This is a genomic window from Mesorhizobium sp. B2-5-13, from assembly GCF_006440535.1.
Lineage (GTDB): Bacteria > Pseudomonadota > Alphaproteobacteria > Rhizobiales > Rhizobiaceae > Mesorhizobium > Mesorhizobium salmacidum.
This window is the reverse complement of sequence record NZ_VFUI01000002.1, coordinates 165,131-278,663: the sequence shown is the minus strand read 5'-3', so window position 1 is coordinate 278,663 and position 113,533 is coordinate 165,131. Positions and strand designations below refer to the sequence as shown.

Genomic DNA, 113,533 nt, shown 5'->3' with positions numbered 1-113,533 from the left:
GCGCTTTTACGGCCATCGATGCATCACGTCGAACTGGCCATCAAAGCCCGGCTGGAGATCGCATATCAGCCGATCGAGCATGTATATTTCCCCGAGACCGGTATCGCATCGGTGGTCGCCGCCATGACCGGAGGGCGGCAAAGCGAAGTCGGCCTGATCGGCTATGACGGCATGACGGGCATTGCGGTCGTCCTCGGCCAGGACAGGTCTCCCAATGAAACCTATATCCAGGTCGCCAGCAAAGGCTGGTCCCTGCCGGTTGAACCGCTTCGCATGGCGATCGCCGGCAGCCAGACCCTTCGCCCGTCACTGCTTCGCTACGCCCACGAATTCCTGATCCAGTCTTCGCGAACGGCGCTGGTCAATGGCCACTCGAAAATCGAGGAACGGCTGGCCCGCTGGTTGCTTATGGTCAACGACCGCGCCGAAGGAGATATCATCTATCTGACGCATGAATTTCTGGCGACCATGCTTGGTTCCCGACGCCCCGGCGTTACCACGGCTCTCCAGATGCTTGAATATCGAGGGCTTGTTCACGCCAAGCGCGGCGAGATCACGATTGTCGACCGCACCGGAATGATAAAACTCACGCACGGCGCATATGGCGAGGAGGAGCAGCGTCACTTCGGCATCGCCTCCGGCTGACTGTCCGGAATCGGACATAGCCTTGAAGACCGACACATGTTGGTCGAAAGTCGTATTGGCTTGGATTTCAGGGAGGCATTCTTGATGACCAATACGTTTCACACCATCACGGTGGAAGGAGCGGCCGAAGCCTATGTCCTTTCCAGGGGCAAGGCCCGCTTTCTCTCCATTGCACAAGCAATCCGCGCCATCCGAACACTTATGCCGAAATGCAAGGCCACCGATCACGAATTGGAGGAGATGCTGGCGGCGGCCTGCATCGCTCACATGGTGCCCGTCGCCTTCGACGCGGCAGAGCCAGACGGCTCAGCACCGCGTCTCCATTCGTAGGCCGGAGATGTCCGCGCTGGCGCAGAGGACTGTTTCCACGGAGGTTCGCCAGGCGATTGTCCGCTACCTGATCGACAATGTTGACAGCCCTTGCGTTTCGCTATCCGAAATTATCCGCGCCGTAAGAAACATGTTTCCGCTTTGCGAGCTCACGGATTGGGAACTTGGCGACCACATAGCGCGAAGCGCGATAGATGCGGGATTTGCCATCGAATTCGACGCCGACGTTCCGTGACCGTTCGAGCTCGGCCGCCCCTGATTTGTTGAATGAGGGGGGCATCCGGATGCGCAGCCCAAGTCAGACGTCACCGCGAAGCTGGAGACGTCACGCCAGATCAGTACACTTCAAAGGGTTGTCCTAAATAGACCGTTTGGTGGAGCCAATCGGGATCGAACCGACGACCTCTTGAATGCCATTCAAGCGCTCTCCCAACTGAGCTATGGCCCCACTCCCGGCAGTCAGCCGGCGCCGTTTCCGGCGAGAGATCGGCGCGGGTTGGAAGACCGCGCCATTAGTGCAGGCGGCTTCTAACCCCGCCTTTCCCAGATATCAAGCCTTCATCGGCGGCTTTTTCTTCACAGGCGGTGAAAGCCGGCAAAGGCTCGCGTTCGAGACCTTGTCAGACCTCGTCATCGTCGTCGCCGACGCCGATCATGTCGGCAACGTCGTCTTCTTCTTCCTCTTCGTCGGCGAGGAAGGTGTCATCCTCGTCGTCGCCGAGGTCGACGTCATCCTCGTCGTCGCCGAGATCGGGAAGATCGTCGCTCTTGGCATCGTCTTCCGCCTCTTCGAGCGAGACGACCTCGACGCCCTCTTCGTCCTCGGCGTCCACTTCCTTCTCGGCCACTTCCTCCTCCTCCTCGACGGCGGCGATCTTGCCTTCATCGAAATAGGAACGTGGATAGCTCTTGCCGGTATAGGGCGAGACGATCGGGTCCTTGTTCAGGTCGTAGAATTTCCGGCCCGTTTCAGGGTCGATACGTTTTGTGCCAAGTTCGGTTTTTACCACGGCCAAGCCTCGTCAATAAAAGAGTGGTCCCCTTAACCACAGTTTGCAGCGCTGTCAAAGCGAAAAGCCGGCGTCACAAAACCAAGCATTGAAAGGCCTCGCGCCAAGTGAGGACCATGGGGATGACCATTTCGCCTCGCCGTGATACGAGACCGCCGCAACAAATGAAAAGCGCCGGTCAGCCGGCATCCGTCCAGGGAAATTCCATGTCTCACGCCGCCGCTGCCAAGCCGGCCACCGCCCGCAAGTCACCAGCCCTTTCCGGCACGGCCCGCGTGCCGGGCGACAAGTCGATCTCGCACCGCTCCTTCATGTTCGGAGGGCTCGCCTCCGGCGAAACCCGCATCACCGGCCTGCTCGAAGGCGAGGACGTGATGCGCACGGGGGCGGCCATGAAGGCGATGGGCGCGCATATAGAGAAGCACGGCGCCGAATGGGTGATCCGCGGTACCGGCAACGGGGCGCTGCTGCAGCCGGAAGGACCGCTCGACTTCGGCAATGCCGGCACCGGCTCGCGGCTGACCATGGGCTTAGTCGGCACCTACGACATGGAGACGACCTTCATCGGCGATGCTTCGCTATCCGGCCGGCCGATGGGGCGCGTGCTTGAACCCTTGCGCCAGATGGGCGTGCAGGTGCTCAAAGCCACGCCCGGCGACCGCATGCCGATCACGCTGCATGGCCCAAAACACGCCGCACCGATCACCTACCGCGTGCCGATGGCCTCGGCGCAGGTGAAGTCGGCCGTACTGCTGGCCGGGCTGAACACGCCAGGCATCACCACGGTGATCGAACCTGTGATGACGCGCGACCATACCGAAAAGATGCTGAAAGGCTTTGGCGCCAACCTGTCGGTCGAGACCGACGAGCGCGGCGTGCGCCACATCTTCATCGAAGGCCAGGGCAAGCTGACCGGCCAGACCATCGCGGTGCCGGGCGACCCTTCATCGGCGGGTTTCCCGCTGGTGGCTGCGCTGATCGTGCCGGGCTCGGACATCACGATTGAAAATGTGCTGATGAACCCCACCCGCACCGGCCTGCTTCTCACGCTGCAGGAGATGGGCGGCCAGATCGACATCTTGAACCCGCGCAATGCCGGCGGCGAGGACGTCGCCGACCTGCGCGTGCGCTACTCCGAACTGAAAGGCGTCACCGTGCCTCCCGAGCGGGCGCCGTCGATGATCGACGAGTATCCGGTGCTGGCCGTTGCCGCCAGCTTCGCCGAGGGCGAGACGCTGATGCAGGGGCTGGAAGAACTGCGGGTGAAGGAATCCGACCGGCTCTCGGCCGTGGCCACCGGGTTGAAGCTCAACGGCGTCGACTGCACCGAGAGCGAAGCTTCGCTTGCTGTGCGCGGCAAGCCGGGCGGCAAGGGTCTGGGCGGTCATCCCAACGGGCGGGACACGACCGTTGAGACCCATCTCGACCACCGCATCGCCATGAGCTTTCTGGTGATGGGACTGGCGACGGAGAAGCCGGTGACGATCGACGACCAGGCGATGATCGCGACGAGCTTTCCGGAGTTCATGGGGTTGATGAAGGGACTTGGCGCGGAGATTGGGTGACAAGTGGCAATCGCAAACCTTGGAGATTGGCTGGGAACATCCCGTGCTTCGTCATCCTGGGGCGAAGCAAGGAGCGCAGCGACGCGGCGCAGACCCCAGGATCCATGCCATGACCTCAACGCGCCGCGACGGTGCAAAATTCTGATCCGCAGCGTTCTTTGGCTGAAGTCACGGCATGGATCCCAGGGTCTTCGCTCCGCTTCGCGTTCGCTACGCCCTAGGATGACGAAGTCGCAGGGGCCTTTTTCCATGCGTAAGGCGTCTGCATGCCAATGACCCACACCTTCACCATCGCCATCGACGGCCCTGCCGGCGCCGGCAAAGGCACGCTCGCCCGCCGGCTCGCCGATCACTATCGGCTGAACCTGCTCGACACCGGGCTTACCTACCGCGCTGTGGCGCATGCGCTGCTGCGGCTTGGTTTGCCGCTCGACAACGTCTCGGCGGCCGAGACCGCGGCGCGCCAGGTCGACCTGGCAAAACTCGACCGGGCGGTGTTGTCGGCGCATGCGGTTGGCGAAGCGGCTTCGAAGATCGCGGTTTTCCCGACCGTGCGCCGCATCCTGGTCGAAAAGCAGCGCGACTTCGCCAGGACGCCGCCGGGTGCGGTGCTTGACGGCCGCGACATCGGCACCGTCGTATGCCCCGACGCCGACATAAAGCTCTACGTGACGGCCAGCGCCGAAGTGCGGGCACAACGGCGGCTGGCCGAGATCGAAAGCATCGGCGGCACGGCCAATTTCGCCGAAATCCTTGCCGATATCCAACGCCGCGACGAGCGCGACATGGGCCGGGCCGACTCGCCCTTGAAGCCGGCCCCCGACGCGCACTTGCTTGATACCAGCGAAATGGCTATAGAAGCCGCGTTTCTCGCGGCCATGTCTGTCATCGACGACGTGCTGGCCAAGAGAAACAAGGCCTGATCCGGGTTTTCATGCTGCTTCCGATTGCCGGAGGCGAAGAAAATACCCATATCGGGCACGAACCAGCCTGCCAGCATTCTTCATGCGCCGGAATTGCCGCCCAAAAAGCGGCCCAGGGCTTTTAGCCCGGAACGCCGGCAGGCCAACGCAACGCTAACCCACGGCGCCCGTCCCGCTTGAGATGCGGGGCACTCCAGGAGAAACAATGTCAACTGCAAATCCCACTCGCGATGATTTCGCGAGCCTGCTCGAAGAATCATTCACCGCCGGCCACTCCGGCGAAGGTCAGGTCGTCAAGGGCACGATCACCGCGATCGAAAAGGACATGGCCATCATCGACGTCGGCCTCAAGGTCGAAGGCCGCGTGCCGCTGAAGGAATTCGGCGTCAAGGGCAAGGACACCACTCTCAAGGTCGGTGACACCGTCGAAGTTTATGTCGAGCGCATCGAGAACGCGCTTGGCGAAGCGATGCTTTCGCGTGAGAAGGCCCGCCGCGAAGAGAGCTGGGTCCGTCTCGAAGAGAAGTTCACCAAGGGTGAGCGCGTCGAAGGTGTCATCTTCAATCAGGTCAAGGGCGGCTTCACCGTCGACCTCGACGGCGCCGTGGCCTTCCTGCCGCGCAGCCAGGTCGATATCCGCCCGATCCGCGACGTTTCCCCGCTGATGCACAACCCGCAGCCCTTCGAGATCCTCAAGATGGATCGCCGCCGCGGCAACATCGTGGTGTCGCGCCGTACCGTGCTCGAGGAGAGCCGCGCCGAACAGCGTTCGGAGATCGTGCAGAACCTCGAAGAAGGCCAGGTTGTCGAGGGTGTCGTCAAGAACATCACCGACTACGGTGCGTTCGTCGACCTCGGCGGCATCGATGGACTGCTGCACGTCACCGACATGGCCTGGCGCCGCGTCAACCATCCGACCGAAATCCTCAACATCGGTCAGACGGTCAAGGTGCAGATCATCCGCATCAACCAGGAAACCCACCGTATCTCGCTCGGCATGAAGCAGCTCGAGAGCGACCCGTGGTCCGAGATCGGCACCAAGTTCCCGATCGGCAAGAAGATCAAGGGCACCGTCACCAACATCACCGACTACGGCGCGTTCGTCGAGCTGGAGCCGGGCATCGAGGGTCTCATCCACGTTTCGGAAATGTCGTGGACGAAGAAGAACGTGCACCCCGGCAAGATCCTGTCGACGACGCAGGAAGTCGATGTGGTAGTGCTCGAGGTCGATCCGGCCAAGCGCCGCATCTCGCTCGGCCTCAAGCAGACGCTGGAGAATCCGTGGCAGGCTTTCGCCTCGAGCCATCCGGTCGGCAGCCAGGTCGAGGGCGAGGTCAAGAACAAGACCGAGTTCGGCCTGTTCATCGGCCTCGAAGGCGACGTGGACGGCATGGTGCACCTCTCCGATCTCGACTGGACCCGTCCGGGCGAGCAGGTCATCGAGGAGTACAATCGCGGCGACATGGTCAAGGCGCAGGTGCTCGACGTCGACATCGACAAGGAGCGCATCTCGCTCGGCATCAAGCAGCTGGCCAAGGACACGGTCGGCGAAGCAGCGACGAGCGGAGAACTGCGCAAGAACGCGGTCGTCACCTGCGAAGTCATCGGCGTCAAGGATGGCGGTCTGGAAGTGCGGCTGGTCGACAGTGGCATCGAGACCTTCATCAAGCGCTCCGACCTCAGCCGCGATCGCGACGAGCAGCGCCCCGAGCGCTTCACCGTCGGCCAGAAGGTCGACGCCCGCGTCATCGCCTTCGACAAGAAGACCCGCAAGCTGCAGGTCTCGATCAAGGCGCTGGAAATCGCCGAAGAGAAGGAAGCGGTCGCCCAGTACGGCTCGACCGACTCCGGCGCTTCGCTGGGCGATATCCTGGGTGCCGCGCTGAAGAAGCAGGGCAGCTAAGCTCTTCTCGCAGCCTTGAAAACAAAACCCCGCCGGATCGCTCCGGCGGGGTTTTTCTTTGACGAATGCTGTCGGAGGCCGGCTACAGCATGTCGCGGCGACTAGGATTCGCCCGACCTGCTGCGACGTGCATTAAGCGCGTCCGTAAAGCGGCACCAGCGTTCCGCTCATCGCCTGGTTGGTGGGCGAGGCGAGATAGGCGATTGCTTCAGCCGCCGCTTCGAGGCTGACCCATTTGGTGAAATCGGCATCCGGCATGTCGGCGCGGTTTGCCGGCGTGTCGAGCGTTGAGGGGGCGACGGCATTGACCAGGATGCCATTGGCCTTGAGCTCTTCCGCCATTGCCACCGTCATGGCGGCCACCGCGGCCTTGCTGGCCGTGTAGGCGACCATCCCGGCGCCGCGCCTGGGGTCGAGCCCGGCGCGCGCGGTGACATTGACGATGCGGCCGGCAGAGCCCGACGCCAGCATCGAGCGGATAGCCGCGCGGCTGCACAGGAAGGTGGTGCGGGCGTTGGTGTCCATCATCTCGGCAAAGGATGCCGATTCGATCTTTTCCACCGGTGCCTTGGCAAAGCCGCCCGCCAGATGGATCGATCCCCACAAGGCAGGGACCTGGGAATAGAAGGCTTCGACCTTGGCGGAGTCCGACAGGTCGACATTGTGCGCCAGCTTCACATTGTCATGCGCGGTGAAGGGGAAATGTGAAGGCGCGGCGGCGTGCGCGTTCGGCACATGGCAGATCGCGCCCTGCTCCAGCAGTCTGCCGACCACCGCCCCACCGAGCGCGCCGGTTCCACCGGTCACAACGATATGCCTGCCTTCAAGTGTTTCCATCATCCTGGACCGCTCCTGTCATTTTTATGACTTTTGTCGTTGGTTTGCCGCGCCGACGCGAAGCGTCGCGCCTTTCAGCCGATCACTCAACCGATATCTCGACATGGCAGCCGTCACGTCTTTGCATGCGTCAGGACATCGTCGAATAGCGAAGCCACCCGGAAGCGGTCCACGCCTTTCAGGACTAAGCCGGCGAATGATCCGCCTCCGGACGGGGACCAAGGCCAGTCTGGATGGTTCAAACGACCGTGATTTCGATCACGCGCGGCAGTCCCGTTGCCCGGGCGTGCTTCAGCGCCTGAGGCAAGGCGCCGATGTCGGCCAGCCTTTCGGCGCCAATACCATAGGCTTCGGCCAGCTTGCAGAAATTGGGCGGCGCCGGCGACACGCCGACAGGTTCAACGCCGACATCGAGCATCGAGGTCTCGATCTCGCGATAGCCCCTGTTGTTCCAGACGACGAAGATGACAGGCGCTTCGGAATCCAGCGCTACGGCTATCTCCGGCAAGGTGAACTGGAAGCCGCCGTCGCCGGTCAGGCAGACCACCGGTGCATCGGGCATGGCGAGTGCCGCGCCGATCGCCGCCGGAGGGCCATAGCCCAGCGCGCCGAAGCCGGTCGCGGCATTGAACCAGCCGCCAGGCCGGTCGTGGTCGTAGTAGAGATTGGCGGCGTAAATCGGCTGCGTCGAGTCGCCGACGATGATGGCCCCGGGCAAGGCATCGCGGATCATTTCCACGGCGTGCACCTGCGCCGCATAGGCCGGGCTCAACTCGGCAAAGGCGGCCTTTCGCCCCGTCGCGGCGCGGCCATGACCATCTTCACCGGCTCTGTGGGCCGGATCGATCGCCGCAAGCAGTGCCTCGATCGCCTCGGCGCAGTCAGCCTGGATGGCGACCGTCACCGGGCGCCGCGCAAGCTGGTCGGCACCGATGTCGATACGGATCAGGTTTGAAGGCAGCACAAAGCCGCCGTCGCCATAGCCGTCATAGTCGGTCGCGCCGAATTCGGTGCCGGCGGCGATCACCAGATCGGCATCGGCCATCAGCGCGCGAACCGCCTTCAGGCTCGGACTTGCCGGTACGCAGAGCGGATGGCGGTGCAGCAACCCGCGCGCATTGGTCGTCTCGACGACGGGAGCGCCCAGCCTTTCGGCGAGGCGCCGCAGCGGGGCTTCCGCCTTCTTGGCACCGCCGCCGGCAAGGATCAGCGGACGGCGCGCGGCGGCGATGAGCTTGGCCGCGTTCACAATTGCCGCACCATTGGGTGCCGGAGGCGCCGCATTGCTGAGCAGGGCGGCGATGCCGTCCGCCGCCTTGACCATGACGTCGGTCGGGATCTCGATATGCACAGGACCGGGCCGCGAGGAGGAAAACAGGGCGAAGGCCCGCGCCAGCGCACCGGGCAACTCGCTGGCCCCGGTGACGCGTACCGACATCAGCGCCACCTTCTCCATCATGCCGCGCTGGTCAGGCAATTCATGCAGAAAGCCGAGCCCCTTGCCGAGCGTATCGGTGGCGTTGACGCCAGAAATCACCAGCATCGGCACCGAATCGGCGCGCGCCTGGCCCATGGCGGTGATGGTGTTGGTCAGACCCGGCCCGGTGATGACGAAGGCGACGCCCGGCCTGCCGCTGGCGCGGGCATAGCCGTCGGCCATGAAGCCGGCGCCCTGTTCGTGGCGCGGCGTGACATGGCGGATCTTCGACCTCGCCAGGCCCCGATAGAGCTCGACCGTGTGGACGCCGGGGATGCCGAAGACGGTGTCGACGCCATGGGCCTCGAGTAGCGAAATCAATGCTTCGCCGATGGTGGTCATTGGTTTTCTCCCGGTTAGAGCGGATTATTGGTTCCGCTCTGTCTCTTTGTTTCTTACGCAATTGCGAAGGGAAAGCGTACGCGGTTTTCCCGGGAAAACCGCTTCTCACTTTTCCTGGAATTGCTCTAGCGGCGCGAGGCCGAGCTCGGCCTCGACAGCCTTGACGCCAATCGCCGCCAATTCGCCGGGCGAGAACATCTCGCCGGCCAGGCAGCCTTCTATCCAGAGCCCGTCGATTATCGCATTGATCGCGATGGCATGGTGGCGCAACTCGCTTGCGTCCGGCTTGTGCTGTTCGGCGGCGAGCACTTCAGCCACAACCGCTTCCACCTCGTTGCGAAAGCCAAGGTAGCCTTCGCGGTGGGCACGGGCCAGGGCAGGATCCGCACTGGCGCGGCCGATGAAGGTTGCCCAGAGCGAAAACACCCGCGCGTCGATGATCGGCGCATTGAGATTGGCGGTGACGAAGGCCGCAAGGCGCTGGCGCGGCGAGGCGCCGTCCATGACCAACGCCGCCTTCGCCTGCTCGGTCATGCGGCTGACCAGCGCCGTATAGGCTTCCTGCAGCAATTCTTCCTTGCCCGGGAAATAGTGCCCGATCAGCCCGGCGGTGACGCCGGCACGCAATGCGATGGTGCGCAGGCTGGCGCCTTGCAGGCCATGTTCCGCCACGCTGTCCAGAGTCGCTTCGATCAGATCCTGCCGCCGCCGCCCCTCGCCCTCGCGACGGAACTTACGGCGCGCATTCATTGGCGCAGGATCGGTCGCGTCAGGCATGTCGGCCCGCCTTCGCAGGCGATGCAGAGCGCATCCGCCTCGAAGATTTCAACCGTGCAGCCGGCGGCTTCCATCGCGGCCTTGGTCCTGGGAAAGCCCGCGACGGCAATGACGTTGAGCGGGCTGGTCGGCAGTACGTTCAGGCTGAGGCCATTGGAAGCGGCGAACTCTTCGGCATCGCCTTCGACCAGCCGGATGCCGCGCGCCTTCAGCGCCTGATAGAACGGGGCCGGTAAAAGCGGCGAATAGACCAGCGCCAGGTCGTCGGCCAGCGGGCTGATCACCGACATCAGATGCAGGCACGCCTCTTCGCCCTGCCACAGCGGCAGATCGAAGCCGTAGACGGAAATGCCCAGCGGCGTCAGCAGATTGGAAACCTGCTGGATGCCTTCCTGGTTGGAGCGGACACCGCGCCCGATCGCCAGCGTGCGGGCATCGACCCATACACAGTCACCACCTTCGACCTGGCCAGGAGCCTCGACGCGGCCGAGGATCGGAATGCCCAGTCTTCTGTAGGTTTCCTCATGCAGCGAAGGCTCGCCGGCCCGCAACGGCTTACCCATGGACAGGATCAGCGCGCCGCGGTCGGTCATCAGCGAGGGGTCGTGCGTGAACACCGAATCCGAAAGTCCGTCGGCCTTGTCCTCGATCCATTCGATCTCGGCGCCTGAAGCGGCCACCAGTTCAGCAAGGACCGCGTGCTGCGAGGCTGCTTTCGCCGGGTTGAATCCCGGGCCATAGTGCCAGGCGGCCCTGTCGGCATCGCGCATGGCGTTGGCCGCCGACCGCATCAGCACGCGCCGCAGCGGCGCCGCCATGGACTGTGATCCGAAAGCGCTCATCGATGCCCTTTTTAAGCTGAAAAAAATCGAGAAAATTTCATGAGAGGTTATTTATACACTTGCACAACAAGGCCGCAAGTGCCGTAATGAGCGGGATTGACGGGCTCGCTCTGTTGAGTCCATGCTTGAAATCTGGAGCAGGGCAGTACAGCGTATGTTGATTAGCCGGGTAGACGTTCGACGAACCGCCGGCGGCCATATGGAGGTCATTTGGTGAGCGCTCTGGCAGCTGCCAAGATCTCATCCGGCGAGGCGCAGGACTGCGCCGCAGAAGCCATCCATGTCGAGAACCTGCACAAGAAATTCGGTCAACTGCATGTGCTGAAGGGCGTATCGCTGTCGGCGCGCGACGGCGAGGTCATCGCCATCATCGGCGGCTCGGGCTCGGGTAAATCGACGCTGCTGCGCTGCATCAACTGCCTGGAAAATCCGACCAGCGGCATCATCCGTGTCAATGGCGAGGAGATCAAGCTCAAGGCGGACAGCCATGGCCACACCATTCCGGCCGACCGCAGGCAGATCGAACGCATCCGCTCCAAGCTCGGCATGGTGTTCCAGAATTTCAACCTGTGGAGCCACATGACGCTGATCGAAAACGTCATAGAGGTGCCCGTGCATGTACTGGGCGTCAAGCGCGACGAGGCTGTCGCCCAGGCCGAAAAGCTGCTGGCGCGTGTCGGGCTCGCCGAGAAGCGCGATGTCTACCCGGCCTATCTCTCCGGCGGCCAGCAGCAGCGCGCCGCGATCGCTCGCGCCTTGGCCATCAATCCGCGTGTCATGCTGTTCGACGAACCGACCTCGGCCCTCGATCCTGAACTGGTCGGCGAAGTGTTGAAGGTGATCGGCGATCTGGCGCGCGAAGGCCGCACCATGGTGCTGGTCACCCACGAAATGAAATTCGCCCGCGAGGTCGCGACCCACGTCGTCTACCTCTACAACGGGCTGGTCGAGGAGGAGGGACCACCGGAGCAGATCTTCGGCGCGCCCAAATCCGAAAGGCTCAAGCAGTTCATCCGCAACATCGGCTAGGGAACGGCCGGGACGGAAGAAAACCGGGAACCAACAACAAACTGGGAGTTCTGAAAATGAAGACTGTTCTGAAGACATTCGCCACGGCGCTGCTGCTCGGCGTCGCCGCCATGGGCGTGGCCAAAGCCGATCCGGTCAAGATCGGCGTCGCCGCCGAACCCTACGCGCCCTTCACCTCGCCCGACGCTTCGGGCAAATGGGTCGGCTGGGAGATCGACTTCATCGACGCCGTTTGCGCCGAGGAAAAGCTCGATTGCGTCATCACCCCTGTCGCCTGGGACGGCATCATCCCGGCGCTGACCACCAAGAAGATCGACCTCATCGTCTCGTCGATGTCGATCACCGACGAACGCAAGAAGACCATCGACTTCTCGGACAAGTACTACAATACGCCGACCGCGATCATTGGCCCGAAGGACCAGAAGTTCGGCGCCACGCCTGACGACCTCAAGGGCAAGGTCCTCGGCGTCCAGGTGTCGACGGTGCATGCCGTCTACGCCAAGAAGCATTTCGGCCCCACGGCATCCGAGATCAAGGAATACCAGACGCAGGACGAAGCCAACAACGACCTTGCCGCCGGCCGCCTCGACGCGGTGCAGGCCGATTCCATCGCGCTCAAGGAGTTCCTCAAGACAGACCAGGGCAAGGCCTGCTGCGATCTCAAGGGCATGGTGGCCCCTGACGACGAAGTGCTCGGACCTGGCGTCGGCGCCGGCGTGCGCAAGGAAGACACCGATCTGAAAGAGAAGATCAACGCCGGCATCAAGGCGATCCGCGCCAACGGCAAATATGACGAGATCTCGAAGAAATACTTCGATTTCGACATTTACGGCGGCGCCACGCAGTCGAACTGACGACCCTCGAATGGGCTGGAGGACAGGGCGCTGACGTCCCCATCCTCCAGCTTGCCAGTCCACGCATGCTTGCCGCCGGCCGCTGGTGCCGGCGGATCGAGCCAGCAATCCGGGGGCGACGCTGATCGAATCCTTTCTTCCGGCCTCCGCGGCCGGCATCGTCGAACTCCTCTCGCCGGCGCCCGTCGGCTGGGGTGGGACCCTTTTGCTCGGGCTCTTGCATTCGCTCGAGATCGCAGTCGGCGCCACGATCGTCGGCCTGCTGATTGGAACCTGGGGTGCCTATGGCAAGCTCTACGGCGGGCCCGTGGTGCGCGACCTGTTCGCGGTCTACACCACGGTGGTGCGCGCCGTGCCGGAACTGGTGCTGATACTGCTGCTCTATTATGCCGGTACCGACCTGATAAACCAGGTGCTGGCCGCGATGGGTTACCAGCGTGTCGATATAAGCGGGCTGGTGGCCGGCATTGCCGTGCTCGGCTTCGTCCAGGGCGCCTATTCGACGGAAGTCATCCGCGGCGCGATCCTCGCCATTCCGCAGGGCCAGATCGAAGCCGCTCGCGCCTTCGGCATGTCTCCCGGCCTTCTGTTGCGGCGCATCACACTGCCGGCGATGCTGCCTTTCGCCATTCCGGGCCTCGCAAATCTGTGGCTGATCGCCACAAAGGACACCGCGCTGCTGGCCGTCGTCGGCTTCTTCGAACTGACGCTGGCGACACGACAGGCGGCGGGCGTCACCAAGGCCTATCTGGTTTTCTTCCTCGCCGCCGGCGTGCTCTATCTCTGCGTGACGCTGGTTTCGAACTTCCTGCTTGGCCGCGCCGAGAAATGGGCGCGGCGCGGCATGCCTTCCATCAAGGAGGCACGCTGATGACCAGCGAAACAGCCGTCATCGACACGGCGGCGCGCGCTTCGCTCTGGCTGCAGCCACATCGCATCGTGCTGATCCTCATCGCGTTGGGGCTCGTGGCCTCGGCCGCCTATTTCATGCGTTGGGACTGGCTGCCGCAATATTGGGAAATGGGCCTGATGGGCATCTGGCGTGCCCTGTGGATCCTGGCCGTCACCTGCACGCTCGGCTTCATGATCGCCTTGCCCATCGGGCTGGCGCAGGCGGCCGGTTCGATCTGGGTCGCGGCACCGGCGAAAGTGTTCTGCACCATCATTCGCGGCACGCCGCTGCTTCTGCAGCTATGGCTGCTCTATTACGGGCTGGGCTCGCTGTTTCCGCAATATCCATGGATCCGCGAATCCTGGATGTGGCCTTATCTCAGGCAGGCCTGGCCGTACGGCGTGCTGGCGCTGACCTTGTCCTTTGCCGGCTATGAAGGCGAAGTGATGCGCGGCGCCTTTGCCGGCGTGCCCAAGGGGCAGCTGGAAGCCGCGCGCGCCTTCGGCATGAGCCGCTGGAAGATCTTCCGCCGCATCTGGCTGCCTCAAGCCTTCTATCGGGCGCTGCCGACGCTGACCGGCGAGACCGTGCTGCAGCTGAAATCGACGCCGCTGGTGGCGACCATCAGCGTGATCGACATCTTCGCCGTCTCGTCCAAGGTGCGGCAGGACACCTATCTCACCTACGAGCCCTTGCTGCTCCTGGCGTTGATCTATATGGCGATCACCGGCATTCTGGTCTTCGCGTTCAGCCGGATCGAGGCGCGAATTCCGGTCAAGATCGGGTAAGCGAGTAGTGAATAGGAAATAGTGGGCTGCTTGCCGGTTTTATTCTACTGACTACTCCCTATTTCCTACTCACTCAGGAGCAGCCCTGATGCAACTCAGTCTCGACCAGGCAAAAGGACTGTGCCGGATGGCGGCACTTGGCGCCGGCGCCAATGAGGAAGCGGCGCAATCGCTCACCGCCTCGATCATCGCGGCCGAGGCGGAAGGACTTGCCACCGTCGGGCTGTCGCATTTCATCGATTACCTCGAGGCGTTCGAGGCCGGGCGCATCGACGGCAATGCCGATCCGGTGATCACGCGGCCGGCGCTGGCCATCTATCTCTCGGACGCACGCCGCGGGCTGGCGCATACCGGATTCGACCGCACCATCGACGACCTCGCCAAGGCGGCAAGACTGTTCGGCGTCGCCATCTTCTCGCAGAAAAACGCCTATACGTGCGGGGCGCTCGGCTACTTCACCGGCCGGCTGGCGGCGCAGGGGCTGGTGTCGTTCGCCGCCACCAACGGCCCGGCCGTCCTGGCCGGCTCGGGGTCGGTCAAGCCGGTCTATTGCACCAATCCGATGTCGTTCGCCGCGCCCGCCGCCGACGGCGCGCCGCTGGTCATCGACCAGTCGTCGAGCGCCACCGCCTTCGTCAACATCCGCAAGGCGGCGGAAGACGGCAAGAAGATTCCCGAAGGCTGGGCGCTTGACGCAAGCGGCAATTCGACGACCGACCCGGCCGCCGCCATGAAGGGCGCCATGCTTGCCTTTGGCGGCCAGCGTGGCGCCAACATCGCGCTGATGGTCGAAGTGCTGGCGGCGGGCCTGTCGGGCGCCAACTGGTCGCTCGACGCACCGTGGTTCAGCGGCGGTCCCGACAGTCCGGGAACCGGCCTGTTCGTGCTCGCGGTCGAGCCGAAGCTGCTCGATCCGGATTTCGAGCAGCGCATGAAAGACCAGCTCGACCGGCTGCGCCGACGCTATGGCGTGCATGTGCCCGGCCGCGCCCGGGCCGAAGCGGTCGAGAAGGCGCAGGCGCGCGGCATCACCGCGCCCAAGGCGGTGATCCAGCGCATCTCCGAATTCGCCGAGCGCTATTCGGTCTGAAGAAACTGACGAAATTTCCCGCGCGTCGGTGAACCTTCCCGCGCGTCCCGACGACCAATGGCTGTCCGGGTCGGGTTTGCCCGGTCGGTGTCTTCTGTCGGATGCGTTCAGGGCTGGGGCGGGCGTACTTGCTTCACGCCACGCTGATACCGTCTCAGGTCAGGCCGCCTCGTTGGACCCTGCTTTCGGCGCGAACGTCACCCGGAAAACCCCGCTTCGGCGGGGTTTTCTGCGTCTGTCGTTCGCGGCGCCAAAACATGATGAAAGTGCCATGCGCTTTCGCGGAAAACCGCTTCACACTTTTTCTGGAATTGCCCAAGAGACAAGGGTGACGCGACGACGCGTCACCCTTTGCCTTTAGCGCAAAACGGACTATGAAACGGCTCAGCCAAGCCATCTGGAACGCGCGCCGGAGCCCGCCATGACCGAAATCCTGCAGACCCCAAAGCTCGTCGTCGTCTTTGGCGGGTCAGGCTTTGTCGGCCGTCATGTCGTGCGGGCGCTGGCCAAGCGCGGCTATCGCATCCGGGTCGCCTGCCGGCGGCCCGATCTTGCCGGCCATTTGCAGCCACTCGGCAATGTCGGTCAGATCCAGCCGGTGCAGGCCAATGTGCGCGTACGCTGGTCTGTCGACCGCGCCGTGCAAGGCGCCGACCACGTCGTCAATCTCGTCGCCGTCCTGCATGAGAGCGGCCGTCAGAAATTCTCCGCCGTGCACGAATTCGGTGCTCGCGCTATCGCCGAGGCCGCGCGCGCCGTCGGCGCCGGCCTCACCCATATTTCGGCGCTCGGCGCCGATCTGGACTCCAAATCGGATTATGCGCGCACCAAGGCGTTGGGCGAGAAGGCCGTGCTGGAGACGATCGCCGATGCCGTGATCCTCCGGCCGTCGATCAATTTCGGGCCCGAAGACAGCTTCTTCAACCGCTTCGCCAACATGGCGCGTTATTCGCCGGTGCTGCCGCTGATCGGCGGCGGCCAGACCAAATTCCAGCCGGTCTATGTCGGCGATGTTGCTGAAGCTGTTGGGCGCTCGGTCGACGGCAAGATCGATGGCGGCCGGGTCTATGAGCTTGGCGGCCCCAACGTGCTCACTTTCAAGGAGTGCATGCAGGAAATGCTCACCGTGATCGAGCGCAAGCGCCTGCTGGTGCCGGTGCCGTGGTGGGTGGCCAACATCCAGGCCTCGATCCTCGGCCTGCTGCCCAACCCGATGCTGACCAAGGACCAGGTGATGCAGCTGCGCGAGCACAACATCGTTTCGGACGAAGCCGCCAAGGCCAACCGGACACTGGCGGGGCTCGGCATCCAGCCGCAATCGATCGCGACGATCCTGCCCAGCTATCTCTGGCGCTTCCGCGCCGCCGGCCAGTTCCAGCAGCGCAAGCCCGCGGTATAGTCTCCAGAAGCGTCAGCCCTCAACGATGACGAGGCGTGATCCGCATCGGCAGCCCGCCTTGCGGCTGCGTGGTTAATTTCTGCACCGGCCAAGGTTTTGTTTCAGCGGTCGCGTCGAAGCGGAAGCGTGACAAAAGGATGGCGAGCGCGATGATCGCCTCCTGCATGGCGAAACTGGCGCCTATGCAGACGCGCGGTCCCGCGCCGAAGGGCAGATACTGGAAGCGGTCGATCTTTTCACGGTTTCCCGGGTGGAAGCGTTCGGGCAGGAAAGCGTCGGGCCGGTCCCACAACTTCCTGTGGCGGTGGACGACCCACGGCATCACCAGCACGGCGGCGTGCTTGGGAATATAAAGGTCCCTCCACATTTCCGGCACGATCGGCTCGCGGTTGATCGATGGCGCCGGCGGGTAGAGCCGAAGCGCCTCGTCGAAGGCGGCGCGTGTCAGCGGCATGGCGTCGAGCCACTTCGTCGGATCGGGCTCGCGCGCCAGCACCTGGTCGATCTCCTGTTCGACGCGGTCGCGCTCCCAGGGCGATTCGGCCAGGCAATAAAGCGTCCATCCGAGCGCGCGCGCCGTGGTCTCGTGGCCGGCACCGATGAAGGTGATGATGTTGTCCTCGACTTCCGGGCGTGTCAGTCCGTCGGGGCCTTCGGCCTTGAGCAGCAGCGTCAGGAAATCCTGGGGCACGGCATCGGGGTCGCGCCTGAACTTCTCTTCGCGCATCTTGACCGTGTCGGTCACGATCTTGCGGAAATAGGCCATCGTCTTGCGGCCGCGGATGCGGGTCAGCCGTGGCAGCCAGTCGGGCGCACGCAACAGGTCGAGCGGGTCGACGCGGCCCATCGTCTCGAACAGGCGGTCGATCTCGTTTTCGAAACTGCCCGGCTCGCCTGCGATCTCGCCGGAAAACAGCGTCTCGGCCAGGATGTCGTAGGTGAGCAGCGTCATGTCATGGTCGATATCGGACGTGCCGCCCGCCTCGTAACGGGTGACGAACTCCAGCGTGCGTTTCAGCATCGGCTGGGCAAAGCCGAAAATGTGGCGCGGTGTGAACACCGGCGCCATCGCCTTGCGCGACCGCTTCCACACCTCGCCCTCGGCGGTCAGCAGGCCATCGCGCAGGATCGGCCTCAGGATCTTCTGGCGCACCGTCGCCATCTTGTAGTTTTTGGCGTTGTCGACCAGCACATGGCGGATCAGGGCGGGATCATTAGCGATGACCAGCGGCCCGCCGGCGCCCTTGGCCGAAATCCAGGGTTCGTTGTAGGTCGGCTCGCCCCAGAGTTCGAGCGGGTTGCGATAGACGATGCGGATCATCTCCAGCGTCGAAGGCGGCGACGTGCGCGGCTTCGGGGCGGGAGGAACGAAGGGGGCGGGCTGAGTATCCATGGAGTGCTCCGCTGTTCCCATCAATGTAGTGGCTGGCACACCGGGCGTCCATGTGGCCAAACGGCAGAGCGGACCATGACTTCAGGAACGCAGGGCAGACGGTCTGTTCATCCGATCGTGACCGTTCCGTCAGGGCTCCGACCTTGTCCGCTGGAACGCTCTGCCGTAGTGACGGTCACCAACGGATACCGCCTGACAAAGGAGCCTGCCTTGAAGCACCAGTTGAACATCATCATCGGCAGCACGCGGCCCGGCCGCGCCGGCTCGGTTTTCGCCGAGTGGCTGGAGACGTTCGCGCGCGAGCACGGAAAATTCGAGCCGGTGCTGACCGACATCGCCGCGTTCGGTCTGCCGGTGCTGGACGAACCCTATCATCCAAGGCTCGGCAATTATCAAAACGACCACACCAAGGTCTGGTCGAAGGCGATCGACGCTGCAGACGCCTTAGTCTTCGTGGCGCCGGAATACAATTATTTCGTGGCGCCCGCGATCGTCAACGCGGTCGACTATCTCGCCCGCGAATGGAGATACAAGCCAGCCGCCATCTTCAGCTATGGCGGTGTTTCCGGCGGCCTGCGCGCGGCGCAGGCGCTGAAACCGCTGCTGACCGCGGTCGGGATCATGCCGATCCCGGAAGGTGTCGCGCTGCCGCTGTACCAGAAACTGCTCGACGAGAATGGCGCCTTCGATGCCAGCGAGCAGGTGCGGGGCGGAACCAAGACCATGCTGGACGAACTGTTGCGCTGGAGCGAGGCGTTGAAACCAATGCGCGCTGCCTGAGAGAGCCGCTCTCAGCGCGGCTTGCTCGCGCCATAAAGAGGTGGAATGGTCGGCAAATGACCGAGCCGGGGCGGTTCGACTTGCGTTTGCTGTTTGCCTTGCTGCTGATGCTTGCGACCACCGCCGCGGCGGTGGCGGAGCGGCGCGTGGCATTGGTCATGGCCGATGACGACTACCGGCTGGTCCGGCCGCTTGCCAACCCCATCCATGACGGCGAGGCGATGGAGGCGGCGCTGAAGAAGCTTGGTTTCGAGGTGGTGCTCGAAACCAATCGTGACCTCAGGCGCATGCGCCGCGCGCTCGACGATTTCCGCGAAGACGCCAAGGGCGCCGACGTGGCGCTGGTGTATTTCTCAGGCCATGGCGTCGAAATATCGGGCGACAACCGGCTGCTGCCGGTCGATGCCGACGCGTCTTCGCTCGATGCGCTGGACAAGACCAGCCTGCCGCTGGAAGAGGTGCGCGACGCGGTCGCCGCCACCGCGAAAGTCGGGCTGATCGTGCTCGATGCCTGCCGCAGCGATCCGTTCTCGGGGAATGGCGGCACCGGTCGTGGCGCGACCTCGCTGGCCAAGGATGTCGCCGACAGCGTAAAACCGGGTCTTGGCCGCATCGGGCGGGCGGAAAACATCCTGTTCGCGTTCTCGGCCGCACCCGGCGAGACGGCCGCCGATGGCACCGGCCAGAACTCACCCTTCACCACGGCGTTGACCAAATATCTCGGCACCGACGGGCTTGAGATTCGCTCGGTGCTGACGCTGGTGCAGCAGGAGGTCTACGACGTGTCGCGCGGCAAGCAACTACCCTATGTCGAGAGCGGCCTGCCGAAGCTGTTTTTCGCCGCTGCCGCCAAGGAGCAATTGCCGGAGCGCGAAAGGCTGCTGCTGGCCATGGCCGACGTGACGCCGGAGATGCGGGGCGAGGTCGAGCGGATCGCCAGCGACGCCGACATGCCGCTGGCGCCGCTCTATGGGGCGTTGATCAGCGCCGACACCAGCCATCTGTCGGCGGAGAGCCTGAATGCCCGGCTGCGCGAGGCGGCGGACGCCTTCGTCAAGGTGCGTGCCGAGATGAAGACGCTGGCTGCCGACGATCCGCGTGTGACGGATCTGCGCCGTCAGGCCGAGGAGCAGCTGGCCCTGGGCGCCTTCGGCACCGCACGGGCGAAGTTGGCCGAGGCGGTTGGCATCGACGAAGTGTCGCGCAAGGCGCTGAAGGTGAATTTCGTCGATCGAACGCTGTCTCAGGCCACGACGCTGTTCCTGTCGGCGGGCACGGCGCGCGCCGACCTCGATTATGCGGCGGCCCATCGAGGGCTATGAAACGGTGCTGTCGCTGTATGGCGAGGCCGGGCAGACCTCGCTCAGCCTGGAACAAGCCGACCGCCGGAGCAGCACGCTGGACGAGTTCGGTCTGCTCTATACGACGGTCGGCAATGTCGAGGCGGCCGGCCGGGCCTTCACCGCCCTGTTGGCCAACCTCGAGCAGCGGTCGCTTCTGGAAACCGATCCCAGCGTCAAACGCGATCTCGCCATCAGCCACATCAAGCTCGCCAACATAGAGATGGCGCAAGGCGATCTGCCAAACTCGCTCGAAAACTATGAGGCGGCCAGGGGCATGCTGCAGGAGCTGACCGCAAGCGTGCCGGACAAGAAGGACTGGCTCGGTGATCTTGCCATGGCCAATGACAAGATCGGCAACGTGCTGGCGACGCAAGGCGATGTGGGTGCGGCGGCCCAGGCCTATCAACAAAGCCTGTCGATCAAGCAGAAATTGGCCGACGCCGAGCCGAACAGCGCTTATCTGCTGCGCGACCTGACCATAACCTATGACGACATCGGCGACCTTGCCCGTACCGCCGGCCAGTTGAACAGCGCCCAGACCGCCTTTGAAGAGAGCCTGAGACTCCGGCTGGCGCTGGCCGAGAACAAACCCGACGATCTTGAGCGCCAGCGGGCTGTCTCTGTCAGCCACGAGAGGATCGGCGACGTTCTGCGCGAGCGAGGCGACGCCGCCGGCGCGCTTGTGGCCTACAACAAGAGCCAGACGATCTCCGGGAGCCTGGTGCGCCGCGACCCTAACGATACCGACTTGAAGCGCGACCTGTCGATCAGTTACGCCAAGATCGGCAACGCGCTCAACGACCAGGAGAACTGGCCGGCAGCACTGGTCTCCTATCAGAAAGCGCTGGCCGTAGCGCGTGACCTTGCACGGAGTGACCCCGGCAACACCGGCTGGCAGCGCGACCTGTCGGTCTGTCTGGAAAAGGTTGCCGGTGTGCTTGATGCGCAGGGCAATGTCAGCGAGGCGCTGCAAAATTACCAGGACAGTCTTGCCATTGCCGACCGGCTGGCCCAGCTCGACCCAGGCAATTCCGACTGGCAACGCGACCTGTCGATCACTCTGTCGGAAATCGGCATGCTGGAGACCAAGCAGCGCCACTTCGAGGGCTCCAAGAGGGCCTTCGAAGCCAGCCTCGGCATCCGCCAGCAACTGGCTCAGTCCGATCCGAACAATGCGGTTTGGCAATTTGATCTGGTGCAGGCTTACATCAACTATGCGTATGTGGCCAAGGATCCGAAGGCGGTGCTGACCAAGGCGCTGAACCTGACGCTGGAGCTCGACCGCACGGGCCGGCTGGCGCCCAGGGACAAATCCACGATCAAATATTTGCGCGGCCTTCTCGCCAAAATCAACGCCCGAAAAAAATAGCCGGCCGCCGGCTTGGGATTTGCGCCGGAAATGCCTGCAAACCTTGGAAAAACCGCCTTTAGCGCCTATATCTATCGATCTCAGAAGCGCGATTCGGGGCCAATTTTTCGCGCTGCAAAAACGGCATCTAGACAATAGGTTTTCATGAGCGACCAGACCGAGAACACCAACGGCGCTGAAGCCGAATACGGCGCCGATTCCATCAAGGTTTTGAAGGGGTTGGATGCTGTCCGCAAGCGGCCGGGCATGTATATCGGCGACACCGATGACGGCTCGGGCCTGCATCACATGGTCTACGAGGTGGTCGACAACGCCATCGACGAGGCGCTGGCGGGCCATGCCGACCTGGTTTCGGTGACGCTCAACCCCGATGGCTCGGTGACGGTTATCGACAATGGCCGTGGCATTCCGACCGACATTCACCCCAGCGAGGGCATTTCGGCGGCCGAAGTGATCATGACGCAGCTGCATGCCGGCGGAAAATTCGACCAGAACTCCTATAAGGTGTCTGGCGGCCTGCATGGCGTCGGCGTCTCGGTGGTCAACGCGCTATCGGCCTGGCTGAAGCTCAAGATCCGCCGCAACGGCCAGATCTTCGAAATGAGCTTTACCCATGGCGATGCCGACGCGCCGCTGAAGGCGACCGGCAGCTACGAACAGAACAAGCGCCCGGGCACCAATGAGGGCCGCAGCGGTAGTGAGATCACCTTCTTTCCGTCCGCCGAGACCTTCACCATGGTCGAGTTCGATTTCGGCACGCTGGAGCACCGGCTGCGCGAGCTCGCCTTCCTGAACTCCGGCGTGCGCATCGTGCTGACAGACGCCCGTCATGCCGACGTCGTGAGGCATGAACTGCACTATGACGGGGGCCTCGAAGAGTTCGTCAAATATCTCGACCGGGTCAAGAAACCGCTGATCGAGAAGCCGATTTCCATCAGGGCCGAGCGTGACGGCATCACCGTCGAAGTGGCGATGTGGTGGAACGACAGCTACCACGAGAATGTGCTGGCCTTCACCAACAACATTCCGCAGCGCGATGGCGGCACACATCTGGCCGGTTTTCGCGGCGCGCTGACCCGTCAGATCACCGGTTATGGCGAATCCTCGGGCCTCACCAAGAAGGAAAAGGTCTCGCTGATCGGCGACGATTGCCGCGAAGGCCTGACGGCGGTGCTGTCGGTCAAGGTTCCCGATCCGAAATTCTCGTCGCAGACCAAGGACAAGCTGGTCTCGTCGGAAGTCCGTCCCGTGGTCGAGGGGCTGGTCAACGAAGCGCTCGGCACGTGGCTCGAGGAGCATCCGGCCGAGGGCAAGGTTGTCGTCGACAAGGTGATCCAAGCCGCGGCGGCGCGCGAAGCCGCGCGCAAGGCGCGCGACATCACCCGCAAGACCTCGCTCGGCGTCACCTCGCTGCCGGGCAAGCTGGCCGACTGCCAGGAACGCGACCCGGCGAAGTCCGAAATCTTCATCGTCGAGGGCGACTCGGCCGGCGGCTCCGCCAAGGGCGGCCGCTCGCGCCAGAACCAGGCGATCCTTCCCCTACGCGGCAAGATCCTCAATGTCGAGCGGGCCCGCTTCGACCGCATGCTCTCGTCCGACATGATCGGCACACTGATCACCGCGCTCGGCACCTCGATCGGCAAGGACGAATTCAACGCCGACAAGCTGCGTTATCACAAGATCATCCTGATGACCGACGCCGACGTCGACGGCGCCCATATCAGGACCCTGCTGCTCACCTTCTTCTTCCGGCAGATGCCGGAGCTGATCGAGCGCGGCCATCTCTACATCGCCCAACCGCCGCTCTACAAGGTGACGCGCGGCAAGAGCTCGCAATACATCAAGAATGAAAGCGCCTTCGAAGAATTCCTTATCGATTCGGGGTTGGAGGAAGCGTCCCTTACGCTCGGCTCAGGGGAAGTGCGGACCGGACAGGATCTGCACGGCGCCGTCGCCGATGCGCTTGCCGTGCGCCAGCTCATCAACGGCTTGCACACGCGCTATAACCGCGACGTCGTCGAGCAGGCGGCGATCGCCGGCGGGCTCAATCCCGATGTCTTCGCCGATCTCGGTCGCGCCAACGCGATGGCCGAGCGGATCGCGCAACGCCTCGACATCATTGCCGAGGACACCGAGCGCGGCTGGACCGGCCGCATGTCGACCTCGAATGAGGGCATCGGCGGCTATGTCTTCGAACGCACCGTGCGCAGCGTCAAGGAATACGCCCATCTCGACATGGCACTAATCAATTCCGCCGACGCACGCCAGCTCGACCGCTACGCGCAGCGCCTCAGCGAAGTCTACGGGGCGCCGCCGGTGCTGCGCCGCAAGGAGGTGTCCGAGACAGTCTCGGGACCGCTGGCGCTGCTCAACGCGGTCTTTGCCACCGGCCGCAAGGGGCTGACCATGCAGCGCTACAAGGGTCTCGGCGAGATGAATGCCGAGCAGCTCTGGGAGACCACGCTCGACCCGAATGTGCGTTCGCTGCTGCAGGTCAAGGTCAACGATGCGACCGATGCCGACAGCCTGTTCTCGCGGCTGATGGGTGACGAGGTGGAGCCACGACGCGAATTCATCCAGGACAACGCACTGTCGGTTGCAAATCTGGATATTTGAGGTTTCGCCCAGCCTTTTCGGTACATTGGCGTAGCTCGGGCGCGCGCCAATAATGAGGACCTGCCGGAACAGAAGGCCTTCAGAGACATTGTGACGTTGTCGATCACAATTTCTTGCAGGAGGCTTTCATGGGACGCGGCATTCTACTCTGGTTGCTCGGAGTTCCGATTCCAATCATCATTCTTCTCATGCTTTTCATGCGATAGGGGGCCGCTATGCAGTCCGCCACCCTATCGGCTGTCGACGTATCAGCTTCAACGGAATCGTCCTCCACCGCCGTCAGCTGGGGACCGATCATTGCCGGCGCCTTCGCGGCCTCGACGCTGACGTTCATCCTCATGCTGCTCGGCTCGGGCCTTGGATTGAGCATGGTCTCGCCATGGTCGGGTTCTGGTGCATCGGCCACCACTTTCGCGGTATCGACCGCCATCTGGCTTATCATCGTGCAATGGCTGTCGTCGGGCGTCGGCGGCTACCTCGCGGGCCGGTTGCGCACCAAATGGGTCGGCATCCACACCGACGAGGTCTATTTCCGCGACACCGCGCACGGCTTCCTCGCCTGGGCATTGGCCACCTTGCTGGTCGTCGGCGTGCTCGGCTCGGCGCTTTCCGCCGCGATTGGTTCAGGCGTCCAGGCCGCGTCCACCGTGGCCTCGGGAGCCGCCATGGGTGCATCGGCCGGTGCCTCCGCCAATGCCAGCGCCACCTCGGCCGATAATGCGACGTCCTATCTGGTGGATTCGCTGTTCCGCCCGGCCGATCCGGCCAAGCTCGCGACCGCCAATCCAGGCGACGAAGCGGCCGCGGCCGCGCAGGCCTCGCGCATCCTGATCGCCGGTGCCGTCGCGGGCGAGGTCCCCGCGGAAGACAAGACCTATCTTGCCCAATTGGTCGCCGCGCGCACCGGTCTTTCCGAGGCAGACGCCAAGACGCGTGTCGACACGGTGCTGGCGAAGGCGCAGGACGCGAAGGTCAAGGCAAAACAGACGGCCGACACGGCAAGGAAGGCAAGCGCCACCTTTGCGCTCCTCGGCGCCTTGTCGCTGGTCATCGGCGCTTTCATCGCCAGTGCGGCCGCCGCGCTCGGCGGCCGGCAGCGCGATGAAGAGGAAGCGGTCTTCCTGACCAACGGTTGAACGCAGCACCACGCCAGAATCGCAGAGCCCGGCATCGACCGGGCTCTTTCTATTCGACGGTCAAGGCCGCCCGGTCAGTGATCCATGGCCTTGACGATTTCCTCGGTCATCTTCTTGGCGTCGCCGAGTAGCATCATGGTGCCGTCCTTGTAGAACAGCGTGTTGTCGATGCCGGCATAGCCGGAACCGAGCGAGCGCTTGACGAACAGGCAGGTGCGCGCCTTGTCGACGTCGAGGATCGGCATGCCGTAGATCGGACTGCTCTTGTCATCACGCGCGGACGGGTTGGTGACATCGTTGGCGCCGATGACATAGGCGACGTCGGCCTGGGCAAACTCCGAGTTGATGTCCTCGAGCTCGAACACTTCGTCGTAAGGCACGTTGGCTTCGGCGAGCAGCACGTTCATATGGCCAGGCATACGGCCGGCGACCGGGTGGATGGCGTATTTGACGTCGACGCCATTGGCCTTGAGCTTGTCGGCCATTTCACGCAGCGCGTGCTGCGCCTGGGCGACCGCCATGCCGTAACCCGGCACGATGATGACCTTCTGCGCGTTCATCATCAGATAGGCGGCGTCGTCGGCCGAACCCTGCTTGACCGTGCGCTCGATGCCGTCATCGGCGGCAGCCGCCGTTTCGCCGCCGAAGCCACCGAGGATGACCGAGATGAAGCTTCGGTTCATGCCCTTGCACATGATGTAGGACAGGATCGCGCCCGACGAGCCGACCAGCGCGCCGGTGATGATCAGCGCCAGATTGCCGAGCGTGAAGCCGAGTGCGGCCGCTGCCCAGCCCGAATAGGAATTCAGCATTGAGACGACGACCGGCATGTCGGCGCCGCCGATCGGGATGATCAGGAGGATGCCGAGCACCAGCGAGGCGGCGACGATAAGCCAAAAGACCAGCTTCGATTCCGTGGTGACCAGCAGCACGATCAGCATAATCAGGGCCACGCCAAGCGCGGCATTGATGAAATGGCGGCCGCCGATCATGATCGGCTTGCCCGACATGCGGCCATCGAGCTTCAGGAAGGCGATGACCGAGCCGGTGAAGGTGACGGCGCCGATGGCGACGCCCAGGCTCATCTCGATCAGGGCCTGGGCATGGATGTCGCCCATAGTACCGATGCCGAAGCTTTCGGGCGCGTAGATGGCCGCGGCCGCGACCATGACGGCGGCGAGACCGACGAGGCTGTGGAAAGCGGCGACCAGCTGCGGCATCGAGGTCATGGCGATGCGGCGCGCGGTCACGGCGCCGACGCCGCCGCCGATGGCGAGACCGAGCACGATCAGACCGTAGCGGCCGGCCGACGGGACCAACGGGACTGCCAGCGCCAATGTGGTGGCAATGGCGATGCCCATGCCGATCATGCCGTAGAGATTGCCCTGGCGGCTGGTGGTCGGGTGTGACAGGCCGCGCAACGCCATGATGAACAGGACGCCGGAAACCAGATAGAGGAAGGACGCGAAGCTGGCGTTCATGGCGCTCTACTTGTCCTTCTTCTTGTACATGGCCAGCATGCGCTGGGTGACGAGGAAGCCGCCGAAGATGTTGACCGAGACCAGCATCAGCGCGACGAAGCCAAAGCCGGCGGCGACGCCGGAGGCCGCTATGCCGACGGCGAGCAGCGCGCCGACGACGATGACCGAGGAAATAGCATTGGTGACCGCCATCAATGGCGTGTGCAGTGCGGGGGTCACTGACCAGACGACGTAGTAGCCGACGAAGATCGCCAGGATGAAGATGGCAAAACGGAAGACGAAGGGGTCGATGGCGCCGCCCGACAGCGCGTGCGCGGCGTCACCGGCGGCCTCAGTGCCACCCGGGGCATTGGCCAGGTTCTGCACCGCGAGCCTGACGGCGGCACTCGCCTGGTCGAGCTGGTCCAGGGCTTTCTGCAAGGTCTGATCCATCACGCGGTCCCTTTCGGCTTCGGCGAGGGTGACTTGGATGCGGCGGTCTTCCGGGTCGATGACTTCTTCGGCGCAGCCGAAGCATCGGCGACCATGGTCGTGGCCGGGATCGCGGGCGGCTCGATATAAGGCTGCTGGTCGGCCTTGGCGAAGGCCGGATGGACGACCTTGCCGCCATCGGTCAGCATCGTCGCCTTGACCAGATCATCGTCGCGGTTGATGGCCAGCGTCTTGGTGGTCTTGTCGACCAGCGTCTCGAGGAATGCGAACAGGTTCCTGGCATAGAGCAGCGAGGCGGACGCCGCGATGCGACCCGGCACGTTGAGATGGCCGACGATCTTCACATTGTTGGCGGTGGTGACGATCTTGCCCGGCTCGGCACCCTCGACATTGCCGCCACGCTCGACGGCGAGGTCGACGATCACCGAGCCAGGCTTCATCGAGGCAACCATGGCCGCCGAGACAAGCTTAGGCGCCGGCCGGCCTGGGATCAGCGCGGTGGTGATGACGATGTCCTGCTTGGCGATATGTTCGGCGGTGAGCGCCGCCTGCTTGGCCTGATACTCCTTCGACATTTCCTTCGCGTAGCCGCCCGCGGTCTCGGCGGCCTTGAACTCCTCGTCCTCGACGGCCAGGAATTTTGCGCCGAGCGAGGCGACCTGTTCCTTGGCGGCGGGCCGAACGTCGGTGGCGGTGACGACCGCGCCGAGACGGCGCGCCGTGGCAATCGCCTGCAGGCCAGCGACGCCGACGCCCATGATGAAGACCTTCGCGGCCGGCACCGTGCCCGCGGCCGTCATCATCATCGGCAGCGCCCGGTCATATTCGGCGGCTCCGTCGATCACCGCCTGGTAGCCGGCAAGATTGGCCTGGCTGGACAGCACGTCCATCGATTGCGCGCGGGTGATGCGCGGCATGAACTCCATCGAGAAGGCAGTGACGCCGGCTTTGGCAAGGGCCGCGACTTCAGCATCGTTGCCGTACGGATCCATAATGGCGATCACCGCTGCGCCGGCTTTGTAGCCCTTCAGCTCGGCATGCGTTGGCCGGCGAACCTTCAGCACGACATCGGCCTTGGCGACATCCGCCGCCTTGCCGATGGCAGCGCCTGCCTTGGCAAACTCCTCGTCGGGGATGCGCGAGCGGGTGCCGGCACCGGCTTCGACGATGATGTCGAATCCCAGCCCCGCCAGCCGCTTCACCGTATCGGGCGAGGCGGCAACGCGCGGCTCGTTCGCATCGAGCTCACGAGGGATGAAAACCGTCTGTCCCACCGCATGATCCTTTCGGCTGGAACCCGTCTGCGCGAAGTTTCGGCCGGGATATCCGGCTACTTCAACCGCAAGAGGGTTTTTGGAAGGTCTATCGCAGAATGAAGGCGCCGACGGCCAGAATAAGCACGAACAGGATCAGCGCAGAAAAGAACCCGCCCGCGAAGAAGCCGAAAGCCATCGCCAGAAGAAGCGCACCGCAGAAGAGCGAACCATATTTGGCCAGCGCCAGGAAGCCCGCATAGGTGCGGTCATGCTCGGCATAGTCCATCTTCGCGCCCAGTTCTGCAGGACCGCTCGGCGTATGCTCAGCCATAGGAATACCCCTTCGAAGACATCTTTCAGGCACATACCGAAAAGCCGCGCGGAGAGCAATGGCGCTATTGCCGCATCGCAGCCGACAACTGCCTCAAGCGAAAATTGAAACTGGCGGGCCGATGCCCGCAGGGATGGGTTTTGCGCGAGGCCTGCCCAGCGTCTCAGCCAGCAAGGTGAGGAAAAAGCCCGAGCAGCCCAACGATGATCAGATAGAGCGCGACGATATAATTCAGCAGCCGCGGCATGATCAGGATCAGCACGCCGGCGATCAGCGAGATCAGCGGCGCGAGCGCGAGCTGGGATAGATGCATGTCGTTGTCCTTTCAAGAAGCGATAAGCATCAACTCGCGTCGACGCCGCCAGTCATAACGCGGTCAGGCCTGGAAAGCTCCATCGACCCGCAGGAGGCATAAGGCCCGGAAATGGCGTGGGGTCAGGCCGCCTCGAAATACTTGGCCGTGGGCAAAATGGTCAGAGGCGCCAACTCGCCCCGCCTGGGGCGTTGGAAAAGCATGCGCTGCTCGAACGCCGTGGAATTGAAGAAAGGGAAACGATCCAGCGTCGCCTGCATGTTCTCGGAGCATTTCGACTGGAACAGATGCACGGGAACGGTAAGTCCGGGATAATTCCGCGGCGGCACCGCCTGCTCGGAACGGAAGATGCGGTGATAGAAAGCGGAATGCTCTTCCTTGATCGCCGTCAGGCAATAGGTTGGCTTGAAATGGCTGCAGGCGACCACCGCCAGCCTCAACGTGATGTAGGGCAGCACCCGCAGGCTGCTCGACCACTCGAGATCGGCGGCGAACCGGCTCGGGTCGACGAACGTCTCGCCAGAAGCCAGACGCCGTGACAGCACGTCGCCGAAAACATCGGTGCTGGGTGAAACAGGATACCTCGCGCTGGCGTAGTGAATTCTGATGGTGCTGACGAGCGTGCCGTCGAAGAAGACGCCAAAGCGGTAAGAATTGGGCAGATCGTCGAAGCTGTCCTTCACCATGTGGGAAGCATCTGATTTGACCATGCCGGCGTGAAGGTAGGAATTGTAGCGAAGCTTATAGATCGCTTCCAAATCCTCGGCGCCATCGCAAAGGCGATACTCCACGTGCTCCAGAACATCCATGATGTGATCTGTAAACACCGAGGGACGATTCTTGTCCCTGCCCGCAGCCGCCGCCAGCGGCCTACTCACCAACTTATTGTCCATTTGACCCTCGTACCGCCGCACAAGCGACCATAGCGAAGCGCTGGAGGAACAAGAAGCAAAATTGCGAGCTTTCGCGTTTACCCTAAATTAACGTTAACAGATCGTAAATAACGAGCACGGGAGCATCATGCCCTCGACGAATGACTTCATGACGATGTCAGGTGGTGGCGCGCTTCTTGAGCGGCCGCAATTCGGCAGCGAAGGGCCAGGTCACGTTGGACATGGTTTCGATGCCCGACGCGCTGAGCGCGGCGCCGAAAAGGAAGCCCTGGACAAGATCCGGCTTCACCGATTGCATGAGGATCTTGAGCTGCTCGAATGTCTCCACGCCTTCGATGGTGACGGAGAGTCCGAGGATGCGGATCAGGTCGACGACGCCCTTCAACAGCTCGAGCGAGCGCGGATTGTGGGTGATGTCCATCACGAACGACCGGTCGATCTTAATCTTGTCGAGTGGAAGCTTGTGCAGATAGCTCAGACTTGAATAGCCGGTGCCGAAATCGTCGAGGGCGATGCGGACGCCGAGCTGCTTCAGTTCCTCGATATATTGGCGGGTCAAGGACTTGTCGTCGAGCAGCGCGGTTTCCGTGACTTCGATTTCCAGGCGGCTAGCGGGGAGCCCTGAGTTCGCCAAGGCATCGCGCACCTTCTGGATGACGTCCCGGCTGCGGAAATCCCTGGCCGAGAGATTGACCGAGACACTGGTCTGGTCAGGCCATTTGGCGCATTCGTTGCAAGCCGCATGCAGCACGAAGGTGCTGATCTCGGAAATGATGCCCATCTCCTCGGCAAGCGGAATGAAGATGCCGGGCGAAATCGGCCCGAGATCGGGATGATCCCAGCGGCAAAGCGCCTCGCAGCTGGCGATGCGCATGGTGTTCATCGCCACGATCGGCTGATAGACGACCCGCAGGTCCCTGCTTTCCACGGCGGTGCGCAGGTCCGCCTTCATCAGCTGGCGGTTGCGGAACGCAGCGTCCATCGCCGCCTCGAACAGCCGCCAACCGTTCTTGCCCAGTTCCTTGGCCTTGTAGAGCGCCAGGTCCGCCTTGACGATCATGGCGTCGACATCGATTTCGTCGACCTTGGACAGCACCGCGCCGGCGCTGGCCTGAATCCGCAACCCATGGCCCGCGACGTCGACCTCTCCCTGCAGCTCGGCGAAAATCAGGTCGAGCAGGCTCGCCAGATGGCTCTCATCATCAATGCGATCGAAGAACAGCATGAACTCGTCGCCGCCGAAGCGGCTGACGGTAAGGCCTTGTCCGGCAATGGCCGCCAGCCGCTCGGCGACGGCGTAGATCAGGCCATCGCCGACAGGATGGCCGAGCGTGTCGTTGACGCTCTTGAAATCGTCGAGGTCGACCACGGCCAGGCCGCACATGCGATCGCGGTCGCCCGAGGCCATCAATTCGCCGACCAGTTCGTGGAAATAGGCGCGGTTCGGAAGGCCGGTGAGGTTGTCGTAGCGCGCCATGAACCGGATCTTTTCCTCCGCTTCGACACGCGCCGTGACGTCCTCGAAGGTGATGACGCCCAATTCCTGGTTGCCCTCGCGCGCCGAAAATTCGAAGTTCTGCCCGTTGGAAAAGGAAACCAGCACCTTGCGGTCGCGCCCTTCGCGCAACGCGCGCGTCAGCTGCGCCTCGACATAGCGGCAGTCCTTTGGTGCGAGCATGCCGCCGGCGACGCCGCGCAAGAGCAGCGAATGGATCGACCGTCCGAGCAACTGGTCCGGCGATTTGAGCGACATCAGACGGGCGGCTTCCGCATTGCCGACGACCACCTTGCCATCGGGGCCGAGCATGACGAGGCCATGCGACATGGTGTTGAGGGCGCGATTGAAGCGCTGCGCGATCTGCCTCGCCTGCTTGTGTCCGACAACGGCCGAAAACAGCACGTTGCGGACATGGTCGGCGCTGCCCTTGATGATGAACATGAACGGAATGATCAGCAGGCCAAGCACGACGTAGGGAATGTCGAACCTGAGAATGAGGGCGGCGGCGATCGGCCCGACGAAGGTGACCGCGAAGATCATGACCATGCGCGGCGAGCCGTAATTTCGGCCCACGACAGTCACCAGCGAGGACAGCGTTACCGACAGCGCGCCGATCTCGGCATAGGAATCCGAGTAGACATAGATGGAAATGAAGCAAAAGAACCCCAGCAATAACCCCTGAAGGCTTCCCTTCAGGATGTATTCGCGCTCCCACCTGGTCGCATCGGCGGCGTCGCGCATCCCGCCACCCGAGCGGTGGAACCGCCGCAGGCTGAAGTAGCGCCAGACGCCGATGGCAAGCAGCGCGCCTGCGAGAACCAAGAAGATGGGTTGGCCGTTGCGCCAGTACACCATGAGGCTGATAACGGCATGGCAAAGCGCGCCGATAACCAGCATATGCGCGTTGTCGAACAACGAGCGCACAAACTGGATATAAACATCCACCGGGATGTTATCGGTTTTTGTTCTGCCCATTACTGGCGCCCAATGAGCCCCAGCCTTGGCATAGTCCCATTAAAAAACCTTTAGCTTGGGCTCAAACGCCTGATTTTCGGGCGCTTTTTGCTCACTCGGCGGCCTGGAGTTCAGGCCTTGCCGGTGCCGCCGCAAGACGGTCGAGCAACCTGCGGCGCTCGCCCGCCGCCTTTTCGGCGCTTGCCCGCCGGACATGGCCATAGCCGCGGATCAGCGTCGGGACCGAGGACAGGGCTACCGCGGCCTCGATTTTGCCCGGCGCCAGCGAGCTGGCCACGAGCTGCAGATCGGCTTCGTACTGCGCCAGCAATTGCCGTTCCGTGCGCCGCTCGGCGGTGTAGCCGAACAGGTCGAAAGCCGTGCCGCGCAGGCCCTTCATCGCCGCCAGCAGGCGAAAGCCCTTCATCATCCAAGGCCCGAAGCTCGATTTCCTCGGCTTGCCGTCGTTGCCGCGACGCCCCATGATCGGCGGCGCGAGATGGAATTCGAGCTTCTCATAGCTCTGGAACTGCTTGCCAAGCTCGGCGGCGAAGGAGCCGTCGGTGTAGAGCCGCGCCACCTCGTATTCGTCCTTGATCGCCATCAGCTTGAACAGGCTTTTGGCGGCGGCCTCGGTCACGGTCGTCGAACCCGGCATGGCCTTGGTTTCCGCCGCTCGCAGCGTCGAGATCCTGTCGGCATAGCGCTTGCCGTAAGCAGCGTTCTGATAGGCCGTGAGGAAAGTGACGCGGCGGGCGATGATCTCGTCGAGCGTCTCGGCGACCGGCGCGGCGTCCCCGGTCTTGTCGGCGAAGGTTGAGCCCGGCTGGGCGACGAGGCCGCGCACAAAATCCGGCTGATGGGCGGCGCGGCGGCCCCACTGGAAAGCGGCGATGTTCATCGCCACCGCTTCGCCGTTCAATTCAATGGCCTTTTCAACGGCTTCGGCCGAGAGCGGCAGACCACCGTGCTGGAAGGCAAAGCCAAGCATGAACATATTGGCGCCGAGCGAATTGCCGAACAGTGCGGTGGCGGTACGGGTGGCGTCGAAGAAATGGGCCTTGTCGTCGCCGGCGGCGGACCGGATCGCCTTCTTCAGGCGCTCGACCGGCAGCGAGAAATCGGCCGATCGGGCAAATTCGCCCGGCATGATCTCGGCGGTGTTGGCAAGGAAGATCGTATGGCCCTCGCGCACCGCCGTCAGCACCTTCTTGGCCCCCGATACGACGAGATCGCAGCCGAGCACGAGGTCGGCCTTGCCCGCCGAAACGCGGATGGCATTGATGTCTTCCGGTGTGCGGGCGATGCGGACATGGGTGAACACAGAGCCGCCCTTCTGGGCGAGGCCGGCCATGTCGATCATGCCGCAACCCTTGTCCTCCAGATGCGCCGCCATGCCGAGCACGGCGCCGACGGTGACGACGCCGGTGCCCCCGACGCCGTCGATAATCGCCGCCCAACCCTCGACGCCGAGCGGGAATTCCACTGGTGTCGGTACGTCTTCGAGCGGGTCGGTCTTGCCGGCCAGGCCTTCTGCCTTGCGGATCTTGGCACCGTGCACGGTGACGAAGGACGGGCAGAAGCCGTTGACGCAGGAGAAGTCCTTGTTGCAGCTCGACTGGTCGATCTTGCGCTTGCGGCCAAATTCGGTCTCGACCGGCTGGATCGAGACGCAGTTCGACTGCACGCCGCAATCGCCGCAGCCTTCGCAGACCAGTTCGTTGATGAAGACGCGCTTGTCAGGATCGGGAAAAGTGCCGCGCTTGCGGCGGCGGCGCTTTTCGGCAGCGCAGGTCTGGTCGTAGAGCAGGATCGATACGCCCTTGACCTCGCGCAGCTCGCGCTGGACGAGATCGAGGTCGTCGCGGTGATGGATAGTCGCGCCCGCCGGAAACTCGGCCTTCCCGGCATATTTGTCGGGCTCGTCGGTGACGATGGCGATGCGGTCGACGCCCTCCGCCCGCACCTGCCTGGCGATCATGTCCACGGTCAGCCCGCCTTCATGCGGCTGGCCGCCGGTCATGGCGACGGCGTCGTTGTAGAGGATCTTGTAGGTGATGTTGGCTTCGCTCGACAGGGCAAAGCGGATCGCCAGCGTGCCCGAATGGTTGTAGGTGCCGTCGCCGAGATTCTGGAAGATGTGGCCGCGCTTCGAGAACGGCGCCTGGCCGACCCATTGCGCGCCCTCGCCGCCCATGGCGGTGAAGCCGAGCGTGTTGCGGTCCATCCAGAGCGCCATGAAGTGGCAGCCGATGCCGGCGGCGGCGATCGAGCCGTCCGGCACCTTGGTCGAGGAATTGTGCGGACAGCCCGAACAGAAGAAGGGCGTGCGCGATCCGATGTCGGTAGCGTCCTTCAGCATCGCCTGGAACTGGCGCAACTTCGCGACCCTTGCCGAAATCTCTTCGGACGGGCCGATGGTCTTCACGATCCTCTCGCCCAGTGCAATGGCGATCTCGTTGGGATCCAGCGCCCCCTTGGCCGGGAACAGCCAGTCGCCGCGCTCGTCCCTCTTGCCGACGATGACCGGCTGCGTCGCGGTGCCATAAAGGCTTTCGCGCAGTTGCACCTCGATCAGCGAGCGTTTCTCCTCGACGACGACGATGGTGTCGAGACCGCGCGCGAACTCGGCGATGTGCTGCAGGTCGAGCGGCCAGGGGCAGCCGACCTTGAACAGCCGCACGCCGATGCGGTTGGCTTCCGCCTGGTCGATGCCGATATCCTCCAGCGCCTGGCGGACGTCGAGATAGCTCTTGCCCAGCGTGATGATGCCGAGCTTCGGATTGCGGCCGCCCGAATAGACGATCCTGTTTAGCCCATTGGCATGGATGAAGGCGGAGGCCGCGGCACGCTTGTGCTCATGCAACCGCTCTTCCTGGCCGAGCATGTCGATCTCGTGGCGGATGTTGAGACCACCCGGCGGCATGTCGAAATCCGGGACGACGATGTTCAACCGTTCAAGCGAGGCATCGACCGAAGCTGTCGATTCGATATTGTCCTTGACGCATTTGATCGCCGCCCAGGTGCCGGCGAAGCGCGACATGGCAAAGCCATACAGGCCGTAGTCGATGATCTCCTGGACTCCGGCCGGGTTCAGGATCGGCACCATGGTGTCGACGAAGAGGAATTCGGTGGCGTGCGCATTGGTCGAGGATTCGGCCATGTGGTCGTCACCCATGAGCGCGAGGACGCCGCCATATCTAGACGAGCCGGCGAGATTGGCGTGGCGGAACACATCGCCTGAACGATCGACGCCCGGACCCTTGCCGTACCAGACCGAAAACACGCCGTCATGGGTACCCTCGCCCAACAGTTCCGTCTGCTGCGAACCCCAGCAGGCGGTGGCGGCAAGCTCCTCGTTAAGGCCAGGCTGGAAAACGATATCGGCCTCGCCGAGCTGCTTTTTCGCCTTCCAAAGCTGCATATCCAGGCCGCCGAGGGGCGAGCCGCGATAGCCCGAGACAAAGCCTGCCGTGTTCAGGCCGGCGCGGCGGTCGCGCTCGCGCTGCATCAGGAGCATGCGGATGACCGCCTGCGCGCCGGACAGGAAGATGCGCTCCTTACCAAGATCGAATTTGTCGTCGAGCGCGACATCATGCAGCGTCATCAGGCATTTCCTCTGCGAAGGCCGCGCGGGGCAGCGGCCAACGTCGGGATCGGATGACGCATCCTTTCTTCCCTTGCAAGACAGGTCAAACAAAATCGAAAGGACCAGCCAACGCGCAACAAACAGTCCGGCGGGTGCTGGGCCGCGCATGAAAGGGTGCGCCGACAGTGCGAAGGCGCACAAAAATTCCGGGCGAAATCAATGCCGTCGGAAGGCGTCAGCCGGCTTTCGAGCAGTTCGGCTTTGGCTCGCCCGGCAGCTTGCCGTCGGGATGGCCGGCGAGATCGGGATTGGCCGTGTAGAGCTGGTCGATGACCAGCGGCCGGTCGGGCAGGATGGACTGGTCTTCCGTCGACATCAGCGTGGTGTCGATGGTCTGCAAGACGGCACCGTCGGCGCCCTTGATGCTGATGGCGATGGCATAGGGCTTGTTCTTGACGACGCAGGTGAGCGCCGGGCTTTCCAGGCTCACCTTGTCGAGCTTCGGCCAGATCTTCTGTTCGACCACGAAGGGCGCGCCGCCGGCCGGATTCTGGAAACTGGCGACCGCCACCTGACCCTCGCCCATCGGCCGCAAGGGCCGCAGCGTCACGACATAAGTCGCCCTGGCGAGACGGTAATTGAAGATGAATATCTTGCCGGAAACCTCGAACAGCTTGCCCTCGCCGCCGGTATCGCGACAGGCGCCGAGTGCCGTCGCCGCTACCAGCGCCACGCCAACAACGATCAAGCGGGAAAGAATTCTAGGCATTCCTGACCTCATTGGCCGCGATACGGCGACGGTAGTGACGGCTTGCCTTCTGCCGGTTGCCGCACACCGCCATGTCGCACCAAAGGCGGCTGGAATTGCGGCTTCTGTCGACGAACAGCCAGGTGCAGTTGGGGCAAATCCTGAGCCTCGCGACCGTGTCGCCGCGCAGCAGTGAAAGGGCTGAAACCGCCAGCGCCGCCTCGAAGGCGATCGGCGTCGCCGGATCGCCGAATGGCCGTCCCGGCGCCCCGATCTCGGTCCGGCCGGCGACCAGGCCGTCGGCGCAGGCCCGCAGGAATTCAGGCAGGTCGGCGGTGGCGACCGCGCCCTTCGAGACCGCGCCTCGAAACAGCCGGTCGGTCGTCTCGCGGATCGACAGCACGACGGGCGCGATTGCAGCCGGCGAGGACACCACCAGCCGCCTGTCGCCAAGCTCGACGGCGCGAAAGCCGCTGGCCGCGTCGGCGAAGCGGGCGATTTCGACCGGATCGTCGAAGCGGTCGAACGTGCGCTCCGGATCGCCGCGCAGCACGACGGTGTTTGCCGTGTCGAGCGCAAGCAGGCCGCCGGCGAAGCGGTGTGGGGTCCAGGCGACTGTCATCCCGAAAATCTAACCGATAAATCGCATTTGACAAGTTAGATTCGGCGATGCAAACCTCAGAGGCGCACGGTATGATCGCCTTTATCCGATCCGCTCCTGTCCGATCCGCTCTTGGGCGGGATGATTGTGGTGTTGTCGAGCATGCTCTATTTCTTCCAGCAGGTGCTGAACGGGCTGCATTCGGGCGCGCTTTATGCCCTGCTTGCCTTCGGCTACGTGCTGACTAATGGCATCCTGCACCGCACCAACCTCGCCTATGGGGCGCTGTTTGCCTTCTGCGGCCAGGCAATGATCCTGAGCGTCGCCTTCGGCTATCAGGTGCTGTGGCTGACGCTGCTGGCTTCGGTGCTGTTCGGCGTTGTCGCGGCGTTCCTCTATGCCGCGCTCATCAGCCATGTCTTGTCACGCAGCGTCTTTGAACCATTGGCCGACCGCTCGCCCAATGCCATCGTGGTGACGACTCTCGGCATCCTGATCATCCTGTCGGAAGCAAGCCGCATCGCGGCCGACACGCATGATCTGTGGCTGCCGCCGATGCTGGCCGAGCCCATCGTTTTCGCCGAAGGCTCCGGTTTCAAGGCGACGCTGACGCTGATCCAGGTGCTCGACTGCGTCGTGGTCCTGGCGGCGGTCGCACTCGCTACATGGGCGTTTGCCCACTCAAACTTCGGCCGGTGCTGGCGTGCCGTCTCCGACGACCCCAGGGCCGCCGCCCTGTGCGGCGTCGACGTGCGTGGCGTGTTTAGGCGCGCCGTGCTGTTCGGAGGCTTCTGCGCCGCGCTGGCCGGGGTCATGGCCAGTCTCTATTACGGCAATGTCAGCTTCGGTTCCGGCCTGGTCTACGGCCTGAAGATCCTGTTCGTGACGGCTGTCGGCGGCTATCTCTCGCCGCCAAGGGCCGCGCTGGGCGCGGCCGCTTTCGGCATGGCCGAATCACTGTGGGCGGGCTATTTCCCGGTCGAATGGCGCGATGCGTGGATGTATCTGTTCCTGGTGACCATGCTGATCCTGATCGGCGCCGGCCGCGACGCCGACAAGGTCGTCTGAACCCATCAGACTTTGGTTGCATGACGTGTCGTCAGGCTGCGGTTTTCCACCGTGCCGCAAGAGCCGATGGCCTGCATCCTTCCTTCTCGTGTTGACCAACCGGGCCACGCACTGCATACGGTTGGGCCAGGCGGCGCGACGAAAAAAGGGGGATCGCGCGTCACCGCATCAGGGAGGAATGCATGGCAGGGCTTCTCGCTCTATCCAGAACGATCGATCGTATGAACGAGTTCATCGGCAAATCGGTATCCTGGTTGATCCTGCTGGCGATCCTGGTGAGTGCGGCCAACGCGGTCATCCGCAAGGTGTTCGACACGTCGTCGAACGCGTGGCTCGAGCTGCAATGGTACCTCTTCGGCGCCGCCTTCATGCTGGCCGCCGCCTATACGCTGAAACAGAACGAGCATATCCGCATCGATATCGTCTACGGCCTGTTTTCACGCCGCCTGCAGCACTGGATCGACCTCTTCGGCCACCTCTTCTTCCTGATGCCGTTCGTGACGCTGATGGTGTTCTATTTCGTGCCCTACGTATCGCTGTCGTTCCACAGCGGTGAAATGTCGACCAACGCCGGCGGCCTGATCGTGTGGCCGGCCAAGGCCATCCTGCTGGTCGGCTTTTTCCTGCTCGCGCTGCAGGGCATTTCCGAGATCATCAAGAAGATCGCCATCATGCGCGGCATCATTGACGATCCCAACCCGTTCATTTCCGTGCACGAACAGGCTGAACTCGAAGCCAAGGCGCTCGCTGAAGAAGCCAAGGCGCTCGCTGAAGAGGTGCGTTCGTGATGGAGTTCATCGCCCAGAACATGGCGCCGATCATGTTCGCCTCGCTGATCCTGTTCATGCTGATCGGCTATCCCGTTGCCTTTTCGCTCGCCGCCAACGGCCTGATGTTCTTCTTCATCGGCGTGCTTTTGACGCCCTATTCGGGCGGCGCGATCAATCTCGCCTGGCCGCTGCTCTATGCGCTGCCGGACAATTTCTACGGCAGCCGGGTGATGTCGAACGACACGCTGCTGGCCATTCCGTTCTTCACTTTCATGGGCATCGTGCTTGAGCGATCGGGCATGGCCGAGGACCTGCTCGACACCATCGGCCAGTTGTTCGGACCGATCCGCGGCGGCCTCGCCTATGCGGTGATCTTCGTCGGCGCGCTGCTGGCGGCGACCACCGGCGTGGTGGCGGCATCCGTCATTGCCATGGGGCTGATTTCGCTGCCGATCATGCTGCGCTATGGTTATGACCGCCGGGTCGCATCGGGCGTCATCGCAGCGTCGGGCACGCTCGCCCAGATCATTCCGCCATCGCTGGTGCTGATCGTTCTCGCCGACCAGCTCGGCCGCTCTGTGGGCGACATGTATGCCGGCGCCCTGATCCCCGGCCTGGTGCTGACCGGCCTATACACGCTCTACATCGTGATCATGTCGATCGTCCGGCCAAAGTCGATGCCGGCGCTGCCGCTCGAGGCGCGGACACTTGGCCATGGCGTGGTGTCCTTGCTGATCGCGTTGATAGCGGCCGTGGCCATCGCTTACGCGGCCTACCGTTACCTAGTGCCAGCTCATGGCGACAATGCCGACATTCTCGGCGCGGCCGTCGGCGTCATCTTCATCTACGTCGTCGCGATTCTCGACCGCGGCCTGAACATCAACATGATGTCGCGGCTGGCGCAGCAGGTCGTGATCGTGCTGATCCCGCCGCTGGCGCTGATCTTCCTGGTGCTCGGCACCATCTTCCTCGGCATCGCCACCCCAACCGAGGGCGGCGCCATGGGCGCTGTCGGCGCACTGGCGATGGCGGCGATGAAGGGCCGGCTGTCGATGGACGTGGTCAAGCAGGCACTGGCCTCGACGACGCGGCTGTCGTCCTTCGTGCTGTTCATCCTGATCGGCGCGCGGGTGTTCTCGCTGACCTTCTACGGCGTCAACGGCCAGATCTGGGTCGAGCACCTCTTGACCTCGCTGCCGGGCGGCGAAGTCGGCTTCCTGATCGGCGTCAACATCCTCGTCTTCTTCCTCGCGTTTTTCCTCGATTTCTTCGAACTCGCCTTCATCATCGTGCCGCTGCTGGCGCCGGCCGCCGACAAGCTCGGCATCGACCTGATCTGGTTCGGCGTGCTTCTGGGCATCAACATGCAGACCAGTTTCATGCATCCGCCGTTCGGTTTCGCGCTGTTCTACCTGCGCTCGGTCGCCTCGCGCGTGCCCTATCTCGATCGCTTGACCGGCAAGAAGATCGCGCCGGTGACGACGGGCCAGATCTATTGGGGCGCGGTGCCGTTCGTCTGCATCCAGGTCATCATGATCGGCCTGACCATCGCCTTTCCGCAAATGGTGATGCGCTACAAGGGCGCGGCCGTCGATTCCGGCACGATCGACTACAAGGTGCCGGAAATGCCCAGCCTGTCGCCGCTTGGCAGGCCGGAAGGTGGCGGCGCGCCTGCCAATGGCGGTGGCGCACCGGCGGCGCCCGGCACGCCCGACCTGTCGCAACCGCCAAATTTCGGCGATACGCCGCCGGCCAAGCCGGCGACGCCGACGCCGGACCTGTCGCAGCCGCCGAATTTCAATTGAGATCGGAGGGGAAGACGCCATGAAAGCCGTGCGGCTGGAGAGAGTGGGCAGCATCGCGCTGCGCGAGGTCGCCAAGCCGGCCCCCGGTCCGGACGAGCTTCTGGTGCGGATCGAGGCCTGCGGTGTCTGCGGCACCGACCGGCATCTTTTTCACGGCGAGTTTCCCTGCAGGCCGCCGGTGACGCCGGGGCACGAATTCTCCGGCATCATCGAGGCGATCGGCACCGCCGTCTCAGGCTTTGCTGTCGGTGATCGGGTCACTGGCGATCCCAACATCGCCTGTGGACGCTGCGGCCACTGCCATGCCGGCCGCGTCAATCTGTGCAGCAATCTCACCGCCATCGGCATCCACCGCGACGGCGGCTTTGCCGATTATGTGGTGATGCCGCAGAAACAGGCCTTTGTCCTTCCCGCGGATATGAAGCCGACACATGGCGCTTTCTGCGAGCCGCTCGGCTGCTGCCTGCACGGCGTCGACCTTGCCGAGATCAAGCCAGGCAGTTCGGTTGTCGTGCTCGGCGGCGGTGTCATCGGCCTGCTCACCGTTCAACTGGCGCGGCTTGCCGGGGCCACCACCATCATCCTGTCGACAAGGCAAGCCTCGCGGCGCGCGCTTGCCAGGGAACTCGGTGCGACGGCGACGGTCGACCCCACAGCCGCCGATGTGATCGATGCCATCGCCGGTCCGACCGGCCTGATGCCAGACGGCGTCGACGTCGTGTTCGAATGCGCCGGTGTGCGCGAGACCGTCGAGCAGTCGATGCGGCTGGCAAGGGCCGGCGGCACCGTCGTCATCGTCGGCGTGACGCCGCAAGGCATGAAAGCGGAATTCGAGCCCTTCGACCTGTTGTTCCGGGAGCTGAAGGTGCTGGGCTCGTTCCTCAACCCCTACACACACCGCCGCGCCGCCGCGCTCATCGCGTCGGGCGCCATCGAGATCGACCAGCTGATTTCCAGGCAAGTCACGCTCGAAGAGGCGCCGGCGGTGATCGCCAACGCGCCGGCTCCAGGCGAAGTGAAGGTGCTGGCGGTGCCGGGTTTGGGCTGAGGCGCGGGCTTCGGGCGTCTGGCAATTGCCGTCGCCGTTGAGGAAAAGCCCCGGGACAGAAGAGCCCCGGGGCTTCGAACAAACAAAGTGCGATCGCCTACAGCTTGCTGTTGCGCTGCTGGACCATCATGAAGGTGTCGTAGTTGTATTCGGCCACCTGCGCCCAGAGATAGTGCTCCTTGCGGAAGCCTTTGATCGATTCCCAGATCTTCTTGAACGGCGCGTTCGAGGTTTCCATTTCGGCATAGACCTCGTTGGCCTTCTCGAAGCACGCGGCCATGATCTCCTGGCTGAACGGACGCAGTTTCGCCCCGCCGGCCACCAGCCGCTTCACCGCCGGAGGGTTCACGTAGTCGTATTTCTGCAGCATGTTGGCATCGGCGGCCTGGGCGCACGTGCGCAGCAGCGATTTGTAGGTCGGCGAAAGCTCGTCGTATTTCGCCTTGTTGAACATCAGGTGGACGGTCGGGCCGCCCTCCCACCAGCCTGGATAGTAGTAATAGGGCGCGACCTTGTAGAAGCCGAGCTTCTCGTCGTCATAGGGACCGACCCATTCAGCGGCGTCGATAGTGCCCTTTTCCAGCGCCGGGTAGATGTCGCCGCCGGCGATCTGCTGCGGCACGACGCCGAGCTTCTGCACCACTTTGCCGGCAAAGCCGCCGATGCGCATCTTGAGGCCGGAGAGGTCGGCGACGGTGTTGATCTCCTTGCGGAACCAGCCACCCATCTGCACGCCGGTGTTGCCGCCCGGCAGGCCGAACAGACCTTGCGTGGCGAGGAACTCATTGAACAGGTCGATGCCGCCGCCATGGTAGTGCCACGCATTCATGCCGCGCGCGTTGAGCGAGAAGGGCACCGCCGCACCCAGCGCCCATGTCGGATCCTTGCCCCAGTAATAATATGCCACCGTGTGGCAGGCCTCGACCGTGCCGGCCGTGGTGGCGTCGGCGGCCTGCAGGCCGGGAACGAGTTCGCCCGCGGCAAAGACCTGGATCTGGAAATTGCCGTCGGTGGCTTCAGACAGCATCTTGGAGAACACTTCGGCCCCGCCATAGATGGTGTCGAGCGACTTCGGGAAGGAGGACGCCAGCCGCCATGTCACCTTGGTATTGGACTGGGCTATTGCCGGTGCGGCGAGCGTGGCCGCTGCCGCGGCTGCGCCGACGCCGGTGACGCCGGCCTTGCGGATGAATGAACGACGATCCATGCAGTTCCTCCCTTTTGGATCAACAGACCGACGTTCGGGAAATCCTCGGCCCCCGCATCGGTTCGCACGAAACAATACACGGGCAAGGAGTCGAGTCCAGCACCGCGGCCGGATTTGGTGGCGAAGCCGCGCGATCCTGCAACTATAGTCTAACAGGCAGTTTCCTGGCCCATGCGGCACGCCGAAACTTGGCTGGAAAAATGCCCGGGGATCGCTTATTTTAAAGGCAGGACATCCCTTGCCAGATGGAAAACAGACCCAAAATGCAGCAGCCGCTCGTCGCCATATCGACCGACGTCCGTCAATTCGACAACTACACCTGGCATGCCGCGCCCCAACAATATCTGGAAGCAGCAATCGTAGGTGCCGGCGTTTTCCCCTTGCTCGTGCCTTCGTTCGGCGACCGGCTGGACTTCGACGAACTCCTGTCGTCGGTCGACGGCGTCATGCTGACCGGCTCGAAATCCAATGTCGATCCCTCACTCTATGGCGGCGATGCCAGCGAAGCCAATGGCCCCTATGACACCGCGCGCGACTCCACGACGCTGCCGCTGATCCGCAAGGCGATCGAGCGCGGCGTGCCGCTGCTTGCCATCTGCCGTGGCATCCAAGAGCTGAACGTGGCGCTTGGCGGCACGCTGGGCACCGAGATCCAGGAGCGCGAGGGGTCGCTGGACCACCGCGCGGCGGTGAGCGACAATCAGGATGAGCGCTTCGCCATTCACCAGACCATTTCGATCAAGCCAGGCAGTTGCCTCGCCGGCGTGTTCGGCGCGGGCGACATCAAGGTCAATTCCTTGCATCGCCAGGCGATCGACCGGTTGGGCTCGAAGCTCGAGATCGAGGCTGTCGCCGCCGACGGCACGGTCGAAGCGGTTTCGGTCAAGGGCGCGCGCGCCTTCGCCGTCGGCGTCCAGTGGCATCCCGAATACTGGGTCAAATCGGACAGCAATTCCGCCAAGATTTTTCGCGCTTTCGGTGATGCGGTGCGTTTGCACGCGGCGGCGAAAGCCGGCGCACGGGCCGCGGCTGAGTAGTCAGTTTCCGCGCTTCAAGCCACCGTCTGATGCCAGCGACAGCAACGGCAGCGCCGGGGCGTAGGATTCGTAGCCGTTGCCGTCAGCCACGGCGAAGGTGACGATCGGATCTATGCCGTTGGCGCTGAAGGCGACCGTTCCGTCGTTTTGCTCGCGCCAGAATTTCGCCTGCTCGAGGCCCGGCAGGAGCCGTCGGCAATTCGGAGCCACGGTCAACAGCGACAGGCCATCCGAGACCGAGGCGCCGCGCGTGACCGCGCAGGCCCCCTCGTCGCCATTGGCAACCAGCCTGTAAGCATTGGACTGCGTGGCCTCATTGGCAGTGCTTTCCCCGCTGCCGTCATGAAACAGTTGAATGCCGCCCAACAGCGCGGCGGCGGCGATCAATGCGGAAAGCGTTTTCATCATTCTTCATCCAGCATACAGGATGAAAAATGATTTCAAAGGGTTAAGCCGACGTTAATAGGGATGGCAGCGCCACCGCTCAAGGGCGAGCCTTCACATGCGCCGTCTCGGGCACCGGTGTCAGCGGCCGGCGTTCGCTGAACCACGACACCAGATTGTCGACGCACAGATCGGCCATGGCGCGGCGCGTGTGCTCCGAGGCCGAGCCGACATGCGGCAACAGAGAGGTGTTTGGCAAGTCGAGCAACGCCTTGGGGATATTCGGCTCGTCGGCGAAGACATCGAGCCCGGCTGCGGCGATGGTGCCGTCGGCGAGAGCGGTCGCGAGGGCCGCCTCGTCGACGGTGCTGCCGCGGCCGATGTTGACGAAGACGCCGTTCGCGCCGAGCGCCGACAGGATTTCGGCATTGACCGCTTTCTGTGTCGATGCACCGCCGGGCGCCACCGAAATCAGCGTGTCGACTGCCTCGGCCAAGCCCTTCAGCGTCGCGTGATATTGGTAGGCAAGACCTTCGACACGACGCCGATTGTGATAGGCGACCGGCAGTCCGAACGCCTCCAGCCGCCGTGCAATGGCCTGGCCGATGCGGCCCATGCCGAAAATGCCGACACGGCGCGCGCGCAAGGTCAGCCGGCTCAGCGGATAGTTGCCCTTGCGCACCCAGCTGCCGTCACGCAGCCAGGTCTCGGCGCGCGGCAGGTCGCGGATTGTGTTGATCAGCAGGCCGATCGCGGTGTCGGCGACCTCCTCGGTCAGGACGTCGGGCGTGTTGGTGACCATGATGTTCTTCGCCGCCGCATGGTGAACGTCGACCGAATCATAGCCGACGCCGAAGGAGGCGATGAGTTCGAGATTGGGCAACGCATCCATCATCGCCGCACTGATGCCGGCAAAGGATGCGATGCCACGCACGGCGCCGCGCATCTCCTCGGTGACCAGCGCCGGATCGGCGCGCTCGATGCCGACGCGCCTGAAGGTCCGTTGGATACGCCCGACGGCGTGATCGCTGAAATCCGCCGGCACCAAAATGGCAACGGCTTGCAGATCCTTGGCCCTGGTCATGCACGCTCCACCGGCTTGCCGGTCGACTGGCGCACATGCAGTTCCGGCTTGATCAATTCCTGCGAGGGCCGCACCGTCTGCCCGTTGAGCTTGTCGAGCAGCGCGCTGGCGGCGCGGCGACCGACCTCGCGCTGGCCGTTCCAGACGGTGGTCAGCGCCGGTGTTGCGATCGCCGCCTCCTCGAGATCGTCATAGCCGGTGACGGAGATGTCGATGCCCGGCACCAGGCCGGCGCGCGCTATGCCGTTCATCAGGCCGATGGCGACGAGGTCGTTCCAGCAGCAGGCGGCGGTCGGTCTGTCCTTCAGCGCCAGGAACTGCCCGGCCGCCTCGAAGCCGGCTTGCTTGGTACGCGGGCCGGCAATGCGCCAGGACGGTCTGACTTCAAGCCCCGCCGCCTCCATGGCATTGACATAGCCCTGGTAGCGATCACGCCCGGTCGAGGTCTGGTCGGTGCCGCCAATCATGGCGATGCGCTTGTGGCCGAGCGAGATCAGGTGGTTGGTGGCGAGGCCCGTGCCATAGGCATCGTCACCGCGAAACACCGGCACGTCGGCGCCCTCCACGGTGCGTGCGATCAGCACCGCCGGCAAGCCGTTGTCCTCGGCCATGACGATATCTGATGCGGGCGTGCCGATGGCCGGCGACATGATGACGCCGTCGGCGCCGAGCTGCAGCAGCGTATCGATGAAGGTGCGCTGCTTTTCGAGCTGATCATAATGATTGGACAGGATGAAGGTTTGCCGGCTGCGGTCGAGCTCGCTCTCGATCGAGCGCAGGATCTCGGCGAAGAACGGGTTCATGATGTCGTGCACGACGACACCGACAATGCCCGAGCGCGAGGTGCGCAGACTGGCGGCGCGGCGGTTGTAGATATAGCCGATGGCGCGGGCGTGTTCCTTGATGCGGTCGCGCGTCGAGCCGGCGACCAGCGGACTGTCGCGCAGCGCCAGCGACACCGTGGCCGTGGACACGCCGAGCGCATCCGCGATCGTCGACAGCTTGATCTTCTGTGCCAGGCTTTCGCTCCCGTCGTTTTTTAAACTGTTTAAGGGCGGCCTTATGCCATCGATCGGGGCCAAATCAAAGTTTTTTTGCCAGCGCTTCGGCCTCGACATCCGAGGCCGCGCGGCTGCGGAGCCGAAGCCGGTGTTCGCGATGGACGATGTAGAGGCCGCTGGCGACGATGATGGCGGCGCCGACCAGCGTCCAGCGGTCGGGGAACTGCTTGAAGACAAGCCAGCCGGAAATGATCATCCACACCATCTGCGAATAGGGATAGGGCGCCAGCGCCGTGGTCGTCGCCAGCCGATAGGCCTGCACCAGCAGCCAATGGCCGACGCCGCCGAACACACCAAGCATGAGCAGGACGAACCAGTGCCACCCATCGTGCGGCAAGGAGAAGGAGAACGGCAGCATGGGTAAAAGCAGCACCGCCGGCGCCAGCGCCGAGAACAGGATCAGGCTTTCCGACGTCTCGGTCGCCGACATGCGGCGCGTCATGATGACATAGAAGCAGTTCGACAGCATCGAGCCGAGCGCGAAGAGATGTCCGACGCCGAAAACACCGACACCCGGCCTCGTGATGATCAAGACCCCGGCGAAAGCGGCCAGGATCGCCAGCCAACGCCGCCAGCCGGCCCATTCGCCCAGCAGCGGGCCGGCAAGCGCGGTGATCACCATCGGCCCGAAGAAATAGATCGATGTCGTCTCGGCCAGTTGCAGGGAGCGCAGCGCCAGGACGTTGAACATGGTCGAGCCGAACAGGAAGGCGCCGCGTATCACATGCGCGGGCAAGTTGACCGGGCGAAACCGCACCGGCTCGCGCCAGCCGCGCAGCAGCGCCCCGACCAGCACGACATGCACGGCAAAGCGCACCCAGGCGACGATCAGGACGGAGACGCCTGCAAGGACGAGATATTTGCTGCTGGTGTCGAGGAAGGTGAAAAAGACATAGGTCGTCAGCATGCACAGGATCGCCGCCGGCGGCGTCGCGCTTTCTGCATTTCTTTGGGAAGGATTCACGTGCAGGCCGGGGGAAAAGCTGGGCTGGAGCCCACCTTTTGCGGGAATTGTCGCTTGCCGGCAAGCCAATTGTCGCCCGCAGGCGCGCCTAAGCTCGCTGGTACAACAACAGTCGCCGCCAGGCTTAGTCTCCGGGCGCTACACATGCATGCGGGCACCCTTGGTGATCTTGTCGACGACCTTCTTGTCGGCGCGCAGCGCGATGCCGACCACCTTGGCGTCTTCGGGCGCGAATTCGGCAAAGACGGCGCGATTGGCGGCGTCGAAGCCGGTCGAAAACATCTCCTCGACATAGAGCGAGGTGGTGACGCCGCGTTCCAGCGCACGCCGGTGGATCGCACCAAGCGCCGCATGGTCGGCCGAGAGCACGATGACCGGCTGGATCGACAGGGGATTGTAAAGATTGTCGGCGCGGTCGCGATAGGGCTCGCCGATGATGTCGGGGAATTGCGCGACGACGCCGCTGGTCAGGAAGGCGGTGACGTTGAGTTTCTGCCAAACGGGCAAGTCTTCCCGCAGTACGATTGCAAATTTCGTATCGAACATAAGAAAATGCGCCATTCGAGATTAGGGCCCCGTATTGCGAGGCTGAAGGAGACGATGTCGTTCGAACTAGACCGTCAGGCCTTCGAGGGTCTTGGACGTTTGTGCGCCGATGCCGCTGAAAGCTGCATCATCTCCGCTACCGACCCTGCGGGGATGGAGCGCATCGAGGCGCGGTTTCACGGCAGCGCCTTCGATCCGCATCGCCACGACACCTATGCGATCGGGGTGACGCTGCGCGGCGTGCAGACCTTTCGCTATCGAGGTGCCGCGCGGCACAGCCTGCCAGGCCAGATCATCGTGCTGCATCCGGACGAATTGCACGATGGCGGCGCGGGCACCGAGGAAGGCCTGCGCTACAGAATGCTCTATCTCGAGCCGTCACTGATGCTCGACTGTCTCGGCGGCACAGCGCTGCCGTTCGTCAGCGACGGCGTGGTGAGCGACGATGCCTTCCGCGCGACGCTGCTTTCGGCGCTTGGGCCATTGGAGCAGGAACTCGACGAGCTATTCGTCGACGACTTCCTGGCTCAACTGATGCAAAGCCTCACCTGGCATGCCGGTCAGCCGGCAAAGGCACTAGCCGGGACGGCGTGGCGAGCGGTGACACTGGCGCGTGAATATCTCTCGGAAAACCTCGACCGGCCCGTGCGTTCGGACGAGTTGGAAGCCATCACGGGTCTCAACCGCTATGCCCTGTCGAGACATTTCCGCGCGGCCTTCTCGACCAGTCCGCATCGTTTCCTGGTGATGCGCCGGCTTCAGAGCGCGCGCAGGATGATCGCCGCCGGCGAGCCCTTGGCACAGATCGCGGTCGAGGCCGGCTTCAGCGACCAGAGCCATTTCAACAGGCAATTCAAGAAAGCGTTCGGCATGACACCGGGACGCTGGTCGTCCTTGATCCACGGAGCTACCGCGGCGGCTTGATAGCCGAAGAGATCATTCGTCCGCCTCGGCGTCGTCGTCGATCAGCACCAATTCCTCGTTGGAGAGGTTGGCCTCGATACGGGCGAGCAGCTTGAACAGCGCCTTCTGGTCTTTCTTGTCGAGGCCCTTCAGCGCCTGCTTTTCGGTCTTCTTCACCGACTTCTCGATAGCACGGATGGTTTCACGGCCGATATCGGTGAGGAAGATATGGGCCTGGCGGGCATCGGAGTTCGACGCGCGTTTTTCCAGAAAACCCTGTGCCTGCAGCCGGTTGATGGTCTTGGTGATGGTCGGCGGACGCACGCCGAGACGCCCGGCAAGGTTGCCCGGTGTCTGGCCGTCCTCGCGGTCCAGCGACAGCATGATCTGGTCCTGGCCGGCGTAGAACCCGTGCGCCAGAAGCCGTGCCGCCAGCGCGGTCCTTGCCAGCCTTGCCGCCGAATGCAGCCGGCTCATCGTTGCAGTCTTGTCCGCCTTGGCCATGGTCATCCCTCTTCGGCCGTACCGGTGCGCACAGCATAGACGCAGCCGGCCGGTTGGCAATCGACGATCGAAAAAATTCCGGCATCCGAAACAGCTTTGCCGGCAAGCATTTGCGGTGTCCGCCGTGGTGATGCCAGATGTTTATTTCAGTTAGATGACAAACGAGTTTCGCGTGCAGGACATTCGGACCAACCGCTGCGTGAATGCGGTCCGATACCCGGCAGCCCGGGCAAGGCGCCCCCCTGATCATTCCATCGCGCGGCGGCGACCGCTTTTCGCGGCCACGATGTCAGAACGAATCCCAGCCGTTAAATTTGGCCCATGGTTTGCCCCGTGCAAAAGCCCGGCGCACATCCTATATGGAGCCGACAATCCCTTTCGCGGCCTGGATTTCAGGGCCCAGTCATTTCGAGGCAAGCCATGAGCGACGCACAGACGCAGATTCCCGTAACCGTTCTTACCGGCTATCTCGGCGCCGGCAAGACGACGCTGCTCAACCGCATCCTGTCGGAGACCCACGGCAAGCGTTACGCCGTGATCGTCAACGAATTTGGCGAGATCGGCATCGACAACGAGCTGATCGTGGAATCCGACGAGGAAATCTACGAGATGAACAATGGCTGCGTCTGCTGCACGGTGCGCGGCGACCTGATCCGCGTCGTCGAGGGCCTGATGCGCCGGCCCGGCCGCTTCGACGCCATCGTCGTCGAGACCACCGGGCTCGCCGATCCGGTACCGGTGGCGCAGACCTTCTTCATGGATGACGACGTGCGCTCCAAGACCAAGCTCGATGCCGTGGTGGCGCTGGTCGACGCCAAGCATTTGCCGCTGCGGCTCAAGGATTCCAAGGAAGCCGAGGACCAGATCGCCTTCGCCGACGTCGTGGTGCTCAACAAGACCGACCTTGTGACCCCGGAAGAACTCGCCAAGGTCGAGGCGACGATCCGCGCCATCAATCCGGCGGCCAGGATCCATCGTACGACCCGCGCCGGTGTCGAGCTGTCGGAAGTGCTCGACCGCGGCGCCTTCGACCTGTCCCGGGCATTGGAAAACGATCCGCATTTCCTCGAGTCGCATGACGATCATGATCACCATGACCATGATCATGATCATCACGACCATGATGGCCACGATCACCACCATCATGATCATGATGGGCATGACCATCACGCGCATCCTTCCGACATCCATGACGTGACGGTGCAGTCGGTGTCGCTGCGCGGCGGCGAGATGGACCCGAAGAAATTCTTCCCTTGGATCGAGAAGATCACCCAGATGGAAGGTCCCAACATCCTGCGACTGAAAGGCATTATCGCGCTCAAGGGCGATGATGAGCGCTATGTCATCCAGGGCGTGCACATGATCATCGAAGGCGACCACCAGCGCGCCTGGAAGGACGGCGAGAAGCACGAAAGCCGGCTGGTGTTCATCGGCCGCGAACTCGACGCCGAGCGGCTGAGGAAGAGTTTCGAGGCCTGCCAAGCCTCGTAGGGCTGTATTGAAGGGCTCTCGAGATTGACTATGGATCCATGTACACATATCATGTGTACATGGACCCGAGGAGATTTCCGATGCCCAGGTCGGCCGACAACAAAACGGAGCGCTATCAAATCCGCATCGCGCCTGCGCAGAAGGCGATGATCGCGCGCGCTGCCGCGCTATCTCATCAGGACGTTACCGACTTCATTCTCAACAAGGTGGTTCCGGAAGCACAGGCCGTAATCGAAGCAGCCGAGGTTGCGAAAGTGTCCGACCGCGATTTCACACGTATACTCGATCTGCTGGAGAACCCGCCGAAACCCAATGCCAAGCTCCGAGCAGCGATCGCAGCCTTGCCGGATACTCTGTGACGCTTCCCGCCTGGCACGAGGAGCCGATTGCGAAACGCCATGATCGGGCCTCGTTCGATTGCGGCGATGCGCAGATGAACGATTTTCTGCGGCGGTTCGCGCGGCAAAGCCACGAACAAAATGCCGCCAAGACTTTCTGTGCGATCGACGACACGGCTTTGGAGCGGATCTTTGGCTTCTATACGATCGCGCCGTCAGCCATTGCTCATGAAACCGTGCCGGAGACGATGACGAGAGGCTTGGCGCGGCACGAGGTTTCCGGCTTCAAGCTTGCCCGGCTGGCGACCGACCGCAGCGTCGCCAGGCAAGGACTCGGAGGTCAACTGCTTGCCGCCGCCGCGTTGCGCTGCTTGCGACTTGCTGGCGAAGGCGGCGGCATCCTGCTCATCGTCGATGCCAAGAGCGAGCGGGCCGCAAGGTGGTATGCCAGCTACGGGGCCGAGCGTCTCGATGGATCGGATCTGACCTTGGTGATGCCATTGGCGACGTTCGCGACCGATCTGCGGGCGAAGGGGCTGCTTTGATGACAGCCTCTCGCCATCTGATCTGCCGGTTGCCGGAACCGCAAACGTCGAGTAAGCCGCCTCTGTAATCTCATTCAGTTGAACAAAGACAATCATGCCCACAGTCGCCCCGCTTGATCTCGAAGGCCATTGCGTTACCGCCGTCTTCCTTGGCGATGTGCCGCATTTCGCGCTGGCCGATGGCGCTATCCATCGGCTCGACAATGGCCACAAGACTGTGCAGGTCAATGATGGGCTGCTCGCGGCTTTCCATGACGCGGCCAACGACCGGCTGATCACCGGCGGCGAGGACGGCAAGGTGTTTGCCGTCAAAGCCGGCGGTGAGACCCAGGAGGTGGCGAGCGCCGGCAAGAAATGGATCACCAGCGTTGCCGCCGGGCCGCAAGGGGCCATCGCCTATGCCACGGGCAAGACCGCCTTCGTGCGCTTCGCCGATGGCAAGACCCGGGAATTTGCCCATCCGCGCTCAGTCGAGGGGCTGGCGTTCTCGCCCAAGGGCATGCGCTTCGGCGTTGCCCGCTACAACGGCGCGACGCTGCATTTCCCGGCCGCCGAAGGCAAGCCGGTGGAACTCGAATGGGCGGGCGCCCACACCGGCATCACCTTCTCGCCGGACGGCGCCTTTCTGGTCACCACCATGCAGGAAAACGCCCTGCATGGCTGGAAACTCGCCGATGGCAAGCACATGCGCATGAGCGGCTATCCCGGCAAGGTTAAAAGCCTGTCGTGGAGCGTGAAAGGCAAGTGGCTGGCCAGTTCCGGCGCGCCGGCGGCGATCGTCTGGCCGTTTTCGGCTAAGGACGGGCCGATGGGCAAGGCGCCGCTGGAACTCGGCACGCGCGGCAACGCCATGGTGACGGCGGTCGCTTGCCACCCGAGCCAGGATGTCGTCGCCGTCGGCTATGACGACGGCATGGTCATGGCCGTGCGCTTTTCCGACGCCAAGGAAGTGCTTTTGCGGCGCCCGGGCAAAGGCGCCATCACCGCGATGATGTGGGACAAGGAAGAACGCCGCGTCGCCTTCGGCAGTGCCGCCGGCGACTGCGGCGTCATCGACATCACTGCGTAATTTCGAAACAGCGGATTACTCGGCGCCGCAGGAAACCTTGCCGGTCAGATCGACCGGCTTGCCATCGCTGTCCTTGTCGGCCGTGCTGTCATAGAGGGCGAGTTTGTAGTCTCCATCATAGACGCCCTCGTCGCTGGCCCTGGTCAGGATCGTGAGTTCGACCGAACTGTAGGTCTTGGCCACCTCCTGCTCGTGGTAGATGTTCAGCCGCAGCTCCTTGTTGTCGAGCCAGTATTGGGTGAGGTTGGAGTTCCCGAAAGTGGCCTTGCGCAGATGATCGCCGGCCGGCCCTGCCTTGATCTCCAGGTCGCCGCGAAAATTGAAGGTCGGGCCGCCCATGCCAGTGGTGACGCCAGCATCGACCTGGAATTTCACCTGTGAATCATCGACGGAGCACCAGATGCCGCCGGTCGCAAAAGCCGTACCGGCCGACAGGAACAGTGCCGTCACGCAGATGATCGTCCGCATTTCCCTTGCCCCAATTGCCGTTCCCATTGGCGCCGACTTCGCGCAGAGCGTCAAGCGCCGCCAGCTAGAGCTGAGCCAATGCAGAACGGCCGCGCGGCCAATTGCCGTTGCGGAGGTGGATTGGCTAAGAGGAACGTGCCAGAGGGGTTTTCATGCGCAGCGACAGTTCAAAAACCATCGGCGGTATCAGCCGCGACCGCATCGGGCAATTGCGCGAGACGGAAGGTGCCGTATTCCGCAAGGCGCGGCCAAAATCGCAGGCCAAGGTCGGCAACGGTGTTCCCGGCTTCTTCGGCGGCGTGCCGATGCACTGGATGAACGACTGGCCGACGCCGTTTCCGATCCTGGTCGACAGTGCCCGCGGCGCCACGATCACCGATATGGACGGCAACAAGCTCGACGATTTCTGCCTCGGCGACACCGGTTCGATGTTCGGCCATTCGCCTCCGCCGGTGGCACGCGCCATTCGCCGCCAGGCTGGGCGCGGCTTGACTTACATGCTGCCTTCGGAAGACGCGCTCGCCATCGGGCCGCTGCTGCAGCAGCGCTTCGGCCTGCCTTTCTGGCAGATCGCGACCACGGCGACCGACGCCAACCGGTTCGCGCTACGCGTCGCCCGCGCCATCACTGGGAGAGAAAAAATCCTGGTCTTCAACGGCTGCTATCACGGCTCGGTGGACGAGACGATGGTGCGGCTGATCGACGGCAAACCAATCAACCGGCCCGGACTGGCGGGCGAATTCCGCGACCTGACCCGAACGGCCAAGGTCATCGAATTCAACGATGTCGCCGCTCTCGAAGCGGCGCTGAAGGACAGGGATGTCGCTTGCGTCATCGCCGAGCCGGTGCTGACCAATTCCTGCATGGTGCTTGCCGATCCCGGCTACCATGATGCGCTGCGAAAGTTGACGCGCGAAGCGGGCACGCTGCTTTTGATCGACGAGACGCACACGATCTCGACCGGCCCGGGCGGCTACACCAGGAAATATGGGCTGGAGCCGGACTTGTTCGTGCTGGGCAAGCCGATTGCCGGCGGCGTGCCGGCGAGCGTCTGGGGGATGAGCGAGGAGGTCGCGTCGCGCTATGCCGACTACAACAGGACGAAAGAGCCTGGCTATTCCGGCATGGGCACGACGCTGTCGGCCAACCCGCTGCAGTTCGCGGCGATGCGCGCCACGCTCGAGGAGGTGATGACGCAGGAGAATTACGACCGCATGGATCATCTGGCGCGGCGGCTCGATGCCGGGCTGACCGGCGTGATCGATCGCTATCGCCTTACCTGGCATGTCTCCCGTGTCGGGGCCCGCGTCGAGTTCATCTGCGCGCCCGGCCCGCTGTGCAATGGCGCCGAGGCCGAGGGTGCACATGCACCGGAACTGGAGGCCGCCATCCATGTCGCGCTGGTCAATCGCGGCGTGCTGATCGCACCCTTCCACAACATGATGCTGATCTCACCGGCAACGTCAGGCGCCCAGGTCAACCGGCTGATCACCGCTTTTGGCTCGGTTGCGGCAAAGCTTGCGGCATGAGACAAGCCACCAAGCCAAACCCGAGTTCCATCATGACTTCACCTTCGGGCTCGACGCCCACCGAGGCGCAAGCCTTCCTCGACGCCCATCCCGAGGTCGAGGCCTTCGATATCGTGCTGACCGACGCCAACGGCGTCGGGCGCGGCAAGATCGTGCGCCGGCATGAGCTGAAAAGCATTTTCGAAGGCGGCCGGCATATGCCGATCTCGATCCTCGGCCTCGACATCACCGGCGAGGATGTGCACGAAACCGGGCTGATCTGGGACAGCGGCGATGGCGATCTGAGGGCCTGGCCGATTCCCGGCACGCTGGTGCCGCTTTACGGCACGAACCCGCCCCGCGGCCAGGTGCTGATGGCGATGCACCATCTCGACGGCCAGCCAATGTCGTCGGACCCGCGGCTGGCGCTTGCCCGGCAGGTCGACATACTGGCGGCCAAGGGCCTCCATCCGGCTGGCGCCTTCGAGCTGGAGTTTTTTCTGCTGGCCAATGAGCGCGATGTCGAGGGCAAGGTGCAGCCGGCGCGCGCGGTGCTTGATGGCCGCGTCTCGGGCAAGACGGAAGTCTATTCCGTCGACCATCTGCACGGCATGGAGCCGCTGTTCTCCGACATCTACGCCGCCGCCAAGGCGCAAGGCATTCCGGCCGAGACGGTGATCTCGGAATATGCGCCTGGCCAGTACGAATTGACGCTGAACTACCGCAAGGACGTGATCCGGGCGGCGGACGATCTGGTCATGCTGAAGCGGCTGGTGCGGGCGCAGGCGCGCCGCCACGGCGTCACCGCCTGCTTCATGGCCAAGCCGATCGAGAAATATGCCGGCTCCGGCATGCATTTCCATGTCTCGCTGCAGGACAAGGACGGCCGAAACGTCTTTTCGGAAGCAGCCGGCGAGAACTGGTCGTTGCCGCTGCTGCGTGGCCTCGGCGGGCTGATCCAGACCATGGCGGAATCGATGCTGGTGTTTGCGCCGCACGCCAATTCCTGGCGCCGCTTCGTCTCGCAATCCTATGCACCGGTCGCGCCGACCTGGGGCGTCAACAACCGCTCGGTGGCGCTGCGCGTGCCGGCGGGCGATGCGAAAAACCGGCGCATCGAACATCGTCCGTCCGGCGTCGACGCGAACCCCTATCTGATTGCGGCCACGGTACTCGCCGGCATCGTCAAAGGCCTCGATGAAGGGCTCGATCCAGGCCCCGAAACGACCGGCAATGGCTATGAGGCGTCCGTCACCCGTACGACGATGCCGGCCGATTGGCGCGCCGCCATCGAAGCAGCCAAGGCGTCCAGCTTTCTGAAAGGCGCGCTCGGCGAGGACCTGCACCGCACCTTCGTGGCGATCAAGCAGTCCGAATACCTGCGCGTGGCGCGCACGGTCAGCGAACTGGACTATCATCTTTACCTGCACGAAGTCTGATGGCTGCGTGACCCGGCGACGATCACTTTTTCGCCGTTGTCATCAAAATGAGGTGGCGTATCGGCCTACCCATAGAAATATTGGCGGAACCTTCCCGAGGGCTCGCTCATTCCTGACTTGATCGCGAGAGCGGACAAGGCCGCCAGAGATATGATTGCGAAGATGCCGACAACGCCGGCGCCGCACCACGCCAAGGTGCAGGCGAGGCACTGGCCGAAGCAGCAGCCAGCCGAAACCCCTGATGACGATGCCGCGGACACGGTTTCCGAATTGCGAGAGGTGGCCAAGGGATGCCGCCGCTGTCCGCTTTGGCGCGATGCGACGCAGACGGTATTCGGTGAAGGGCCTGACAATGCCAAGGTGATTTTTGTCGGCGAACAGCCGGGCGACCAGGAAGACATCGCCGGCCAGCCATTCGTCGGCCCGGCGGGCAAGGTGTTCGATGCCATATTGGACGATGCCGGGGTCGATCGCCTGAAGGTCTACGTCACCAACGCGGTCAAGCACTTCAAATTCGAGCCGCGCGGCAAGCGGCGCATCCATTCCAAGCCGAATGTCGGCGAGGTTCAAGCCTGCCGCTGGTGGCTCGACCAGGAGTTTGACCTGATCAAGCCGAACGTCGCCGTGGCGCTCGGCGCTACGGCGGCGCTGTCCCTGCTTGGCAAGGCGATACCGGTGACCAAGATGCGCGGCCAGGTGATCGAACGCGAGGATGGCTTGCGGGTCTTCATCACCATCCATCCCTCCTTCATCCTGCGCATTCGTGATCACGCCGACAAAGAGGCCGAACGCGAGCGGTTCTTGCAGGATATGAAGCAGGTGAAGCGGCTTATGGCCGCGTGATTACGGTCTAAAGCGCGTCGCGTCGAAACGGACTTATGCGACGCGCTTTAGGTCTTTGTTTTGATGAATGTCCTTCCCCCAAAACCGAGGTCACTTGGGCGACATGCATTAGCGGACGAGAATTGCCCTGAGATCATTCACGTTCGTGCCGGTCGGGCCGGGCACGAAGAGATCGCCGACGGCATTGAAGGCCGTCCAGGCGTTGTTGCCGGCGAGCATCGCCTTGGCATCCACGCCCGCCGCGCGCATGCGCGAAACGGTCGAGCCGTCGGCGAAGGCGCCGGCATTGTTTTCCGAACCGTCGATGCCGTCGGTGTCGGCCCCCAAGGCATGAATACCCTCCATGCCATTGATGCCGATGGCGAAGGCGAGCAGGAATTCCGAGTTGCGGCCACCCTTGCCTTTGGCCCGCAAGGTCACGGTGGTCTCACCGCCAGAAAGGATCAGAACCGGCTTTTGGAAGGGCCGGTTGCGCGTCGCCACTTCGCGGGCAATCGCGGCGTGGACGCCGCCGACCTCGCGCGCTTCGCCTTCAACGGCATCGGAGAGGATGACGGCTTCTATGCCTTGCCGCCTCGCTTCCACTGCTGCCGCTTCCAGCGACACACCGGCGGAGGCGATCAGATGCACTTCGTTACGCGCAAAGCGCTTGTCGTCGGGATCTGGCGCGTCGGCCGCAGGCGACCGGATGTGCGCCATGACCGCGTCCGGCAGTTTCATGCCATAGGCTGATATCGAAGCCAGGGCATCTTCACGGCTGCCGGTATCGGGAACGGTTGGGCCGGACGCGACAAGGGCCGGATTGTCGCCGGGGATGTCGGAGACCACCAGCGACACCACCTTGGCCGGCCATGCGGCGGCAGCCAGCCGGCCGCCCTTGATGGTGGAGAGATGCTTGCGGATGGTGTTCATCGCCGCGATCGGCGCGCCGGAGGCGAGCAGCGCCTCGTTGACGGCGATCTCGTCGGCCAGCGTCAGGCCGGCGGCTGGAGACGGCAGCAGCGCCGAACCGCCGCCGGAGATCAGCGCCACGACCAGATCGTCCGCTGTCAGCCCTTGCACCTTGTCCAGCAGCCGCCGCGAGGCCTCGAGCCCGGCGACGTCCGGCACCGGATGCGCCGCCTCGATGATCTCGATGCGCTCGCATTTGGCACCATAGCCGTAGCGGGTGACGACCAGCCCTTCGATCGGGCCATCCCAGACCTTTTCGAAGGCCGCAGCCATCTGCGCCGAGCCCTTGCCGGCGCCGATGACGATGGTGCGGCCCCTTGGCTTGGCCGGCAAATGGTCGCGGATGGTACGCTCCGGATCGGCGGCGGCGACGGCGGCATTGAAGATCGAGGTAAGAAAAACCTTGGGATCGGGCACGGTCATTCGGGGTCCGGGGACAGCGCCAGCTCGCGCCTGTCCATGCCCAGGTGATCGCACAGCGCATCGACCACCACGCCATGATCCTGGCGCTCCGGCAGGCCAGACACCGCGATCACACCGATGACACCGGCGCCCTTGACCGTGACCGGGAAGCCGCCGCCGGCCAGCACGTAGTCAGCAATATCCAGCCCCTCGCCGATCTTGAAGGTGCGGTCAGGACGTTGCTGTTCAAGCACCAGACGGTAAGTGCTTCTGAGATAGCGCTTCACGACATTGGTCTTGCGCCGCGCCCAGTCGGGGTTGGAAGCGTTCGAACCCGGCATGGCGGCATAGAAAAGCGGCCGGTCCCATAGCCTGATGTCGACGATGATCGGCAGGTTCTCGGCCATTGCACGACCACGGATGGCTGCGCCTATCTCGAAGGCGACGGCCTCGTCGAAGGCTGCGAAGACAAGTGTCTCTTCCTGTCTCTTGATTAGAGCGATGTCGTCAGCAACGGCCATGTCTCTTTTCTCCGAAAATCGTGACGTGTCGTTTGTACGACAACATCGGCCGGGTCAAGCTTGCATCGCGGCGCGGCCTCATCCGGCCGCTGCGCGGCCGCGTTCTCCCGGTTGGGAGAAGAGCCTGGCGCCAGCGCCGGCGGCCTCCTCTCTCCTTGGGGAGAGGCCGGATTGCCCCGAATTGCCCTTCGCAATTCGGTTGGCAAGACGGGGTTCACCCCGCGATCATGTCGCTCTTGGCCGCGCGCCCCGCCACATAGACCTCGCGCACGGCGCGGTCGTCGCCAAGCGTCTGCAGCAGAAACAGTTCCTGCGCCAGCGTCTCGACCGTTTCCATCCTGAGCCGCATGGCGGGCGTCGCCCTGGCATCGAGCACGACGATGTCTGCATCGGTGCCTTCCTCCAGCGTGCCGATCTTGTCCGCCACCGACAGCGCCTCTGCATTGCCGCGCGTGATCTGCCAGAAGGACTGGAACGGGTTCAGCTTCTCGCCATTGAGCGCGATGACCTTGTAGCCCTCGTCCATGGTGCGCAGCATCGAATAGCTTGTGCCGCCGCCGACATCGGTGGCGGCCCCTATGCGCAACGGCTTGTCGCGGCGACGAAAGCGCTGATAGTCGAACAGGCCGGAACCGAGGAACAGGTTCGAGGTCGGGCAGAACACAGCCACCGAACCGCTGTCCGACAGCGCGTCCGCCTCGCGCTCCGACAAATGAATGCAGTGGCCGAACAGGCTCTTTTTGCCCAGCAGCCCATAATGCTCGTAAACATCGGTGTAGTCGCGCGACCAAGGGTAGAGTTCCCCGGTGAAGGCGATCTCGGCGTGGTTTTCCGACAGATGCGTCTGCATGTGCAGGTCGGGATGTTCGCGGCACAACGCGCCGGCCATCTCCATCTGCTCCGGTGACGAGGTGATGGCGAAACGTGGCGTGATGGCATAAAGCTGGCGGCCCTTGCCGTGCCATTCGGCGATCAGCGCCTTGGTGTCGTCATAGCCTGATTGCGGCGTATCGAGCACGCCTTCGGGCGCGTTGCGGTCCATCATCACCTTGCCGGCGATGTTGAGCATATCGCGCGCATGCGACTCGGCGAAGAAGGCTTCCGCCGACGCCTTGTGCACCGAGCAGTAGGCGGCAACCGTGGTGGTGCCATGGCGCACCGTCTCGTCAAGGAACAGGCGCGCGATGCGGCGGCCATGCTGGGCGTTGGCGAATTTTGTCTCCTCGGGAAAGGTGTAGGTGTTCAGCCAATCGAGCAGTTCGGCGCCATAGGACGCGATGACCTGCATCTGCGGGAAATGCACATGGGCATCGATGAAGCCCGGCAGCAGCAGATGCGGCCGGTGGTCGATTTTTTTCGCCGTCTCACCGGCCTGTTTCTCGACATCGGCATAGGCGCCTGCTGCAACGATCCTGCCGTCGCTTATCAGCAGCCCGCCATCCTCCTCGTAGCGCCAGGCGGAGTGGTCGTCGATGGTTTGCGGCCAGCGCACGAAGGACAGCGTGCGGCCACGCAGAAGTGTCAAGGTCATGCTTATTTCCCCGCGCCTTCGAACCACGCCACCAGCAACCCCCGTTCCTTGTCGGTGATCTGGCTGACATTGGCTGGCGGCATGGCGTGGCTGCGGCCGGCCTGCAGATAGATCTCGCGGGCATGCTCGGCGATGCCGGCGTCCGTATCCAGCATCACCCCCTTGGGTGCGTGATAGATGCCTTCATAGACCGGCTCCTGCGCATGACACATCGAGCAGCGGCCGAGCACGGTGTCACGCACCGCCGGGAAATGCGCCGATGCCATATAGACCTCAGCCGCGGCGGAGGCCTTGGGCTCGCCAGTCAGCACCTTCGGCACGGTCGACAGCCAGATGATGATGAGGAACAGGACAAGGGCACCCAGCCACGTCCAGTGCGGATTGCCGGCACGCTTGTGCACGGTGTTGAAATAATGCCGGATCAGGACGCCGATGATGAACACCAGCGAGGCGATGACCCAGTTGAACTCGGTGCCGAACGCCAGCGGATAATGGTTCGACAGCATCAGGAACAGCACCGGCAACGTCAGATAGTTGTTGTGGAGCGAACGCTGCTTGGCGATCTTGCCGTATTTCGGGTCCGGCTTGCGGCCGGCGATGAGGTCGGCGACGACGATCTTCTGGTTGGGAATGATGACCATGAAGACATTGGCCGACATGATCGTCGCGGTGATGGCACCCAGATGCAGGAAGGCGGCGCGGCCGGTGAACAGATGCGTCAGCCCCCAGGCGATGAACACCAGCACGCCATAGAGCACCAGCATCAGGCCGGTATCGCTTTTTCCGAGCGGCGAGCGGCACAAGAGATCATAGACCACCCAGCCGACGCCGATCGTCGCCATCGACAGCAGGATGCCGACCGGTACCGACATCGGCAGCACGTTGGGATCAATCAGGAACAGGTCAGCGCCGGCGTAGTAAACCACGCACAGCATCGCGAAACCGGACAGCCAGGTGGCGTAGGATTCCCATTTGAACCAAGTCAGGTGTTCCGGCATCTCGGACGGCGCCACCAGATATTTCTGGATGTGGTAGAAGCCGCCGCCATGCACCTGCCATTCCTCGCCGAAGGCGCCGACCGGCATGTCCGGGCGCTGGCGCAGGCCAAGATCGAGTGCGACGAAGTAGAAGGACGAGCCGATCCAGGCGATGCCGGTAACGACGTGCAGCCAGCGCACGGCGAAGCTCAGCCAGTCCCAGAAAATCGCGAAATCCGTCATTGAAGTCGTCCCTGCCGATCCGGTGACTTTACGGTGTGGTGCGCAAACGAAAAGAGGCGAGGTGTACGATGACTTTCAAAAAAAATTGGAAAATACTAGGTTGATGGCCACAAACCGGCGAAGGTGCTCCGCATGGCCTATCTCGACAACATCGCCGTCTTCGTCCGCGTCGTCGAGCTCGGCAATCTGTCGGCGGCCGGCCGCGACATGCGTATTTCGCCGGCTGTCGCCTCCAATCGCATCAAGGAACTGGAGAAGCATCTCGGCGTGCGGCTGTTCAACCGCACCACCCGACAGTTGATGCCAACAGAACACGGCACCGTTTTCTATTCCGGCGCCAAGCAGGTGCTGGAAGCGATCACCGAGGCGGAGGCTGCCGTCTCGGCGCTGTCCGGCCAGCCGCGCGGCACCATCCGCGTCACCGCGCCGCTCGGTCTCGGGCGACGGCTGGTGGCGTCGGGCATTCCCGATTTCCATGACAAATATCCTGACATCGAGGTGCGGCTCAGGCTCTCGGACCACAATGTCGACATCATGAAGGAAGGCATCGACGTCGCCTTCCGGCTCGGCATCATCGAGGATTCCAGTCTTCGGATGCGTGGCATCATGGAATGCGAACGCGTGCTGGTCGCCGCACCAAAATATCTGGAGGCGCGCGGCGAGCCGATGGAGCCGCAGGAGCTGATCGGCAGGAAACATGACTGCCTGATGCTGCGCTATTCCGGCGCGCGCGAATATGTCTGGACCTTGCAGACCCCAACCGGGCCACAAAAGTTCGAGGTACACGGCCCCTACGACACCGATGATGGCGACGTGCTGACCGGTTGGGCGCTGTCAGGGCGCGGCATCATCAACAAGCCGCGCTTCGAGGTCGAGCCTTTCATCCGCGACCGCCGGCTGAAGGTGATCCTGAGCAATACGCCACCAACGCCGGTGCAGTTCGCGGCCGTTTATCCGCACAAGAAGCTGCAGGATCCCAAGGTGCGGCTGCTGCTCGATTTCATGGCGGAGCGCTGCCAGCGGCTGATCAAGGACATTCTGGCCGGCAAGTAGGCGGAAGAGCGAACTGGCCTGCAAGTGATCGCCTCGTGGCTTATCCGATCCGGTTGCCTTGCGTGAAAGCCAGCCTAGCCTGGTCTAGCCGGGCCATCACCCTGCCCTGCAGAGCCCGATGATCCGCGGTCACGTAGCTGACCAGCGCGGTCATGATCTCGGCGGCGGCCAGCGCGGCGATGACGGGCGGGCGCTTGTCCTTGACCGCATCGCCGCCGATCGGCGAGACGAGGCGGGCGAATTCAGCCCCCGTACCGTCCGCCGACTTCAGGAACCAGCTCCTGAACGTGGCTTTCTTGGTCTTCGAGCCGATCATGCCGACATAGGCCGCGTCGTCGCGTTTCAGCGCTTCGGCGACGATCAGGAAATCGAGCGCATGGTCATGAGTGAGGATGGCGAAGGCGGTGCCGGCCGGGGCGTTGCGCACCTCGGCCTCCGGCATGGGGGTCAGCCGTGTCTCCACGGTTTCCGGCATTCCTTCCAGCGCCTCGGCGCGTGTTTCGATGACGACGCCGCGCACGGGAAGGAGCGCAATGGTCGACGCCAGCGCCTGGCCGACATGACCGCCGCCGAAAATATAGACATGCGGCATATGAGCTTCCTCGGCTTCCGCCGCCGCGACCAGTTCGGCGGCCAATGCGGTATCCACCAACCGGATCAGCACCTCGACCCGCCCGCCACAGCACTGGCCGATTTCGGGGCCGAGCGGGACGTCAAGCGTGGTGCGGACTTCGTCGACCGCGACGCGGGACGTCGACTGCAGGCGGTTGGATCCACCCGATGGCGCCACCATCTGCCGCGCCTTGTCGATGGCCATGTATTCGAGTTGACCGCCGCCGATCGTGCCAAAGATCGCCGTTCGCGAGACGAGCATTAAGGCGCCCTTCTCACGCGGTGTCGAGCCCTTGGTGCCGGCCACTTCGACCAGGGCAAGACGGCCGGCGCCGCCGAGAAAGGCCTTCAGGTTTTGTACTTTCGAGGTCATGGTTTCACGGTTCCCGAATGGGAAATATAGGCTTTTTCGGTCCGAATTGCACGTTCTGCCCGATTCAGGCGCCAGCCTTGATCGCTTTCTTCAGCCGCTCGATTGCCATCAGCACGCGTTCCGGCGTTGCCGGGGCGTCGAGGCGCGGGCAGATCTTGTGGTCGGCGACGCTGGCCACTGCGTCCGACAGGGCGTGCAGCACCGCCATGCCATGCGGCAGCGGCGGTTCGCCGACCGCCTTGGAGCGATGGATGGTCGGTTCATAGGCCTGCGACCAGTCAGTCAGCGCCACGTTGAAGATCTTCGGTCGGTCCGACGCCAGCGGGATCTTGTAGGTCGACGGCGCATGCGTGCGCAGCCGGCCCTTGTCGTCCCACCACAATTCCTCCGTGGTCAGCCACCCCATGCCCTGGATGAAGCCGCCCTCGACCTGGCCGAGGTCGATGGCCCGGTTCAACGAACGGCCGCAATCGTGCAGGATATCGGCGCGCTCGACGACATATTCGCCGGTTAGCGTGTCGACCGACACTTCGGCGCAGGCCGCGCCATAGGCGTAGTAATAAAAGGCGTGGCCCTGGCCCTTGCCGCGGTCCCAGTGGATTTTCGGCGTCTTGTAGAAGCCGGCTGCCGAGAGCTGCACACGCGCAATATAGGCCTGCTTGACCAGATCGTTGAAGCTGACCTCCTGGTTGCCGACGCGCACCCGGTTTGGCAGGAACACCACCTGGTCGACAGGGATCTGGTATCTCTCGGCCGCAAAGTCGGTCAGCCGCTGGCGGATCTGGCGCGCCGCGTTCTGTGCCGCCATGCCATTGAGGTCGGCGCCCGAGGACGCCGCCGTCGGCGCGGTGTTGGGCACCTTGGCGGTGGTGGTGGCGGTGATCTTCACGCGGTCGAGGTCGATCTGGAATTCCTCGGCCACGACCTGCGCCACCTTGAGGTGCAGGCCCTGCCCCATTTCGGTTCCGCCATGGTTCATGTGCACCGAGCCGTCGGCATAGACATGCACCAGCGCGCCGGCCTGGTTGGACTCGGTCTTGGTGAAGGAAATGCCAAACTTGACCGGCGTCAGTGCCAAGCCGCGCTTGATGAAGCGGCTGTTGGCGTTGAACGCGGAAATCTCGCGACGGCGGCGTGCATAACTGGCGCTCTCTTCCAGTTCCGCCACGATGCGCTGGATGATGCAGTCCTCGACCTTCTGGTGATAGGGCGTGACGTTGCGGCCGCCGATCGCTTCCATCGGATCGTAGAAATTCAGCTTGCGGATCTCGAGCGAATCCTTGCCGACCGAAAAGGCGACCTCGTCGATGACGCGCTCGGCGCCGATCATGCCTTGCGGGCCGCCGAAGCCACGAAAGGCGGTGTTGGAGACGGTGTTGGTAAAGAGCGGCGCCGATTTGGCCAGCACCGCTGGATAGAAATAGGCGTTGTCGCAGTGGAACAGCGCACGATCGCCGACCGGGCCGGACAGGTCGGCTGAAAAGCCGCAGCGCAAAGCGTAGGTGAAGTCGACGCCAAGGATGTTGCCCTCGTCGTCGAAGCCGACCTCGTAGTCGATGGCGAAATCATGCCGCTTACCGGTGGCGGTCATGTCCTCGTCGCGGTCGAGCCGGATCTTGACCGCGCGCTTCAGCCTCTTGGCGGCAATGGCGGCGATCGCGGCGCACTGATTGGCCTGCGTTTCTTTGCCGCCGAAGCCGCCGCCCATGCGGCGCACCTCCACCGTCACCGCGTTACTCGGCACGCCGAGCGTGTGGGCGACCAAATGCTGCGTCTCGCTCGGCCCCTGGGTCGAACAGTAGACGGTCACCTCGTCGTCCTCGCCGGGGATGGCGAGCGACACCTGGCCTTCGAGGTAGAAATGGTCCTGGCCGCCAAGCCACATGCGGCTCTTGATGCGGCGGGGCGCTGCCTTGATTGCCGCGGCCGCATCGCCGCGCTTCAGGACCAGCGGCGTGGTCACCTGTTTGTCCTTCGTCGGATCAAGGTCCCAGATGTCGATCACGGCGGGAAGCTCGTCATACTCGATCCTGGCCAGGCGCGCGGCGCGCCGGGCTGCCTCGCGCGTCTCGGCAATCACCGCGAAGATCGGCTGGCCGAAGAACTGCACCTTGCCTTCGGCGAGCACCGGATCGTCATGCATGTTGCTGGGCGAGACATCATTTTCGCCCGGTACGTCGGCATAGGTGAGCACGTCGACGACACCAGGGGCCGCGCGCACCTCCGAGAGGTCGACGCTTTTCAGAACGCCATGCGCCACCTTGGACAGGCCAAGGCCGGCATGCAGCGTGCCGGCCGGTTCCGGCATGTCGTCGATATAGACGGCGCCGCCGCTGACATGCTTGTGGGCGGAATCATGCCGCTGGTCGGTAGCGATGCCGCCGACGATCTTCTCGGCTTTGAGGTTTGATGTGGCGTGCTTGTTCATCAGGCCGCCTCGCTGCGCGATACCTGCACCGGCACCTTGGTGCCCGTGGTTTCCACATAAAAGCGCAACAAAAGGTTTTTCGCTGCCAGCGCTCGATATTCGGCGCTCGCGCGCATGTCGGTGAGCGGCGTGAAGTCCTTGGCGTATTCGGCCATCGCAGCCTCCACCGTCGCTTCGCTCCAGGCCTTGCCGATCAAAGCCTGTTCAACGGCCGTAGCCCGCTTCGGCGTTGCCGCCATGCCGCCATAGGCGATGCAGATATCGGCCACCGTGCCGTCCTTAGCCAGAGCCAGGCAGAAGGCCCCAAGGGTCGCGGTGATGTCCTCGTCGCGGCGCTTGGTGACCTTGTAGACGGCGAATTTCACGTCCTTTGCCGGCACCGGCACATGCACGGCCTCGACGAACTCGCCTGGCTGGCGGTCCTGCTTGCCATAGGCGATAAAGAAATCCTGCAATGGGATCGTGCGCCGCGTCTTGCCCTTGCGCAAAGTCAGCCGTGCGCCGAGTGCGATCAACGGCGGCGGCGTGTCGCCGATCGGCGAGCCGTTGGCGACGTTGCCGCCGATCGTGCCCATGTTGCGAACCTGTTCGCCGCCGATGCGGTCGAACAACGGCCCCAACGCCGGGATGCGTTTCGACAGTGTCGAAAAAGCTTCGGTATAGGTGACGCCGGCGCCGATCGATATGACACTATTGTCTTCCGTGATGGTGCAAAGCCCCGGCAGATTGCCGATGAAGATCGCCGGCGAGATTTCGCGCATATGCTTGGTCACCCACAGGCCAACGTCGGTCGAACCGGCGACGACGGTGGCGGTGGGTTCTTTTTCGAAGACGGTCGCGAAATCGTCGGCATCGGTCGGCACGACCAGCCGCGTCCTGCCGGAGCCCATCTCGATCCTGGCGCCGTCGCGCAACGCCTGCAGCCGTGTCGTGATGTCCCGGCGCTCCGCCGCCAGCGGATCCTTCGCCGCCTTGCCATAGCTCGAGATGGCGTGCGCGGCGCGCATGATCGCCTCGTAACCGGTGCAACGGCAGAGATTGCCTTGCAAGGCTTTTTCGATGGCCGCGTTCGAAGGGTCCGGTGATTTCATCCACAGGCCATAGAGCGACATGATGAAACCCGGCGTGCAGAAGCCGCATTGCGAGCCGTGGAAATCGACCATCGCCTGCTGCACAGGATGCAACTGGCCAGCTTCGCCACGCAGATGCTCGACCGTCACGACATGGGTGCCGTCGAGCGAGCCGAGGAAGCGGATGCAGGCATTGACGCTTTCATAGACCAGTCCGGCGGCCGAAAGCTTGCCGATGAGCACGGTGCAGGCGCCGCAATCGCCCTCGGCACAGCCTTCCTTGGTGCCGCGCAGCGAACGGTCGAGCCGCAGCCAGTCGAGCAAGGTCGCATCGGGCGCCACGGATGACAGCGCGATATCCCTGCCATTCAGAATGAAGCGGATTTCGTTGCGGATGTTGACCTTGGCCATGCCTCAGCTCCCCCTGTAGGTGGAATAGCCGTACGGCGAGATCAGCAATGGTACATGATAATGCACCGCCTCCGCCATGCCGAAGCGGATCGGCACGCTGTCCAGGAAGGCAGGCGCGGGCAGCTTCGTGCCCTGGCCGCGCAGATAGTCGCCAGCCGCGAACACCAGTTCGTATTCGCCGGTGCGGAAGTCGGCACCCGCCAGCAGCGGCGCGTCGCAGCGGCCGTCGGCGTTGGTGGCGACCTCCTTCAGAAGCGTGCGATCGGCACCGTCGAGACGGTAGAGCGCGATCGACAATCCCGCCGCCGGCCTGCCGGTCGCGGTATCCAGGACATGGGTCGTCAGACGCCCGCCATCGGCTTTCGACGTTTCTGCCATTGGCCGCCTCCCATTTTCCAATACGAATAAATTGGTCGGTACAATCGAGCACTAACGATGAATTGTGCGCCAATTAAAGGCGATGCATAAGTCCCGGTCGAGCGGAGTGCGACAAAAACACTTTCAAAAATTTTGAGGGGAATGCGAGAAGCACCCTTTCGATATCCTGATTATACTTAGGGTGATGCCGGGCGCGGAGGGACGATGCGTTACACCAGGGACATGCGTGGCTACGGAGCCAATCCGCCGGATCCGAAATGGCCTGGCGGCGCGCATGTCGCCGTGCAGTTCGTCGTCAACTACGAAGAGGGCGGCGAGAACTGCGTGCTCCACGGCGACAAGGCTTCGGAAGCCTTCCTGTCGGAAATCGTCGGTGCGGCGCCGTGGGTGGGCCAGCGCCACTGGAACATGGAATCAATCTACGAATATGGAGCGCGGGCCGGCTTCTGGCGGCTGCTGCGCCTGTTCAGCGAAGAGCAAGTGCCTGTGACCTGCTATGGCGTCGCCACGGCGCTCGCGCGCTCACCCGACCAGGTCACGGCCATGCAGGAAGCCGGCTGGGAAATCGCCTCGCACGGGCTGAAGTGGATCGATTACCGCGATCACGACGCCGAGGACGAGCGCCGCGACCTCGAAGCGGCGATCAAGCTGCATTACGAGGTGACCGGCCAGCGCCCGACCGGCTGGTACACGGGCCGCACATCGGTCAACACGGTGCGGCTGGTGGCCGAAGAAGGCGGCTTCGATTACGTCTCGGACACCTATGACGACGAACTGCCTTACTGGTTCGAGCATGCGGACGGCACGCAGCTCATCATCCCCTACACGCTCGACGCCAACGACATGCGCTTTGCCACGCCGCAGGGTTTCAACTCGGGCGACCAGTTCTTTGCCTACCTCAGGGATAGTTTCGATACGCTCTATGCCGAGGGCAAGGCAGGCAGGCCGCGCATGATGAACATCGGTCTGCACTGCCGCCTCGTCGGGCGGCCAGGCCGGGTGGCGGCGCTGAAACGCTTCGTCGATTATGTCAAATCGCACGACAAGGTCTGGCTGGCACGGCGCATCGACATCGCCAAGCACTGGCAAGAGAACCATCCCTATAAGCCGGCCGCTCTGCGCCCGTCGAAAATGGAATTCGAGACGTTCGTTCACACCTTCGGCGGCGTGTTCGAGCATTCGCCCTGGATTGCCGAACGTGCCTACGAGCTGGAGCTCGGCCCGGCGCACGACACGGCCGGCGGCGTGCACAATGCGCTCTGCCGTATCTTCCGTTCCGCCAGCGAAACCGAGCGGCTCGGCGTGCTCAACGCCCATCCCGACCTCGCCGGCAAGCTGGCCAAAGCCAGGCGGCTGACGGCGGAATCGACCAGGGAACAGGCTTCCGCCGGTCTCGACGCGCTGACCGACAAGGAGCGTGAATTGTTCTCCAAGCTCAACGCCGCCTACGTCACCACCTTCGGCTTCCCCTTCATCATCGCGGTGAAAGGCAAGACAAAGGAGGAAATCCTCGCCGAATTCGAAGCCCGCATCGGCAACGGCCGCGGCGTCGAATTCGAAACCGCCTGCAAGCAGGTCGAGCGCATCGCGCTGCTCCGCCTCAAGGACATGCTTCCACAATAGGTTTGAACCATGGATACGATCAGGATGCCCGAGCGCACCTATTATGCCCCACAGGGCGGCCATCCCGGCCAGAACGAACTTCTGACCGGACGCGCCGTCTTCACCGAGGCCTATGCCGTCATTCCCAAGGGCGTGATGCAGGACATCGTCACCAGCGCCTTGCCGTTCTGGGACAAGACGCGTGTCTGGATCCTGTCGCGGCCGCTGTCCGGCTTCGCCGAGACGTTTTCGCAATACATCGTCGAGGTCGCGCCCGGCGGCGGCAGCGACCGGCCCGAGCCCGATGCCGGCGCCGAGGGCGCCCTGTTCGTGGTCGAGGGCGAACTGACGGTTCTGCTCGACGGCAAGAAGCATAGCTTGAGCCCCGGCGGCTTTGCTTTCCTGCCGCCTGCCAGCGGCTGGACAGTCCGCAACGAAAGCAAGGCGGCTGTCCGCTTCCACTGGATACGCAAGGCATATGAGGCAGTCGACGGCCTCGAGATTCCCAGGGCCTTCTTCGCCAACGAACAGGAGATCGCGCCGACGCTGATGCCGGGCACCGAAGGCCGCTGGGCAACGACGCGGTTCGTCGATCCCGCCGATCTGCGCCACGACATGCATATGACCATCGTCACGCTCGAGCCAGGCGCGGTCATTCCTTTCGCCGAGACACATGTCATGGAACACGGGCTCTATGTGCTCGAAGGCAAGGCTGTCTACCGGCTCAACCAGGACTGGGTCGAAGTCGAGGCCGGCGACTATATGTGGCTCCGCGCCTTCTGCCCGCAGGCCTGCTATGCCGGCGGCCCCGGCAAATTCCGCTATCTGCTCTACAAGGATGTCAACCGGCATGCCAAGCTCGGCGGGGCTGGCATCGCGAAGCGGACGTCATGACCCGCATCGTCGCGCGGCCGCTTACCCGTGAGGCCTTTGCCGAATTCGGCGACGTCATCGACATGGGCGGCGACAATCACTATCCGATCAATGGCGGCAAGGCCGAGCGCTACCACGCCCTCGCCACCGCTGAAGCTGCAGGACATAACGCCCGCGTGCTGATTTCCATGGTACGCGGCACGCCCTACGAGATGCCGCTGAAGCTGACCATGGTCGAGCGTCATCCCTTGGGCAGTCAGGCGTTCATCCCGCTGTCGCCGCGTCCGTTCCTGGTCGTCGTCTGCCATGACGGCAAGGAGGGGCCGGGCGAACCACATGCCTTCATCACCGCACCGGGGCAAGGCATCAACTATTCCCGCAATCTGTGGCACGGCGTGCTGACGCCCATCGGAGAGCCTCAGGATTTTTTGATCGTCGACCGTGGCGGCGACGGCGCCAATCTCGAGGAATTCCATTTCTCGCACGCCTACGAGATCCATATCCCCGACGAGAGCTTGTGATGACCGACATTTCGCTGATCGACCGCCTGCTCGACGTGATCGAGCACGAAATCGTGCCGAAGACGGCAGAAGGCGTCGCGCACGGCAACAAGCTGTTCGGCGCGGCGATCCTGCGCAAGGGCGACCGGTCGCTGGTGCTGGCCGAAACCAACAACGAGATGGAAAACCCGCTCTGGCATGGCGAGGTGCATTGCCTGAAGCGCTTTTACGAAATGCCCAAGGCCGAACGTGTCGACACGAAAGATGCCATCTTCATTGCCACGCATGAACCCTGTTCGCTCTGCCTGTCGGCGATCACCTGGACCGGCTTCGACAATTTCTACTATTTGTTCAGCCACGAGGATTCGCGCGACAGTTTCGCCATCCCGCATGATCTCAAAATCCTGAAAGAGGTCTTCACCCTCGACCCTGGCGGCTACAACGCCGAGAACGCCTATTGGAAAAGTTTTTCGATTCGCAGGCTGGTGAGAGCGCTGCCCGAGGTCGAGCGCCAGCGGCTGGAGGAGCGGATCGGCAGGATTTCCGGACGCTATGACGAGCTGTCCGGCGCCTATCAGGCGAACAAGGCCGAAAACGACATTCCGCTAAATTGACGCGGACCTCATATGAATGGAACTTGAGTTGCCACCTTTATGGTGGCAAATTGAGATATGGAGAATAGAACCATGATTTCCCCGAAACCGCGGAGATGCTGATGCGCGGGGTCCGTTCATTCACCGTAACCTATAAGGGCGAGAGCATGATCATCGACCTGCCCGGTTATTATCCGCCATCGGATCGCGAGGGTGTGCATGTCGGCGACGACATGGCCGCTGTCGATGCCGCCTTGCGCGCGCTCAAGGAGAAGGTCGACGGCGTGCCGGCGCCGTCAACCATCCGCCGCATGCGCACGAAGCTCAAGCTGTCGCAACGCGAGGCCGGATCCCTGTTCAAGGTCGGCGAGAACGCCTTCGACAAGTATGAAAGAGGCTTGATCGAACCGAGTGGCCCGACCATTCAATTGATGACATTGCTGGAGAAACATCCCGAACTGCTCGACGAATTGCGGTAGCGGCACAGGTCGCATATTTCGCTGCTCCAGTCGCGAATGACGATTGAAAGTTCTCGTGCCGCGGAGCGTTATGCCTGCCATGAAAACCATCACCGAATTTCCCCGCAAGGTCGTCGAATTTCCCGACATGGGCATCGTCATGCCCGATGGCTGCCGGCTGTCGGCGCGGGTATGGATGCCGGAGGATGCGGGCGACGATCCAGTACCTGTCATCCTTGAGCACCTGCCTTACCGCAAGCGCGACGGCACGATCTTTCGCGATCAGCTTACCCATCCCTATTTCGCCGGCCACGGCTACGCCTCGATCCGCGTCGACATGCGCGGCAACGGTGATTCCGAAGGGCTGATGGACGACGAATATTCCGAGCAGGAACTGCAGGACGCCTGCGATGTCATTGCCTGGGCGGCGGCGCAGCCCTGGTGCAACGGCAATGTCGGCATGATGGGCATCTCCTGGGGCGGCTTCAATTGCCTGCAGGTGGCGGCCAAACAGCCGCCGGCGCTGAAGGCAGTGATCAGCCTGTGCTCGACCGTCGACCGCTATGCCGACGACATCCACTACAAGGGCGGCTGCCTTTTGAACGAAAATTTCGGCTGGGCCTCGACCATGCTGTCCTATTCGTCGCGGCCACCGGATCCGCTGATTGCCGGCGACGACAAATGGCGCGATCTGTGGCTGAAACGGCTGGAGAACCAGTCGTTCCTTTTGCCGCTGTGGCTCAGCCACCAGCATCGCGACGCCTATTGGAAGCGCGGTTCGATCTGCGAGGATTTTTCCGCTGTTCATGCTGCAGTGCTCTCGATCGGCGGCTGGCACGACGGATACCGCAACACGATATCGCACCTCGTCAGCAACATCGAGGCACCAGTCAAGGGCATCGTCGGACCGTGGATTCACAAATACCCACACTATGCCGAACCCAAGCCCGCGATCGGCTTCCTGCAGGAAGCGTTGCGCTGGTGGGACCACTGGCTGAAGGGCGCCGAGACCGGCGTCGAGGCCGATCCCGACTACCGCGCCTATGTCATGGACAGCGTGCGTCCCGCCCGCTGGCATCCGGAGCGGCCTGGCCGCTGGATAGCCGAGCAGGAGTGGCCATCGTCCAACATAACGATTGAAGCGATCGAACTCATTTCCCCTGATGCCGGGCCTTCAACCGTCGCTTCGCCGCAGACCTGCGGGCTTGCCGGCGGCGAATACTTTCCGTTCACCTTCGGGCCGGAATTGCCGGGTGATCAGCGCCCTGACGATGGGCTGTCGGCGTGTTTCGACCAGCCTGAGCTCACCAAGCCGATCGAGATCGTCGGCGCGCCGGAGTTTGAGGTCCTGCTTGCCTCCGATCGGCCCCAGGCCAACATCGCGGTCCGGCTTTGCGACGTGCATCCCGACGGCGCCTCGGAACTTATCTCCTATGGCGTGCTCAATCTGACGCACCGCAACTCGCATGAATTGCCCGAGGTGCTGGTTCCCGGGGAGGAGGTTTCGGCGCGTGTCGTGCTCGACCAATGCGCCTACCGCGTGCCGGCCGGCCACCGTCTGCGCGTCGCCATTTCGACCGCCTACTGGCCAATGATCTGGCCTTCGCCGGAACCGGCACGACTGACCTTGTCGGAGGCCACGCTATCGGTGCCGTTGCGCCTGCTGGCAACAGGCGACGAAGCCGTTTTCGCCGAGCCGGAAGGGGCTGCGCCCTGGGCGACCGAGACGATCCGTCCCGCCAATTCCGAACGCCATGTCGATCGCGACGAAAAGACGGGAATCGTCACGCTTTCCATTGCCGATGATTTCGGCGAAGTGCGCGATCTCGACCACGGCCTGGTCAACGGCAGCATCGCCCGCGAAACCTGGACCATCCATCCCGACGATCCTCTGTCAGCCTCGGGGAAAACACACTGGACGCAGACCCTGTCGCGAAATGGATGGTCGGTCCGCACCGAAACATGGGCCCAGATGCGGTCGGACGCACAAAACTTCATCGTCAGCGCCAGAATCGAGGCCTACGAAGGTGAAAACCTCGTCTTCGAGCGCGATTTCGACGAAAAGGTCCCGCGCGCGCTGGTTTGAGTGCTGAAATCGTTGGTCCAAATGCGACGTGCGATTTACGCCACGGCATGTCGCATTCGGTCTTGCTTACCGCTTTCCCTTGCGGTCATTATTCCCTTTAACAACAAGCAAGAAAATCGACCGCAGAGTCGAACCAACAGAGTGAGGAACTCAAATGTCAAATGAACTGGAATTCCTTAGCCGGCGGGTTGCGTCGGGCAAACTGAGCCGTCGTGATTTTCTCGGCCGGGCGGCCGCGCTCGGCATCGCCGCACCCTTCGCCAACGCGCTGCTTTCAAGCGCTGCGCGCGCGGCGGGTCCGGTCAAGGGCGGTACGCTGAAGGCCGGCCTGGTCGGCGGTGAATCCACCAACAGCCTCGATCCGGCGCTGATGATGACGCAGGTGCCGTTCGCTTTCGGCAAGTGCTGGGGCGAATTGATCGTCGAGCTGTCGCCGGACGGCAAGCTCGAGAACCGCATCGCCGAAGAGATCGGCTCCTCGGACGATGCGAAGACCTGGACGTTGAAGATCCGCGACGGCGTCGAATTCCACAACGGCAAGACGGTGACCGCCGAAGACGTCGCCGCCACGCTCGAGCGCCATTCGGACGAGAAATCGAAATCCGGCGCGCTCGGCTATATGAAGGGCATCGAGACCATCAAGGCCAGCGGCAAGGAAGTGGTGCTGACGCTGAAGGAAGCCAACGCCGACCTTCCGTATTTGCTCAGCGACTATCACCTGATCGTGCAGCCCAATGGCGGCAAGGACAAGCCCGACGCCGGCATCTCGGCCGGTCCATACGTGGTCAAGACCAACGAGCCGGGCGTGCGCCATGGCGGCGAGCGCTTCGCCAATTACTGGCAGGGCGACAAGATGGGCCATGCCGACCAGATCGAAGTCATCGTCATCAACGACGCGACGGCGCGCACGGCAGCACTGCAGGGCGGCCAGGTCAACATGATCAACCGCGTCGAGCCGAAGATCGTCGACCTGATCAAGCGCGTGCCGGGCGTCACCATCCGCAACCACGCTGGCCCCGGCCACTACGTGTTCATCATGCATTGCGACACGGCGCCGTTCGACAACAACGACCTCAGGATGGCGCTGAAGCTGGCGATCGACCGCGAGGAGATGCTGACCAAGGTGCTGCGCGGCTACGGCTCGCTCGGCAACGACTTCCCGATCAACGCGTCCTATCCGCTGTTCAGCGAGATCGAGCAGCGCAAGTATGATCCCGACAAGGCCAAGTTCCACTACAAGAAATCTGGCCATGACGGCACCGTGCTGCTCAGGACCTCGGACGTTGCCTTCCCGGGCGCTGTCGACGCGTCACAGCTCTTCCAGCAGAGCGCGGCCAAGGCGGGCATCAAGATCGAGCTCAAGCGCGAGCCCGGCGACGGCTACTGGAACGAAGTCTGGAACAAGCAGCCCTTCTGCGCTTCTTATTGGGGCGGCCGCTCGACGCAGGACCAGATGTACTCGACCGCCTATCTGTCGACAGCCGACTGGAACGACACGCGTTTCAAGCGCCCGGATTTCGACAAGATGGTGCTGGCGGCTCGTGCCGAACTCGATGAGGCCAAGCGCAAGCAGATGTACCACGACATGGCTGTCATGGTGCGCGACGAAGGCGGCCTGATCCTGCCGATGTTCAACCAGTTCATCGACGCCACCGGCGCCAAGGTCGATGGCTGGGTGGACGACCCGCATCAGGAGCTGATGAACGGCTACGCCCTGGCGAAGTGCTGGCTGCAGGCCTGAGTCCGGCTTTGCAGAGATGTCTTCACCCATCCTGAAACTAATTGCCCAGCGCATTGCGCTGGGCATCCTGCTTCTGTTGGCCATCTCGGTCCTGATCTTCGCCGGCACGCAGATCCTGCCCGGCGACGTCGCGCAAGCCATTTTGGGACAATCGGCGACACCCGAGTCGCTGGCCAATTTGCGCGAGCAGCTTGGGCTGAACGACCCGGCCTATGTCAGGTATTTCCATTGGCTCGGCGGCGTCTTGACCGGCGACCTCGGCACTGCGATGTCGAGCGGGCAGGATATCGCGACCTCGATCAAGTCGCGCTTGTGGAACACACTGTTCCTCGCCTTCTGGGCGGCGATCGTGGCTGTACCGCTGGCCATCATTCTCGGGCTGATCGCGGTGCGCTATCGCAATGGCTGGGTCGACAAGCTGATCTCCGGGCTGGCACTGGCCTCGACCTCCTTCCCCGAATTCTTCATCGGGTATGTGCTGGTCTATTTCTTCGCCGTGAAGTGGCAGATCTTTCCCGGCATCTCGACCGTCTACGAAGGCATGCCCTTCGGTGAGCGGATGCAGGCGATCGCGCTGCCGGCGACGGCGCTGACGCTGGTGGTGCTCGCCCACATGATGCGCATGACGCGGGCGGCGATCCTCAACGTCATGCAGTCGGCCTATGTCGAGACGGCGGAGCTGAAAGGCCTGTCGGCGTTCGACGTCATCCGCAAGCATGCCTTCCCCAATGCCATCGCGCCGATCATCAACGTCGTCATGCTCAACCTCGCTTATCTCATCGTCGGCGTCGTCGTGGTCGAGGTGATTTTCGTCTATCCCGGCATGGGACAATATCTCGTCGATCACGTGACCAAGCGTGACGTGCCGGTGGTACAGGCTGTCGGCCTGATCTTCGCCGCCGTCTACATCAGTCTCAACATCATCGCGGACATAGCGGCGATCGTCGCCAATCCGCGTCTGCGACATCCGAAATAGGGGCGGGCATGCTCGATATCAAACGCATCCCCATCCCCGCGTTGATCGGCATTGTCCTGACGGCACTGTTCGTGCTGGCGGCGATCTTCGCGCCCTGGATCTCACCGCATGACAACGCCGAAATTGTGGGCGATGTCTGGGAGCCGATGTCGGCGGCGCATTGGCTGGGCACCGACAATCTCGGCCGCGATTTGCTGTCCCGGATGATCTATGGCGCCCGCATCACCTTGTTCATCGCGGTGCTGGCCACCGCGCTGTCGTTCTCGCTCGGCGCCATCCTTGGCTTTTCGGCTGCGGTGTTCGGCGGCTGGTTCGACACAATCTTGTCGCGCCTCGTCGACCTCCTGATGTCGATCCCGACACTGATCATGGGCCTGGTGGTGCTCTCGGTGCTGCCAACCAACCTGGTGACGCTGATCCTGGTGATGGGCATTCTCGACTCGACGCGCGTCTATCGTTTGTCGCGCGCGGTCGCCGTCGACATCAACGTCATGGACTATGTCGAAGCCGCCAAGCTGCGCGGCGAGGGCAGCGTCTGGATCATCTTCCGTGAAATCCTGCCCAACGCGTTGTCGCCGCTGATCTCCGAGCTCGGCCTGCGCTTCATTTACGCGGTGCTGTTCCTGTCGACGCTTTCCTTTCTCGGCCTTGGCGTGCAGCCGCCGGACGCCGACTGGGGCGGCATGGTGAAGGAGAACAAGGACGGCATCGTGTTCGGCATAGGCGCAGCGCTCATTCCCGCGGCCGCGATCGCGGCGCTGGCGATCTCGGTCAATCTTGTCGCCGACTGGGTGCTGAACCGCACGACAAGCCTGAAGGGAGGACGCGGGTGATGGCCGACGGCAAGGCAAAGTCCACCCCTCTGCTCGACATCCGCAATTTGCGCATCGAGGCGACGGTCTATCCGCCCGGTGAGGCGCCGAAGACCATCACGCTGGTGCACGATGTCTCGCTGACACTGGAGAAGGGCAAGGTGCTCGGCCTGATCGGCGAATCCGGTGCCGGCAAGTCGACCATCGGCCTGTCATCCATGGGCTATGGCCGTGGTGGCGTGCGCATCACCGGCGGCGAGGTGCTCCTCAACGGCCGCGACATCCTCAAGGGCGGCAAGGAGGACTTTCGCAAGCTGCGCGGTCGCGAGGTCTGCTATGTCGCGCAGTCGGCGGCGGCCGCTTTCAATCCGGCGCACAGGCTGATGGACCAGGTGGTGGAAGCCACGCTGCTGCACGGGACGGCGACACGGGCGGAGGCCGAGAAACGGGCGATCGCGTTGTTCAAGAAGCTCAGCCTGCCCAACCCGGAAGCCATCGGCGAACGCTTTCCGCACCAGGTTTCAGGCGGCCAGCTGCAGCGTGTGATGACGGCGATGGCACTGTGCTCGGAGCCTGACCTGATCGTCTTCGACGAGCCGACCACGGCGCTCGATGTGACGACGCAGATCGACGTGCTGGCGGCGATCAAGGATGCTATCCGCGACACTCATGTGGCGGCGCTCTACATCACGCACGACCTGGCCGTCGTCGCCCAGGTTTCGGACGAGATCATGGTGCTGCGTCACGGCCGGCTGGTCGAATGGGGAGGCACCCGCCAGATCATCAAGGAACCGCGGCAGGAATACACCAATGCGCTGGTTTCGGTGCACGAGATCGAACATGCCGAACAAAAACCCGGCACCGCGCCGTTCCTGTCGGTCAAGAACGTGACCGCCGCCTATGGCGGCGGCCACGTCAAGGTGCTGAAGAACGTCTCGGTCGACATCTACCCCGGCCAGACGCTGGCCGTGGTTGGCGAATCCGGCTCCGGAAAGTCGACGCTGGCGCGCGCCATAACCGGACTTTTGCCGCCCGAGCAAGGCACCGTTACATTCGACGGGCGCCCCTTGGCCAACCGGCTTGCCGACCGGCCGAAGGAAGACCTGCGCCAGCTGCAGATGATCTATCAGATGGCCGACGTGGCGATGAACCCGCGCCAGACCGTCGGCACCATCATCGGCCGGCCGCTCGAATTCTATTTCGGCATGCGCGGCAGGCAGCGCGATGCCCGCGTCGCCGAACTGCTCGACAAGATCGAAATGGGCAAGGGCTTTGTCGACCGCTACCCGGCCGAGCTTTCCGGCGGCCAGAAGCAGCGTGTCTGCATCGCCCGCTCGCTCGCGGCAAAACCCAAGCTGATCATTTGTGACGAGGTGACCTCGGCGCTTGACCCCCTGGTGGCGCACGGCATCCTGAAGCTTCTGCTTGAACTGCAGAAGGAGGAGAACGTCGCCTATCTGTTCATCACCCACGATCTGGCGACGGTGAAGTCGATCGCCGATTCGATCGCTGTGATGTATCGCGGCGAGGTGGTGCGCTATGGTTCGAAAAGCAAGGTGCTGACGCCCCCCTTCGATGACTACACCGACCTTCTCTTGTCATCGGTCCCGGAGATGGAGATCGGCTGGCTGGAAAAGGCGATCAAGGGGCGGCGCATGGCCAGCGCGGGGAACTAGCGCGGTTCACCGTTTCCCGGAAACGATGAACTGCTCTATCTCTTTGTTTTTACGCAATTCCGGACGGAAACCGTTCACACTTTTGGAATTGCTCTAGCCAGCCGGCGATCCGCCAGCCAGGGGAGATGGCGGCCGTCATCCGCATGCAACACTAGGACGCCACACGTCCTTTGGACGGGCGCCACTGGTGCGACGTTGTTTTCAACAAGGGGTAGGACATGAAAACTGAACTCGACCATCTCGCTGAACTCGCCGGCCGGGGCCGGATATCGCGCCGCGACTTCCTTGGCCGTACCGCGGCACTGGGCGTGTCGGCGGCGCTGGCCACGACGCTGGCCGGCAGGGCCTTCGCACAGACGCCTGTCAAGGGCGGCGTCCTCAAGGCCGGCCTGCAGGGCGGCGAATCGACCAACAGCCTCGATCCAGCGCTGAACCTCAGCCAGGTCACCTACAGTTTTTGCAAGCAGTGGGGCGAATATCTGGTCCGGCTGATGCCGGACAACAGCCTGACTCACCTGATTGCCGAGGAGATCGGCGCATCCAAGGACGCCAAGACCTGGACGATCAAGGTGCGCGACGGCATCGAATTCCATAATGGCAAGACCGTTGCCGCCGAAGACGTCGCCGCCACGCTCGAGCGCCATGCCGACGAGAAATCGAAGTCGGGCGCGCTGGGCGTTCTCAAGAACATCAAGGGCATCAAGACCAGCGGCAAGGAAGTCATCGTCACGCTCGGCGACGCCGACGCCGATTTCCCCTATCTGATGGCCGACTACCATCTCGTCATCCAGCCGAATGGCGGCAAGGATAACCCCAACGCGGGCATCAGCGCCGGTCCCTACAAAGTCACCGTCAACCAGCCCGGCGTGCGCCATGGCGGCGAGCGCTTCGCCAATTACTGGCGTGGCGACAAGGCGGGGCATGCCGACCAGATCGAGATCGTCGTCATCAACGACGCCACGGCCAGGCTGGCGGCGCTGCAGGGCGGCCAGGTCCACATGATCAACCGTATCGAGCCGAAGGTCGTCGACCTAGTCAAGCGCATTCCAGGCGTCAGCATCGAGAACGTGTCGGGCCGGGGCTATTACCCGTTCAACATGTTCTGCGACACCGCACCGTTCGACAACAATGATCTGAGGATGGCGCTTAAGCTCGCCATTGACCGCGACGAAATGCTTGAGAAGATCCTGCGCGGCTACGGCTCGGTCGGCAACGACTTCCCGATCAACGAGGCCTATCCACTATTTACCGCCATCGAACAGCGCAAGTTCGACCCGGAAAAGGCCGCGGCAGCCTACAAGAAATCGGGCCACAGCGGCTCCATCCTGCTGCGCACCTCCGACGTCGCCTTCCCCGGCGCCGTCGACGCCGCCCAGCTCTACCAGCAGTCCTGCGCAAAGGCGGGCATCAAGATCGAGATCAAGCGCGAGCCGGGCGACGGCTATTGGTCGGAAGTCTGGAATAAGCAGCCCTTCTCTCTTTCCTACTGGGGCGGACGCCCGACGCAGGACCAGATGTATTCCACCGGCTATGTCTCGACGGCCGACTGGAACGACACGCGCTTCAAGCGGCCGGAATTCGACAAGATGCTGTTCGCGGCGCGCGGCGAACTCGACCAGGACAAGCGCAAGGCGATCTACCACGACATGGCGGTGATGATGCGCGATGAAGGCGGATTGATCGTGCCCTTCTTCAACCAGTTCATCGACGCGGCCGCCACCAACAAGATCAGCGGATGGGTCAAGAACCCGATCGGCGAAATGATGGATGGGTACGCGCTGGGAGAATGCTGGCTGAACGCCTGACATCTGTCTCATAGCGAAAGCGCCGCGTGTCCGAACGACACGCGGCGCACTCGTTTCAACAGACAATCGCATGGAGCAACCCGTGGCGATCCAATCCAAGCTTCTGCTGATCATCCTCGATGGCGTTCCCTACCGGAACTGGCGCCGGCTGATGGGCAATCTCGAAGGCTGGGTGCAGTCGGGCGGGGCACGAGTGTGGAAGATGCGCTCGGTGCTGCCGTCGACCTCGGCCTGCTGCTATGCCTCGATCCACACCGGCGTGTCGCCGCAGGTGCACGGCATCCTGTCCAACGAGAACCGCTTTCGCGTCGTGCAGCCCGACATCTTCTCGGAAGTCAGCAAGGCCGGCGGCAAGACCGGCGCGGTCACCCATTCCTACTGGTCCGAATTCTTCCGCTCCTACCCGTTCGATCTCGTCGAGGACATGGAATATGACGAGCCGGACGGCCCGATCAAGCATGGCCGCTTCCACACCATGACCGGCTACAATCTCAAGAACCAGATGACGCCGAGCGATGTCGACCTGTTCGCGACGCTGACCATGCTCACCCGGCGCCACGGCATCGACTATGGTGTCCTGCACACCTGCACGCTGGACTCGATGGGCCACCGTTTCGGCCATGACTGCCACGAGATGGACCATGCCTGCTACGCCATGGACGGCATGCTGGCGGCCTTCCTGCCGGGCTGGATCGAGGCCGGCTACGAGGTCATGGTCACCGCCGACCACGGCCAGACCGACCGCGGCCACCATGGCGGCCATGACGACGAGATGCAGGATTTCGCGCTGTATTATTTCGGACAGGGCGAAGGGCCGGACGCCGATACGCTGCTCGACCAGTTGCAACTGGCGCCAACGGTTCTGAGCCGGCTTGGCGTGCCGGTGCCGGCGACGATGAAAGCGAAGGCTTTTCTGTCCTGAAAGCGAAGGCTCTTCTGTCCTGATCGAGTGGCTGGCGCCGCCCCTCATCCGCCTGCCGGCACCTTCTCCCCGTAAATGGCGAAAAGGGATGCTCTGGCAACCGTCCCGCTCTTCGGTTAGCCTCCCAGAATTCCTTGGCGGAGGATGAACCTTTTTGGATCGATCGGCGACAGAGCGGACAGGAGCCAGGCGGCTCGACCGGCCATGACGGCGGCGACGGAGACCGATCGCGCGCTTGTCGACCGGGTCGCGAAGGGCGACCGGGCTGCCGTGCGGCTCCTGTTCATGCGTCATCACGCGCGGGTCTACCGCTTCGTGGCGCGCCAGACGGGATCGGAAATGATGGCTGACGATATCGCGAACGAAGTGTTCCTCGAACTGTGGCGCCAGGCGCCGAGCTTCGAAGGGCGGTCCGAAGTCTCGACATGGCTGCTCGGCATCGCCCGCTTCAAGGCGCTCTCGCTGCTGCGCAAGAAGAAGGAAGATTGGATCGACGACGAGGCCGCCGCGGCGGTGCCCGATAGCGCCGACACGCCTGAGGTCGTCACCATGAAGGAGGACAAGGCCGCCGCCTTGCGCCGCCTCATCGACGCCTTGCCTGAGGAGCACCGCACGGTGATCGACCTCGCCTATTATCAAGGGCAATCGGTGACCGAGATCGCACAGGTGCTCGGCACCCCGGTCGCGACCGTAAAGACCCGTATGTTCTACGCCCGCAAGAAACTCGGCGAAGCCTTGAAGGCCGCCGGTTACGACAGGGGGTGGCCATGAGCGCCGCTGAAAAGATGTCGCGCCGCGACGAAATGGAAACGCTGCTGCCGTTCTACCTGAACGGTTCGCTCGAAGGTTCGGATCTGGAAGCCATCGAAGAATGGCTGGCCACAGATCCGGCGGCACTTGTCGCGCTCGGCGAGGCGGAAGCCGAGTTCTCCGGCACGGCGGCGGCCAATGAGGCGATCCGCCCGCCGGCCGATGCGCTCAGCCGCTTCGCCAAGGCGCTCGACGCGGAGGCAGGGCCGGTTCGGGCGCCCGCAAGCGCATCCTGGTTGGCGCAGACCTGGGGCCGTCTTATGGCGGTGCCGGTCGGCGTCGCCTGGGCGGCGGCAGCGGTCCTGCTGGCCTTGATCGCGGTCCAGTCTCTGGTGCAGCCTGGCGGCAAGGGCGGCAATTTCGAGATCGCCGGCGCACAAGACGATCTGGCCAAATTGCCGTTCGCGCTGATCAAATTCAAGCCGGACGCCAGGATGGCCGATATTGCGGCCTTTCTCGACGCCAACAAGCTCAAGATCATCGGCGGGCCGACCGCCGACGGCGTCTTCAGGCTCGCCATTCCGGCGACGACAGCCGCCGACTATGAGAAACTGCGGGGCCTTATTGCCGCCCAGCCTTTCGCGGAGGCTGTGATCGAGGGAAGGAAACCTGTTGATGGCGGTTGAGGCGGTCATTCGATTTGCGGCTATCCTGGCGGCGGCGATGACGATCGCCGCCGTGCCTGCGTCGGCGCAGAGCAACGATGCCACTCCCGACCGGACGCAAATCGATTGCAGCAACGAGGCCAAGGCGGCCGCGGCCGACTGCGTCAAGGACGGCGGCGATAAGGGTGGGTCGGGTGCGGCCCAGGCCGGCGCCGTTTTTCTGCCCGCCTTGATCATTGACCTCTTCCCCAACCCGGCCGCCCTTCCTGCACCGGTTCCGGCACCACGGCCGGAGCCCGCGACAGCCCCCGCCGGGAACCAGGCAGGCCCGCCATCCGGTGGCCCGATCATCTCGCCGACCGATCTCATCGCCGTCCAGTCGCGACGCGCCGTGACCGGCGACTTCGTACCCGACGAGGTGTTGGTGACCGTCGAAGGCGATGCCGAAGCCGTGCAGCAGATCGCCGCTTCCTTCGGCCTTGAAGTGCGCTCGCAGCGCCAGTCCCGGCTGCTCGGCACCACGCTGGTGCGTTTCGGCATTCCCGATGGCCGCCCCGTCGGCGTCGTGCTGGCGCAGCTTGCCGCCGACGGCCGCACGCAGCGCCGCGAGCCCAATCATATCTATTCGCTGCAGCAGGCGGCCGGCATCGTCAACTATGCCTTCGACCGTATCGCGCTCGACGCCAAACAGGCCAGTGGCGAGAACGTGCGTGTCGCCGTCATCGATACCGGCATCGACGATACCAATCCGGCTCTGGCCGGGGTCATCGCCGCGCAGTTCGACGCGATGCCCGACGTCCCGATCGAAAAGCGCGACCACGGCACTTCGATCGATGGTCTGATTGCCGGCGTCGGCCCGCTGGAAGGCATGGCGCCGGGCGCGAAAATCTACCACGCGCGTGCCTTCGAGGGCGGCAAGTCGACCATGGACGTCATCCTGTCGGCGCTCGACTGGGCGGCGGACCAGAATGTCAGCATCATCAATATGAGCTTCGTCGGCCCGAAAAACGACCTGCTCGGCACCGCCTGCCGTAATGCACGGGCGCTCGGCATGGTGCTGGTCGCCGCCGCCGGCAACAACGGCCCGAAGGCGCCCTATGGCTATCCGGCCGCCTTTGACGGTGTCATCGCGGTGACGGCCACCGACGCCAGTGACGGACTGATGCCGCAGGCCAATCGCGGCGCTTATGTCTTCATCTCGGCGCCGGGCGTCGAGATGGTGGCACCGAGCGGCGCCGGCTCGGACGTGGTGACGGGCACCTCGTTTGCCGCGGCGATCGTCAGCGGCGCCATCGCCAACCTCATCCACGCCACGCCCGACCGCTCGGCCAACGACATCGAGAAGGCACTTGCAGTGACGGCGAGAGATCTCGGGCCCAAGGGGCGCGACAATGATTTCGGCTACGGGCTGCTGGATCTTAAGGCGGCCGACGCCGTGAGGGAGTAGGTTTTTCGCTTCAGGCGTCGATTTCGTCGATCTGCGGCCGATCAACCTGTCGCCAGTTGGCCGGGTTCGACGGAATAGCGGAAGCAACGCCAATCCAAGACAAAGCCCGGCGACAGCCAAACCGATTATTGCCAGCCATCGCATTAATACCGCCTGCTCATCGCTGCCAATAACCCGGTAAGGCCGTTGATCTCGATCATTTCCGAGTTGGACAACCGCTTCTTGGGCAGCGTTCGATCGGAATAGAAATATTTGGTCATGGCGTTGAATTCGAGTTCACTTCCGATGAACATTTCGGTGGGGTTCAGGTCTGACGTGACATCGCCTTCATAGGTGAGTTCCTGTGTGGAACGGACATCAACATTGTTGAAATCCGGGGTTGTGGCGCCCGGGTGAAACCAGCCTGGCGCAAATACCGAGACCGGCCCGGAGCGGGGCAGATGCGTAATCGGCTGGTTGACAATCTCGACCACTTTCCGCTCTGCTCGCCCGGCTTCCAGATTCATTTTTTCGATGCCAGGCAACGTCCAGAAGACAGCGCCGGCCACGGTGAGCAGGAACGCCACTAAGCCAAGCAGACGCACAAGATGGCCTATGGTGCGCGTCGGTTCGACCGTGCGGCCAGCCAAGGCAGCCGGTACGCTGGCTTCGCGCCCGCGCCGGCCGAAACCGCGTTTGGCTGATCGATTTTCATCCGGCCATGTTGGGATAAGCGCGGTAATGCGGGGTCAAGAGGGCACTCTGTCTTGGGGCGACCCTAGGCCGGCGCGCCGGCGACCGATCCCCTGACCACCAGGTCGACCGGCCAGACCTCGCCGCGCGCACCCTCCTCCAGTCCCGATATCCGCGCCGCCAGCCGCTCGGCGATGCGTGCGCCGGCCAGCCGGATCGACGAGCGCGTCGTCGACAGCGGCACGGAAAAATTCTCCGGCTTCAGCCAGGGAAAGACGTCGTCATGGGCGATCAGCGAGATGTCGCCGGGAATGCTGAGGCCAAGGTCGCGCACCGCGCGCACGACGCCGAGCGCCATGATCAGGCTGGAGCAGGCGATTGCCGTCGGCGCGCCGTCCTGTTCAAGCAGGCGCCGGGCGGCGCGATAGCCGTTCTCCTCGGTCATGACGACGGAGCAGACATGGCGATCGTTCAATGTCAGGCCGCTTGCTGCCAGTGCCCGGCGCAGGCCGCGCTCGCGATGAATGGCGAAGGTTTCCCCGTCATCGCCGTTGATCAGCGCCAGCCGCCGGTGGCCGAGCTGGACGAGCAGCCGGGCGGCCTCGTGGAAAGCGCCTTCATTGTCGATGTCGAGAAAGGGATAGTCGAAGTCCAAGCCCTCGCTGCGGCCATGGACGATGAAGGGAATGCCGAGCGTATTGACCAGCGCCACGCGCCGGTCGGCGGGCCTGGGCGAAGAGATGTAGACGGCATCGACCTGCCGGTTGGCGACGACGCGCCGGTAGGTCGTCTCCTGATCGTCGGCGTCGGTCGGGGACAGGACAAGGTCGAGTTCGTGCGAGCGGGCATAGTCGCCGAGGCCGGACAGGAATTCGACGAAGTGGGGGTCGATGTCGACGGCGGCACCCGTCGGCAGCACGTAGCCGATCATTCCGGACTTGCCCGTGGCCAGCCGACGCGCGCTCGGATTGGGACGATAGCCGTGGCGCTTGGCGGCGTCCATGACGCGCCTGCGGGTTTCCTCGTTGACTTCGGGATAGCCGTTCAGCGCCCGGCTTACCGTTGTCTGCGAAAGCGCCAGCATATGTGCGAGTTGCTTGAGGTTCACGAGAGGCCTCCCTGCCTCAAAGCGCTTTTAGATTGAACCGACCAAACACTAACCGAGATGCGGCCACATCGCGGAGACCATATGCGTGCGGGGGTCCGCTTTGAAACAGAAATTGCTGTTGCACCGCCAAAAAGCATGTTGCGACGCACCTTTCGAGCGCAGACTGCTGGCAATTAAATCGATTAGTCCGCGAGCACTCTTGACTCCTGATCGATTCAATGGCGAGATCGGCAAAGCCAAAGCGCTTTGGAAGACTCTTCGAAAGGTTGCGGTTCCCTTGCGAGTGAGTCACAGTCCTGCGGCGTCGGCGGGCGGAATGGAGGTTCCGTCCTGTATGTGTGACCCACTGGGAGGAATACCGATGAAGAAGTTGCTTTTGCGGGGCGTTGCGTCTGCCGCGTTCGCCCTGAGCGCGCCCGCGCAGGCCGAACTGAAGTTCAAGCCCGGCGAAGATCAGCACTTTCACTGGGCGAATTATGAAGACCTCAAGAAAGTCGACCTCAAGGGTGAGACCTTGTCGATCTTCGGCCCATGGCGTGGCGAGGACGAGGCGCTTGTCCGGTCGGTACTCGATTATTTCTCCGAGGCCACCGGCGCAGAGGTCAAATATTCCTCGTCCGAGAATTACGAGCAGCAGATCGTCATCGACACCCAGGCCGGCAGCCCGCCCAACATCGCCGTGCTGCCGCAGCCGGGCCTCATCCAGGACCTTGCTTCCAAGGGCGTGCTGACCCCGCTCGGCGACGACGTCGCGGCCTGGGTCAAGGAGAATTACGCCGCCGGCGACTCCTGGGCCAAGCTCGGCACCTATACGGGCAAGGACGGAAAGCCGGGCTTCTATGCCTTTCCCTACAAGATCGACGTGAAGGGGCTTGTCTGGTACTCGCCCGACAATTTCGAGGAAGCCGGCTACAAGGTGCCGAAGACGCAGGAAGAACTGGCCGAGCTCGAAAAGAAGATCATCGCCGATGGCGGCAAGCCCTGGTGCATCGGCCTTGGCTCGGGCGGCGCGACCGGCTGGCCGGCGACCGACTGGGTCGAGGATATCATGCTCAGGACGCAGCCGCCTGAAGTCTACGACAAGTGGGTGAAGAACGAGATCCCGTTCACCGATCCGGCAGTGGTCAACGCCATCGACATCTTCGGCAAGATCGCCACCGACGACAAGATGGTCGACGGCGGCGCCAAGGCGGTCGCGGCGACCGACTTCCGCGACAGCCCGAAGGGCCTCTTCACCGTGCCGCCGAAGTGCTACATGCACCATCAGGCATCGTTCATCCCTTCCTTCTTCCCGGAGGGCGTGAAGCTTGGCCAGGATGCGGACTTCTTCCCCTATCCGCCCTACGCCTCCAAGCCGGAACTCGGGACGCCGCTGGAAGTGGCCGGAACGCTGGTGATGATCACCAAGGATTCCAAGGCGTCGCGCGAATTCATCAAGTTCCTGCAGATGCCGCTCGCGCATGAATTGTGGATGGCGCAGAAGAGCTTCGTCACCCCCTTCAAAGGCGCCAACAAGGACGCCTATGGCAGCGATGCGTTGAAGAAGCAGGGCGAGATCCTGGTCGGCGCCACGACGGTGCGCTTCGACGGCTCCGACCTGATGCCCGGCAAGGTGGGCGCCGGTTCGTTCTGGACCGGCATGATCGACCTGGTCGGCGGCAAGTCCGCCCAGGACGTCGCCACCGACATCCAGAAGAGCTGGGACGCCATCAAATAGGCCGCTCCGGCGCGACCTAACCCTTCCTGATCTTGCTAGTGGATCCGGGCCATGGCCCGGATCCGACTGGCGGTGCATGCCGGAAGCTTCGCGTTTCGATTGTTCCGAATAACTGAAAGTCAGCGCATCGGTCGCCAGCATCGCTAGCCGGTCACGCGCAGGGAGAGGGACCCATGGCGGCTCAGATTTTCTCGGCAATATTCGTCATCATCATCGGCGTCGGCGGCTGCGTCGCCTATTTCTGGGGCGCCAACAAACTGCTCGACCTGATCTTCCCCGCGCGCGGGGTGTCCGGGACGACCGCCGTTAACAATCTGCGCCGGCAGGGATTGGTGCGGCCCTGGTTATTCGTGGGTCCGGCGCTGATCATCCTGACCATCTACCTGATTTACCCGGTGATCGCGACGCTGTGGCTGTCTTTCTTCGACCGCGGCGGCACGAGTTTCGTGGGGTCCGCCAACTACGAGTGGGCGCTGCGCGATCCGGATCTGCGAAACGCCATCCGGAACAACATCCTGTGGCTGGCGGTGGTGCCGGCGGCCTGCACTTTTCTCGGCCTGATCATCGCCGTGCTCACCGATAAGATATGGTGGGGCACGATTGCCAAGAGCCTGATCTTCCTGCCGCTGGCCATCTCCTTCGTCGGCGCCAGCGTGATCTGGAAGTTCATCTACGAATATCGCGGCCAGGGCCAGACCCAGATCGGTCTGCTCAACGCCATCATCCAGCATTTCGGCGGCCAGCCGCAGGTCTGGATATCGCTGCCGTTCTGGAACAACTTCTTCCTGATGGTCATCCTGATCTGGATCCAGACCGGCTTCGCCATGGTCATCCTCTCCTCGGCGCTGCGCGGCATCCCCGAAGAAACACTGGAAGCGGCGGTCATAGACGGCGCCAATCCATTCCAGATCTTCTGGAAGATCATGGTGCCGCAGATCTGGGGCACCATCGCGGTGGTATGGACCACCATCACCATCCTGGTTCTGAAAGTGTTCGACATCGTCCTGACCATGACCAACGGTCAATGGAACAGCCAGGTGCTGGCCAATCTGATGTTCGACTGGATGTTCCGCGGCGGCGGCGATTTCGGCCGCGGCGCGACCATTGCCATCATCATCATGATCGCTGTCATTCCAATCATGATCTGGAACATTCGCCAGGCCAACAAAGAGACGGGAGGGCACTGAGATGGCCGTCGCGACCGGAAATTCGTTCGCCAGCCGTTTCGGCGTCCATATCGCGGTGCTCGTCTTCGTGGTGATCTGGACCATCCCTACGCTCGGCATCCTCGTCTCGTCGATACGCGACAAGGATCAGATCATCGCCTCGGGCTGGTGGAATTCGTTCGCAAGTTCCAGCCAGACCGAAGCCGGCCGCCTGCCGGCCGCCTCCACACAAGTCGAGAAGGACGGCAAGTTCGTTCTCCAGGGCAACATCTTCGGCGATGGGGCCAAGCGCGGCATCAGTGCCTTCGGCGTCAAGGCGGCGGCACCGACGCAGTATCCTGCCGGCACATCAGCCGATCTCGGCGACGGCGTCACCCTGCAACTCAACGCCGACGGCAGCTTCGTCATGGCCTCGCCCAAGGCATTCGAGGGCGACCGGGGCCAGCGCATCTACTACGCTTCGTCGGCGCCGCCGAAATTCACCCCCGAAAACTATCAGACCGTGCTGTTCTCCGAAGGCATCGGCCGCTCCTTCATGAATTCGCTGACGGTCACCATCCCGGCGACCGTCATCCCGATCCTGATCGCGGCGTTTGCCGCCTATGCGCTGGCCTGGATGCGCTTTCCAGGTCGCGCGCTCTTGATCGCTGTCGTCATCGGCCTGCTGGTGGTGCCGCTGCAGATGTCGCTTATCCCGCTCCTGAAGCTCTACAACGGCGTCGGGACGTTCTTCGGCGTGCCGTCCAAGACCTATCTCGGCATCTGGCTGGCGCATACCGGTTTCGGCCTGCCCTTCGCCATCTATCTGCTTCGAAGCTACATTGCCGGCCTGCCGCGCGAGATCATGGAATCGGCGCGCATCGACGGCGCCAGCGATTTCGAGATCTTCGTGAAGATCGTGTTGCCGCTGTCCTTCCCGGTGCTTGCCTCCTTCGCCATCTTCCAATTCCTCTGGGTATGGAACGATCTCCTTGTGGCAATGGTTTTCCTCGGAACGGCGCCCGATCAGATCGTGCTGACGGCCAAGCTCAATGCGCTGCTCGGCTCGCGTGGCGGCAACTGGGAGATCCTGACGACATCGGCCTTCATCACCATCATCGTGCCACTGATCGTCTTCTTCTCGCTGCAGCGTTATTTCGTCCGCGGGCTGCTGGCCGGCTCGGTGAAAGGAGGTTGAGACAATGCACTCGGCTTTGAAGGCGACTTCGAAACCAGATCCCGCCATTGATCGCGACTGGTGGCGGGGCGCGGTGATCTACCAGATCTATCCGCGCAGCTATCAGGACTCCAACGGCGACGGCATCGGTGACCTCAAGGGCATCATCGGCAGGCTGCCCTACATTGCCGCCCTTGGCGCGGATGCCATCTGGATCTCGCCTTTCTTCAAATCGCCAATGAAGGATTTCGGCTACGACGTCTCGGATTATTGTGACGTCGACCCGATGTTCGGCACGCTGGCCGACTTCGACGCGCTGACGGCGGAGGCGCACCGGCTGGGTCTCAAGGTGATGATCGACGAGGTGCTGTCGCATACCGCCGATATCCATCCCTGGTTCATGGAAAGTCGCTCGAGCCGCACCAATCCGAAGGCCGACTGGTATGTCTGGGCCGACGCAAGGCCCGACGGCACGCCGCCCAATAACTGGCTGTCGATCTTCGGCGGCTCGGCGTGGCAATGGGACACCAGCCGCCAGCAATATTACCTGCACAATTTCCTGGCCGAGCAGCCCGACCTCAACTTCCATAGCCGCCAAGTCCAGGACGCGCTGCTCGACGTCACCCGCTTCTGGCTGGAGCGCGGCGTCGACGGCTTCCGTCTCGATACCATCAATTTCTACTTCCACAGCCAGGGGCTGGAAAACAACCCGCCGCTGCCGCCGGAAGAGCGCAACGACCAGACCGCGCCGGCGGTCAACCCCTACAACTACCAGGATCATATCTACGACAAGAGCCGGCCGGAGAACCTCGCTTTCCTCGAGCGCTTCAGGGCGCTGCTCGACGAGTATCCGGCGACCGCCGCGGTCGGCGAAGTCGGCGATTCGCAGCGCGGACTGGACGTGGTCGCCGCTTATACTGCCGGCGGCAAGCGCGTGCATATGTGCTATTCCTTCGACTTCCTGGCGCCGGAAAAGATCAGCGCCGCCAAAGTGCGCTCGGTGCTGGAAACCTTTGGCAGGGTCGCCAGCGACGGCTGGTCGTGCTGGGCGTTTTCCAACCATGACGTGATGCGCCCGGCCTCGCGCTGGGCCGCCGACGAAGCCGACCCGTCCGCCTATCTCAAGGTCATCTCGGCATTGCTGATGTCGCTGCGCGGCTCGGTCTGCATCTACCAGGGCGAAGAACTCGGGCTCGGCGAGGCCGACCTGCGCTTCGAGGACCTGCAGGACCCCTACGGCATCCGCTTCTGGCCGGAATTCAAGGGCCGCGACGGCTGCCGCACGCCCATGGTGTGGGATGGCGGCGCCAGGAATGGCGGCTTCTCCCCGGCAAAACCCTGGCTGCCGGTGCCGGCCAAGCATCTGTCACAGGCGGTCAACGTGCAGCAAGGCGACGAGACCTCCCTGCTTGAGCATTACCGGCGCTTTCTCGCCTTCCGCCGCGCCCATCCGGCGCTGGCAAAGGGCGACATCACCTTCATCGAAAGCGAGGGCGACACCGTCGCCTTCACCCGCCGGGCGGGCAATGAGGAGGTCGTCTGCGTTTTCAATCTGGGCGCCAGGCCGGCGAAGGTTGACCTCGGCAACCGAACCCTGCAACCTTTGCCGGGACACGGGTTTTCCGGGCAGGCGAGCACCGGTTCGGTCGAACTCGGCGGTTACGACGCCTGGTTCGGACGCGTAGGCTGAAACATCCGAGGAATCACTGGAGGAAATCAATGGCCGATGTCAATTTGAGACAAGTGAAGAAGTCCTACGGCAATCTCAACATTCTCCACGGCATCGACCTCGACATCAAATCGGGCGAATTCATCGTCTTCGTCGGCCCGTCGGGCTGCGGCAAGTCCACCTTGCTGCGCTCGATCGCCGGGCTTGAGGAAATCACCTCGGGTGAACTCAGGATCGACGGTCAGGTGGTCAACGACGTGCCGCCGTCGAAGCGCGGCATCGCCATGGTGTTCCAGTCCTACGCGCTCTATCCGCACATGACCGTCTACGACAACATGGCCTTCTCGATGAAGATCGGCAAGGAAAGCAAGGCCGAGATTGACAAGCGGGTACGGCAGGCGGCCGAGATCCTGCAGTTGACCAAATATCTCGATCGCCTGCCCAAGGCGATGTCGGGCGGCCAGCGCCAGCGTGTCGCCATCGGCCGAGCCATCGTGCGCAATCCGAAAGTGTTCCTGTTCGACGAACCGCTGTCGAACCTTGACGCGGCGCTGCGCGTCGCCACGCGCATCGAGATCGCCAAGCTCAAGGAATCGATGCCCAACACGACTATGATCTATGTCACGCACGACCAGGTCGAGGCGATGACGCTGGCCGACCGCATCGTCGTGCTGAAGGATGGCCACATCGAGCAGGTCGGCACGCCGATGGAGCTCTACAAGAACCCCGGCAACCTCTTCGTCGCCCAGTTCATCGGCTCACCGGCCATGAATATCCTGCCGGCGACGGTCGACAAGACGGGCAATCCGTCCATCGTCAGTCATGTCGGCGGACGCAAGGCGACGGTACCGATCGCGACGCCTGCTTCGGCAAAGGGAGCGGCGGTCAGCTTCGGCGTGCGGCCGGAAGATCTCGCGATCGCCAGTGGTAGCGATTATCTGTTCGAGGGGACGGTCGATTATCTCGAGCAGCTCGGTGAGGTTCAGCTGGTCTATATCGACATCGGCCGTGCCGACCTGCCGCTGGTGACCAAGTTGCCGGGCAATGTCGAGGTCAAGCGCGGCTCGACGCTGCGGCTGACCGCCAATGCCGGAGATCTTCATATCTTCGATGCGGATGGACGGTCGTTCGCCCTGCAGGAAGCGGAAGCAAAAGCCGCCTGAGACCACAAGCTGTCTCGACAACGCAAAAAGAGAGCGGCGGGCAAGCCCGCCGCTCTCTTTTGTATATTACCACGGCTGGTTAGTTGTTGCCGAAGAGGTTGCGGTCTGCGCCCTGAGGGGCGGACTTCTGTACGTCGCCCGACGAATTGAGCAGCTTGTAGACGGGCGATTCGCTCTTGCGGATCGAGCCCGTATGCGAGGTGTCGACGTTGACGGTCGCCAGCTTGTTGATGTCGGTGTCGCCAACGTTGTCGTTGCCGGCATAGGCGCTGCCAGCGGCAATCAGAAGAGCGACGGCGGTAAGAACAATCTTTTTCATTTTGGTGCTCCGATTTTTTCGAATTCAAGGGGCGGGCTGAGCGCGCCGTCCTTGCTTGAAGAGATGTTAGTTGTTGCCGAACAGGTTGCGATCGGCGCCGTGCTGGACGGGCTCCTGGCTGGCAGGAGCCGACTTGTCGACCGACGCGGTGTACGAGTTGTCCACCGCGGCGGCAGGCTGGTTGGCACCGTTGGAGCCATAGTTGTCGCTGGCAAAAGCGCTGCCGGAAATGGCCAGAACGGCGGCGGCGGCAATAAGGATCTTGTTCATTTTAGACACTCCTGAATTTCTTGAATTCTACCGGATCGGCGGGCAAGCCCGCCGTCCGTGGGGACAGGCCGTTAGCGGCCGAAGAGGTTGCGATCGCTGCCCTGAGCAGGCGTTTGAGCACCCGGCTCCGACGTCTTGGTGGAGGTGGAAGCGGTGTACGAGCTGTCCACCGCGGCAGCAGGCTGGTTGGCGCCGTTCGAACCGTAATTGTCGCTACCAGCGAAGGCGCTGCCGGAAACAGCCAGAAGGGCGGCGGCAGTGAGAATGATCTTTTTCATTTTTTGGTACTCCAGTATTTTTCCGTCCATCTAGCGGCGTGTCTTGGGATTAAATCGCGTCGTTCGGACAGCCCCGATGTGGGAGAGCACCCTTGCCGTTTCCAATCACGAAGTTGTTCAGCGTGGACCATGACTCCACCACTTGAAATTGTACCAGCGCTTTCCGCATATCTTATTTTCTCTTGTGATATCAGCTGGTTACCTTGAAACAGCATCCTGATCACCAACTGTGTCGGAGGCTCGGCGTTCACAGCGTCTTGCACGCACCGTCAACAGAAACGAACCGTTCAGTTCGATTTTAGACTCCTCTAATAGTCACTTTTTGAAACTGTTAACCTATTTGCTGCCGGCAAAGGGGTCGAAGACGGTGCCGGCGCGGCTTGGCGACAGAAGGCGATTCCAACGGCTACAAGCCTGTCATGACGATCCAGCATGCGTGTCGCGCCGCATGGATGCGATGTCGCTTTCGTGCCGATGTCGCAAAGCCTGTCGTGATTAGATCAGGCATCTCAGGTGCCGCTGCGTGACGACGGAGCGGAGAATTGGGAAGCCGGTCAGATTCCGGCGCTGCCCCCGCAACGGTGGTGGAGTTCAAGTCGCAACGGGAGACCACTGGGCTAAAGCCTGGGAAGGTGTCGCGATGGTCCGCAAGGACAACTCCAGAGCCCGGAAACCAGCCCGAGATCGCTAGAACTCGACTGATCGCGGTGGGCGGTCAAGAGGCGGATGGTGTTTGTCCGGCTTTTCGCCGATCTGCGCCCAGTCCTTCCTCAATCACCACCAGTTCAGTCCTTGAAACTGAGGACAGGACATGGACGCGCGCAACGACATGCTGAGGCTCTTGAGCAGCCGCAGACAAGGCTTTTCGCTGGAACAGCCTTTTTACACCGACCCGGACTACTTCAAGCTGGACATGGAGTTGATCTGGTATCGCGACTGGCTGTTCATCGGCCATGATTGCGAATTGCCCAAGCCGGGCAGCTTCATCACCGTGCAGATCGGCGATTATCCGGTCGTGCTGGTGCGCGATCAGCAGGGCAAGATCAACGCCTTCCACAATTCCTGCCGCCATCGCGGCAGCCGCGTCTGCAATTCCGACAAGGGCACGGCCGCCAAGCTGGTCTGTCCCTATCACCAATGGACCTACGAGCTCGACGGCCGGCTGCTGTTCGCCCGCCAGATGGCCGATGGGTTCGACAAGAGCCAGTTCGGGCTGAAGCCGGTCGCCTGCGAAAGCGTCGCCGGCTATGTCTTCATCTGCCTGGCCAAGGAGCCAGCCGACTTCGCGCCGATGCGGGCGATGATCGAGCCCTACCTTTTGCCGCACCGGCTGCGTGAGGCAAAAGTCGCCTTCGAAAGCACCATCATCGAGAAGGGCAACTGGAAGCTGGTCTGGGAAAACAATCGCGAATGCTATCATTGCGCCGGCAATCATCCCGAACTCTGCAAGACCTTCCCGGAAGCACCGACGGTGACCGGCGTGCAAGGCGCCGACAGCGATCCGGAGATGCTGGCGCACTGGGCGAAATGCGAAGCGGCCGGCCTGCCGAGCAAGTTCCGCATCGATCCGGCCGGCCAGTATCGCGCGACCCGCGCGCCGCTGCTGCGCGATGCCGTCAGCTACACGATGACGGGAAAGCGCGCGGTCGAGAGGAATCTTTCCGACAGCGTTTCAACCAACCGCATCGGTTCGTTGCTGCTTTACCACTATCCGACGACCTGGAACCACATCCTGGGCGACCACGCCGTCACCTTCCGGGTGCTGCCGATCAGCGCCACGGAAACGGCGGTGACGACTAAATGGCTGGTGCATAAGGATGCGGTCGAGGGCGTCGATTACGATCTCGCAGAACTCACCCATGTCTGGACCGAGACCAACGACCAGGATCGCCGCATCGTCGAGGAAAACGCCTTCGGCATCCTGTCGCCGGCCTACGAGCCAGGCCCTTATTCGGAGCTGCATGAGGGCGGCGTGATCCAGTTCGTCGAGTGGTACGCGTCCTTCATCGGGCCACGGCTTGCCGAAGGCGCCCGGCCGGCCCTGCGCAGCGTTGCCTAGGCATATCGCTAAAGACGGCGGTTTTGGGCATGCGCAGAACAAAAGGGACAAGAGGATGAATGCGATGACGGACCTCGGCCTCTATCGCCATCTCGACCAGATGGCGCCCTGGAACGACAGGCTGCAGGTGCTGGAAGTGACCGGCGTCACCGACGAGGCGCCCGACGTGAAGACCTTCACCTTCCGCTCCGACAACCAGACCTGGTTCCGCTACAAGCCGGGCCAGTTCGTGACGCTGGAATTGCCGACACCGGACGGGCCGCTGATGCGCACCTATACGCTGTCATCGTCACCGTCGCGGCCATTCTCGATCGCGGTGACGGTGAAGGCGCAGGTGGGCAGCATCGGCACACGCTGGATGTTCGATCACCTGGCGCCCGGCTCGCACGTCAAGGCCTATGGACCGGGCGGCGACTTTTCACTGCACAGCCATCCAGCGGCGAAATATCTGTTCATCTCGGCCGGTTCCGGCGTGACGCCGATGATGTCGATGCTGCGCTGGCTGAACGACTGCGCGCCATGGACCGATGTCGGCTTCGTCAACTGCGCGCGGCGCCCGGAAGAGATCATCTTCCGCAAGGAGCTGGAGCTGCTCGGCGGCCACATGCCGGGCCTGTCGCTCGGCTTCATGATCGAGGAACGGTCGAGCCGCGAGGGCTGGTATGGCCATATGGGCCGCATCGACGCTATCCGGCTGCCACTGCTGGCGCCCGATTTCCGCGAACGCGAAATCTTCTGCTGCGGCCCCGATCCCTTCATGCGCGCCGTGCGCGGCATGCTCGAAGCCGCCGGCTTCGACATGGCAAAGTACCATCAGGAGAGCTTTGCCGCGCCGACCGTTGAGGAAATCCCGGCGCCATTCGCGGCGCCGGCGCAGGACGGTGTGGCTGTCCCCGTCGAAGCCGCAACGCCGATCCGCTTCGCGCTTTCGGACGTCGACGCCGACTGTGTCGCCGGCCAGACCGTGCTGCAGACGGCGCGTGCTTCGGGCGTGCGGATACCGGCGGCCTGCGAATTCGGCCTGTGCGGAACTTGCAAGGTGAAGAAAGTCTCCGGCAGCGTCGAGATGAGCCACAATGGCGGCATCCTCGATCACGAGATCGATGATGGCTTCATCCTGGCCTGCTGTTCAAAGCCACTGTCGGCACTGGAAATCGAGGCTTGATCCGCCCTATGACGGTTCGCAGCAAAGCGACGAGGACGACCAGGGATCTGGCGGCGAGCGGCGGCGGCCGAATTCAGCGGCGTCGGCGTGCTGGTGCCGTCGCCTGCGGACCGCATCGCGCTCGCCATCGCGCATGGCGGGCTCGACGCCCACACGCACAGCGATTGGCTGGTCGATTGCGCTGTAGCCATTCGCGCCGGCGATGTCGACTGGGACGTGTTCCTCGACGTTGTCGCCAGGCGTGGCCTTGCCGTGGCCGCGGCGGTGGCGCTCTCCTACCTCGCGCTCGATATTGGCGCGGCGGTGCCGGACAGGGTGCTGGCGCGCGTGCTTGACATGGCCGACCTCACCGGCCTTTCGCGCTGGTCGGCGGTGCTGCAGGCCAAGCCGCGAACCGATTTCGGCAGGCTGGCCTGGCTGTCGCGCGGCTTTGCCAAGCAGTTGCGGCTGAGACGCAAGAGCGGCCGGCTGCGGCAGGAGCCGCCCGCCAGGGCATGGCGCGGCAAAGCATGGCGCGGCGGACCGACCCGCCGCGAGCCGCCAGAGGGACCGTCGCCCCTGGTCTTCTTGCAGACCATACCTTGCCCGCCGACGGTGGGAGAGATGATGCTGGACATCACGGTCAGGATCAGCGTTCCGCCGGTCCGGCGCCGCATCGGCGCGCCTGCGGCCGGTTCCCACGTTCGCGGCCCTGATCCCCGCAAGCATCCAGGCCGATAGCGACGCGCCGTGCAATCTGTGGCGGTCAAGTGGCGTTCAACCGCCAGGTTAGAACACCCTTAACTGCTGTCTGCTAGAAACTCACCGATACTGGTTGTGCCGGTGATGAAAGCCCATTTGCATGAATGCGCCGCTCGTTGCTCAGGGCAAGCTGGCAAGCTTCAAATCCAGCAAGGCTGTATTTCGACTCGTCGGGCCGGCTGTCGCAACGTTGTTGATCACCATTTATGCGGTCGTCGTCTCGCTCTTCGTGGTGCCGAGCAATGTAGACGTGTCCTGGCTGCTGACGGTTGGCGACCGTGTCCTCAACGGCGAACGCCTTTACGTCGATATCGCCGAGGGTAATCCACCTTTTTCAACCTGGCTCTATCTGCCTTTTCTCGCCATGGAACGCCTGACCGGGCTGTCGGCGGAATTTTGGGTGAGTGTGGGCGTGGCGGCACTCGCGGCTGCTTCCGTCTGCTTTTCGGCTCGCATTCTTGCACGGACCGACGAGGTTCTGAAGCGGTGCGTCTGGATCATTCCGGCGGCGGTGTTTGTCGTGCTGTTCCTGTTTCCGCCGGATTTCGGCCAGCGCGAGCAGATTGCCGTGATCGCCTTGCTGCCGTGGCTGGCATTGCTTTCGGCACGTGATCGAACGGCGGATTTTCGTGCCGGCAGCATCGCCGAGCGGATGGTTGCCGGTGTCGGCGCCGGTATCTTCGTGATGATCAAACCACCCTACAGCGTGCTGGCTCTGGCGCTGCCGGCCCTTGTGATTGCGCTACAGCGACGCTCGCTGCGTCCGCTTTTTACGACCGAGAGCGTGGTCGGTGGTATTCTGACCGTTGGCTATCTGATCGCACTCGCTGTTTTCATGCAGCCTTTCTTCGCCGAGGTTCTGCCCTTGTTGCGTCAAGTCTATTTGCCGATGCGGATGCCGGTCATGGACATGTTGATGCTATGGCCTATCCCTATGTTCGCGGCCATGGCAGGGGCCACACTGGTGATGGCTTATCCCGGTCGGCCCCATCGCGATGCGCAAATACTGCTTTTGGCTGGAGCGGCCTATGTCCCTGCCTTCGTCATCATGGGCAAGGGGTGGACGTATCAGGCGCTGCCGTTCCTGACAGTCGGCGTCCTGGCATTGATGCTGCAGTCTATCAGGTTGAAACCATTGCGAAGCCTGCCCCTGCCGGCCGTGTTTGGGGCCGCGCTTGGGCTGTTTTCGATCGTGAAATTGGTCGTGGCGCAACAAGGTCTGGCATTCACTCAGCCACGCGGCGGTCTCGACGCCGCGGCGGTCGCCGTCAGCCGCGTAGTCGACCATCCAACCTTCATGTCGATCGGCTCGCGGCTGCAGGCCGGCAATCCGCTCGCCCGGATGACTGGCGCCCGTGTCGTGGCACGCAACCCCTCCGCCTGGATGGTCAGCGATGCCGAGATCCTCATCCGGTTGGCGCAGGACCCTGCCCAACGGCTGGATCTGGAGACCTTGCGCCAGCAATATACCGCGGCGATCGCCGGCGAACTTGCCGCGAAACGGCCCGACATTGTGGTCGACGACGGGACGGCGGAGCCGCGTGCGCCAATACCTTTGAGGGACAACATCGCAATCGCCAAGAGCTTGGCGGATTACCGCCCGCTGCTTCAGAACGGGTCGGTGACCCTGCTCATCCGCGCCGACGTCAAAGCTCGCCAATAGGTATCGCAACCAAGCGTCCTACGTCGGCATGTCGATGCCTGGCGTGCCGCCAACCGTGGGCCCGCGCTCGCGGGCTATTATGTCGGCAAGCATCCATGCCGACAGGAACAGCGGTACCAGCACGCCGATGCCAAGCCCGGCATTGTTCACCAGATGCGCGATAGCCGGGTATAGCCAGATCAGTGCCAGAAAAATCCTCGGCATGGCGTTGCGCGTCGAGAACAGATAGGCGACGGCAACGGCTAGGCCGATCGTATCGTAGCTGTAGCCGTAAGGCGTCGCCAGCGTTGCCAGCACGGCGGTGAGCACGACCCGTTCGCGATGCTCGACCCGCCGCCATGGCAACCAGATCCAGATCGCCGTTGCGATCGCCGCGACCGTCGCAATGGCTTGCAGCGCATAGGCCGCAGTCAGTCCCAGACCGGACGCACGAGCCAGGAAGAACATGGTCGCCGCATTCGACTGATAGGGCTGCGGGTAGGGAGCCTCGAGAATCGCCGTCATCAGGGGACGGGTCTCGGTCCAGAACAGCGTCCAGACCTCGGAGCCAAGCAGCAGGCCGGTCAGGGCGAACAGGGCGAACGACGACAGCGCGGCGGCAACAATGGCGCGCCAGTTGCCGTTCGCCAGCAAGCAGAACGGCACCAGTATGCCGAGATGCGGTTTTACCGTCAGCAGGCCGAAGAGCAGCCCTGCCAGGACCGGCCGCTTCGGCACCGCCGCCAATCCGCCGATGAGCAAGGCCGTCGTCAGGGCGCCGTTCTGGCCGAAGGCCGCGTTGATCAGTACGGCCGGACAAAAGAGGATGGCTGCTTCGGCAGCCTTGCCCAGTTGCAGCGGCCGGAGGGCCAGCCAGAGACAAAAGACCGTGCCCAAGGTCCACACGAGATAGGCGGGGAATATCGGCAGCAGCGCAAGCGGCGCGCCGAAAATCAGGATGCTGGGCGGGTAGCTCCACTCCTGGTTGGGAAGGTCTGGCGAAAACATCCGCCGCAGGGTTGCGCGATAGCTGTCCATATCGAACAGGAACGCGACATGCCCGTCGAGCGCCATGCGTCCGCCCGCCCACAGGTTTGTGAAGTCCCAATAGGGCATTCCGTGGCTAACCACGGACAAGCCGCGCTCGTCGGATGTCCACAATCCAAGGTGATAACGCAGCCCGATCGGAATCCCGGTGCACAGCACAAGTGCCGCGAAACGGATATCGGATCGAAAGAGGGCAGTCTGGTTGACTGGTGCCATTGCGCTGTTTTCCAAGACCTGGCAGTCTTGATAGGGGACGCGCGTTAAGATCGGCTTATTTGGAGGCCTCATCGGGCTTCGTCACCCGCCGCAGCGTCAGATTGATCCTGCCGCCGTTTTTGAGCAGCGCCGAGGTCGAAGGGTAGATGCGGTCGACGCCATGGAAGGCAAGGCGACCCTCGCCGCCAAGCACGACGACATCGCCGCTTTTCAGCCTGAACGATTTGGTAGCGCCATCGCGCGTTGTCTGGCCGACCCTGAACAGGCAATCGTCACCCAGAGAGACAGAGACGACGGGCGCCGAGAAATCGGCCTCGTCGCGATCCTGATGCAGGCCCATCTTCGCATCAGGCGTGTAGAAATTGACCAAGCAGGCCTCTGGCGGATTCGGATAACCCGACACCTGCCGCCACAGGTCGAGCAGGCTGTCGGGGATGGGCGGCCAAGGCTCTCTGGTCAGCGGATGCGTCGGCTGGTAGCGATAGCCGCGTTCCTTGTCGGTGACCCAGCCGAGCGGACCGCAATTGGTCATGCGCACGCTCATCTCCTTGCCGGTCCGCGGCATGGCCGGCACGAACAGCGGCGCTTGCTGGACGATGCTCCTCACCTCCTCGACCAGCGCCTCCTGGACGGCGCGGGACAGCTGGGCCGGCATGTGGCGTACGCCCTTGGGCAGAACGAGCATGGATTTGGCTCATGTGAATGGTTCGGAGCCCAGCATGCCACCAGCGGACGAAAACGGCGACCCGAAAGCCGTCGTGGTTTTTGCCAGATGCCGCGCGCCGAATTCGTCTTTCCATTCGCCAATGGCGGTTGACGAATAAGACTAAGCGCCGCTGGTAATGCAACGCCGCGCGGCCTTTCGGACGCACGGCGCACTGATTTCTGCCCTGTGGCTCAGCCAAGCTCGGGAATACGCAGGACCTGGCCCGGATAGATCTTGTCGGGATGGGTCAGCATCGGCTTGTTGGCCTCGAAGATGACCGTGTTCTTGGCGCCCCGGTCCTTGCCATAGCTCTTTTCGGCGATCTTCCAGAGATTATCGCCCTTCTGGACGGTGTAGAAGGTCGGCTCCTTGGCAGGGGCCGCCGTGCCGGAAGCCGGCGCGACCTGCAACTCGTCAGCCTGCACCTTGGAGACGCCCAATGTGTTGCCGACGGCAATGACCGCCTTTTCGAAGATCGACTGGTCCTTGACCACACCCTTCAGCACCGCCGTATCGCCCTGGACGACGACCTGCACGCCATCGGTACCGAGCTTGTGTGAATCGAGCTCTTTCTTGAGCGTGTCGGCGGTGGGTGCGGCTTCTTCGTCGCCGCCGATGCCGAGCTTCTTGCCGACGCTCTTGACGAAATCGAACATACCCATCTCTAGGTCTCCCTTGCTGTGGCAATGGGGAAACCTCGCATCTGCGATGCGAAATGGGAAGCCGTTTTGTACACGCGCCTGGTGTGGTGCTTAATCGTTCTCCACCCGGCCGCGCAGCTTCTTGATCGTGCCGCGTCCCGCCTTGCTCTTCAGCCGTCGCTCAACCGCGCCTTTCGACGGCCGTGTCTTCTTGCGCGGCGGCGGCGGTGGTTCGGCGGCCTTGGCGACCAGTGCCGTGAGCCTCGCCCGCGCATCGGCGCGGTTCTGTTCTTGGGTTCGGAAGCGCCCGGCTTCGATGACGATGACACCGTCCTTGGTGGCGCGCTGGCCGGCAAGTTTTATGGTCCGCTCGCGCACGCGCTCGGACAGGCCCTCCGCGTTCTGCGCGTCGAAGCGAAGCTGCACCGCCGTCGCCACCTTGTTGACGTTCTGGCCGCCGGGACCGGACGAGCGGATGAAATCCTCGTGCAGGTCGCCCGGGTGGATCACGGCTTCGCCCGATATGATGATGTCGTCGTCGATCGGCATGCCGCAGTCATGGCGCGGCGGACCGAAAAAGAAAAGGCCCGATCGAAAGCCCAGCCCCTAACTCAAATATGATGATCCTGATCACGATGCCCAGGCGAGTTCGCCAAGATGGCGACGGACCCATTTCGTCTCTTCCGACGCCGTGCGCCCGAAATGCCGTTTGAAGTCGCGGCTGAATTGAGACGGGCTCGCGTAGCCCACCGAAGCCGCGACCTCAGCGATCGTCTTGTTCTGGCGTGCAATCATCAATCGTGCTTCGTGGAGCCGTATCGCTTTCACGTACTGCATTGGACTGTTGCCGGTTAGGTCCTTGAAATGGACGTGGTAGGAAGGAACGCTCATGCCCACGTCTTTTGCCAGATCGCCGATCGAAATTTCAGAACTGTAGTTCTCTCGCAACCAGGCCAGGCTCTGGATCATCCTTCCGGACGTGCCTTTCTGCTGCAGTGCCGCGATCATTGCACCGCCCTGCGGGCCGACCAGCACCCGGTAATGCAGTTCGCGCAGAATGCCGTCACCAAGGACGAGAGCTTCAACGGGGCTGCGAAGCGCCACAAGAAGGCGCAGCAGGACATCCTCCATTTCGGGGGCCATCCTGCTTGAAACGAGACCTCGCGGTCTGCCGCTCGCCGGTCCGGCATGCATCTGCGCTTGTATGGCGAGCTCGGCTGCCATCTGCATATCGAACTCAACATAGACCGCAAGCAATGGTCGCTCCGGACTGGCCGTCGATTTCATGCGGAATGGAACAGGCACCGAAACCGCCAGATAGTGTTCCTCGTCGTAGAGGTAGATTTCCCTTTCGAGGATGCCTTGCTTGCTCCCCTGTAATACGAACACCGCGCCTGGCTTATAGAGGACCGGGACGTCGTGAAGCACGGCTTCCGTCCTGAGTATGCGGACGCGGTTGAACGCGGTCGGATTATAGCCGTGACGAGGGGCGAGAGCTCCGGCCAACTCGACCAGCTCGTCTCGTCTGGATCGTTCGTGTTTGGCGGCAATAGGATTTGGCAACAAGTTCAGAGAACCCGCAATCGAAACGCTGGGTTCCTCATAATATTTGTCACCAATCAAGGAAAGCTTGCGGGTCATGTCACAGAAAACCTTCTTTATCACCGGCGCGAATTCCGGCTTCGGGTTGGCCATAGCTTCTGCCGCTATCCGGATCGGCCATACGGTGGTTGGCGCCGTTCGCTCGGAGACATCACGCGCAGCGCTCGCCGACGTTCTCCCCGCAGTTCGACCGGTACTGTGCGACGTAACGGAATTCGACATCATACCCGACGTCGTCAGGCAGGCGGAGAACGAACATGGACCGATTGACGTGCTGATCAACAATGCCGGCTACGGCCACGAGGGAGTGCTTGAAGAGTCGCCGATCGAAGAGATGCGGCGTCAGTTCGACGTGAATGTCTTCGGCGCTGTCGCCGTCGCCAAGGCTTTCCTCCCCCGGTTTCGCGAGCGACGTCGTGGATTCATCGTCAATGTCACGTCGATGGGAGGCATGATTACCATGCCGGGCATCGCTTACTATTGCGGCAGCAAGTTTGCGCTCCAAGGCATATCGGAAGTGATGCGTTCGGAAATGGCCCCGTTCGGCGTCCGCGTGACCGCGGTCTGCCCCGGCTCCTTCCGGACGGACTGGGCTGGGCGATCAATGGTCCGCACAGAGAGATCAATTACCGACTATGACGCACTTTTTGATCCGATACGGGAGGCGCGACAGGTAAAGAGCGGCAAGCAGCTCGGTGACCCCGACAAACTGGCAGCCGCCGTTTTAGGCCTGGTCGAATCCAGTGACCCGCCGCCGCAGCTTCTGCTTGGCAGCGATGCCCTCAAGCTCGTGTCGGACAGAATCGAACGTCTCCAGCAGGAAATCGAGGTGTGGAAATCCGTCACCGTCTCGACCGACGGCTGACGGCATGCGGTCCGACATCGATGTTCTGCCCGGCGCCTATTCGGCGGCTTCCTGCATGCGGGGCGCCGCGCCCATGACGGTTGCATCGACATGGCTTTCAAATTTCTCGAAGTTGACGGCGAACATGCCGACCAGCCTTGCCGCCTGCCGGTCGTAGGCAGCCTTGTCGATCCAGGTGGAGCGCGGATCGAGAATGGCGCTGTCGACGCCAGGCACCGCCATCGGCACCTCGAAGCCGAAATTGGCATCCGTGCGGAACGCGCCTGCCTTCAGCGAGCCGTCGAGGGCGGCGGCGAGCAGCGCGCGCGTCGCCTTGATCGGCATGCGCTTGCCGGTGCCGTGGGCGCCACCGGTCCAGCCGGTGTTGACCAGCCAGCAATCGGCGCCATGGCGCGCGATCAACTCGCGCAGCAGATTGCCGTATTCCGAGGGATGGCGCGGCATGAACGGCGCGCCGAAACAGGTCGAGAAGGTCGCTTCGGGCTCGGTCACGCCCTTTTCGGTGCCGGCCACCTTGGCCGTGTAGCCGGAGAGGAAATGATACATCGCCTGCGCCGGCGTCAGCCGAGCGATCGGCGGCATCACACCGAAAGCGTCGGCGGTCAGCATGATGATGTTCTTCGGGTGATTGGCGCGTCCGGTCTTCGAGGCATTGGGGATGAAGTCGAGCGGGTAGGCGCAGCGTGTGTTTTCGGTGAGCCGGCCGTCATTGAAGTCCGGCACGGCGTCGGCATCGAGCACGACGTTTTCCAGCACCGTGCCGAAGCGCTGCGTGGTGGCGAAGATCTCCGGCTCGGCTTCCGCCGACAGCTTGATGGTCTTGGCGTAGCAGCCGCCTTCGAAATTGAAGATACCATGCGGACCCCAGCCATGTTCGTCGTCGCCGATCAAAGTGCGCGACGGATCGGCCGACAGCGTGGTCTTGCCGGTGCCCGACAGGCCGAAGAAGATGGCGGCATCGCCGGCCGGTCCCTCATTGGCCGAGCAGTGCATCGGCATCACGCCCTTCTCCGGCAGGAGGTAGTTGAGCATGGTGAACACCGACTTCTTCATCTCGCCGGCGTAGGAGGTGCCGCCGATCAGCACGATCTTGCGCGTCAGGTCGACGGCAATCACGGTTTCGGTGCGGCTGCCGTGACGGGCGGGATCGGCGCGGAAGGACGGCAGGTCGATGATGGTCATCCCGGGCACGAACTGTTCGAGTTCGGCCGCGTCGGGACGGATGAGCAGGTTGCGGATGAACAGCGAGTGCCAGGCAAATTCCGTGATCACCCTGGTGCGCAGGTTGAGCTCGGCGTCGGCACCGCCGACCAGATCCTGCACGTAAAGGTCCTTGTCCGCGGCATGGGCCTGGAAATCGGCGAGCAAAACGTCGAATTGGGCCGGCGAGATCGCCTTGTTGTTGTCCCACCAGACTTGCGGTTCGGTGGCGCCGTCGCGAACGACGAACTTGTCCTTGGGAGAGCGACCGGTGTGCTGGCCGGTCTCGGCGACAAGCGCGCCATGCGCGGTCAGCCGGGCTTCACCGCGCCGGATCGATTCCTGGTAGAGGGCGGCCGCACCGAAATTATAGCGCACCGTGCCGGAGGTTTTCAGACCGATACGATCGATCGCGCAGGCAGGATTGCGTTTGCCGAATTCCGACATTTGGTGACCCTTCTCAAGATTTGCCGCATCTTTGCCGGCATATTTCCGGCACACCTACTAAGCAGGTTAGATGGTCAGAACCAGAAAAGGCAAATGATATCAAATATTTAATCGATTTAAATATTTTGAAAGTTGTTTAAACCGTTTATATATGCAAAAAGTTCGGTGGTTGCCCAAAGGATTGGCGGTGCTCGTTCGTCCAATCGGTGTCGAGGTAGAATTGTGGCCGCCGGCACGCCGCTCGTGACAGCGGACAAGGCCTATGCCACATTTTGTACCTAATTTGTCCTGCAAAAGCCCCTTCTCTACGACAGAAGGGACAGCTCATGAGGGAGCCGCTTGAAATGGCAACAATCGCGCTTGTCGATGACGACCGCAACATTCTGACGTCGGTGTCGATCGCCCTCGAATCCGAGGGGTATCGTGTCGAGACCTATACGGATGGTGCGTCCGCGCTGGAAGGCCTGGCGGCCCGGCCGCCGAATCTCGCCATCCTCGACATCAAGATGCCGCGCATGGACGGCATGGAGCTTCTGCGCCGGATGCGCCAGAAATCCGACCTGCCGGTGATCTTCCTGACCTCCAAGGACGACGAGATCGATGAATTGTTCGGTCTCAAGATGGGCGCCGACGACTTCATCCGCAAACCGTTCTCGCAGCGCCTGCTTGTCGAGCGGGTACGCGCCGTATTGCGGCGGGCCAGCGCCCGCGAGGCCGCGGCAAAAGCGCCGAGCCAGCAGGCCCGCTCGCTCGAGCGCGGCCAGCTCGTCATGGACCAGGAACGCCATACCTGCACCTGGAAGGGCGAACCGGTGACGCTCACCGTCACCGAGTTCCTGATCCTGCACTCGCTGGCGCAACGTCCCGGTGTGGTAAAAAGCCGTGATGCTCTGATGGATTCGGCCTATGATGAGCAGGTCTATGTCGATGACCGCACGATCGACAGCCACATCAAGCGGCTGCGCAAGAAATTCAAGGCTGTCGACGACGACTTCGAGATGATCGAAACCCTTTACGGAGTCGGATATCGGTTCCGCGAAGCGTAATTTGATGTATGTCGAGCAAAAGCGGCCTCCGGCTTGGGGCTGCGACATATTTCAAACCTGGGACTAGCGGGAGCTGCTATTCGATGGCAGTGGAAGCACAGCGAAGCAGGCCGACGGGCGCCGCCAGGCGGCCGTCGCGCATCATGCCTTCCTTCGTGTCGAAAATCACGGTACCGATGCGCCGGTTCCTCGGGCACCACATCTTTTCCAGCCTGACGCGGCGCATCCTCTTCCTCAACCTTGCCGGCCTGGCGGTGCTCGTCACCGGCATCCTCTATCTCAACACCTTCCGCGACGGGCTGATCGACGCGCGCGTCGAAAGCCTGATGACGCAAGGCGAGATCATCGCCGGGGCGATCGCGGCGTCGGCGACGGTCGAGACGGACTCGATCAGCATCGATCCGGAAAAGCTGCTCGAGCTGCAGGCCGGCGAAAGCCTGGGGCCTGGCTCGGACCAGCTCGATAACCTCGATTTTCCGATCAATCCCGAGCGCGTGGCGCCGGTGCTGCGGCGACTGATCTCGCCGACCCGCACCCGCGCCCGCATCTATGACCGCGACGCCAACCTGCTGCTCGATTCGCGCCATCTCTATTCGCGCGGTCAGATCCTGCGCTACGACCTGCCGCCGGTGGACGAGGAAGAGCCGGACCTTGTCGAGCGCATCCAGAAGTTCATCTTCGACTTCTTCCGCAACACCGACCTGCCGGTCTATCACGAGCAGCCGGGCGGCAATGGCGCTGCCTTCCCGGAAGTGGTGAAGGCGCTGACCGGCAGCCCGTCGACCATCGTACGTGTCTCGGAACAGGGCGAGCAGATCGTCTCGGTGGCGGTGCCGATCCAGCGTTTTCGCGCGGTTCTCGGTGTGCTGATGCTGTCGACCGAAGGCGGCGATATCGACAAGATCGTCGCAGCGGAACGCAAGGCGATCCTGCGCGTCTTCGGCATCGCGGCGCTGGTCACGGCCATCTTGTCGATGCTCCTGGCCTCCACCATCGCCAACCCGCTGCGCCGGCTGTCAGCCGCTGCCGTGCGGGTCAGGCGCGGCGTCAAGAGCCGCGAGGAAATCCCCGACTTTTCCGACCGCCAGGACGAGATCGGCAATCTGTCGATCGCCGTACGCGACATGACCAACGCGCTCTATGCGCGCATCGAGGCGATCGAGAGTTTCGCCGCCGATGTTTCGCATGAGCTGAAGAACCCGCTGACGTCGTTGCGCAGCGCCGTCGAAACATTGCCCCTAGCGAAAAACGACACCTCACGCGCGCGTCTGATGGAGATCATCCAGCATGACGTCAAACGGCTGGACCGTCTCATCACGGACATTTCCGATGCCTCCCGCCTCGACGCCGAACTGGCGCGCGAGGACGCGGGAACCGTCGACCTGAAGAAATTCGTTACCGACCTCGTCGCTGTTTCGCGTGAAACGACGCGCAACAAGAAGGCGGTCGAGATCGAGCTCAAGGTTGCCAAGCTGCCGCAGGGCGCCAAGGGCTATGTCGTCGTCGGCCATGATCTGCGCATCGGCCAGGTCATCACCAACCTCATTGAGAACGCCCGCTCCTTCGTGCCGGAGGACCATGGCCACATCAGCCTGTCGCTGGCGCGCGCCGGCAAGTTCAACATCCTGACCGTCGACGACAATGGTCCCGGCATCCGCGCCGACAACATCGACCGCATCTTCGAACGCTTCTACACCGACCGGCCCGCCGGCGAGGCGTTCGGCCAGAACTCGGGCCTTGGCCTGTCGATCTCCAGGCAGATCGTCGAGGCCCATGGCGGTACGCTGACCGCCGAAAACATTCCCGGCACCAAGCCCGGCGAGATCAAGGGCGCACGCTTCGTCGTGACGCTGCCGGCCGAGGGATGATCGCCGATCGTTATGGATTGCGCCGTGCGGCCTGAGAACATTCATGCGACGGCACTGTTGATGGGCGAGCGCGGCATTCTCATCACCGGCTCACCCGGGTCGGGCAAGACAACGCTAGCACTGACGCTGATCGACCATTGCCTGCAACGCGGATTGTTCTCCCGGCTCGTCGGCGACGATCAGCTCTTTGTCGAAGCCCATGCGGGGCGGCTGGTGTGCCGTGCACCCGCCACCATCAAGGGCCTGGCCGAAGTTCCACGGCTTGGGCCACGACCCCTGCCATTCGAGCCGGCCTGCGTCGTCGACCTGCATGTGCGGCTGCTGCCGGCAGTCGAAATCGCACGCTTCCAAGAGGACGCCAGCGACAAGATCGCCGGCTGCGCGGTGGCGCGCATCGATCTGGCCGAACGCAATGTCGCCGCCGCCTTGGCCGCCGTGATGGCGCGGCTGTCGATCGCGCCTTTTCTATGATCCGCCCTGGGTTTTTTGCTGCAATGCGTCAAAATGGCATGGGCCGGCGCAATTTTGGGCTTGTCAACGGGCCTCGCGTCGACAAGATAGCGCTCCCGCCGCCTGGATTGGCTGGCGAGCATAAAATGCGCCTGTGAAGCGGCGATGACGGGAGCCACCAAAGAATGATCGGACTCGTGCTTGTAACGCACGGTCAACTGGCCACCGAGTTCAGACATGCCGTCGAACATGTCGTCGGGCCACAAGACAATTTCGAAACCGTGGCGATCGGTGCCGACGACGATATGGAGCAGCGTCGCCGCGACATCGTCGATGCGGTCGCCCGTGTCGATACGGGGGCAGGTGTGATCGTGTTGACCGACATGTTCGGCGGCACGCCATCCAACCTTGCAATCTCGGTGATGGAGTCCGGCCGCACCGAAGTGATCGCCGGCATGAACCTGCCGATGCTGATCAAGCTGTCGTCGATCCGCAAGGGCGATAACATGGCGGCAGCGCTCGACGAAGCGCAGGCCGCGGGCCGCAAATACATCAACGTCGCCAGCCAGCTTTTGAGCAGCAAATGAGCACGCTGTCGCCTGACAAGGACCAGATCGTCCGGGAGTTTCCGATCGTCAACCAGCGCGGCCTGCATGCGCGCGCTTCGGCGAAATTCGTCCAGCTTGCCAGCGGCTTCAACGCTTCAGTCCATGTCGAGAAGGACGGCGTCAAGGTCGGCGGCACCTCGATCATGGGCCTGATGATGCTGGCCGCCAGCCCGGGATACTCGATCCGCGTCACCGCCAGCGGCCCCGAGGCGCTCGAGGTCATGGATGCGCTGGAGCAGCTTGTCGCCTCCCGTTTTGGCGAGGAGTGCTGACCTCGAAGTCGGCCCTCCAGGACATGCACGAATAAAGATTTCTTTATATCCATTGTCGCGCGAAGCCTGATCTGCTAGTCAGGCCGGCAATTCGCGCCCTTGGAAATGTCTTCCGGCACGGCGCATCCGCTAACAATTCGCAAGTATGACAATTCGCATCGGAGCACTGCCATGACGGGTAGCAAGGACTATGTGGTCGCCGACATCTCGCTTGCCGGCTGGGGCCGCAAGGAACTCGATATCGCCGAAACCGAAATGCCGGGCCTTATGGCCTGCCGCGAGGAATTCGGCGCCAAGAAGCCGCTCAAGGGCGCGCGCATCACCGGCTCGCTGCACATGACCATCCAGACGGCGGTGCTGATCGAGACGCTGAAGGTGCTCGGCGCCGACATCCGCTGGGCTTCCTGCAACATCTTCTCGACCCAGGACCACGCCGCCGCGGCCATCGCCGAGGCCGGCATTCCGGTCTTCGCCGTCAAGGGCGAGAGCCTCGAGCAGTACTGGGACTACACCGACAGGATCTTCCAGTGGGCCGATGGCGGCCTCTCCAACATGATCCTCGACGATGGCGGCGACGCCACCATGTACATCCTGATCGGCGCCCGCGCCGAGGCCGGCGAGGACGTGCTGTCCAATCCGCAGAGCGAGGAAGAGGAATACTTCTACGCCCAGGTCAAGAAGCGCCTGAAGGCTTCGCCGGGCTTCTTCACCAAACAGAAAGCGGCGATCCGCGGCGTCACTGAAGAGACGACGACCGGCGTCAACCGGCTCTACCAGTTGCAGAAGAAGGGCCTGCTGCCCTTCCCGGCCATCAACGTCAATGACTCGGTCACCAAGTCGAAGTTCGACAACAAATATGGCTGCAAAGAATCGCTTGTCGACGGCATCCGTCGCGGCACCGACACGATGATGGCCGGCAAGGTCGCGGTCGTCTGCGGTTATGGCGACGTCGGCAAGGGCTCGTCGGCCTCGCTCAAGGGTGCGGGCGCCCGCGTCAAGGTCACCGAGGTCGATCCGATCTGCGCGCTGCAGGCCGCTATGGACGGCTTTGAAGTGGTCACGCTGGAAGAGGCGGCCCCGACCGCCGACATCGTCATCACCACCACCGGCAACAAGGATGTCGTTACCCTCGACCACATGCGTTCGATGAAGGACATGGTGATCGTCGGCAACATCGGCCATTTCGACAACGAGATCCAGGTCGCGTCGCTGCGCAATTTGAAGTGGACCAATGTCAAGCCGCAGGTCGACATGATCACCTTCCCGGACGGCAAGCGGATGATCCTCCTGTCGGAAGGCCGCCTGCTCAATCTCGGCAACGCGACCGGCCATCCGAGCTTCGTCATGTCGGCCTCTTTCACTAACCAGGTGCTGGCCCAGATCGAGCTGTTCACCAAGGGTGAGCAGTACCAGAACCAGGTCTATGTGCTGCCCAAGCATCTCGACGAGAAGGTCGCGCGCCTGCATCTCGACAAGCTCGGCGCCCGCCTGACCGAACTATCGGGCGAGCAGGCAGCCTATATCGGCGTCACACCGCAGGGTCCGTTCAAGCCGGAACACTACCGCTATTAACCAAATCCGGATTTACCACTAGATATTGAGGCCGGGCGATTGACTTTTCGCCCGGCTTTATTTTTGCACCGAATGATTCTTCACGCCGATTCCGGCAGGCGCTATTGTTGTGATTCGCGGATCCGGGGACGAGGATCGGCGTACGCATCAGGGCGGTCTTGCATTCAGGCGGCGAAGAGGACCAAGACATGCCGGGGGATAACCCGCTTCAGGCGGGAAAGGCCGTTTCCGGCGGCCATGACGAGTCGAGGACCATGGGCTCCGCCCCGCGAGGCGAGCGCCTTTCATGGCGCGCCCGTGCAGGATTGTTTCTTGCCAGCTCCGCTCTCGCCTGCCCCTTGGCGGGCGCGGTCGCGCATGCCCAGACCGCCGGCGCCGCCGTGGCCAGTGTTTCGATCAGCACCATCGAGGTCGTACAGCTGGCGGTGTTCGTCGGCGTGACGGGTACGGCATTCCTGTCGGCCATCGTTCTCATCCGCGAACGGGCGCGTACC

Annotated in this window: 105 protein-coding genes, 1 tRNA gene and 1 riboswitch (2 of these 107 cut by a window edge); of the genes, 62 read left to right on the top strand and 44 right to left on the bottom strand. The window is 63.0% G+C overall.

From position 1 onward, the window contains the following. Window positions 1-645: the 3' portion of a Crp/Fnr family transcriptional regulator gene (locus FJ434_RS04625; protein ID WP_246678261.1), read on the top strand. 192 nt of this gene lie to the left of the window's left edge; only the last 645 of its 837 coding nucleotides appear in the window; the start codon falls outside the window, past its left edge; its stop codon occupies window positions 643-645. Window positions 646-681: 36 nt separating this feature from the next. Beyond that, on the top strand, window positions 682-975 hold the full coding sequence (locus tag FJ434_RS04620) for a hypothetical protein (RefSeq protein WP_246675877.1): 294 nt from the start codon (window positions 682-684) through the stop codon (window positions 973-975). 372 nt (window positions 976-1,347) lie between these two features. On the opposite strand, the gene FJ434_RS04610 is transcribed toward FJ434_RS04620, so the two are convergent. Both FJ434_RS04610 and FJ434_RS04605 read right to left on the bottom strand, forming a co-directional pair. After that, window positions 1,348-1,423 (bottom strand) — tRNA-Ala (locus FJ434_RS04610). Between the two features lie 172 nt (window positions 1,424-1,595). Next, on the bottom strand, window positions 1,596-1,985 hold the full coding sequence (locus tag FJ434_RS04605; RefSeq protein ID WP_140746105.1) for a TIGR02300 family protein: 390 nt from the start codon (window positions 1,983-1,985) through the stop codon (window positions 1,596-1,598). Window positions 1,986-2,191: 206 nt separating this feature from the next. On the opposite strand from FJ434_RS04605, the gene aroA reads away from it, so the two are divergent. The 3 genes from aroA to rpsA all read left to right on the top strand — a co-directional run bounded on the left by aroA (window position 2,192) and on the right by rpsA (window position 6,376). Next, the gene (gene aroA, locus FJ434_RS04600) at window positions 2,192-3,550 is read left to right on the top strand and encodes a 3-phosphoshikimate 1-carboxyvinyltransferase (protein WP_140746102.1); all 1,359 of its coding nucleotides are present in this window, start codon (window positions 2,192-2,194) and stop codon (window positions 3,548-3,550) included. Window positions 3,551-3,822: 272 nt separating this feature from the next. After that, window positions 3,823-4,473 (top strand): (d)CMP kinase, encoded by a 651-nt coding sequence (gene cmk / locus FJ434_RS04590; protein WP_140746624.1) that lies wholly within the window; start codon window positions 3,823-3,825, stop codon window positions 4,471-4,473. Between the two features lie 205 nt (window positions 4,474-4,678). After that, window positions 4,679-6,376 (top strand): 30S ribosomal protein S1, encoded by a 1,698-nt coding sequence (rpsA, locus tag FJ434_RS04585; protein WP_027142834.1) that lies wholly within the window; start codon window positions 4,679-4,681, stop codon window positions 6,374-6,376. A 132-nt stretch (window positions 6,377-6,508) separates the two neighbouring features. On the opposite strand, the gene FJ434_RS04580 is transcribed toward rpsA, so the two are convergent. From FJ434_RS04580 to FJ434_RS04565, 4 genes are all read right to left on the bottom strand, one after another. Next, window positions 6,509-7,216, bottom strand: a complete 708-nt coding sequence (locus FJ434_RS04580; protein WP_027142833.1) for an SDR family NAD(P)-dependent oxidoreductase — start codon at window positions 7,214-7,216, stop codon at window positions 6,509-6,511. 235 nt (window positions 7,217-7,451) lie between these two features. Next, complete coding sequence (locus FJ434_RS04575) at window positions 7,452-9,032, bottom strand: 5-guanidino-2-oxopentanoate decarboxylase (RefSeq protein ID WP_140746099.1); 1,581 nt, start codon at window positions 9,030-9,032, stop codon at window positions 7,452-7,454. A 105-nt stretch (window positions 9,033-9,137) separates the two neighbouring features. Beyond that, window positions 9,138-9,809: a TetR family transcriptional regulator C-terminal domain-containing protein gene (locus tag FJ434_RS04570; protein ID WP_140506688.1), complete on the bottom strand. Its 672-nt coding sequence runs from the start codon at window positions 9,807-9,809 to the stop codon at window positions 9,138-9,140. Beyond that, window positions 9,779-10,651, bottom strand: a complete 873-nt coding sequence (locus FJ434_RS04565) for a dimethylarginine dimethylaminohydrolase family protein (protein ID WP_140506690.1) — start codon at window positions 10,649-10,651, stop codon at window positions 9,779-9,781. Before FJ434_RS04565 ends, FJ434_RS04570 begins: the two co-directional genes overlap by 31 nt. Before the next feature lie 213 nt (window positions 10,652-10,864). Here FJ434_RS04565 and FJ434_RS04560 point away from each other — a divergent pair, with 213 nt between their 5' ends. From FJ434_RS04560 to FJ434_RS04535, 6 genes are all read left to right on the top strand, one after another. After that, entirely contained in the window at window positions 10,865-11,680 is an 816-nt protein-coding gene (locus FJ434_RS04560; RefSeq protein WP_051442619.1) for an ABC transporter ATP-binding protein, read from the top strand. A 56-nt stretch (window positions 11,681-11,736) separates the two neighbouring features. Beyond that, window positions 11,737-12,534, top strand: coding sequence for a transporter substrate-binding domain-containing protein (locus FJ434_RS04555; protein WP_140716408.1), 798 nt, complete (start codon window positions 11,737-11,739; stop codon window positions 12,532-12,534). A 205-nt stretch (window positions 12,535-12,739) separates the two neighbouring features. Then, window positions 12,740-13,405, top strand: coding sequence for an ABC transporter permease (locus FJ434_RS04550; protein ID WP_140506889.1), 666 nt, complete (start codon window positions 12,740-12,742; stop codon window positions 13,403-13,405). Further along, the gene (locus FJ434_RS04545) at window positions 13,405-14,214 is read left to right on the top strand and encodes an ABC transporter permease (RefSeq protein ID WP_140749021.1); all 810 of its coding nucleotides are present in this window, start codon (window positions 13,405-13,407) and stop codon (window positions 14,212-14,214) included. The genes FJ434_RS04550 and FJ434_RS04545 overlap by 1 nt, the downstream gene beginning before the upstream one ends. 88 nt (window positions 14,215-14,302) lie before the next feature. After that, complete coding sequence (locus tag FJ434_RS04540; protein WP_181165952.1) at window positions 14,303-15,304, top strand: Ldh family oxidoreductase; 1,002 nt, start codon at window positions 14,303-14,305, stop codon at window positions 15,302-15,304. Between the two features lie 421 nt (window positions 15,305-15,725). Beyond that, on the top strand, window positions 15,726-16,703 hold the full coding sequence (locus FJ434_RS04535; RefSeq protein WP_140749018.1) for a complex I NDUFA9 subunit family protein: 978 nt from the start codon (window positions 15,726-15,728) through the stop codon (window positions 16,701-16,703). Between the two features lie 19 nt (window positions 16,704-16,722). On the opposite strand, the gene FJ434_RS04530 is transcribed toward FJ434_RS04535, so the two are convergent. Further along, entirely contained in the window at window positions 16,723-18,096 is a 1,374-nt protein-coding gene (locus FJ434_RS04530) for a cytochrome P450 (RefSeq protein ID WP_140749015.1), read from the bottom strand. A gap of 210 nt (window positions 18,097-18,306) precedes the next feature. On the opposite strand from FJ434_RS04530, the gene FJ434_RS04525 reads away from it, so the two are divergent. The 5 genes from FJ434_RS04525 to FJ434_RS04510 all read left to right on the top strand — a co-directional run bounded on the left by FJ434_RS04525 (window position 18,307) and on the right by FJ434_RS04510 (window position 25,340). Further along, window positions 18,307-18,876, top strand: a complete 570-nt coding sequence (locus FJ434_RS04525; protein ID WP_140716399.1) for an NADPH-dependent FMN reductase — start codon at window positions 18,307-18,309, stop codon at window positions 18,874-18,876. A 56-nt stretch (window positions 18,877-18,932) separates the two neighbouring features. Then, a complete protein-coding gene (locus FJ434_RS30055) occupies window positions 18,933-20,198 on the top strand; it encodes a caspase domain-containing protein (protein WP_246678303.1) in 1,266 nt (421 codons plus the stop codon). After that, the gene (locus tag FJ434_RS30050) at window positions 20,173-21,588 is read left to right on the top strand and encodes a tetratricopeptide repeat protein (protein WP_246678302.1); all 1,416 of its coding nucleotides are present in this window, start codon (window positions 20,173-20,175) and stop codon (window positions 21,586-21,588) included. The genes FJ434_RS30055 and FJ434_RS30050 overlap by 26 nt, the downstream gene beginning before the upstream one ends. A 144-nt stretch (window positions 21,589-21,732) precedes the next feature. Next, complete coding sequence (gyrB, locus tag FJ434_RS04515) at window positions 21,733-24,204, top strand: DNA topoisomerase (ATP-hydrolyzing) subunit B (RefSeq protein ID WP_140506704.1); 2,472 nt, start codon at window positions 21,733-21,735, stop codon at window positions 24,202-24,204. A 215-nt stretch (window positions 24,205-24,419) separates the two neighbouring features. Next, complete coding sequence (locus FJ434_RS04510) at window positions 24,420-25,340, top strand: hypothetical protein (protein WP_140749012.1); 921 nt, start codon at window positions 24,420-24,422, stop codon at window positions 25,338-25,340. Window positions 25,341-25,414: 74 nt separating this feature from the next. On the opposite strand, the gene FJ434_RS04505 is transcribed toward FJ434_RS04510, so the two are convergent. The 10 genes from FJ434_RS04505 to FJ434_RS04460 all read right to left on the bottom strand — a co-directional run bounded on the left by FJ434_RS04505 (window position 25,415) and on the right by FJ434_RS04460 (window position 37,457). Then, window positions 25,415-26,821, bottom strand: a complete 1,407-nt coding sequence (locus FJ434_RS04505; protein WP_140749009.1) for an NAD(P)(+) transhydrogenase (Re/Si-specific) subunit beta — start codon at window positions 26,819-26,821, stop codon at window positions 25,415-25,417. Between the two features lie 6 nt (window positions 26,822-26,827). Continuing rightward, window positions 26,828-27,256, bottom strand: coding sequence for an NAD(P) transhydrogenase subunit alpha (locus FJ434_RS04500; RefSeq protein WP_027142818.1), 429 nt, complete (start codon window positions 27,254-27,256; stop codon window positions 26,828-26,830). After that, window positions 27,253-28,527 (bottom strand): Re/Si-specific NAD(P)(+) transhydrogenase subunit alpha, encoded by a 1,275-nt coding sequence (locus tag FJ434_RS04495; RefSeq protein ID WP_140749006.1) that lies wholly within the window; start codon window positions 28,525-28,527, stop codon window positions 27,253-27,255. Before FJ434_RS04495 ends, FJ434_RS04500 begins: the two co-directional genes overlap by 4 nt. A gap of 88 nt (window positions 28,528-28,615) precedes the next feature. After that, a complete protein-coding gene (locus tag FJ434_RS04490) occupies window positions 28,616-28,840 on the bottom strand; it encodes an aa3-type cytochrome c oxidase subunit IV (RefSeq protein WP_027142816.1) in 225 nt (74 codons plus the stop codon). 163 nt (window positions 28,841-29,003) lie between these two features. After that, window positions 29,004-29,153: a DUF3096 domain-containing protein gene (locus FJ434_RS04485; protein ID WP_140749003.1), complete on the bottom strand. Its 150-nt coding sequence runs from the start codon at window positions 29,151-29,153 to the stop codon at window positions 29,004-29,006. A gap of 122 nt (window positions 29,154-29,275) precedes the next feature. Next, complete coding sequence (locus FJ434_RS04480; protein ID WP_027142815.1) at window positions 29,276-30,046, bottom strand: hypothetical protein; 771 nt, start codon at window positions 30,044-30,046, stop codon at window positions 29,276-29,278. Window positions 30,047-30,203: 157 nt separating this feature from the next. Further along, window positions 30,204-32,519: an EAL domain-containing protein gene (locus FJ434_RS04475; protein ID WP_140749000.1), complete on the bottom strand. Its 2,316-nt coding sequence runs from the start codon at window positions 32,517-32,519 to the stop codon at window positions 30,204-30,206. Window positions 32,520-32,610: 91 nt separating this feature from the next. Continuing rightward, complete coding sequence (locus FJ434_RS04470) at window positions 32,611-36,105, bottom strand: indolepyruvate ferredoxin oxidoreductase family protein (protein ID WP_140748997.1); 3,495 nt, start codon at window positions 36,103-36,105, stop codon at window positions 32,611-32,613. Window positions 36,106-36,322: 217 nt separating this feature from the next. Continuing rightward, the gene (locus FJ434_RS04465) at window positions 36,323-36,856 is read right to left on the bottom strand and encodes a hypothetical protein (protein WP_181165951.1); all 534 of its coding nucleotides are present in this window, start codon (window positions 36,854-36,856) and stop codon (window positions 36,323-36,325) included. Next, window positions 36,849-37,457, bottom strand: coding sequence for a CGNR zinc finger domain-containing protein (locus tag FJ434_RS04460; RefSeq protein WP_140748991.1), 609 nt, complete (start codon window positions 37,455-37,457; stop codon window positions 36,849-36,851). Before FJ434_RS04460 ends, FJ434_RS04465 begins: the two co-directional genes overlap by 8 nt. A gap of 141 nt (window positions 37,458-37,598) precedes the next feature. Here FJ434_RS04460 and FJ434_RS04455 point away from each other — a divergent pair, with 141 nt between their 5' ends. The 4 genes from FJ434_RS04455 (at window position 37,599) to FJ434_RS04440 (ending at window position 42,127) form a co-directional block, all read left to right on the top strand. After that, window positions 37,599-38,504 (top strand): branched-chain amino acid ABC transporter permease, encoded by a 906-nt coding sequence (locus tag FJ434_RS04455; protein ID WP_140749039.1) that lies wholly within the window; start codon window positions 37,599-37,601, stop codon window positions 38,502-38,504. 182 nt (window positions 38,505-38,686) lie between these two features. After that, window positions 38,687-39,292, top strand: a complete 606-nt coding sequence (locus FJ434_RS04450; RefSeq protein ID WP_140716383.1) for a TRAP transporter small permease subunit — start codon at window positions 38,687-38,689, stop codon at window positions 39,290-39,292. Then, window positions 39,292-41,079, top strand: a complete 1,788-nt coding sequence (locus FJ434_RS04445; protein WP_140749036.1) for a TRAP transporter large permease subunit — start codon at window positions 39,292-39,294, stop codon at window positions 41,077-41,079. The genes FJ434_RS04450 and FJ434_RS04445 overlap by 1 nt, the downstream gene beginning before the upstream one ends. A 19-nt stretch (window positions 41,080-41,098) precedes the next feature. Next, the gene (locus tag FJ434_RS04440) at window positions 41,099-42,127 is read left to right on the top strand and encodes a zinc-dependent alcohol dehydrogenase family protein (RefSeq protein WP_140506722.1); all 1,029 of its coding nucleotides are present in this window, start codon (window positions 41,099-41,101) and stop codon (window positions 42,125-42,127) included. A 97-nt stretch (window positions 42,128-42,224) separates the two neighbouring features. Here FJ434_RS04440 and FJ434_RS04435 read toward each other — a convergent pair whose 3' ends face one another. Continuing rightward, window positions 42,225-43,334: a TRAP transporter substrate-binding protein gene (locus FJ434_RS04435; protein ID WP_140716379.1), complete on the bottom strand. Its 1,110-nt coding sequence runs from the start codon at window positions 43,332-43,334 to the stop codon at window positions 42,225-42,227. Between the two features lie 263 nt (window positions 43,335-43,597). Here FJ434_RS04435 and FJ434_RS04430 point away from each other — a divergent pair, with 263 nt between their 5' ends. After that, window positions 43,598-44,371 carry a gamma-glutamyl-gamma-aminobutyrate hydrolase family protein gene (locus tag FJ434_RS04430; RefSeq protein WP_140748988.1) on the top strand — a complete coding sequence of 258 codons (774 nt, stop codon included), beginning with the start codon at window positions 43,598-43,600 and terminating at the stop codon, window positions 44,369-44,371. Here the strand turns inward: FJ434_RS04430 and FJ434_RS04425 are convergent, their stop codons facing one another. The 5 genes from FJ434_RS04425 to FJ434_RS04405 form a co-directional block, all read right to left on the bottom strand. After that, window positions 44,372-44,776 (bottom strand): hypothetical protein, encoded by a 405-nt coding sequence (locus tag FJ434_RS04425; protein WP_181165950.1) that lies wholly within the window; start codon window positions 44,774-44,776, stop codon window positions 44,372-44,374. Between the two features lie 79 nt (window positions 44,777-44,855). Continuing rightward, window positions 44,856-45,839: a 2-hydroxyacid dehydrogenase gene (locus FJ434_RS04420; protein ID WP_140748985.1), complete on the bottom strand. Its 984-nt coding sequence runs from the start codon at window positions 45,837-45,839 to the stop codon at window positions 44,856-44,858. Further along, window positions 45,836-46,858 carry a LacI family DNA-binding transcriptional regulator gene (locus tag FJ434_RS04415; RefSeq protein ID WP_140506730.1) on the bottom strand — a complete coding sequence of 341 codons (1,023 nt, stop codon included), beginning with the start codon at window positions 46,856-46,858 and terminating at the stop codon, window positions 45,836-45,838. The genes FJ434_RS04420 and FJ434_RS04415 overlap by 4 nt, the downstream gene beginning before the upstream one ends. 64 nt (window positions 46,859-46,922) lie before the next feature. Then, window positions 46,923-47,807 (bottom strand): DMT family transporter, encoded by an 885-nt coding sequence (locus tag FJ434_RS04410; protein WP_181165949.1) that lies wholly within the window; start codon window positions 47,805-47,807, stop codon window positions 46,923-46,925. A gap of 195 nt (window positions 47,808-48,002) precedes the next feature. Next, the gene (locus FJ434_RS04405) at window positions 48,003-48,410 is read right to left on the bottom strand and encodes a DUF2000 family protein (protein WP_140748979.1); all 408 of its coding nucleotides are present in this window, start codon (window positions 48,408-48,410) and stop codon (window positions 48,003-48,005) included. A gap of 54 nt (window positions 48,411-48,464) precedes the next feature. On the opposite strand from FJ434_RS04405, the gene FJ434_RS04400 reads away from it, so the two are divergent. Beyond that, window positions 48,465-49,334, top strand: coding sequence for an AraC family transcriptional regulator (locus FJ434_RS04400; RefSeq protein ID WP_140748976.1), 870 nt, complete (start codon window positions 48,465-48,467; stop codon window positions 49,332-49,334). A gap of 12 nt (window positions 49,335-49,346) precedes the next feature. Here FJ434_RS04400 and FJ434_RS04395 read toward each other — a convergent pair whose 3' ends face one another. After that, the gene (locus tag FJ434_RS04395; RefSeq protein ID WP_140506741.1) at window positions 49,347-49,817 is read right to left on the bottom strand and encodes a MarR family transcriptional regulator; all 471 of its coding nucleotides are present in this window, start codon (window positions 49,815-49,817) and stop codon (window positions 49,347-49,349) included. Between the two features lie 420 nt (window positions 49,818-50,237). Between FJ434_RS04395 and FJ434_RS04390 the strand changes: the two genes are divergently transcribed. The 4 genes from FJ434_RS04390 to FJ434_RS04375 all read left to right on the top strand — a co-directional run bounded on the left by FJ434_RS04390 (window position 50,238) and on the right by FJ434_RS04375 (window position 53,260). Further along, on the top strand, window positions 50,238-51,308 hold the full coding sequence (locus FJ434_RS04390; protein WP_140716370.1) for a GTP-binding protein: 1,071 nt from the start codon (window positions 50,238-50,240) through the stop codon (window positions 51,306-51,308). Between the two features lie 80 nt (window positions 51,309-51,388). Continuing rightward, the gene (locus tag FJ434_RS04385) at window positions 51,389-51,667 is read left to right on the top strand and encodes a DUF1778 domain-containing protein (protein WP_027142795.1); all 279 of its coding nucleotides are present in this window, start codon (window positions 51,389-51,391) and stop codon (window positions 51,665-51,667) included. Continuing rightward, window positions 51,664-52,191, top strand: coding sequence for a GNAT family N-acetyltransferase (locus tag FJ434_RS04380; protein WP_140748973.1), 528 nt, complete (start codon window positions 51,664-51,666; stop codon window positions 52,189-52,191). The genes FJ434_RS04385 and FJ434_RS04380 overlap by 4 nt, the downstream gene beginning before the upstream one ends. A gap of 94 nt (window positions 52,192-52,285) precedes the next feature. Beyond that, window positions 52,286-53,260, top strand: coding sequence for a WD40 repeat domain-containing protein (locus tag FJ434_RS04375; protein ID WP_140748970.1), 975 nt, complete (start codon window positions 52,286-52,288; stop codon window positions 53,258-53,260). Between the two features lie 15 nt (window positions 53,261-53,275). On the opposite strand, the gene FJ434_RS04370 is transcribed toward FJ434_RS04375, so the two are convergent. After that, on the bottom strand, window positions 53,276-53,728 hold the full coding sequence (locus tag FJ434_RS04370; RefSeq protein WP_140748967.1) for a hypothetical protein: 453 nt from the start codon (window positions 53,726-53,728) through the stop codon (window positions 53,276-53,278). 152 nt (window positions 53,729-53,880) lie between these two features. Here FJ434_RS04370 and FJ434_RS04365 point away from each other — a divergent pair, with 152 nt between their 5' ends. The 3 genes from FJ434_RS04365 to FJ434_RS04355 all read left to right on the top strand — a co-directional run bounded on the left by FJ434_RS04365 (window position 53,881) and on the right by FJ434_RS04355 (window position 57,518). Further along, window positions 53,881-55,257, top strand: coding sequence for an aspartate aminotransferase family protein (locus FJ434_RS04365; protein ID WP_140748964.1), 1,377 nt, complete (start codon window positions 53,881-53,883; stop codon window positions 55,255-55,257). Window positions 55,258-55,289: 32 nt separating this feature from the next. Further along, window positions 55,290-56,675, top strand: coding sequence for a glutamine synthetase family protein (locus FJ434_RS04360; protein WP_181165948.1), 1,386 nt, complete (start codon window positions 55,290-55,292; stop codon window positions 56,673-56,675). A gap of 117 nt (window positions 56,676-56,792) precedes the next feature. After that, on the top strand, window positions 56,793-57,518 hold the full coding sequence (locus FJ434_RS04355) for a UdgX family uracil-DNA binding protein (RefSeq protein ID WP_281406150.1): 726 nt from the start codon (window positions 56,793-56,795) through the stop codon (window positions 57,516-57,518). Window positions 57,519-57,626: 108 nt separating this feature from the next. Here the strand turns inward: FJ434_RS04355 and FJ434_RS04350 are convergent, their stop codons facing one another. The 4 genes from FJ434_RS04350 to FJ434_RS04335 form a co-directional block, all read right to left on the bottom strand. Next, complete coding sequence (locus FJ434_RS04350; RefSeq protein WP_140748961.1) at window positions 57,627-58,892, bottom strand: glycerate kinase; 1,266 nt, start codon at window positions 58,890-58,892, stop codon at window positions 57,627-57,629. Next, on the bottom strand, window positions 58,889-59,392 hold the full coding sequence (locus FJ434_RS04345) for a heme-degrading domain-containing protein (RefSeq protein WP_140748958.1): 504 nt from the start codon (window positions 59,390-59,392) through the stop codon (window positions 58,889-58,891). The genes FJ434_RS04350 and FJ434_RS04345 overlap by 4 nt, the downstream gene beginning before the upstream one ends. A 214-nt stretch (window positions 59,393-59,606) precedes the next feature. Further along, complete coding sequence (gene guaD, locus FJ434_RS04340; RefSeq protein ID WP_140748955.1) at window positions 59,607-60,923, bottom strand: guanine deaminase; 1,317 nt, start codon at window positions 60,921-60,923, stop codon at window positions 59,607-59,609. Window positions 60,924-60,925: 2 nt separating this feature from the next. Then, on the bottom strand, window positions 60,926-62,143 hold the full coding sequence (locus FJ434_RS04335) for a urate hydroxylase PuuD (RefSeq protein WP_140748952.1): 1,218 nt from the start codon (window positions 62,141-62,143) through the stop codon (window positions 60,926-60,928). A 132-nt stretch (window positions 62,144-62,275) separates the two neighbouring features. On the opposite strand from FJ434_RS04335, the gene FJ434_RS04330 reads away from it, so the two are divergent. Next, on the top strand, window positions 62,276-63,196 hold the full coding sequence (locus FJ434_RS04330; protein ID WP_140506764.1) for a LysR family transcriptional regulator: 921 nt from the start codon (window positions 62,276-62,278) through the stop codon (window positions 63,194-63,196). 40 nt (window positions 63,197-63,236) lie between these two features. Here the strand turns inward: FJ434_RS04330 and xdhC are convergent, their stop codons facing one another. From xdhC to uraH, 4 genes are all read right to left on the bottom strand, one after another. Then, window positions 63,237-64,181 carry a xanthine dehydrogenase accessory protein XdhC gene (gene xdhC, locus FJ434_RS04325; RefSeq protein ID WP_140748949.1) on the bottom strand — a complete coding sequence of 315 codons (945 nt, stop codon included), beginning with the start codon at window positions 64,179-64,181 and terminating at the stop codon, window positions 63,237-63,239. A 64-nt stretch (window positions 64,182-64,245) separates the two neighbouring features. After that, window positions 64,246-66,609 carry a xanthine dehydrogenase molybdopterin binding subunit gene (gene xdhB, locus FJ434_RS04320; protein WP_140748946.1) on the bottom strand — a complete coding sequence of 788 codons (2,364 nt, stop codon included), beginning with the start codon at window positions 66,607-66,609 and terminating at the stop codon, window positions 64,246-64,248. Beyond that, window positions 66,609-68,090, bottom strand: a complete 1,482-nt coding sequence (xdhA, locus tag FJ434_RS04315; RefSeq protein WP_140748943.1) for a xanthine dehydrogenase small subunit — start codon at window positions 68,088-68,090, stop codon at window positions 66,609-66,611. The genes xdhB and xdhA overlap by 1 nt, the downstream gene beginning before the upstream one ends. A 3-nt stretch (window positions 68,091-68,093) precedes the next feature. Beyond that, entirely contained in the window at window positions 68,094-68,468 is a 375-nt protein-coding gene (gene uraH, locus FJ434_RS04310; protein ID WP_140748940.1) for a hydroxyisourate hydrolase, read from the bottom strand. 204 nt (window positions 68,469-68,672) lie between these two features. On the opposite strand from uraH, the gene puuE reads away from it, so the two are divergent. The 15 genes from puuE (at window position 68,673) to FJ434_RS04235 (ending at window position 85,374) form a co-directional block, all read left to right on the top strand. Then, a complete protein-coding gene (gene puuE / locus FJ434_RS04305) occupies window positions 68,673-70,091 on the top strand; it encodes an allantoinase PuuE (protein WP_140506773.1) in 1,419 nt (472 codons plus the stop codon). Between the two features lie 9 nt (window positions 70,092-70,100). Next, the gene (locus FJ434_RS04300) at window positions 70,101-70,964 is read left to right on the top strand and encodes a bifunctional allantoicase/(S)-ureidoglycine aminohydrolase (RefSeq protein WP_140748937.1); all 864 of its coding nucleotides are present in this window, start codon (window positions 70,101-70,103) and stop codon (window positions 70,962-70,964) included. After that, a complete protein-coding gene (locus FJ434_RS04295) occupies window positions 70,961-71,464 on the top strand; it encodes an ureidoglycolate lyase (protein ID WP_140748934.1) in 504 nt (167 codons plus the stop codon). The genes FJ434_RS04300 and FJ434_RS04295 overlap by 4 nt, the downstream gene beginning before the upstream one ends. Beyond that, window positions 71,464-72,057 (top strand): nucleoside deaminase, encoded by a 594-nt coding sequence (locus FJ434_RS04290; RefSeq protein WP_140748931.1) that lies wholly within the window; start codon window positions 71,464-71,466, stop codon window positions 72,055-72,057. The genes FJ434_RS04295 and FJ434_RS04290 overlap by 1 nt, the downstream gene beginning before the upstream one ends. 101 nt (window positions 72,058-72,158) lie before the next feature. After that, window positions 72,159-72,515 (top strand): type II toxin-antitoxin system MqsA family antitoxin, encoded by a 357-nt coding sequence (locus FJ434_RS04285; RefSeq protein WP_246675873.1) that lies wholly within the window; start codon window positions 72,159-72,161, stop codon window positions 72,513-72,515. Window positions 72,516-72,594: 79 nt separating this feature from the next. Beyond that, complete coding sequence (locus tag FJ434_RS04280) at window positions 72,595-74,580, top strand: CocE/NonD family hydrolase (RefSeq protein ID WP_140748925.1); 1,986 nt, start codon at window positions 72,595-72,597, stop codon at window positions 74,578-74,580. A gap of 154 nt (window positions 74,581-74,734) precedes the next feature. Beyond that, entirely contained in the window at window positions 74,735-76,321 is a 1,587-nt protein-coding gene (locus FJ434_RS04275; RefSeq protein ID WP_140506785.1) for an ABC transporter substrate-binding protein, read from the top strand. 16 nt (window positions 76,322-76,337) lie between these two features. Next, a complete protein-coding gene (locus FJ434_RS04270) occupies window positions 76,338-77,297 on the top strand; it encodes an ABC transporter permease (RefSeq protein WP_140716340.1) in 960 nt (319 codons plus the stop codon). A gap of 8 nt (window positions 77,298-77,305) precedes the next feature. Then, complete coding sequence (locus FJ434_RS04265; protein ID WP_140716338.1) at window positions 77,306-78,130, top strand: ABC transporter permease; 825 nt, start codon at window positions 77,306-77,308, stop codon at window positions 78,128-78,130. Further along, a complete protein-coding gene (locus FJ434_RS04260) occupies window positions 78,130-79,785 on the top strand; it encodes an ABC transporter ATP-binding protein (RefSeq protein WP_140716336.1) in 1,656 nt (551 codons plus the stop codon). The genes FJ434_RS04265 and FJ434_RS04260 overlap by 1 nt, the downstream gene beginning before the upstream one ends. Before the next feature lie 218 nt (window positions 79,786-80,003). Next, window positions 80,004-81,590, top strand: coding sequence for an ABC transporter substrate-binding protein (locus FJ434_RS04255; RefSeq protein WP_140748922.1), 1,587 nt, complete (start codon window positions 80,004-80,006; stop codon window positions 81,588-81,590). 82 nt (window positions 81,591-81,672) lie between these two features. Beyond that, window positions 81,673-82,512, top strand: a complete 840-nt coding sequence (locus FJ434_RS04250) for an alkaline phosphatase family protein (RefSeq protein ID WP_140506793.1) — start codon at window positions 81,673-81,675, stop codon at window positions 82,510-82,512. A 204-nt stretch (window positions 82,513-82,716) separates the two neighbouring features. Then, window positions 82,717-83,283, top strand: a complete 567-nt coding sequence (locus tag FJ434_RS04245; protein WP_140506795.1) for a sigma-70 family RNA polymerase sigma factor — start codon at window positions 82,717-82,719, stop codon at window positions 83,281-83,283. After that, entirely contained in the window at window positions 83,280-83,948 is a 669-nt protein-coding gene (locus FJ434_RS04240) for an anti-sigma factor (RefSeq protein ID WP_140506797.1), read from the top strand. Before FJ434_RS04245 ends, FJ434_RS04240 begins: the two co-directional genes overlap by 4 nt. Further along, window positions 83,938-85,374 carry a S8 family serine peptidase gene (locus FJ434_RS04235; protein WP_140506799.1) on the top strand — a complete coding sequence of 479 codons (1,437 nt, stop codon included), beginning with the start codon at window positions 83,938-83,940 and terminating at the stop codon, window positions 85,372-85,374. Before FJ434_RS04240 ends, FJ434_RS04235 begins: the two co-directional genes overlap by 11 nt. A gap of 143 nt (window positions 85,375-85,517) precedes the next feature. On the opposite strand, the gene FJ434_RS04230 is transcribed toward FJ434_RS04235, so the two are convergent. Next, complete coding sequence (locus tag FJ434_RS04230; protein ID WP_140716326.1) at window positions 85,518-86,003, bottom strand: hypothetical protein; 486 nt, start codon at window positions 86,001-86,003, stop codon at window positions 85,518-85,520. A gap of 128 nt (window positions 86,004-86,131) precedes the next feature. Next, window positions 86,132-87,154 (bottom strand): substrate-binding domain-containing protein, encoded by a 1,023-nt coding sequence (locus tag FJ434_RS04225; RefSeq protein ID WP_140748919.1) that lies wholly within the window; start codon window positions 87,152-87,154, stop codon window positions 86,132-86,134. A 361-nt stretch (window positions 87,155-87,515) separates the two neighbouring features. Between FJ434_RS04225 and FJ434_RS04220 the strand changes: the two genes are divergently transcribed. The 5 genes from FJ434_RS04220 (at window position 87,516) to ugpC (ending at window position 94,025) form a co-directional block, all read left to right on the top strand. Next, window positions 87,516-88,871 (top strand): ABC transporter substrate-binding protein, encoded by a 1,356-nt coding sequence (locus tag FJ434_RS04220; RefSeq protein ID WP_140748916.1) that lies wholly within the window; start codon window positions 87,516-87,518, stop codon window positions 88,869-88,871. A 173-nt stretch (window positions 88,872-89,044) separates the two neighbouring features. Beyond that, window positions 89,045-90,058: a sugar ABC transporter permease gene (locus FJ434_RS04215; RefSeq protein ID WP_140506807.1), complete on the top strand. Its 1,014-nt coding sequence runs from the start codon at window positions 89,045-89,047 to the stop codon at window positions 90,056-90,058. Window position 90,059: 1 nt separating this feature from the next. Further along, on the top strand, window positions 90,060-91,214 hold the full coding sequence (locus FJ434_RS04210) for a carbohydrate ABC transporter permease (RefSeq protein ID WP_027142760.1): 1,155 nt from the start codon (window positions 90,060-90,062) through the stop codon (window positions 91,212-91,214). A gap of 4 nt (window positions 91,215-91,218) precedes the next feature. Then, window positions 91,219-92,883 carry an alpha-glucosidase gene (locus FJ434_RS04205; protein WP_140748913.1) on the top strand — a complete coding sequence of 555 codons (1,665 nt, stop codon included), beginning with the start codon at window positions 91,219-91,221 and terminating at the stop codon, window positions 92,881-92,883. Between the two features lie 29 nt (window positions 92,884-92,912). Continuing rightward, window positions 92,913-94,025: a sn-glycerol-3-phosphate ABC transporter ATP-binding protein UgpC gene (gene ugpC / locus FJ434_RS04200; protein ID WP_140748910.1), complete on the top strand. Its 1,113-nt coding sequence runs from the start codon at window positions 92,913-92,915 to the stop codon at window positions 94,023-94,025. Between the two features lie 79 nt (window positions 94,026-94,104). Here ugpC and FJ434_RS04195 read toward each other — a convergent pair whose 3' ends face one another. From FJ434_RS04195 to FJ434_RS04185, 3 genes are all read right to left on the bottom strand, one after another. Then, window positions 94,105-94,344 carry a DUF680 domain-containing protein gene (locus FJ434_RS04195; protein WP_140748907.1) on the bottom strand — a complete coding sequence of 80 codons (240 nt, stop codon included), beginning with the start codon at window positions 94,342-94,344 and terminating at the stop codon, window positions 94,105-94,107. 66 nt (window positions 94,345-94,410) lie between these two features. Next, on the bottom strand, window positions 94,411-94,614 hold the full coding sequence (locus FJ434_RS04190) for a DUF680 domain-containing protein (protein WP_140716316.1): 204 nt from the start codon (window positions 94,612-94,614) through the stop codon (window positions 94,411-94,413). A gap of 71 nt (window positions 94,615-94,685) precedes the next feature. Then, entirely contained in the window at window positions 94,686-94,892 is a 207-nt protein-coding gene (locus tag FJ434_RS04185) for a DUF680 domain-containing protein (RefSeq protein WP_140506819.1), read from the bottom strand. Between the two features lie 494 nt (window positions 94,893-95,386). Then, window positions 95,387-95,589, top strand: a riboswitch (cobalamin riboswitch). Between the two features lie 114 nt (window positions 95,590-95,703). Between FJ434_RS04185 and FJ434_RS04180 the strand changes: the two genes are divergently transcribed. From FJ434_RS04180 to FJ434_RS04165, 4 genes are all read left to right on the top strand, one after another. Next, complete coding sequence (locus FJ434_RS04180) at window positions 95,704-96,951, top strand: aromatic ring-hydroxylating dioxygenase subunit alpha (RefSeq protein ID WP_140748904.1); 1,248 nt, start codon at window positions 95,704-95,706, stop codon at window positions 96,949-96,951. A 64-nt stretch (window positions 96,952-97,015) separates the two neighbouring features. Continuing rightward, window positions 97,016-98,116 (top strand): hybrid-cluster NAD(P)-dependent oxidoreductase, encoded by a 1,101-nt coding sequence (locus tag FJ434_RS04175; protein ID WP_140506823.1) that lies wholly within the window; start codon window positions 97,016-97,018, stop codon window positions 98,114-98,116. Between the two features lie 93 nt (window positions 98,117-98,209). Beyond that, window positions 98,210-98,836, top strand: a complete 627-nt coding sequence (locus FJ434_RS04170; protein WP_246678301.1) for a hypothetical protein — start codon at window positions 98,210-98,212, stop codon at window positions 98,834-98,836. Window positions 98,837-98,957: 121 nt separating this feature from the next. Continuing rightward, window positions 98,958-100,520, top strand: a complete 1,563-nt coding sequence (locus FJ434_RS04165) for a hypothetical protein (protein WP_140748901.1) — start codon at window positions 98,958-98,960, stop codon at window positions 100,518-100,520. Window positions 100,521-100,538: 18 nt separating this feature from the next. Here the strand turns inward: FJ434_RS04165 and FJ434_RS04160 are convergent, their stop codons facing one another. The 5 genes from FJ434_RS04160 to FJ434_RS04140 form a co-directional block, all read right to left on the bottom strand. Then, a complete protein-coding gene (locus tag FJ434_RS04160; RefSeq protein ID WP_181165946.1) occupies window positions 100,539-101,762 on the bottom strand; it encodes a glycosyltransferase family 87 protein in 1,224 nt (407 codons plus the stop codon). Window positions 101,763-101,817: 55 nt separating this feature from the next. Next, window positions 101,818-102,447 carry an alpha-ketoglutarate-dependent dioxygenase AlkB gene (locus FJ434_RS04155; protein ID WP_140506829.1) on the bottom strand — a complete coding sequence of 210 codons (630 nt, stop codon included), beginning with the start codon at window positions 102,445-102,447 and terminating at the stop codon, window positions 101,818-101,820. A gap of 212 nt (window positions 102,448-102,659) precedes the next feature. Continuing rightward, on the bottom strand, window positions 102,660-103,130 hold the full coding sequence (gene lysM, locus FJ434_RS04150) for a peptidoglycan-binding protein LysM (protein ID WP_140506831.1): 471 nt from the start codon (window positions 103,128-103,130) through the stop codon (window positions 102,660-102,662). Between the two features lie 90 nt (window positions 103,131-103,220). Next, a complete protein-coding gene (gene arfB, locus FJ434_RS04145) occupies window positions 103,221-103,658 on the bottom strand; it encodes an alternative ribosome rescue aminoacyl-tRNA hydrolase ArfB (RefSeq protein ID WP_140506833.1) in 438 nt (145 codons plus the stop codon). Between the two features lie 81 nt (window positions 103,659-103,739). Then, window positions 103,740-104,675, bottom strand: coding sequence for an AraC family transcriptional regulator (locus FJ434_RS04140; protein WP_140506835.1), 936 nt, complete (start codon window positions 104,673-104,675; stop codon window positions 103,740-103,742). Window positions 104,676-104,748: 73 nt separating this feature from the next. On the opposite strand from FJ434_RS04140, the gene FJ434_RS04135 reads away from it, so the two are divergent. Further along, a complete protein-coding gene (locus FJ434_RS04135; protein WP_140506837.1) occupies window positions 104,749-105,576 on the top strand; it encodes an oxidoreductase in 828 nt (275 codons plus the stop codon). 36 nt (window positions 105,577-105,612) lie between these two features. Here FJ434_RS04135 and FJ434_RS04130 read toward each other — a convergent pair whose 3' ends face one another. Further along, window positions 105,613-107,223: a phosphoenolpyruvate carboxykinase gene (locus FJ434_RS04130; RefSeq protein WP_140506839.1), complete on the bottom strand. Its 1,611-nt coding sequence runs from the start codon at window positions 107,221-107,223 to the stop codon at window positions 105,613-105,615. Window positions 107,224-107,567: 344 nt separating this feature from the next. Between FJ434_RS04130 and FJ434_RS04125 the strand changes: the two genes are divergently transcribed. The 7 genes from FJ434_RS04125 to FJ434_RS04090 all read left to right on the top strand — a co-directional run. Beyond that, window positions 107,568-108,269 carry a response regulator transcription factor gene (locus tag FJ434_RS04125; protein WP_010912942.1) on the top strand — a complete coding sequence of 234 codons (702 nt, stop codon included), beginning with the start codon at window positions 107,568-107,570 and terminating at the stop codon, window positions 108,267-108,269. An 83-nt stretch (window positions 108,270-108,352) separates the two neighbouring features. Then, on the top strand, window positions 108,353-110,137 hold the full coding sequence (locus tag FJ434_RS04120) for a sensor histidine kinase (RefSeq protein WP_140506841.1): 1,785 nt from the start codon (window positions 108,353-108,355) through the stop codon (window positions 110,135-110,137). 12 nt (window positions 110,138-110,149) lie between these two features. After that, entirely contained in the window at window positions 110,150-110,608 is a 459-nt protein-coding gene (locus FJ434_RS04115) for an HPr kinase/phosphorylase (RefSeq protein WP_140506843.1), read from the top strand. 164 nt (window positions 110,609-110,772) lie between these two features. Further along, window positions 110,773-111,174 carry a PTS sugar transporter subunit IIA gene (locus FJ434_RS04105; protein ID WP_010912939.1) on the top strand — a complete coding sequence of 134 codons (402 nt, stop codon included), beginning with the start codon at window positions 110,773-110,775 and terminating at the stop codon, window positions 111,172-111,174. Continuing rightward, window positions 111,171-111,467 (top strand): HPr family phosphocarrier protein, encoded by a 297-nt coding sequence (locus FJ434_RS04100; protein WP_015314359.1) that lies wholly within the window; start codon window positions 111,171-111,173, stop codon window positions 111,465-111,467. The genes FJ434_RS04105 and FJ434_RS04100 overlap by 4 nt, the downstream gene beginning before the upstream one ends. Before the next feature lie 171 nt (window positions 111,468-111,638). Continuing rightward, window positions 111,639-113,039: an adenosylhomocysteinase gene (gene ahcY / locus FJ434_RS04095; RefSeq protein WP_140506845.1), complete on the top strand. Its 1,401-nt coding sequence runs from the start codon at window positions 111,639-111,641 to the stop codon at window positions 113,037-113,039. Between the two features lie 188 nt (window positions 113,040-113,227). Next, on the top strand, window positions 113,228-113,533 hold the 5' end (the start) of the coding sequence (locus tag FJ434_RS04090; protein WP_140748895.1) for a PAS domain-containing sensor histidine kinase. Its footprint extends 2,250 nt past the window's final position; only the first 306 of its 2,556 coding nucleotides appear in the window; it begins with the start codon at window positions 113,228-113,230; its stop codon lies off the right edge, out of view.

Bases quoted from the DNA above. Each gene is read 5' to 3' on its own strand.
- FJ434_RS04385 (WP_027142795.1), top strand. From the start codon at position 51,389: ATGCCCAGGTCGGCCGACAACAAAACGGAGCGCTATCAAATCCGCATC.
- FJ434_RS04470 (WP_140748997.1), bottom strand. From the start codon at position 36,105: ATGACGCTGCATGATGTCGCGCTCGACGACAAATTCGATCTTGGTAAG.
- FJ434_RS04545 (WP_140749021.1), top strand. From the start codon at position 13,405: ATGACCAGCGAAACAGCCGTCATCGACACGGCGGCGCGCGCTTCGCTC.
- FJ434_RS04480 (WP_027142815.1), bottom strand. From the start codon at position 30,046: ATGGACAATAAGTTGGTGAGTAGGCCGCTGGCGGCGGCTGCGGGCAGG.
- xdhB (WP_140748946.1), bottom strand. From the start codon at position 66,609: ATGAACAAGCACGCCACATCAAACCTCAAAGCCGAGAAGATCGTCGGC.
- xdhA (WP_140748943.1), bottom strand. From the start codon at position 68,090: ATGGCCAAGGTCAACATCCGCAACGAAATCCGCTTCATTCTGAATGGC.
- FJ434_RS04370 (WP_140748967.1), bottom strand. From the start codon at position 53,728: ATGCGGACGATCATCTGCGTGACGGCACTGTTCCTGTCGGCCGGTACG.
- guaD (WP_140748955.1), bottom strand. From the start codon at position 60,923: ATGACCTTGACACTTCTGCGTGGCCGCACGCTGTCCTTCGTGCGCTGG.
- FJ434_RS04420 (WP_140748985.1), bottom strand. From the start codon at position 45,839: ATGACCAGGGCCAAGGATCTGCAAGCCGTTGCCATTTTGGTGCCGGCG.
- FJ434_RS04345 (WP_140748958.1), bottom strand. From the start codon at position 59,392: ATGGCCGTTGCTGACGACATCGCTCTAATCAAGAGACAGGAAGAGACA.
- aroA (WP_140746102.1), top strand. From the start codon at position 2,192: ATGTCTCACGCCGCCGCTGCCAAGCCGGCCACCGCCCGCAAGTCACCA.
- FJ434_RS04405 (WP_140748979.1), bottom strand. From the start codon at position 48,410: ATGTTCGATACGAAATTTGCAATCGTACTGCGGGAAGACTTGCCCGTT.
- FJ434_RS04365 (WP_140748964.1), top strand. From the start codon at position 53,881: ATGCGCAGCGACAGTTCAAAAACCATCGGCGGTATCAGCCGCGACCGC.
- FJ434_RS04435 (WP_140716379.1), bottom strand. From the start codon at position 43,334: ATGGATCGTCGTTCATTCATCCGCAAGGCCGGCGTCACCGGCGTCGGC.
- FJ434_RS04430 (WP_140748988.1), top strand. From the start codon at position 43,598: ATGCAGCAGCCGCTCGTCGCCATATCGACCGACGTCCGTCAATTCGAC.
- FJ434_RS04265 (WP_140716338.1), top strand. From the start codon at position 77,306: ATGCTCGATATCAAACGCATCCCCATCCCCGCGTTGATCGGCATTGTC.
- FJ434_RS04620 (WP_246675877.1), top strand. From the start codon at position 682: ATGTTGGTCGAAAGTCGTATTGGCTTGGATTTCAGGGAGGCATTCTTG.
- FJ434_RS04475 (WP_140749000.1), bottom strand. From the start codon at position 32,519: ATGGGCAGAACAAAAACCGATAACATCCCGGTGGATGTTTATATCCAG.
- FJ434_RS04120 (WP_140506841.1), top strand. From the start codon at position 108,353: ATGGCAGTGGAAGCACAGCGAAGCAGGCCGACGGGCGCCGCCAGGCGG.
- FJ434_RS04185 (WP_140506819.1), bottom strand. From the start codon at position 94,892: ATGAAAAAGATCATTCTCACTGCCGCCGCCCTTCTGGCTGTTTCCGGC.
- FJ434_RS04155 (WP_140506829.1), bottom strand. From the start codon at position 102,447: ATGCTCGTTCTGCCCAAGGGCGTACGCCACATGCCGGCCCAGCTGTCC.
- FJ434_RS04555 (WP_140716408.1), top strand. From the start codon at position 11,737: ATGAAGACTGTTCTGAAGACATTCGCCACGGCGCTGCTGCTCGGCGTC.
- FJ434_RS04440 (WP_140506722.1), top strand. From the start codon at position 41,099: ATGAAAGCCGTGCGGCTGGAGAGAGTGGGCAGCATCGCGCTGCGCGAG.
- FJ434_RS04275 (WP_140506785.1), top strand. From the start codon at position 74,735: ATGTCAAATGAACTGGAATTCCTTAGCCGGCGGGTTGCGTCGGGCAAA.
- FJ434_RS30050 (WP_246678302.1), top strand. From the start codon at position 20,173: ATGCGGCGGCCCATCGAGGGCTATGAAACGGTGCTGTCGCTGTATGGC.
- FJ434_RS04580 (WP_027142833.1), bottom strand. From the start codon at position 7,216: ATGATGGAAACACTTGAAGGCAGGCATATCGTTGTGACCGGTGGAACC.
- arfB (WP_140506833.1), bottom strand. From the start codon at position 103,658: ATGCCGATCGACGACGACATCATCATATCGGGCGAAGCCGTGATCCAC.
- FJ434_RS04255 (WP_140748922.1), top strand. From the start codon at position 80,004: ATGAAAACTGAACTCGACCATCTCGCTGAACTCGCCGGCCGGGGCCGG.
- cmk (WP_140746624.1), top strand. From the start codon at position 3,823: ATGACCCACACCTTCACCATCGCCATCGACGGCCCTGCCGGCGCCGGC.
- FJ434_RS04565 (WP_140506690.1), bottom strand. From the start codon at position 10,651: ATGAGCGCTTTCGGATCACAGTCCATGGCGGCGCCGCTGCGGCGCGTG.
- rpsA (WP_027142834.1), top strand. From the start codon at position 4,679: ATGTCAACTGCAAATCCCACTCGCGATGATTTCGCGAGCCTGCTCGAA.
- FJ434_RS04290 (WP_140748931.1), top strand. From the start codon at position 71,464: ATGACCGACATTTCGCTGATCGACCGCCTGCTCGACGTGATCGAGCAC.
- FJ434_RS04410 (WP_181165949.1), bottom strand. From the start codon at position 47,807: ATGCTGACGACCTATGTCTTTTTCACCTTCCTCGACACCAGCAGCAAA.
- FJ434_RS04575 (WP_140746099.1), bottom strand. From the start codon at position 9,032: ATGACCACCATCGGCGAAGCATTGATTTCGCTACTCGAGGCCCATGGC.
- FJ434_RS04165 (WP_140748901.1), top strand. From the start codon at position 98,958: ATGAATGCGCCGCTCGTTGCTCAGGGCAAGCTGGCAAGCTTCAAATCC.
- FJ434_RS04205 (WP_140748913.1), top strand. From the start codon at position 91,219: ATGCACTCGGCTTTGAAGGCGACTTCGAAACCAGATCCCGCCATTGAT.
- FJ434_RS04390 (WP_140716370.1), top strand. From the start codon at position 50,238: ATGAGCGACGCACAGACGCAGATTCCCGTAACCGTTCTTACCGGCTAT.
- FJ434_RS04105 (WP_010912939.1), top strand. From the start codon at position 110,773: ATGATCGGACTCGTGCTTGTAACGCACGGTCAACTGGCCACCGAGTTC.
- FJ434_RS04530 (WP_140749015.1), bottom strand. From the start codon at position 18,096: ATGGATACTCAGCCCGCCCCCTTCGTTCCTCCCGCCCCGAAGCCGCGC.
- FJ434_RS04335 (WP_140748952.1), bottom strand. From the start codon at position 62,143: ATGACGGATTTCGCGATTTTCTGGGACTGGCTGAGCTTCGCCGTGCGC.
- FJ434_RS04260 (WP_140716336.1), top strand. From the start codon at position 78,130: ATGGCCGACGGCAAGGCAAAGTCCACCCCTCTGCTCGACATCCGCAAT.
- FJ434_RS04540 (WP_181165952.1), top strand. From the start codon at position 14,303: ATGCAACTCAGTCTCGACCAGGCAAAAGGACTGTGCCGGATGGCGGCA.
- lysM (WP_140506831.1), bottom strand. From the start codon at position 103,130: ATGGGTATGTTCGATTTCGTCAAGAGCGTCGGCAAGAAGCTCGGCATC.
- FJ434_RS04465 (WP_181165951.1), bottom strand. From the start codon at position 36,856: ATGCCTAGAATTCTTTCCCGCTTGATCGTTGTTGGCGTGGCGCTGGTA.
- FJ434_RS04485 (WP_140749003.1), bottom strand. From the start codon at position 29,153: ATGCATCTATCCCAGCTCGCGCTCGCGCCGCTGATCTCGCTGATCGCC.
- FJ434_RS04450 (WP_140716383.1), top strand. From the start codon at position 38,687: ATGGCAGGGCTTCTCGCTCTATCCAGAACGATCGATCGTATGAACGAG.
- FJ434_RS30055 (WP_246678303.1), top strand. From the start codon at position 18,933: ATGACCGAGCCGGGGCGGTTCGACTTGCGTTTGCTGTTTGCCTTGCTG.
- FJ434_RS04510 (WP_140749012.1), top strand. From the start codon at position 24,420: ATGCAGTCCGCCACCCTATCGGCTGTCGACGTATCAGCTTCAACGGAA.
- FJ434_RS04395 (WP_140506741.1), bottom strand. From the start codon at position 49,817: ATGGCCAAGGCGGACAAGACTGCAACGATGAGCCGGCTGCATTCGGCG.
- FJ434_RS04210 (WP_027142760.1), top strand. From the start codon at position 90,060: ATGGCCGTCGCGACCGGAAATTCGTTCGCCAGCCGTTTCGGCGTCCAT.
- ugpC (WP_140748910.1), top strand. From the start codon at position 92,913: ATGGCCGATGTCAATTTGAGACAAGTGAAGAAGTCCTACGGCAATCTC.
- gyrB (WP_140506704.1), top strand. From the start codon at position 21,733: ATGAGCGACCAGACCGAGAACACCAACGGCGCTGAAGCCGAATACGGC.
- FJ434_RS04490 (WP_027142816.1), bottom strand. From the start codon at position 28,840: ATGGCTGAGCATACGCCGAGCGGTCCTGCAGAACTGGGCGCGAAGATG.
- FJ434_RS04400 (WP_140748976.1), top strand. From the start codon at position 48,465: ATGTCGTTCGAACTAGACCGTCAGGCCTTCGAGGGTCTTGGACGTTTG.
- FJ434_RS04535 (WP_140749018.1), top strand. From the start codon at position 15,726: ATGACCGAAATCCTGCAGACCCCAAAGCTCGTCGTCGTCTTTGGCGGG.
- FJ434_RS04330 (WP_140506764.1), top strand. From the start codon at position 62,276: ATGGCCTATCTCGACAACATCGCCGTCTTCGTCCGCGTCGTCGAGCTC.
- FJ434_RS04455 (WP_140749039.1), top strand. From the start codon at position 37,599: ATGCTCTATTTCTTCCAGCAGGTGCTGAACGGGCTGCATTCGGGCGCG.
- FJ434_RS04135 (WP_140506837.1), top strand. From the start codon at position 104,749: ATGTCACAGAAAACCTTCTTTATCACCGGCGCGAATTCCGGCTTCGGG.
- FJ434_RS04270 (WP_140716340.1), top strand. From the start codon at position 76,338: ATGTCTTCACCCATCCTGAAACTAATTGCCCAGCGCATTGCGCTGGGC.
- FJ434_RS04235 (WP_140506799.1), top strand. From the start codon at position 83,938: ATGGCGGTTGAGGCGGTCATTCGATTTGCGGCTATCCTGGCGGCGGCG.
- FJ434_RS04505 (WP_140749009.1), bottom strand. From the start codon at position 26,821: ATGAACGCCAGCTTCGCGTCCTTCCTCTATCTGGTTTCCGGCGTCCTG.
- FJ434_RS04215 (WP_140506807.1), top strand. From the start codon at position 89,045: ATGGCGGCTCAGATTTTCTCGGCAATATTCGTCATCATCATCGGCGTC.
- FJ434_RS04130 (WP_140506839.1), bottom strand. From the start codon at position 107,223: ATGTCGGAATTCGGCAAACGCAATCCTGCCTGCGCGATCGATCGTATC.
- FJ434_RS04240 (WP_140506797.1), top strand. From the start codon at position 83,280: ATGAGCGCCGCTGAAAAGATGTCGCGCCGCGACGAAATGGAAACGCTG.
- FJ434_RS04195 (WP_140748907.1), bottom strand. From the start codon at position 94,344: ATGAAAAAGATTGTTCTTACCGCCGTCGCTCTTCTGATTGCCGCTGGC.
- FJ434_RS04425 (WP_181165950.1), bottom strand. From the start codon at position 44,776: ATGAAAACGCTTTCCGCATTGATCGCCGCCGCCGCGCTGTTGGGCGGC.
- FJ434_RS04445 (WP_140749036.1), top strand. From the start codon at position 39,292: ATGGAGTTCATCGCCCAGAACATGGCGCCGATCATGTTCGCCTCGCTG.
- xdhC (WP_140748949.1), bottom strand. From the start codon at position 64,181: ATGACCTCGAAAGTACAAAACCTGAAGGCCTTTCTCGGCGGCGCCGGC.
- FJ434_RS04460 (WP_140748991.1), bottom strand. From the start codon at position 37,457: ATGACAGTCGCCTGGACCCCACACCGCTTCGCCGGCGGCCTGCTTGCG.
- FJ434_RS04160 (WP_181165946.1), bottom strand. From the start codon at position 101,762: ATGGCACCAGTCAACCAGACTGCCCTCTTTCGATCCGATATCCGTTTC.
- ahcY (WP_140506845.1), top strand. From the start codon at position 111,639: ATGACGGGTAGCAAGGACTATGTGGTCGCCGACATCTCGCTTGCCGGC.
- FJ434_RS04570 (WP_140506688.1), bottom strand. From the start codon at position 9,809: ATGCCTGACGCGACCGATCCTGCGCCAATGAATGCGCGCCGTAAGTTC.
- FJ434_RS04280 (WP_140748925.1), top strand. From the start codon at position 72,595: ATGAAAACCATCACCGAATTTCCCCGCAAGGTCGTCGAATTTCCCGAC.
- FJ434_RS04350 (WP_140748961.1), bottom strand. From the start codon at position 58,892: ATGACCGTGCCCGATCCCAAGGTTTTTCTTACCTCGATCTTCAATGCC.
- FJ434_RS04175 (WP_140506823.1), top strand. From the start codon at position 97,016: ATGACGGACCTCGGCCTCTATCGCCATCTCGACCAGATGGCGCCCTGG.
- FJ434_RS04360 (WP_181165948.1), top strand. From the start codon at position 55,290: ATGACTTCACCTTCGGGCTCGACGCCCACCGAGGCGCAAGCCTTCCTC.
- FJ434_RS04245 (WP_140506795.1), top strand. From the start codon at position 82,717: ATGACGGCGGCGACGGAGACCGATCGCGCGCTTGTCGACCGGGTCGCG.
- FJ434_RS04125 (WP_010912942.1), top strand. From the start codon at position 107,568: ATGGCAACAATCGCGCTTGTCGATGACGACCGCAACATTCTGACGTCG.
- FJ434_RS04180 (WP_140748904.1), top strand. From the start codon at position 95,704: ATGGACGCGCGCAACGACATGCTGAGGCTCTTGAGCAGCCGCAGACAA.
- FJ434_RS04115 (WP_140506843.1), top strand. From the start codon at position 110,150: ATGGATTGCGCCGTGCGGCCTGAGAACATTCATGCGACGGCACTGTTG.
- FJ434_RS04375 (WP_140748970.1), top strand. From the start codon at position 52,286: ATGCCCACAGTCGCCCCGCTTGATCTCGAAGGCCATTGCGTTACCGCC.
- uraH (WP_140748940.1), bottom strand. From the start codon at position 68,468: ATGGCAGAAACGTCGAAAGCCGATGGCGGGCGTCTGACGACCCATGTC.
- FJ434_RS04100 (WP_015314359.1), top strand. From the start codon at position 111,171: ATGAGCACGCTGTCGCCTGACAAGGACCAGATCGTCCGGGAGTTTCCG.
- puuE (WP_140506773.1), top strand. From the start codon at position 68,673: ATGCGTTACACCAGGGACATGCGTGGCTACGGAGCCAATCCGCCGGAT.
- FJ434_RS04300 (WP_140748937.1), top strand. From the start codon at position 70,101: ATGGATACGATCAGGATGCCCGAGCGCACCTATTATGCCCCACAGGGC.
- FJ434_RS04190 (WP_140716316.1), bottom strand. From the start codon at position 94,614: ATGAACAAGATCCTTATTGCCGCCGCCGCCGTTCTGGCCATTTCCGGC.
- FJ434_RS04220 (WP_140748916.1), top strand. From the start codon at position 87,516: ATGAAGAAGTTGCTTTTGCGGGGCGTTGCGTCTGCCGCGTTCGCCCTG.
- FJ434_RS04295 (WP_140748934.1), top strand. From the start codon at position 70,961: ATGACCCGCATCGTCGCGCGGCCGCTTACCCGTGAGGCCTTTGCCGAA.
- FJ434_RS04285 (WP_246675873.1), top strand. From the start codon at position 72,159: ATGCGCGGGGTCCGTTCATTCACCGTAACCTATAAGGGCGAGAGCATG.